This window comes from Pseudomonas sp. LBUM1653, from assembly GCF_059716115.1.
Map to the genome: position 1 here is coordinate 2,458,720 of NZ_CP166803.1, position 114,287 is coordinate 2,573,006.

The window sequence follows — 114,287 nt, forward strand, 5'->3', positions numbered from 1 at the left end:
AAGGCCAACGCCGCCACCACCCTGGGCGGCTATGGCATCACCGATGCCTATACCCGGACGGTGATCGATGCGGCGCTGGGGACCAAGGCCAACGTCGCCACCACCCTGGGCGGCTATGGCATCACCGACCCGGTGTGGACCGACGTCAATGCCACCCCGAAAGCCATCGTGGCGCAGGCCTCGGCCGAGGCCGGTGGGGTGGGCACCTATGCGCTGTTGATGGTCGGCGGCAGCGGATCGTCCAGTTACGAGCCGTTGTACCAAGGCACCCTGGTGGCGGGCAGCACGTGCCTGTTCACCAACTGCGGCGGGGCCAGCAGCAGCGGCACCCCGGCGGGCACCTGGAAGTTGATGGGCACGTTGTACAACCACGATGCGATCAACCCGGACTCGGCCACCTTATGTTTGAGGGTTTCCTGATGTTGACCGTTCTGAATGCGCGCGACCCGGTGTGGAACGATGCGGCGCAGACGTCGCTGAACCTGTGGGTGACGTTTGAGGAAACCGCCGAGACCCTCGGCGAGATGCCGTTTACCGCCTCGCCGGCGGATAACGAAGACTATGGCCGCGCCCTGTTCGAGCGCGCCGTGGCGCTGGAGTTCGGGCCGATTGCGGCGCCTTCTGCGCCGGCGCTGGCACAGGCCGCGGGGCTGAACCGGGCGCGCCTGAGCGCTCTGGCCACGGCGACGATTACCGCGCTGCAGACCGCGTTGGATACCTTGCAGGATGCTGTGCGGCTCACTCTGTCCACGCCTGAAGAGACGGCTTCGCTGCCGCTCAAGCAGGCCGAGCTGGACGCCTGGCGCACCTACCGGGTGTACCTGTCGCGGATCGAAACGCAAGCCGGCTATCCGACCAGCATTGAATGGCCGCCGGCCCCGGCGGAGCCGTTCAGCCTGGACGCTGAGCCCGCCCCGGCCTGACCCGTTTCGCCTCCCTGGATGAATTTCCTCTGACCCGCTTCGGCGGGTTTTTTATTGCTCAAGGAAAAGTAAATGACTGAAGTCGCAGCGCTTGAAGGCTATGCGGGGATGTTGTCCGAGGCCGCCCAAACATCAACGGCGGCGGCGGCAAAACAGCATGAGTTCATCCATGGCGATGCCCTGACGGATGTGGCCACCGAATCAGGGCCGTTGCCGTCTTTGGCCAAGCAGGCGCGGCTGTTTGCCCAATCGCTGCCGGATGCGGTCGCTGTGCTCAGTGCCCAGGCATCCAGCGGCAAGATTTTTTCGACGTTTCTCGAAGGCCGTACCGCGACGGCCTTGAACCAATACTTTTGGATGGCCCCGGCCGGCTCGGGCCTGACCCGTGTGGCGCTGTTTCAGAAGACTAGCGACACCACGCAGACGCTGGTGTTTACCTGGGCCACGGGCAACGAGGTCGATAGCCTGGTGCAACCCACTACGTCGACGGCGGCCGAGGTCGAGTATCTGTCGTTGGCCGATCCCGAGGGTGGCCAGCTGGTGCGCTTGACAAGCGCAGTACTTGAGACCCTGCTGTTTCGGATTGCGACGGGGCAGGCCACCGTCATCGGTGACGGGGAAGGCGGTGCGTTGCTGTACGCCGATGATGAGCAGGTGCGTTTGGCCGGCCTGGAGATGCGTCCGGCCTCGATGCCGGGGATCTATGTCACCGACCCCGAAGGCGGGGTGCATCAGGATCTGACTGGCGCGAGCGCGGAAGAAGTGCCGGTGTTATCGCCGTTTGATAACGGCTTGCTGTTTGCACCGGTGTTGGCCACCGGACCGTTGCGTGACGCCACGCTGTATGTGGACGGGTTGTTGCCGAATCGTGCCCTGGTCGAGCAGACGCAAATGTCACTGTCCAGTTCCTCCGGCCTGGCCTGTGCCGCGGGGCGTTCGCTGTCGTTCAGCGCGGCGCGCTTTGGCAGTGACGCCGTGCTGGCGTTGCGTGATCGAGCGCAGCCCAGCGATCACCGTTTCATGAAGCTGACGCTGAAAGCGGTGCCGGTGCAGAACCCGGTGGTACCGGTGAAGATCCTGTTCATCGGCGACAGCATTGGCAACCGCCAAGGTGGGGTGTTCTTGCGTCAGTACCTGGAGGAATTGGGTATTGCCCCGACCTTCCTGGGCACGCTGCCCGGCTCGGCCGCCGCGGCCAATGCCAACGACATCAGCGGCGAGCTGGGCGAGTGCCGCGAAGGCTGGGAGACCGGCGACTTTACTTACGCAATCACGGATCGGGTGGGCAAGGTGCTGCCGGGCGAGGAGGCGGCCTACATGGCCTTGCCCAAGCCGGAGCGCTGGCCGATCAATCCGTTTCTGCGGGTGGCCACCGAGGCCGACTCGGTGGATGTCGTGCGCAATGGTTATGTGTTTGACCCGGCCTTCTATCAGCAGCGTTTCGGCCTGGCGACCCCCGATGTGGTGATCATCACCCTGGGCACCAACGATGTGCGCGACCGCACGGCGGCGACCATCTATGACCATGTGCTGGCCAACGACACCTTGATGCTGCAGCAGATCAAGGCGGCCTGGCCGAATGCAAAAATCATCCGCTCGGTGCCGGGCACGGCGCTCAACGTGACGCGTAACGGCCTGTGGCAAACCCATTACACCCCGGTCATTCGGGCCATGCAGCAGGCGGCCAGCAACCTGGCGTACAGCAAGCTGACCATTGCCCCGCTGTGGGCCATGACGGACCCGGACAGCGGCTATGCCGTGCCGGCGACCGCGCCCGGCAGTGACGGCTTTATCAGTGGCGACTGGGCCGACGCGGTCCACCCGGTGGGATCTTCCCGCTCAGGCCTGTACGCCGCGTTGGCGCCGTTCGTGGCGGCCGCTGCCATCAACCTCATTTAAGTCTTCAACAAGGAACGCATCCCATGGGTATCAAACTGATTTCGAACAACACGCTGGCCCCTTGGAACAGCAAGGTGGTGCCGCCGGTCAGTCGTGGCCTGGAAGGCTGGTTTAACTTCGACACGGACGCCGGGCGCTTTGGTTTTAACCGTGCCCTGGGCAAGCCCGATGCCAACATCATCGGCGCCCCGGTGGCCTTTGCCACGCACGGCCGCTTCAAAGGCTTGAGCAACTACCTGCAGACCAAGATCGCCGAAACCGACGAAGTGACCCTGATCGTCGTCGGCAAGGCCGCGGCCGCCATTCCGGCCGGTGCGTCAACGACCGGCGATGCCAACACGCCGTTCTACGTGGGCAACTATCGCGGCAACTCGGTCACGCCGGGCGTGACGGGCTCGGCCTACGGCGCTTCGCTCTACCATGTGGCCACCGCTACGCTGACGGGCGGCGCGACTCGGGAAAACGGCGCGGGTGGCGCCACCTCGTCGGTCAACAGTGTGTCGGGTGAGGTGCCCACCGATTGGGGCATTCGCGTTCTGCGGGCCAGCTCGGCGGTGCTGACCAAAACGCAGAACCTGACGAAAAACCTGATGAGCCAAGGCAGCGATGTGCGTGCTCGGGCGCTGTCTGATTCGTTGTTCCGTATCGGCAGTGGCACCGCCGCGTTTGGTGCCGAAGTGGATATCTCGGCGGTGATCATTCATTCGGTGGTGCTGACCGATGACGAGCTGGCCAAGCAGGTCGAGATTGTGCGCAAGCGCATGGCCCGCCTGGGCATCGTCGTCTAAACCCAGCGCCACGTCCTGAGCCGCCTTGAGCGGTTTTTTTGTGCCTGAGTTTTGAGCCCGCCCTGGTGCGGGCTTTTTTTCGCCTGGAGAAACGTTATGACAACAACCGAGAAAGATCGCGACATCCTCGCTCGCACACTCTGGGGTGAAGCCCGTGGCGAAAGCCTCGTTGGCCAGATCGCCGTGGCCTGGACAATTCGCAATCGCGTGAACGATGGCAAGGTCAAGTCATGGTGGGGGGAGGGCTATGCCGGCGTGTGTCAGAAGCCGTACCAGTTCAGCTGCTGGAACCGGAACGACCCGAACTTCGCCTACCTGAGTGGTGCGAAGCAGATTCCTTTCCGTGAGTTCGCACAGGCGCGGATTGCCGCTGACCAGGTGATTCATGGAAAGGTGCCTGATCCCACTGGCGGTGCCACGCACTATTACGCGATCGCCATGAAGACGCCTCCGGCCTGGGCGGCGAAGGCAAAGCAGACCCTCAAGCTGGGCGGCCACGTGTTCTTCAAGGATGTGCCATGAGCCCGGCCTCGCTCAAGCTTGCGTTGGCTGGAGTGCTGGCGCTGGTGCTGTTCACCGCCGGTGGCGTGTGGAAGGTTCAGGACTGGCGCTACGGCAAGCTACTGGCCGAGCAGGCCGGGATGCATCAGGACGATCTCACCGCTATCAACAACGCGGCCGCTGCGCAGGTTCGCGCCGATCAGGACAAGCGCCTGGCGCTCGAGCAGCGACTGCCGGCCAGCGACCAAACACATCATGAGGCTATGACCAATGCACAAAAAGACCAGGCTCGCTTGCGCGATTGCCTTGCCACTTCTGATCTGCGGCTGTCAGTCCTCCTCGATGCGAGTTCAGCCGGTGGTTGTGCAGTGCCTGCCACCTCCGGCGCCGGCGGCGTGGGTCATGGAGGAACGCGCGCCGGACTTGACCCAGCGCATGCTCAACGAATTGTCGCTATCACCGACGCCGGCGACCAAGGACTGATCGCGCTGGCGGCGTGCCAGGCTTGTGTTCGGGAACTAACGCATTGATGTGCGGGCATTTGTAATTGTTTTGACGACCTTCTTACCCGTCGAAAGCCGGCCACTGTGCGCGTCAGTTCGAAGGTAAGTAAAAATAGGCAGCGGCAAATGCGAGGTGATGACAATCGTCTGCCAGCGCCCCAAACGAAGAAGGCCCTGCTTTAGATTTCTCTGAGCGGGGCCTTTATATTTTGCAGGGTAGCCAAGTCAAGCAAGTTTAACGCCTGTTATTGCAGGCTAGTGATCGCTCACAACGCGTCTTGCTCACCCCCCTGTTCATCCTCCGAGGCGCCATTTTCAGCAAACCATTCCAGCGAATCCGCTCGCTCCAAGGTCATGTTCAGTTCGCACCCTGCCCCCTCTAGGAGATCCATCGTGCCACCCGTGAGGGAATAGTACATGCCGCAATCAGCATCTCGAAATTTGATCCATAAAGCTTGGCCTTCTTGTAGCTTTCTCATCTTGCTAACGGGTAACACAGTAATCGCTGAGTTATATGCCTTATTCATCCTGGTATTTTGCTTGACTAACTCTTCCTGACTGCAGTCGCTTAGCGAAGCTGTATTGCCTCCAGAGTTCTCAGTGCAAACACGATATTCAGGAGAATATTCGCTTTTTGCAAAAGCGCAGGTAGTCGAGAAAACTGCAAGAAAAACTGGTGCGATAATGTATTTGCGCATGAGCAACGGCTCCATCTTTGAATTTGTGGGGGCTTTGAAAACGGACTCGGCTCAATATGTTATAGAACTTTGAATTCCAATTTATAGCTCAGATCAAAAACCCTTGGGTCTGAGATTATTGACTTTGAATTACTGTCACCCAGTTGCTGCCCTTTAGCCATGAAGTAAGTGCCCTCCATTTTCACTCTTTTCCCATTCAAAGCTTTCAAGATTTCCAGTTCTTTTCCGTCAACGCCAGAGATTTGTACTAGTCCAATTCCGTATTGTTCACCCCTTCGATCTTCCGACTCAAAATACAACCAGTCCTTCCAAGGGCCTACACCTGGCTTGATATAACCTATAAACCGTCCGTTCTCCCGCTTGTATCGCTCTAGACCCTGCATCACATATCCAGGGTTTGCGTCAATCACATAGTCACTATTTGTGATTGGGATTTCGATCGCAACATCCTTCGCATACGATAGTGTTTTTTCAGAAACAGCATCTGCCTTAATAAATGCATTAGCAGTACCGGCATTCTTGAGGGAAATGGCATATTGTGTAAGATTCAATTTTTGCATAAATAAGACATTCGGAGCACCAGCAGTGCCACCAGCTATTCCGCCGGTTTTGAAAAACATATAAAGGGTTTTGTCTAGGCTGTAACCTGCCTTCGCGAATGCTTCATTCATGTATTTTGCATAAACATACGATTGCTCAGGCGTGGGGAATGCAGATGTTGGTACCCTAGCCATTTCACTCTTGAAGTCATCTTCATAGTAATCCTTGAAGGCGTTCACGATCTTTTGCGATGCGGCCATATTCAAAGGAGCGGCGGGTTGATCTGCTTGAGCGAAAGCACACAGTGACAGCAGGCAGGACGATAAAAGCAATCGAAACATGAGGGATCCTTGAGAGAGTGCGACTGGCAATTCTCCATGCGGCCAGTCAATGATTTCAGAACGCTTCCAAACAACCAAATGGTGCTTGAATGCGCTAGGAGTCACCAAGAGGATCGGCTGGACGTCATAGATCTTGAGGCCTCAACTGCGCGTCAGCTGCTGCGGGCGAGATGCATTATTTTGTAGTGAGCAGCATTTCTGTTGTTCGGACCCTGAAAGGCGTTATTGACTTCACCTGGTCTAAATCTGCAACTAGGCGATAGCTTTTCATAGGTCCGGCGTCATCAGCACCGCGAGCGCCAGTTTGATGAACTCTTCATTCTTGTCGATGGTGTCCAGGGCTCCACGCACGTTGTCGGCGATCTCGGCCGCGCCTCGCTGCTCGACCCAATTCGAGAGCTCAAGGATTGCAGCCTCCAGGGCGAGCTGGTTTTCATTGATCTTGAACAGCAGGGAAGGGAGCAGGTCTGAGTTTGGCATCGTGAATCCTCCGTGGAGATTTCAGCGTAGCACTGGAGGGTAGGGGGATGCCGGGGGAGGGTTCAGAAAAAGCAAAGCCCCGAAGGTTCGCGGCTCCGGGGCTTCTATTTTCGCCCGCATCCCTTAATGCCTGGTGAACGTGGCGGCGAGAATACCAGCGTTGAAGCGGTGGCTCACTACTGCGATAGGGGGATTGTGTTCGTTTGGCAGGACGCCGAGAAGGGTGCAGAAAAGGCGAGCGTGACTTTTGCGTGACTCTCTCACGTGATTGTAAGCACTTCTGGGCAGTCGATTGCAGCGAGCGCCAGTAAAAACGACCATTACAAAGGGGCTTGCATGGGTCCTGCGTGCATGGGTGCTAGGAGGACTTCGTTCTGGTCCATGCTTGCCTCAGTGCGAACGTGTGGGCGAGGTGGGCGGCTAAAGAAGACCATAACATCACCGAGCGTTATGGAGCCGTAGTGCTGTTCTAGTCGAGCAAAACAATAACCCCGGAAACCACCGCAATCCATAGCGCACTCAACGCAAACAGGAGGCCAATGAAGCCTTTCTCAGTCATAGAAACCTCCAGGGACTCAGGGTGATGTCTTATTGATGGGGGTACCCGGCTGCAGCAGGGTGGCCACCGAAATTACCAGGTCATCCAGGGACCAAGGCTTGTGCAGATAGATCGTATGGACCGGTAAGTCGCTTGGATCGATCAGATACCCGGACGTGAGAATGGAGCCAATCCAAGGTCGGCGACTCTGGATCATCTCAATAAACTCTATTCCTTGGATCTGCCCTGGTAGGGCCTGATCCACGATCACAAGCGGGCATTGGAAAGTGTTTTGCAAAAAGTACGTCAGCGCGTCGTCTGCAGTCTCAAAAGCCAGAGACTGGGCGCCAATCTCGGACAGGATGTCCGTCATCAGTGATCGAAGGGTCGGATCATCCTCAATAACGATTACCGTACCTTCGATCGGCAGCATTCCTTCCCAGTTCACGTTCACACGCCTTGTCCTTCAAGGTCAGGTTTTTTGCCTCATCGAAAATACAGCATAGGCCGATTTCAGCTTGTGGCTGGGGGAAAAGGTAATTTTAGGATATTACTTACACAGGGGGCTTTAGGACTTGGGGGAACAAGGCTTTAAGTGCCGTTTACGGCCTTAGAATCGGGTAATACCCCCGATTTCTGCCTGAGTGGAAGGATTGCAGACGACCCGAAACAGTCATTCAAGAATTCTATTGCTTAGGTCTTGCCGATGGGATGACTAGGTTGAACCAGCGTTGTTACCGCCATCACCAAATCATCCTTTGACCATTCCTTTTGTAAATGTATTGTTGAGTCGGGCAATGTTGAGGGGGAGATTTCGTAGCCAGATGTAAGAACGGCGGCAGTCGAAGGCCATTTCTTTTTCACTAACTTAATGAAGTCCGCACCGTTGAGCTGACCAGGCTGGCCTTTATCAACGATCACCAACGGACAACCGTCGAACTTTCCCATTAAGTAGATCAAAGCATCACCGGCAGACTGGAAATCCAAGGGGCGGAGGCCGATCTCATCCAGAATGTTTACCATCAACATCCTCAGCGTGGGGTCGTTCTCAACAACGATCACCCATCCAGTCAGCTGTAAGAGTTTTTCCCGCTTTGCCTTCATGCTTGATCCTTATTCAGATATCACCAAAAGGCAGTGATAGCATTCCTCCCAGTTTAGGCGTTCTTTTTCCAGAGCTATCCCTGTTTGCCGCCTTGAATAGAAACAGAAATAGCCCGATGTCGGCACCATATCTGGGAACTCAGCATCGTATGTAAGGAAAGTCCCCCCGCTTTTGGGGAATTCTAGCAGGCAAGAAGCCTGGGCTTGACTGTGCCGGCTGGCTGGCTTGGTTATTGCTCAGATGCTTGCACTCTACAATTCGTTGATCGACTGGAGATGAGAGCCTTGTGGAAACATCCTCTGCTTCTAGGCATCGCATGTGGATTTACGATCCTTGCACTTGGTTTTATCGCGGGCTTTATCCTGCTCGAGTGGCAGCTGAGATAACCAATTGAACCAAGGCGTGCAGTCGTCGGCGTGAGCCGGAATTGAAGACCTGCTCGAGCGTCCGCTTCTGGCCGTTTACTGTCTGATGCCAAAGGCAAAAAGCCCGCTCGATGGCGGGCTTCGTGATCGGCTTTTCCTATGACGCGTGGCCAAAACTCTTACGGAGCTCGCGGTCGTTGGGTCGTTCGGTTCCTGAACACTTAGTCAGGCTGTGTTACGCCTGACTGGTTTTTTCTGGAGAGTCTCAAAAACCTCCCGCTCACGGCGAATGGGCCACTCAAATACCCAGCATTTCAATGATATATGCTCCATTGCGCTGTGTTGGGTAGTGTTACTCACATAACGTGGCTGCCTGGATTCTTTCATCGCTTGGCGTAGTTCGCGTGTGAACTTGATCGAAATATTGTGTTTTTTGAACAGTTGTGCGAGGTGGGGCAACTGCAAGTAGAGAAAACCCTTCGATGGGGTACAGTGGTTGTAGCGCACACCCTTGCGGTCCAGGGTCTCTAGTGCACTCCAGAACTCGATCAATATGTCGGCGGGTGTCCGTGTCCTAGTCCCGATGCTGGTTAGGTCGGGGACTGACAATCCTAACTGGTGGGAAGCGAGCGCAAGTTGCTCATGGATCGCAGAGCGGATGGCGTTGTCGCAGGTTCGACTCAATTCTTTGAGCAGTGCAACCCGATGGCGTGAGAGGGCTATAAAGTGAGCAACATTTGCCGATTCAGAACGAGAAGTGCTGCCCTTGGTCCAGTAGTCCCACAACACGTCGTCGCATTCTTCTTGATAACGAACGATCTTGGCGCGAAATTCGGGCTTTTCGATAATCGGGCTGATTGCGTAGAGCCAGGCCGGAAGCTTACGAAGGGGGAGACAGGTCATGCTGTATTGCTTGCCATCACCTCCAGTTGTGGTCATTTCAACCATAGATGAGCTAAATCTTTCCCCCAATTTTCGGAACTGCGTTTTCCAGTCCAGTCCTATATTTGTGACGATCTGCTCCATAGCTACAAACGGATCAGTACCTTGACCAACCAGAACGACCGTGTCCTCGTAGAACGGGACAGGCATCAGATGCTCCTGCATGGCGGTGCTCCTTTTTTGTGGCTCCATGCCCGAATATCCGTAAGCGTCCCGCTAATACACGTTGATTTTAGATATGGCACGCGAAGCAATGCCCGCTTCTTGATAGATGCTTAGCTGAAGGGATTAGTAATTATCGTGCCGGCAAAGCCGGCTCGGCGGGACGTGTCGCATTCCGCACTACTGATCTCTCCATCTCTTTGTTTTCCAGCATGATCCCGAATCGGCCAGACAGCTCCTTTCGTCCCTTGGATGTCAATGCGAGTGCCCGACTATCAAGGTCTTGGATAACCCACTTGCGGCTTATGACCGTCTGTAGAAAAGCCGCTCCGAGTGCTCCGGCAAGATGAGGGCGCCGCATGCTCCAGTCCAGGCAGGAGCACGCGAAACGACGCCGTTGTGCCCTTACTTTTTCTATCTCGATACCGAGATCGGTCATGGCTTTTTCGCCGCTCATCGTGAGCTGATACATACGCTCCCCAGAAACCGGCACGGTTAACCAGCCTGACTCCATGAAATGGTCATGCAGTTGTACAGCCAGTGTTCCTGCCATGTGGTCATAACAGGTACGCGCGAACTGCAATCGGGTTGGGGTCGTGGACACATATCGTGTATCTGCGTTTTGGCTGATCACCATGAGGGCCTCAATAGCCTGGGCCACTTGCGCGTCAGCCAGACTGTAGTAGCGATGCCTGCCCTGCGTGTGCAACCTTACCAATCCGTCCTCTTTTAGTCTTGTCAAATGCGCGCTCGCCGTGGATGCACTCACGTCGGCGATGACGGCCATTTCGGTACTGGTACGGGCGTGGCCGTCCATCAGCGAACAAAGCATTTTCGTCCTCGCTGGTTCGGCAATAGCGCCGGCTACCCGAGAAATCGCGGTGTCATTGCTTCGAGCATCCATATTTCGTTCCTGAGCGAATCGTCACCATGGAGGATGTTCGATAGTAGCCGTTCTTTGTGAACAGGACTTCCGGAATGACGCCTTTTGAAGCAGCTACCCATACTGATCCCTACGTTTATTACTCAGGTCTCAGGCGACAAAACGGCCTGCTATTCGATGCAGACCTTCGTTTATGGATTGCAAGTAGTGCCAAAGTTGTCGAAGCCATTCTGGGGCATCCCGACTGTCGGGTGCGTCCGCTAAACGAGCCGATTCCTCCCGCGATTGCGCAAGGCGTGGCAGGAATGATTTTCGGTCGTTTGATGCGCATGAACGAGGGCCCGCAGCACCTGTGCCCCAGGATGGCTATCGAACCTGCCTTGGCCTCTGTCGAGACAGATAGCATCGCAGACATCGTGTCACGTGTGGTCGAGACCCTCGATAACCCGGTCGAAAACCTAGATGAGTTGATGTTCACGTTACCGGTTTCCGTTATTGCCGCCTTGATAGGCCTTCCATCCAGCCGGCTACAGGAAGTAGCGAGGCTGACACGGGATTTTGTCGCCTGCCTGTCGCCGTTAAGCGACGAAATTCAACTCGGTGAAGCTAATTCCGGGGCCACTCGACTTAGTCAATTATTCAGCGCGCTGCTGAGTAACGACGATGAAAGTAGCCGCTTCTTGAGCCATATCTGGAGCGGATGCGAAGCCACCGCCTGGAGAGATCATGATGCATTGATCGCTAACCTGATCGGCCTGTTGTCACAGACCTGCGAAGCCACCGCAGGCCTGATCGGCAATACCCTTGTAGCGCTCCATCGTAACCCTGATCTGATTAAAGACATGCAACCTACGCAGATGCTCGTTGCAGACTTGGTGGAAGAGGTAGCGCGCTACGACTCGCCCGTGCAAAACACCCGGCGATTCGTTGCGAAGCGATGCACTATCGGGGGCAGCGTCTTGGAGGCGGGTGATACCGTTCTAGTGTTGCTCGCTTCAGCCAATAGGGATCCCTACGCGAACCCAGACCCCGATAGACTCTTGGTCAAACGAACGCAACGACGAACCTTCAGCTTCGGCTCAGGAAGACATCAATGTCCAGGCCAGCAACTTGCATTGACTATCGCCTCTGAGGCGATTTTGGCATGGCTGCATCGACAACCAGCCTCATCTGCTCGTCCTTATCGGTGGAGTTATTTGCCCTCCCTTAATGGTCGCATCCCTCATTTTTATCGTGATCGGGAAACTCAGCAATGATCGCAGTTATCTTTGAAGCATGGCCTCATGAGGAGCAATACCAGCGGTATCTTGACCTTGCCGCTGAACTGAAACCATTGCTAGCAGAGCTGGATGGTTTCATCTCAGTTGAGCGTTTCCAAAGCCTAAGTGAACCAGGAAAGGTTCTCTCACTGTCATTTTGGCGTGACGAGGAAGCTATTAAGCGGTGGCGCGGCCTTGAGCTACATCGTTCGGCCCAATTAGCAGGCCGTAGGCAGGTTTTCGATGACTATCACCTGCGCATCGCCCAAGTAGTTCGAGATTATAGTCTTGAGGATCGTGATCAAGCGCCGAGCGATAGCAAACAAGCTCATGAATGAAAGAACTGCTTTGTGATCTTTTCCATTTCAACGGCTCCGTGGCGGAAGCCAGTTATGTGGCAGTAAATCTGCAATCTCACTTGCGCGCTGAGTTGGCAGACGCGTGAGTACATCCTTCAAATAGGCATACGGATCATGCCTGTTGAGCCGTGCAGACTGGATTAAACTCATGATCGCTGCCGCCCGTTTGCCGCTGCGTAGCGATCCTGCAAATAGCCAGTTCTTGCGTCCAAGAGCCCACGGTCGGATTTGGTTCTCGGCCCAATTGTTGTCAATGGGTACGGCCCCGTCATCAAGGTAGCGCGATAGCGCTGCCCATCGTTTCAAGCTGTAATCCAGGGCTCTGCTGATGGCCGAACCTTCAGGCACGAGATCGCGCTGGCCGATCATCCAGGCATGCAGCCTTTCCATCACCGGTACGGCTTTTTCTTGCCGTATTCGTTGCCGTGAATCTGGCTCCAGGTCGCGGACTTCACTCTCTATTTCGTAAAGCAATTGGATATAGCGAAGAGCTTGTTCGGCGAGCGTGCTTTTGTTCGTGGCATGCAGTTCGAAGAACTTGCGCCGCGCATGGGCCATGCAGCCGATCTCCGTCACCCCGAGTTCGAAGCTGGCCTTGTAGCCACCAAAATCATCGCAGACCAAATTGCCCTTCCAGCCTCGCAGGAAGTTGCGAGCATGCTCACCGGCACGGCTGGGGCTGAAGTCGTAAACCACTGCCGCTGTTTCGCAGAACTGGCTGGTGGCGTAGGCCCAAACATAAGAGCGGTGGGTTTTCTTCGAGCCTGGAGCGAGCATCTGTACCGGTGTTTCGTCGGCGTGGATGACCTGCTGCCCGAGCACTACGTCGCGCAGTGCATCGACCAGCGGCTGTAACTGCACGCCAGTCGTGCCAACCCATTGAGCCAATGTTGAACGTGGGATGGCCAAGCCAGCTCGACCAAAAATCGATTCCTGACGGTAAAGCGGAAGATGATCAGCGAACTTCGCGATCATGACGTGGGCAAGTAACCCGGCAGTCGGGATGCCCTTGTCGATGACCTGCGCCGGTACGGGTGCCTGGATCAACGTTTCGCAGTCATCGCAAACCCACTTGCCACGAACATGGCGCTCGACGGTAAACACGCCCGGCGTGTAGTCCAGCTTTTCGCTGATATCTTCACCTATGCGCTTAAGTGCGCAGCCGCATAGGCAGTGGGTGTTGTCCGGTTCGTGATGGATCAACGTGCGTGGGAATTCTGCCGGCAATGCCGTGCGCTTGGGCTTCTGCTTCTTTTGCTCGGTCGCCGCAGGTTCTATTTGCAAGGCTTGAAGCTCGGCCTCAATCGCCGCGATATCGGTATCGATCAGGTCATCAAGCAGGCTGGCCTGCTCAGGATTCATCTGCTCGCTGCGCTTGGCAAACTTCAAACGCTTGAGTTGTGCGATCTCGTGGGTCAGCTTATCGATCACCGTTTGATCGCGGTTGATCTTCTTGCCCATGGTCTCGACTTGCGACAGCAACTGCGCAGCGAATGCACGCAATTGGTCGGGATTCATTTGATCGAGATTGGGCGAGGAAGTCATGCCTTGGATTTTACCAAAGCAGGCCCCTTGCGACAGCAAGCCAAGACGTTCAAAGCAGCGTGATTGCACCGCCAGCTCCAACACGTTGCCAAGGTAGACCAAGCACCAAGGCCTGAAGTTGCTCGGTATCCAACTGCACTTCACTACCTTGACGAACGCCTGGCCAATGAAATTTACCTTGGTTCAAGCGCCGTGCAGCCAGCCAGACGCCAATCCCATCGTGCACCAGCACTTTCATCCGAGTCGCGCGGCGATTGGCAAACAGATAGGCGCAGTGCGGCTTCGCCGCACCGAACACCGCGATCACCCTGGCCAACGCCGTTTCAGTGCCGGCGCGCATATCCATGGGCTCAGTGGCTAGCCAGATGGCGTCGATGCGGATCATCGCACCAGGTCTCGAAGGAAAGCGGCGCAGGCAGCAGCACTATCGGTTGGCCAATTTACTTTGACGGTGCCGCGTGGGTGCAGAATCTCAACGCTGATATTCGATGAAGATAGGTGCGCTGTTGTTTGCATAGGCAATGGGATGAATGCAGGTGTCTGCGCCGTGCTTTTCTGCGCCTGCAACCGAATCCATTTGTGGACGAGGTTTGCGTTAAGGCGGTTGCTGAGCGCGATGCTGGCAATCGAAGCGCCGGGCTGGGCGCACTCTTGAATGACCTGGGCCTTGAAGGATTTGGAATAGGAACGGCGTGTTGGCTGCATGAAATACCCGCTTAAAAGGCTAGAACTGGTGCCCACTTGAATTTAAGTGCACACCATGTCTGGGCTTTGCAGGGTTGGGTAGATGACTTGGCCGGACGCATACGAATATCCGCGAGCTAAAGCCGATAAAAACCGAATTAAAATGCCACCATCTTGGCTTCAAATAGTAGCTGAAGATTTATATAGGTCTGCCACTGGTCGAACGCAGTCACTCAGGAGTCATAAGCACTGCTAGCGTCAGCTTGATGAACTTTTCATTTTTTTCGATGGTGGCCAAGGCGCCGCGGACGTTATCGGCGACGTCGGCCGCACCGCGTTGCTCAACCCAGTTCGAAAGCTCCAGGATGGCGGCTTCCAGGGCGAGTTGGTTTTCGTTCAGCTTGAATAGCAGGGAAGGAAGTAGGTCTGAGTTTGGCATCGCGAATCCTCGGTTTTGAGGTCAAGCGTAGCACTGCGTTGCAAAGATCTTTGACGGTCGGCATGACGCCAAGGAAGGGGTACCACTGTAGGAATATACAATGCTAAGTTATTGATCTTATAGGTTGAAGTAGCTGTTTTGTACTTTCTGAAAATCACCTATTTTCCCTTATATATCAATTACTTGCGTCGGTTTATGGGTCACCTTGACATGGTGGTGCCCCAGAAACGCCCGCGAGATTCTTAAGGCTTCATATCGAACAGATAGCTGGCGATATCCTCGCCACGTTGCGCGAACTCTTCGATATCGCTTTCGAATGCCCCTACGTCCCCTGGGCGGTACTCTTTCAAGCAGGACGCGATTGCTTTCCGAAAATCCTCCGAGCTTATTTGTACGCCAAGCTCATCAAATGCTGCTTTCAACGCACGGTGGAAACGCTGGTCGTCCATCGGATGACCGGTATGCCAAGTGTCCGCACGTAGCCAAGGTTTCAGCAGGAGCGAGAGCTTTTCAATATCCATATTTGCCTCAACGTTAAATCAACCGAGGACGGTCTGAAGTCCGTACCAATTTTGTACCGCTGACCGTGCAAAACAGGTTAAAACCGGAGTAAGGAAGTGCCCGGTTTCATTGGCCCTGAGTACTTTGCCTTACCCCTTTAGAATCGCGGAGCTCCTGCTGAAAGTCACTCAGGAGTCATCATAAGGGCGAGCGTCAGCTTGATAAACTTTTCATTCTTGTCGATGGTGTCCAGGGCGCCGCGGACGTGATCAGCGACGTCGGCCGCGCCGCTCTGCTCGACCCAGTTCGAGAGTTCCATGATGGCCGCTTCGAGGGCGAGCTGGTTTTCATTAATCTTATAGAGCAGGGAAGGGTGCAGGTCAGAATTGGGCATGGCGGATCCTCCGTGAAGAGGTAAGCGTAGCAGTGGCAGTTCTGGTTCGCGTGATTGCCATGTGGTGGGTTACAGCGTCTGGTGATCCTGTGATACACCTAGGGGCTATGTGTCTGCACTTTTCAGTTACCATTGCGTATCTAGAAATAGTTTGCGACAACTCGCACGCGTTGCGCATGGAAGGAAATCAATAACATGGATAGTGTGCGTTCTGTACAAGTTATCGCCGTGACCGGCGGAAAGGGCGGCGTCGGCAAGACGACTGTGGCTGTGAATCTTTCATTGGCGCTGGCGAAACTTGGAAGGCGAGTCGTATTGCTTGATGGTGATCTTGGCTTGGCGAATATCGATGTCCTGTTGGGGCTTTCCCCGCGGTACACGCTTGTCGATGTAATCGAAGGTCGCTGTGAGCTTTCCGATGTACTTTTGCGCGGTCCGGGCGGGATACGAATCGTCCCAGCGGCTTCAGGCATCCAGAGCATGGTGCTTTTGTCTACGGCTCAGCACGCAGGCCTGGTCCAGGCCTTCAGTGAAATCGGTGACAGTCTCGACGTGCTGGTGATTGATACAGCTGCGGGCATCGGCGCGTCGGTGGTCAGTCTCGTCCGGGCGGCCCACGAGGTCTTGATGGTGGTCTGCGACGAACCGACCTCGATCACCGATGCCTACGCATTGATCAAACTGCTTAATCGTGATTATGGAATGGTCCGGTTTCGGGTGCTGGTCAATATGGTGCAGAGTCCGAATGAAGGTCGCGCGCTGTTCGCTAAATTGGCCAAGGTCACTGATCAATTTCTCGACGTATCCCTGCTGTATGTGGGAGCGGTTCCGTACGATGAATGTGCGCGTAGGGCGGTGCAGAAACAGCGAGCAATCTACGAACACTTTCCGCGCTCCAAGTGCGCCCTGGCATTTCAGGAAATCGCTTTAAAGGTCGACGCTTGGCCTTTGCTGGCTTCCCCCAGAGGACATATGGAGTTCTTCGTTGATCGACTCGTCCATCATTCGAGGGGGTGACTGGTGTTGTCGGCAGGACGCCGGGGAGGGGAATAAGGACGTGCGTGACTTTTGCGTGACTCTCTCACGCGCTTGTAAGCACTTCTGGGCATTCGGTTGCAGCGAGCGCCAATGATTACGGCCAAAACAAAGGGTCTTGCGTGGGTCCTGCGTGCATGGGGTGCTAGGGGTCGAGTGTTCGAATCACTCCGTCCCGACCATATTTACTGAGTAAAATCAGACACTTAAGCCGATCAGCTAGATCGGCTTTTTTGTGCCTGAACTAGTCTGCAACTACTCACACGCGTGGCACATGGAAGGGAATCAATAACATGGATAGTGTGCGTTCTGTGCAAGTTATCGCCGTGACCGGCGGAAAGGGCGGCGTCGGCAAGACCACTGTGGCTGTGAATCTTTCATTGGCGCTGGCGAAACTTGGAAGGCGAGTCGTATTGCTTGATGGCGATCTTGGCTTGGCGAATATCGATGTCCTGTTGGGGCTTACCCAGCAGTACACGCTTGTCGATGTTATCGAAGGTCGCTGTGAGCTTTCCGATGTACTTTTGCGCGGTCCGGGCGGGATACGAATCGTCCCCGCGGCTTCAGGCATCCAGAGCATGGTGAATTTGTCTGCGGCTCAGCACGCAGGCCTGATCCAGGCCTTCAGTGAAATCGGTGACAGTCTCGACGTGCTGGTGATTGACACAGCCGCGGGCATTGGCTCGTCGGTGATCAGTCTCGTCCGGGCGGCCCACGAAGTATTGCTGGTGGTCTGCGACGAACCGACCTCCATCACCGATGCCTACGCACTGATCAAACTGCTTAATCGTGATTACGCAATGGACCGTTTCCGGGTGCTGGTCAATATGGAGCAGAGCCCGAAGGAAGGTCGCGCGCTGTTCGCTAAATTGGCGAAAGTCACCGATCGCTTCCTTAACGTAAGCCTACGGTATGTGGGAGCAATTCCGTACGATGAATGTGTGCGAAGGGCAGTGCAGAAGCAGCGAGCAATCTACGAACACTTTCCGCGCTCCAAGTGCGCCCTGGCATTTCAGGAAATCGCTTTAAAGGTCGACGCTTGGCCTCTGCTGGCTTCCCCCAGAGGGCATTTGGAGTTCTTCGTTGATCGACTTGTCCATAATTCGAGAAGGTGACATTTCTCTCGTATGGGTGGGGAGTTGGGCTGGATTGCGCAAAACCTCCTCTGGAGGATGCTCACGCCAGCTCACCTATTCGTCGGGTGGACCTCAGTCTTCAGGATCAATCTCTTCTTCCGGCTCACACCTGGCAATCAGCTCTGCGATGGTTTCGGCTATGAAGTTCGCATTTCCGGTAATCACGGCCAGATGGTCTTCAATACGCTTGGACACTTGGGCAGAGCCGCGCTGATCAATCCAGATGCTGATCTCTTCAACGGCACACCCCAAAGCCATGATGTTCTGGTTGAGGCGGTAGAGCAGGGCGGGGGTAGGATCGTCAGGCATGGCCGTTCCTCCAGCTGGTAGGGAAAGCACCGCGAGCAGGGAAGGCCCCAACAGAGCTATCAATCATTCAACAACTCGGCAACCCCGCGGGTGATGAACTCCAGATTCTCGTCGAGTTTCGTTAGTGATTTTCGGATTCTGGCTCCGTCTTCGGCGGGGCCATGTAGCTGTTCTATCCAAATGGACAGATCCTCCACGGCCGCCGCAATGGCGAGCTGGTTTTCATTGAGTTTGTAAATCAGGGAAGGGATGAGGTCAGGGGTCGACATGGCTGGGCCTCCTTTGTGTGAGGAAAGCTTAGCAGGCAAAATGTCTGGCATGGCCTAGGCGAGGGATGCAAGGCGCAAACAGCGCTGCGCAGTGCATGGGCGGCGCTGACGGCAAAAGAAAAAGCCCGACACTGGGTCGTAATGCTGTTCACTTAAGCATGGGGTTGTATTTAAGAACTGGATTGGGGGGGATATCCATTGCTGCGGTAACGGCCACTTATGGTTTCGCCCTTACGGCGACTCACTTTTCCAAACGCCGAAAAGTAAGCAAAAGGCTTTGCCCCACCACTCGGTGCCTCGCTGTGGCTCGGCATGCCCTCTCTCCGGCATTGCTCCGTGGGTCGCCGCGATGGGCCATCCCTGGCCCAGCGCGGCTAAACCGGCGTCCTGCCGGTTTACCCACTGCGCAATGCCTGCGTTCGGCCATCGTGGTTTAACGGGGCGCCCAAATCTAAAGCCAAAGCGAGGCGGCCTTAAAGCCGACCTGACTTTGCAGATACCCCCCAATCCCCTGTGGGAGCGAGCTTGCTCGCGATGGTCGTCAACGATAACGCGCCCTGTCTGGATGAACGCGTTGTTTGGAAGTCCATCGCGAGCAAGCTCGCTCCCACAGTTGGATCGCGGACAGACCTGCAATCAGGTCGGCTGTCAGGCCGCCTCGCGCGGGCTTTTGATTTGGCCTTTGATTTTCTTGCCCATACATGGCCGGCGGCGGGCCCTGTAGGAGCGAGCATGCTCGCGAAAAACCTGAGAGCACCGCGGGGTGTCAGGCTCCACGCGTCATCTTTGACCTCCATCGTCGGAACGCCGCCCGGAGCATGCTCGCTCCTACAGGCCGGGCGGCGTTCCGTGCTTCCAAGTGACTCGCTAAGAGCGAAACCGCCAGTGGCCGTTACCGCAGCAATGGATATTCACCCAAGCCAAATATGCACCTGCAGCCCCCAACCTAAAGTGAACAGCATTACGACACTGGGCCGGGCATTCCAATCACGTAGCCAAATCCCTTTGGCTGACTGCATTGTGCCTGGCAAGAGTGACGAAGGCGTGACGGGAGTGTGCACATCACGTGCAGACCAGATTCCTCTCAATGGAGAGTCTTGCGACTCTCTCCAATCCTGATTCGATCCAGCGCCCGGTTTAATGCGTCCAAGGCATCGAGGAGGGCCTTCGCCTCGGCTTCCTGCCATCCCCCCATAGTCGTTCCGCCATTTTGTTCAGAGCCTGGATAGCCTTTTCAATGTCCGTAGCGGTTGCTGTAGGGGTGTCTGTCTGTCGCTTCTTTGACATGGCGAAATTTCTGAAGTGATGGAACGAAGACGCCGACGAACCGGCATTTTTTCGGATTCAATAAGCGACATGATAAAAAGTTATTCTTACTTAGGTGATAGTACTTTGCACAAAGCGCTTATCATGTTGGGCCGGTCAGTCTGAACATGGCTGATCAGCACAATCTCTCTGTCATACTGATCAAGGCCTATCCAGTCGACATAACATTTATGGCCCCAGTGTTCAAAACCAGACCAATACGGCACAAGGCTCACACCAAGACCTTCGGTTACGAGCATGGCAATTGTTTCCAGTGCATCCAGATCCACCAATGGCGTTGGCATCAAACCATTGTCCGCCAAGTAATGCTCAGCGTGGCGTCCGCCCCATGAGTCTGGATCGTAGCGAATGTACGGTTGGGTTTTCAGTTGAGCCAGGACACTGTCCGAGGACTTTTCCTTCGATAGAAAAACCAGAGGCTCCTTGCGCAGTGACACCACCTGCAAGGCTTTTGGCAATTCAAACGGTGGAACTACCAATATGGCAGCGTCCACTTCTCCTGAGAGAAGTGCTTGATACAACGAGCGCGATGTCCCTGGCACGATGACCGGCTTGAGACCCGGTGCTAACTCGGTGAGGGCTCGCAATGCTCCGGGCAGAAGACCGGTCAGAACGGTCGAAATAGCGCCTATTCTCAATTGTCCTGTAAGCCCCCCCTCATCGGCGTCTCCCGCCAGTAACGCAATCTCGCGAACGATGTGCCTGGCTCTGGGCAATAAGCCCAGACAGGCTTGACTCGGCTTGGCCGCATGCCCGACGCGAGACAGCAGTTCAAAGCCCAGTTGTCGTTCGAGCGCGAGAATTCGCTGACTGACCGCTGCTGCCGTCAACCCCTCCTCACGCGCAGCATGTGCTATGGAACCGCACTCCACGACTGTGATGAGGCTTTTCAAATAACGCGTATCCATAAGAAATTCTTTTTATGGCGGAAAAAACTAAATGCTATCTCTTTTTATGGAGACCGAACAAGATTCATCCCATCCAGTCGTTTCCCTTTCCGGTGATTTTCAGGAGCCACCTATGCAGTCGATTTTTCATCTTGCGATTCACGTCCGCGATTTGGAGCTTTCCCGCCAGTTTTACGGTGATTTGCTGGGTTGTGAGGAAGGTCGAAGCACCGATACTTGGGTCGATTTCAATTTTTTCGGGCATCAGTTGTCGTTGCACTTGGGCGAACCCTTTGCGGTAAGTAACACAGGAAAAGTAGGCGAGCACTTGGTTCCGATGCCCCATCTTGGAGTGATACTGAAGATGTCGGACTGGATTGTTTTAAAAGACCGTTTGATCAAAGACAAGGTGAAATTTGTTCTCCCGCCTGACATACGTTTTCCAGGAGAGCCCGGTGAACAAGCAACCATGTTTTTTCTGGATCCTGCCGGCAATCCTATCGAGATAAAAGGTTTCGCTGATTTGCAATCAGTTTATATGGCTTGATAAGCATGAATTAAATTTTTCTAACGCTTACCAGTGTTCGGTGTCACTCAATAGCCCAAAAGGAGCGATATGCACAATATTACTAAATCTGATGCCACCGCCATTTCGGAAATGGTTTGTTCGGAAGTTGTCAGCGCGGAGACGGTAGCCGAACACTTTCTTGAATGCATTGCGTCGCAAGAGCCGAATATAAAAGCTTTCGTTTCATTCGATGCGGACTGGGTGCGTTCTCAAGCTTGCCAATTAATAAAGCGTAAAGGGAAGGGGCTCCTCGCAGGCGTTCCAGTGGGGATCAAAGACAACTATGACACCGTGGATCATCCCACCCGTTTTTATTCTCCGATCTATGATGACAACTGCCCTTCGCGTGATGCCCATGTCGTCTCGCTTCTGCGCCAGGCCGGAGCAGTCATTATGGGCAAGACCCATACCACCGAATTCGCTTACATGCATACCGGCCCAACCCGCAATCCACATGATCTTGACCGAACCCCTGGAAGCTCCAGTGCCGGGTCTGCAGCAGGGATGGCGGCTGGTTTTTTTCCGATCGCCTTGGGGACACAGACAGCCGGCTCATTGATTAAACCGGCATCCTATTGCGGACTTTATGCTTTCAAACCTTCGTATGGATTGGTTTCTCTAGAGGGGGTCAAACCATTAGCGCCGAGCTTCGACACGGTGGGTTGGTATGGCCGCTCCGTTCGTGATCTGGAGCTGATGGCTCAAGTCTTGATTCCCGGTTTTCCGAAGCCCACGCATGAACGCAATCTACGGTCGTTCGGCTTCTGTCGAACAGCCCGTTGGGACCAGGTAGACGAGGACGTGGCCAAATCACTGGAGGCTGCTGTGGAAGGTCTGCGATTGGCGGGACATCAAGTGACGGAGGTGCTGTTGCCCGAGGAATTTGCGGATGTCTTTGATGACCATCTGCTGATAAACGATTGCGAGGGAGCCCGATCGTTCTCCAAAGAACTGCACATGCGTGCTGAGCTACTCAGTGAAGAGTTGTTAGCCATGATCGAACGCGCCAGTCTGACGACCTGGGAGCAAGAGTCAGCGGCACAGAAGCGTTTGGCTAAGTTAGCCACTGTTTTGGAAGAGATATTCAAACCGTTTGACGCCGTCTTGGGTGCGAGCTGTGGCATCGTCGCCCCGTTGGGCCTTGAAGCTACCGGACCTTCCGACTTCAGCAAGTTCTGGATGGCATTTGGATTGCCTCAAATTAATATTCCTCTCGTTCGTAATCCGGGTGCGCTTCCGGTAGGGTTGCAAATGATTGGAGGATTCAGAAACGACAGCAATCTGTTACAAGCTGCTGAGCAGGTTGATGCGGTGCTGAGAGGCGCCAGCGTAGGCGCCCGGTAAACAGTGAGTGGTAATCGTCTGGGCATTGACTGAGGAGCAGGGCTCGCATATACAGGCGCCCTATGCGCAGTTCAGTCAATGCAGGAAATGTAAATGAGCGATGAGATCGATATTCCAGAGCCCGAGCACGACCATCTGCTCGATCATGAATTCCACGATGAAGGACCCTGGGTTGAAGCAGACGCTCAAGGCATTTTCGACGATGAAGACGAAGAACATGATGACCTTGACTACCTTGATTCGATTGATCAAGAGGACTAGGACGACAATATCTATCGGCTTGATGAAATGTTCGAAGCGCCGATGAAGATCGAGAGCCCTTGGCAGAGCCCTCGCTTCAAATCTCGATCTCGTTGCAGTGAAGGCACCACCAGCCGCTTTTGTGCGGGGATCAACCGCTTAGTTGGCGGTCTTCAATTGCGCTTCGGCGCTCGATCCGGACCGGGCGATCACGGTCAGGATCGACAGGGCGGCGATCACCAGTCCTGGTGAGGTCGCCAGCAGCACGCCGGTGGTGCCCGCACCGGCGGCGAGGATCTGCCCGGCGGCCAAGGGACCTGCCACTGAGCCCAGGCGACCGATTGCCACGGCGGCGCCGACACCGGTGGCGCGCACGGCGGTCGGATAGGACGGCGGCGCCAGGGCGTAGAGCACCAACTGCGCAGCCATGACGAACAACCCGGCGGCAAACCCGGCGATGGCCATCGCTAAAATCCCCACTGAAAGGCCGACCCCAGCCAGCGCCGTCAGCAATCCGGCATATACGAACAGCACGACCTTGAGGCCGTTGCAACGATCCAGTAGCAGACCGCCGAGCAGCGAGCCGAGGGCGCCGCCGATGTTGAACAACATCTGCACCATGCCCGCCTGGGGTTTGCTGAAGCCCTGTTCCAGCAGTAGCGAAGGTAGCCAGTTGAGCAGCATGTACATCACGGTCAAGGTGAAGAAATAGCTCATCCACAAGGCCAGGGTGTTGCGCGTGCGGCCTTCGCCGAACAGCGCCTGTGCGGTGGAAGGCCGTAGGCTGCCGCTTGCTGAACGTTGCTGGCGGAAGGCAGTGGATTCGGGCAGCAGCAGGGCCATCAGCGGTACTACCAACAAGGGCACCAGGCCGCCGATGATAAAGGTGGTTTGCCAGTGTTCACTGGAAAACATCGCCACTACTGCCGCGAGCGCACCGCCCAAGGGCACGCCGCAGTACATGACGCTGATGGCGGTACCGCGATTGCGTTCGCTCACAGCCTCGGCGCACAAGGCGATCAGGTTGGGCAGGGCGGCGCCCAGGCCCAAACCGGTCATGAAGCGCACCAGCAACAGGCTGGAGTAGCTCTCGACATAGGCTGTGCAAAGGGAAAACAGGCCGAACAGCAGCACGGCACCGACGAGGATTTTCTTGCGGCCGATGCGATCGGCGACCCAGCCGCCAAAAAACGCCCCGGGCAGCAGGCCGATGATCCCGGCGCTGAACACCCACCCCATCATCTTCGGGTCCAGGGCAAAACTCTGGCGCAGTCCGGCGGCAGCGGTGCCGGCGGCCTGCAGATCGAAACCCTCGATCAGCGCAACGATAAAGCACAAAGCGATTGTCAGCGTCGAACGACGCGATGAGCTGTCCATGGGTGAACCTCATTGTTGTTTTTGTTGTGGAGTCGAGCCGTCCCATCGCACGGGGAGCGCTGAAGGTGGCTGCTGATTATTAAGATAACAAATATAACTAAAAAATGAACTGATCCATGAAAAATGCAAACAACGCTAAATAAATCTTATAAATCAACGAGTAAGTGAATGAATGAACGTTTTGATTTAAAATAGATAATAATATTAATGTTCGATTATCGGCCATTTACGATTGACAAGTGCCCTTGGCGGTTCCCATTCTCTGTTCGCGAAGCCGGCTGCACTGCGCTCGCCCGGCAGCACCCACAACAATAAAAATGGATATCGAAGATGCCAAAACTCCCTCTGGACGCCGTTGCGACGGCGTCAGCCTCCTGTGTGCCCGGTATCAACCGAGGGTTGGTCCTGGCGCTGCTCGGCTTGAGCGTTCTGCCCACTCAGCTTCGCGCCGCGGGCTTTATCGAAGACAGCCATGGCACCTTGACCCTGCGTAATTACTACCTGGACCGCCAATACAAAGACGATGGAACCAAGACCGCCGCGCAGGAGTGGGCCCAGGGTTTCATCATGAACATGGAGTCGGGGTTCACCGAAGGGCCATTAGGTTTTGGGCTGGACGTTCGGGGGCTGCTGGGGGTCAAGCTCGACTCCGCGCCGGATCGAAGCGGCACCGAGCTGTTGCCGGTATCGGCCAGCGACAGTCGTGCGGCGGATGAGTACTCGCGCCTGGCCCCGACCGCCAAGCTGCGTTTTGCCCAGACCACGGTGAAGTCCGGGGATGTGTCGATCTTCCTGCCGTTTGCTTTTGCCAGCCCCTCGCGACTGCTGCCACAAACCTTTCGCGGTACCACCCTCAGCTCCAGGGATATCGATGGCCTGACGCTGAACACCGGGTATATCGATCGCATCGACAAGCGCAATTCCACGAACTATGAGGCGATGACCATCGCTGCGCCCAACCGGCGATTCAACGCTACTGCCACGACCTCGCACATGGCCTATCTGGGCGGCGATTATCAAGTCAGCAAGGCGCTGAGCCTGCGTGCCTACCATGCCGAGGTGAGCGACTTGTACCAGCAGGACACGTTTGCGTTGTTGCATGACCTGCCGCTCGGCGGGGGAGTATTGACCAGCGACCTGCGCAGTTTTTTCAGTCGCGAGGATGGCAGCGCCAAGGCAGGTGAAGTGGACAATCGCAACGTCTCCGGACTGTTCAGCTACCGGTACGGCGGGCACCGTTTTGGCATCGGCTACATGCATTCCAGTGGCGACTCGGCGACCCCCTACATTTCCGGGACAGAGTTGATGGGGATGAGTGAGTTGACCATGGCTTCGGACTTTCTCAATGCCAAGGAGCGCACGTGGCAGGCCATTTATGACTATGACTTCGTAGCGTCCGGAGTGCCCGGGCTGAGGGGGCGGTTGCGTTATTTGCGCGGTGACAATATTGAGCTGCAGGCCTTCAACGCCGAGGACCGCAAAGAGCGCGAGTTCCAGATGGAGTTGGGCTATGTGGTGCAGAGCGGTGCGCTGAAAAACGTCGCACTGGTGGCGCGCAAGGCGATCTACCGCAATGATTTCCCGACCGGCGCAGCATTCCGCGATGAAAACCAGACCCGGTTCCTGGTGACCTACACCTTGCCGATCTGGTAACCCCGGGGTTCTGCAGACGTCTCACCGGCACGTCCCTTTGGGACGTGCGTCACTCCTGATAAATCTTCTTCAGCAGCCGCAGCAGCTCTTCACGTTCCTGGCTATCCAGTGCCGCGGTGGCGTCCAGGTCGCTTTGCGCGGCGATCTGATTCAGTTCCTTGAGCAGGGTCTCGCCGGTCTTGCTGAGGAAGATCCCATAGGAGCGCTTGTCCGGTTTGCAACGCACGCGCACGGCCAGCGCACGGCTTTCCAGTTTGTTGAGCAGCGGCACCACTTGGGGCGGCTCGATGGTCAGTGCCCGGGCCAGATCGGCCTGCATCAGGCCGGGATTCTGATTGATGATCGCCAGGGCCGAGAATTGAGCGGGTCGCAGATCGTGGGCCGAAAGGCGGCCAATCAGGTTCTGGAACAGTTTGAGTTGTGCGCGCCGCATGGCGTAGCCGATCAGGTCGTTCAACGCCGAATCGAGTGGTGCCTGCATCTCTGCGTTGGTCGACGATGCCTCGATCGACTCGGCGAGGGGGGAGGGCTTGGCCATTGCAGGTGAGTCCTGAGCATTGGAGGTTAACAAGGCTATCTATTTTGCCGGCGTTGCCCGCTGATTGCTATGGCCAATATTGCCTGGCGTCAGGACAGTCGGGGTTTTCGTGGTGAAAAAAACCGGTTAATTTTATTAATAGTTAATTGACATAACTAATTCGCCGGTTTAATTTCCTGTCATCTTCAAGCCAACAACAAGAGAACATCGTCATGAGCAATTACGAAGGTCGCTGGACAACGGTCAAAGTGGAAATCGAGGAAGGCATCGCGTGGGTCATCCTCAATCGTCCTGAAAAACGCAACGCCATGAGCCCGACCCTTAACCGCGAGATGATCGATGTTCTGGAAACCCTGGAGCAGGACCCGGACGCCGGTGTACTGGTGCTGACCGGTGCGGGCGAAGCCTGGACGGCGGGGATGGACCTCAAGGAGTACTTCCGCGAAGTGGACGCTGGTCCGGAGATTCTTCAGGAAAAAATCCGCCGCGAAGCCTCACAATGGCAATGGAAACTGTTGCGCATGTACGCAAAGCCGACCATTGCCATGGTCAATGGCTGGTGCTTCGGTGGCGGCTTCAGCCCCTTGGTGGCCTGCGACCTGGCGATCTGCGCCGACGAAGCGACCTTCGGCCTTTCGGAAATCAACTGGGGTATCCCGCCGGGCAACCTGGTCAGCAAGGCCATGGCCGACACCGTGGGCCATCGCCAGTCGCTCTACTACATCATGACGGGTAAGACCTTTGGTGGGCAGAAAGCCGCCGAGATGGGCCTGGTCAATGAAAGCGTACCCCTGGCGCAACTGCGTGAAGTCACGGTGGAGCTGGCGCGTAACCTGCTGGAGAAAAACCCGGTGGTGCTGCGTGCGGCCAAGCATGGTTTCAAACGTTGCCGCGAACTGACGTGGGAGCAGAACGAGGATTACCTCTACGCCAAGCTCGATCAGTCACGCCTGCTCGACACCGAAGGCGGCCGTGAGCAGGGCATGAAACAATTCCTCGACGACAAGAGCATCAAGCCCGGCCTGCAAGCGTACAAACGCTGAGGCACTGCGCAAGCAGTCGGGCGCATCCCGCTACTGGAGGTTGCGCCCTGGTGCTGCGGTTACATCGTTCTTATGCATTCCCGATAAAGACTATAAAGAGGAATCACCATGCTGGACGTGCCCCTGCTGATTGGCGGCCAGTCGTGCCCTGCCCGCGACGGTCGAACTTTCGAACGCCGTAACCCGGTGACTGGCGAGTTGGTGTCGCGGGTCGCCGCCGCCACCCTGGACGATGCCGACGCCGCGGTGTCCGCTGCGCAGAAGGCGTTTCCCGTCTGGGCCGCCCTGGCGCCCAATGAGCGTCGAACCCGTTTACTCAAGGCGGCCGAGCAATTGCAAGCGCGCAGTGCCGAGTTCATCGAGGCGGCTGGCGAGACCGGCGCCATGGCCAACTGGTACGCGTTCAATGTGCGGCTGGCGGCCAATATGCTGCGTGAAGCGGCGTCCATGACGACTCAGATCAATGGCGAAGTCATCCCCTCGGATGTGCCCGGCAGTTTCGCCATGGCCCTGCGCCAACCATGCGGCGTGGTGTTGGGCATCGCGCCATGGAACGCCCCGGTGATTCTCGCCACCCGCGCTATCGCCATGCCATTGGCCTGCGGCAACACCGTGGTACTCAAGGCCTCCGAGCTTAGTCCGGCGGTGCACCGTCTGATTGGCCAGGTATTGCAAGACGCAGGCTTGGGCGATGGCGTCGTCAATGTCATCAGCAACGCACCCAAGGATGCCGCAGCGATTGTCGAGCGGTTGATCGCCAACCCGGCGGTGCGACGGGTCAACTTCACGGGCTCGACACATGTCGGACGCATTGTCGGCGAACTCTCGGCGCGCCACCTCAAACCGGCCTTGCTGGAACTGGGCGGCAAGGCGCCGTTACTGGTGCTCGATGATGCCGATCTGGATGCAGCGGTGGAGGCGGCCGCCTTTGGCGCCTATTTCAATCAGGGGCAGATCTGCATGTCCACCGAGCGTCTGATCGTCGATGCCAAGGTTGCCGACGCCTTTGTCGCCAGGTTGGCGGCCAAGGTTGCAACCCTGCGCGCGGGTGACCCCGCTTCTGCGCAATCGGTGCTCGGTTCGCTGGTGGACGCCAGCGCCGGCACCCGCATCAAGGGGTTGATCGACGATGCCTTGGCCAAGGGCGCGCGGCTGGTGGTCGGCGGGCAACTGGACGGCAGCATTTTGCAGCCGACTCTGCTCGACGGCGTCAACGAGAGCATGCGCCTGTACCGCGAGGAGTCCTTCGGGCCGGTGGCCGTGTTGCTGCGGGGTGAGGGGGATGAAGCGCTGCTGCAACTGGCCAACGACTCCGAGTTCGGTTTGTCGGCGGCGATTTTCAGTCGCGATACCGGGCGCGCCCTGGCGTTGGCCCAGCGGGTCGAATCGGGCATCTGTCATATCAACGGCCCGACCGTGCACGACGAGGCGCAAATGCCCTTTGGCGGGGTCAAGTCCAGCGGCTACGGAAGTTTCGGTGGCAAGGCATCCATTGAGCATTTCACTCAGCTGCGTTGGGTGACCTTGCAGAATGGACCGCGGCACTACCCGATCTGAACAGGCGTCGCCACGTCGGGCATCGACTTCCCTGGAAGCGAATCGCCCGCGTGCAAGGCTGAAATAACAATAACAAGGCTGCAGCCAACGGCTGCCACGCTAGTTGTGAGTCACCTATGTGTGGCTGGGTGTTAGCGTGCCTCGACGGAGTACAAGCACTTGAGTTCCGAATTCAGTTTGCAATCCAATGCCCAAGCCAGCGCACCGCGCTATCGCCACGTGTCCATCGGTTGCGCGGCGGTCGAGGTGACAGAGCGGCAGGGCGTGCTGCACATGCGCTCCGTGGAGCCGTTGGCCGAGATGCCCAAGCGGTTGCTCGACCGTCTGGTGCATTGGGCCCAAGTGCGTCCCGAGCAGACGTTTATTGCCGCCCGCCAGGACGACGGTGAATGGCGTCGGGTGAGTTACGCGCAAATGCTCGACAGTGTCCGGGCTATCGCTCAATCCCTGCTGAGCTATGGCCTGTCTGCCGACAAGCCGCTGGTGCTGCTCTCGGGCAATGACATCGAGCATTTGCAAGTCGCCTTCGGCGCCATGTATGCGGGCATTCCCTACTGCCCGGTGTCGCCGGCCTATTCGCTGTTGTCCCAGGATTTCTCCAAGCTGCGCCACGTTTGCGACCTGCTGCAACCCGGCCTGGTTTTTGTCAGTGACGCTTCTGCGTACCAGCGCGCCATCGACGCCGTATTACCGAGCGATACGCCACTGATTACCGTGCGCGGCCAGGTCCCGGGTCGCAGCCAGGCGAGCTTTGCCAGCCTGCTTGAGCAACCGGGTGGCGCCGAGGCTGAAGCGGCTTTTACCGCCACCGGTCCGGACAGCATCGCCAAGTTTCTTTTCACTTCCGGCTCGACCAGGTTGCCCAAGGCCGTGATCACCACCCAACGCATGCTCTGCGCCAATCAGCAGATGTTGTTGCAGACTTTTCCGGTGTTTGGCCAAGAGCCTCCGGTGCTGGTGGACTGGCTGCCGTGGAACCACACTTTCGGCGGCAGCCACAACCTGGGCATCGTGCTCTACAACGGCGGCAGTTTTTACCTGGACGACGGCAAACCTACAGCGCAGGGATTTGCCCAAACCCTGCGTAATCTCAAAGAGGTGTCGCCCACCGCCTACCTGACCGTGCCCAAGGGCTGGGAAGAACTGGTTTCGGCGCTGGAACAGGATGCGGAGCTACGGGCGTGTTTTTTCAAGCGCGTCAGCCTGTTCTTCTTCGCCGCCGCCGGGCTGTCGCAAAGTGTCTGGGATCGCCTTGACCGGGTCGCCGAACAACACTGTGGCGAACGTATCCGGATGATGGCCGGGCTCGGCATGACCGAGGCCGCGCCATCCTGCACTTTCACTACCGGGCCATTGTCCATGGCCGGTTACATCGGCTTGCCGGCGCCGGGTTGCGAGGTTCGGTTGGTGCCCAAGGACGGCAAGCTGGAAGGGCGCTTTCGTGGGCCGCACATCATGCCTGGTTACTGGCGGTCACCGCAGCAGACCGCTGAGGTGTTCGACGAGCAAGGCTTTTACTGTTCCGGTGATGCGCTCAAGCTTGCCAACCCGCATGACCCGCAACTGGGGTTGATGTTCGACGGGCGCATCGCCGAAGACTTCAAGCTGTCTTCCGGAGTGTTCGTCAGTGTCGGCCCGCTGCGTAATCGTGCGGTACTGGAGGGCTCGCCCTATGTCCAGGACCTGGTAGTGACCGCGCCGGATCGTGAATGCCTGGGCGGGCTGGTGTTCCCGCGATTGTACGAATGCCGCCGCCTGGCGGGACTTGCGGCCAGTGCCAGCGATGCCCAAGTGCTTGCCAGCGCACCGGTGCGCGAGTGGTTCGCCGATTGGTTGCAGCGGCTCAATCGCGAAGCCAGCGGCAATGCCAGTCGTCTGGAGTGGATCGCGTTGCTTGATGAGGCCGCGTCCATTGATCGCGGTGAAATCACCGACAAAGGCTCGATCAACCAGCGCGCGGTCTTGCAATGGCGTGCGGCCGAAGTCGAGGCGATGTATCGCGGTGAAGACCACTCGATCCTGCGCGCCGGGCCACGGTCTTGAGTGGCGCGGGGCAATATTCGTCATTCAGGGATGTGGCGATTCTTGAAGCCGTGCGAACGCCTTGGGTCGACGTCGGCGGCGCGCTGGCCCAGGTATCTCCCATCGATCTGGGCATCAAGGTCGGTCGTGAAGTATTGGCCCGTGCCGGGCTTGATCCGCGGGCTGTCGACACGGTGCTGGCCGGCTCCATGGCCCAGGCCAGCTTCGACGCCTACATGCTGCCACGCCATATCGGTCTCTACAGCGGTGTGCCGCAACAGGTGCCGGCATTGGCGGTGCAGCGCATTTGCGCGACCGGTTTCGAGCTGTTGCGCCAGGCTGGCGAGCAGCTTCGCGGTGGCGCTGAACTGGCTCTGTGTGTGGGCGCCGAATCCATGTCGCGCAACCCGATTGCTGCTTACACCCATCGGGGCGGGTTTCGCCTCGGGGCGTCGGTGGATTTCAAGGATTTTCTTTGGGAAGCGCTGTACGACCCGGCCCCGGGACTGGACATGATCGCCACCGCGGAAAATCTCGCCAGGCGTCACGGCCTGAGTCGCGAGGCGGTGGATAGCTATGCCCTCGACAGTCACCAGCTAGCGCTGCAGGCGCAGACCCGCGGCTGGTTCAGTGATGAAATCGTCTCGGTGCGCAATGAGGTGTTTGAACTGCAAGGCTATCAGCCCCGAGGAATTGCCCTGCCACGTCGATGTGAGGCGGTCACCCAGGACAGCCATCCTCGGCCCACCGATCTGCTCGCGCTGGCCAGGCTGCAGGCGATTCACGCCAAGGGTGTGCAAACCGCCGGCAACAGCTGTGCGGTGGTGGACGGCGCAGCGGCCGCACTGGTCGGCCGAGCTTCAATGAGTACACGTCCGGTTCTCGCGCACCTGTTGGCGACCGCGGTGGTCGGTGTAGCGCCGGAGTTCATGGGGATCGGCCCGGTTCCGGCAATCCGGTTGTTACTGCAACGCAGTGGGCTGGCCCAGGACGATATCGCGCTGTTTGAAGTCAACGAGGCCCAAGGCGCGCAAGTGCTGGCGGTGGCTCAGATGCTGGAGATCGATACCCAACGGCTTAACCGCCGTGGTGGTTCGATCGCGCTGGGGCATCCATTGGCAGCCACCGGCCTGCGTTTGGTGATGACCTTGGCGCGGCAATTGCGCGAGCAACATCTGCGTTACGGGATCGCCGCTGCCTGTGTCGGTGGCGGGCAGGGCATGGCCGTGCTGATCGAAAACCCGGATTTTCGCGACTGAACCGTTGCGGTGTTTTTCCCTTTTGACGACACGAGGTTTGCCATGTGGCACTACCAGGCGCCGTTGCGCGATATGCATTTCATCCTTGAACATTGGCTGCAGGCGCCCGGGGCATGGAGCCAGATGCATGCCTTTGCGGCCCTGGACTTGCCGCTGGCACTCCAGGTGCTGGGCGAGGCCGGGCGTTTCAGCTCGCAGGTACTGGCGCCGCTCAACAGCAGTGGCGATCGCCAGGGTTGCCGCTTCGACAATGGCCGGGTCAGTACTCCTGACGGTTTTGTACTGGCTTACCAGGCATTCGTCGAAGGCGGCTGGCCGGCATTGGCCTGTGATGAAGCTTTCGGTGGGCAGGGACTGCCGCAACTGCTCGATGCCGCCTTGCAGGAAATGCTCTACGCCAGCAACCACGCCTGGGCCATGTACACGGGTATCGCCCATGGCGCTTACCTGTGCCTCAAAAGCCACGCACCGCAATGGATCAAGGACCGTTATCTGCCGCAGATCGTCAGTGGCGAGGCGCTGCCGACCATGTGCCTGACCGAGCCCCAGGCTGGTAGCGACGTCGGCCTGCTGCGCTGCCGTGCCGAACCGCTGAGCGACGGCAGTTATCGGCTCAGTGGCAGCAAACTCTTCATTTCCGGAGGCGAACATGACCTGACCGGGAATATCCTGCATCTGGTGCTGGCTCGCTTGCCCGGGGCGCCCACCGGTAGTCGTGGTATTTCGCTGTTTCTGGTGCCCAAACGCATGGATGACGGTCAAGTGAATGCGGTGCGCTGCGAGGGTATCGAACACAAGATGGGCATCAAGGGCAGTGCCACTTGCTCGCTGGTGTTCGATGGCGCTCAGGGTTGGCTGATCGGCGAGGCGAATCGTGGTTTGGCAGCGATGTTCGTGATGATGAATTCGGCGCGATTGCATGTCGGCCTCCAGGGGCTGGGACATGCCGAGGCTGCATGGCAGAACGCCTTTGCGTATGGGCGGGAGCGTAAGCAAATGCGTGCGCCCAATCGACCTGTCGGTGTTGCGGCCGAAGCGGTCGACCCCATTCACTATCATCCGGCCATGCGCCGGGTTTTGCTGGAGTTGCAGGCCTACGCCGAAGGCATGCGCGCCGTCGGTTATTGGGCTGCGCATTTGCTCGATCAGGCCGAGCATGCTCCGGACCTGGCCACTCGGCAGTGTGCCTTGCAACTGGCGGAGCTATTGACGCCGGTGATCAAGGCTTTTTTCACCGAACAGGGTTTTCGTCAGGCCAGCAATGCCTTGCAGGTATTCGGTGGCTACGGCTACGTCGCCGAGTTCGCCATTGAGCAGACTCTGCGCGACAGCCGAATCGCAATGATTTATGAAGGCAGCAACGAAATTCAGGCCAATGATCTGCTGCTGCGCAAAGTGTTGGGCGATGAAGGCCGCGCCTTCGGTCAATTGTTGGCGGTTATGCGAGAAGAAGCCGGGCAGGCCGGCGAAACAGCATGCTGCGCCAGCTTTGGCGCTGAGCTGGCGTTGCTTTGCAATAAACTCGAGGGTTTGCAAATGGAGGTACGTGACCAGGCGGTCGAGGAGGGCGAATACCCCTATCGGGCCGCAGGCGATTTTTTGCGCCTGTGTGGCGTGGCCCTCCTGGCCTTTTCCTGGGCTCGAGCGGCGCGTGTCTCTCAGTTGTTAGCCGACAGCGATCCTCTGCGCGCCAGTAAGCTGGAAACCGCCGGCTTTTTCTTTGCCTACTTGCTACCGGAAGCGGATTACCGGATCGCTGCCATTCGCGCGGCCAAGGCACCCTTGCCGTTTCTGCGGTGAATCATCGTTGAGTTTTAACGCCGCCTTCACCTCATCCGCATAACCCGTCAACGGCTGATATATACCTTCAATGGAGAGTCCTGCGACTCTCTCCAATCCTGATCCGGTCAAGCGCCCGGTTTAAAGAATCCAAGGCATCGAGGAGGGCTTTCGCCTCGGCTTCCCGGCCATCTCCCCATAGTCGTTCAGCCATTTTGTTCAGGGCCTGGATTGATCTTTCAATGTCTGCAGCGGTTGCTGCAGGTGTGTCTGTTTGCCGCTTCTTTGACATTGCCAAAATTGCTCAAATGCTCGAGCGACAACGCCGACGATCCGGCATTTTTCGGCGCTCATCTCAGTAGGATAAGTAGTTTAAAGCGAATCTCAGTCGACGGGTTCAACCGTACTACCGATTTTCACGCGTTTGCCACAGGCGCAGCAGGTTGATAGTGGAACGCGGAAGGAGTAACCGTTCGTCAGACGTCGCGCACGATCAAAAAGTTAGCAAGTCGATGTAGTAGCCCAAAAAAAAAGACAGGTTTCTATGCAGCCACTAATTCTCGACTTACCGAATGGACGGGAGCTTGCAAATGAGCTTGATCTCGCGACCGGGCAGATGATGTCCATTCCGGTCGGACTTATCGGTGGTGCTCTGTGGCTGGCAGCTTCCGACAGGCAGCAGCAAGCTTTCCAAAAATGGCGAGAGTATCTGCAGCTCATGGCGGATGGGCGGGTATGTATCGAGATGCTGAAGGTCGCTTGAATCCATGGTCTTGAGTAGAGTGAATTCGACACGTAAAAAAGCCCGCGCAGAGCGGGCACTGGAATGATCCGAACTGATTCAGGCACCTGATTCAGGGTCGCTCGCAGGTAAACCGCGAGCCTCCTTGTCATCTGCGTCCTGATCATTCATTTGTGGGTCGGCATCAGGATCATCGACGCGAGCGCTTTTTCCAGCTCCCGGATGCTCACTCGACACCGAGTTATTGGCATCCACACCTGTCATCTCTTCTTCAACAGGCGCTTCATCGTCCGGCGGCAGCGGTACCTCGGGCTCATCCCTCTTGGGGTCATGGCCCGTTTCGTTGTCCGTTGTTCGCGTTACGTCCTGCTGCGACCTGTTACCCAGTGCATTCTCGTCAATGTCCATGCGGGTTCTCCGTTCTGACGCGCGGGATGTCCGTGCTTGTACATGAGAAATCGCCGCGCATTGCGAGTGCCGAGCTTTGGACGAGCGGTGTGTCTGGTCTGAACAGGGGGCCTTTCAACACGCACATTGAAGCGCAAACTCGACAGCATTCAGCAAAGCTCAGTCCCAATCGAAACCCAGTTCGGGATTGATCGGCGGGATGCACTGCAGGGTAGCGAGATCCAGCAATGTGAAATGACCGTGCATCCAGCCGCCTGTGTCGATGTGGTACACGTTGCCGAGCACTGCAGGCTGCCTGAGAGGTGTATGGCCGACCACCAGGGCGCGAAGTCCTTCGACGCCGCCAGTATCACAGTCCTGAATCCGGGTTCGTGACCACATGCAACTGTGCAGCACGAGTCGCAGCCGCTGGTTGCTCTCAGGCGATTCCAGTTCGGTGCGCAGTAGATCCCATGACGGCACTGGGCAATCGGCGTGAATGATCCCCACCAATCCGCCGGGCGTCTCGACCTCGATGGCGATCGGCAGCTCGGTGAACTGCAGCGCGAACTCCTGCTGCTCGAACAGCGACAGCTCGGTGAACCATGACCCGCCGTTGCAGATCCAGCTGTCGACGTCGCAGGTGTCGAAGTGGACCACGTAGTCGTCATGGTTACCGCGCACCGGGTGAAACCAGGGCCTGGCAAGCCAGTCGAGAGCGTCTCGGCACTCAGGTCCACGATCAATCAAGTCACCGACGCTGAACAGGCGGTCAACGGCAGGATCGAAACCGACCGTATCCAGCGCAGCCTGCAATCGGGTGAAGTGCCCGTGAATGTCACCTGCCGCGAAATCACGGCCAGCGGTGTTTGCAGCGAAGCGTTGGATGCGCGGCACCTCGATGGTTGCGGTCATGGGGTACTCCGGTACGGCAGAAGGCGGTGCTTTTGTTACTTGTCGATCACCGCTTAAGCATGCGCCAGGGTTGTGGCCCATGTCACAGGTGTTTGTTGGGATTTTGGCTTGGCTTCGCCTTGAATCGTCTACATTCCAGGGAGTATTCCCTTTCTGAGAGAACGGATATGTTCAGATATCACTCGTTGATTGCCGCTATTGCTTGTGTTGCATTGGTTGCTGGCTCCGCGCCAGCATTGGCCGATCCAGGTAATGGCAAGGGGCAAGGAAACGCAAAGGGTAATTCGCAAAACAGCGAGGAGCATGGCAACCAGGGCAACAAAGGGAAGCATTCAGGGGGTGGTGATTGGGAAAATGGCCCAAGCATCAATCGAGGAAGCATTCTTGGCATTGTGGATGGGTATCGCGACTACTGGAGCCCCGGACCTGCGTTGCCACCCGGCATTCAAAAGAACCTCGCCCGCGGTAAACCGCTTCCACCCGGGATCGCCAAAAAGCTGGATGGTCGGCTGATCGGCAGGCTGCCTCATTATGACGGGTACGAATGGCAGCAGGCGGGCACCGACTTGATACTGGTTGCGATCGCTACCGGTCTTATTTATGAAGTTCTCAACGGCGCTTTCGATTGACGATTACTGGCGCATTCCGTCCGTCGTGGGACTTGAACTGTCAGGGGTTTAACGCGTCCTAAAGTACGCGATATCAACCCTCACGGAAGCAATCATGCTTTTAAAAAACAAGAGTCTCGTTGCTGTAATGTCATTCGCCATGATGCTTGCAGCCGCCCCGTTACTCCCTGCTGATCTGTCCATCATGAACGCCGCCTATGCGAAAGAAGGTGGTGGTGGTGGTGGTGGTGGTGGTGGTGGTGGTGGAAATGGCGGCGGCCATGGCGGCGGTAATGGTGGCGGTCACAGCGGTTCGGGTCACTCTGGCAGTAATGGCCGTGGGGAGGGTTTGAGCAGTGATCATGCTGGCAAGGCGGTTCGCGACCATGGCATAAGTGGCAATCATTACGGCAGTGATCGTAATAGTGACAACGGTCACGGCACCACGACTTCAGGCATTGCGCATTCCAAAGACACGCGCGGCGTAGCAAAAGCGAAGGCAATTTCGGCATCGACGCCGGGAGACCACAACTCGAAGGGACTGAGTAACGCCGGGGCGCAGAAAAAATCCCATTGAGCAGAAACTGACAGGCAAGCGACTTTTTAGCGGCCAGGCTTTTACAAAAAATCCCGGAGACATTCTGTTTCCGGGATTTTTTTGTAACTCAGGGCGGTAAGCGTTTTACCCGGCGCTCTCGAAGATATGCAATAAGCAGCTAGTCTTCACCTTGGTGTTGCAGGCTCTTCCCGTGTGGATAGAGGACTGCTTTCCAACGCAGGAGCCCAGCGTATGTCCAGAATCCTCTTTTTGATGTTCGCCGGCATGGTCATGTGCGCCAGCCAGGCTATGGCGGACCCCCTCAAGATCGGCGTCATCGGTGCCGGTAATGTCGGCGGCACGCTGGGTACGCTCTGGGTAAAGGCCGGGCACTCGGTCATGTTTTCGTCACGCCACCCCGAGGAGCTGACGGATCTGGTCAAGAGCGCCGGGCCCAACGCTCAGGCGGGCTCGGTGAGCGATGCCGCGGCATGGGGCGATGTGATTGTGTTGAGTGTTCCCTATGGCGCGATGCCAGAGCTGTCCGAACAGCTCCAGGGCAAGCTGGACGGCAAGGTGGTGTTCAGCACCAGCAATCCGTTCAGCGGCCGTGACGCAGAGGTCGGGCGCAAGGCGCTGGAGATGGGAGTCGCCTCGGCGGACCAGCAATATCTGCCCGGAATACGCCTGGTGCGGGCGTTCAACGCCATAGGCTATGCATCGATGAAAGACCAGTCTGGCAAAGACAAGGCGATTGCCGTTTTCGCCGACGACGCCCAGGCCCGGGACATGGGAACCCGGTTGGTGCGCGACGCCGGTTTTTTACCCGTCATTTTCCCGCTGGCGCGAGCCAATGAAGGTTTGCCGGGTGGCCCGCTCAGCGGTCTTTGGAACGAAGCCGAACTCAAGCGCAAGGTCGGCCTTTAGGAGAAAACCACCATGGCTTCCGCAAATCCATTGGCCCTTGCCTGGGGTATGTTGTTTTGCACGGCAGCGTTCGGTCAAGGGGCGGCAGACACCGATCGCCCACCGGCAATACTGCCCTTGGAATCCGAGACGGCGCCAGAACTCATTGCCTATCCGCCGCTTGCCGAACCGCTCGCCCGCGGCGTCGTCATTATCCAGTATCGAACAGAGCACGCCAGGATCATGCCGGTATTTGGAAAAACGGCTGCTGATGTATCACCACGTCTCGGTCACCTTCACGTGACCGTCGACGACTGGAAAGGTACATGGGCGCACACCAGTGAAGACCCGATTATCCTGGTCGGACTGACGCCCGGCACTCACAAGGTTCTGCTTGAAGTGGCCGACCCGACGCACAAGATCCTCACCCGTACGACAGTGAGTTTTGTTGTTCCGCAGAAGAAACCAGCTGACGCCCCTCACGTTGACGATGGTCACGCAGTAAAACCATAACTTTGAGTGGTTACTTGCGCACGTTCTGATACAGCATCAATCGTGAGGTTTCATGCATGGCGCGGGTCAACCGTGACAGTCGCTTGAACTCTTCGGGGTTTTGCTCGGCGACGTTGTCCAGCGGCGTCGCTGAGGCCAGGTCATGCAGGCTTGGCGAGCTGCCGTCGTGCTCCATCTGTACCATGTAGTGTTGCGTCACGCCGGCGATCAGCGGGAACGTGCCTTCACGCAACACCAATGGCACCACGCGTTCGCCTTCGGGCGCGGGCTGCTGGATATCGCGGCCCATGCCGGCGTTGCGAAATTCAAGGCCGGCCATGCCCGCCACGGTGGGCAGCAGGTCCACCAGGCCGACTGCTTCCTCGACCTTGCGCGTCCCGATCATGCCTGGCGCGTGGATGATCATCGGCACCGCGTTGCTTTCCAGACCCAGTTGCTCGTAGGCCGGTGGCAGGAAAGGGATCTGGGCGATACGGGTGTTGTGGTCGCCAAACATCACGAAAATGGTGTTTTCGTACCAGCCGCCGGCCTTGGCGATTTCCATCAGGCGTCCGAGGTTGAAGTCCAGCAGGCGCACGGCGTTGTATTGCTCGACACTGCGCGAGCCTGCGGCCTGGACTTGCTCCAGGGTAGGGTGCTTGATCTCGAATCCGTCATTGTTCTCTGGAATCGTAAAGGGGCGATGATTACCGGCCGTTTGCACATAGGCGAAAAACGGTTTGTCCTTGGGCAGCGCTTGCAGGATCTGGTCGGTTTCCTTGAACAGGTCCAGGTCCGAGATGCCCCAGACATCCACCACCGGGGATTTCCAGTCGCGCTCGTCGAACAGGCGAACGCCGTCGATGCTTTGCCTGATCAAGGCATTCATGTTGGCCCAGCCGGAGTTGCCACCAATGGTGTAGAGCTTTTCGTAGCCGGTGAAGGCATTGATCAGCGTGTTTTGCCGGGTGATCAATGGATTGCGCGTCGCGGTTTCCTGGCGAGTGACGTCAGGCACCCCGGTAATGCTGGCCCAGACGGTTTTGGCTGTCCCCGTCACCGGTACATAGAAGTGCTCGAAGAACCAGCTCTGCTTGGCCAGGCGATCGATGTTGGGCGTTGGATCAATCGGGTTGCCATAGGCTCCGACGGCGCTGGTGCCCAGCGACTCGAGCATGATGAACATCACGTTCGGTGGCCGCGAACCCTGGATTTTGTAGGGTTGTGGCGCCTGGTGGCGGACGAAGTCGAGGGTCTGCGGATCGGGTTGGTCGACGCTCAGATAGTGAGCCATGACCGCGTAATGTTCGCGCACCTGCGCTTCGTCATAGCGCGACTGGCCGACCTTGACGGTGTCGTAGAGGAAAATCACCGGGTTCAGGCCCAATGCGGCGATCTGGTTATTGCCCGAGAAAAACGCATCGCTCCAGCGTAGCGGCACAGGGTTTTCAAAGTTCAAGTGTTCGACACGACCCAGGATGCCCAGCAGCACCAGCACCACCATCACCGCACCCCCCCATGTCGCGGAGAACGGGTGAATCACTTTGCGCGGGCGGTCCAGGGTGACGCGTTCCAGGCGCACCAGGGCCAGTGTCACGAACGCGACGGTGGCCAGCCAGCCCAGTGAGATCCAGATGACCGGGTAGGTCTGCCAGACCATGTCACGGGATATTTGCGCATCCTCGATGAAGCGCAACACCGTGGCGTTGATCCTCACGCCGAGGTAGGCGTAGTGGCCAAAATCGATGATGTAGATCAGCAGCACAGCGCTGATGATGGCGACCAGGTATAGGCGGGCGATAACGCGAAGGAGGCGGCTGCCGACAAGGTTCCAGCGAGGAATCCAGGCTAGCAACGCCAGCGGCAGCATGACCAGGATGGCCAGGCGCAAATCGAACCGAAAGCCGATGCCCAGGGTTTTCACGACGTTCTCGTCGCCCAGGGCTTTGACATCGAAACCGGAAAAGCCGAAAAAGAACACCACCCGCAGCAGTGCGAACAGCACAAATGCGATCGCTGTTGCGCCCAGCCAGTAATGTAGACGTCTCGATTTCAGCCAGCCCATGCCTGTTTCCTTATTAAGATTTCGTTGGATTTCAAACGCCGCGCGGCGTTGTGAGCCGGCGATACGTCCAGCGTGCAGCCAGCCCCAGCAGTGCCAGGCAGCAATACAGACCCAGCAGCGGATCAACCAGGTAATCCCAATAGTTGTGGGAAGGTTTGATCCCGACGATGAAGGCCAGGGTCGCGCTGGCCAACATCACCACGGCCAGGTAATGGCGCAGGTAAAACAGGCTCAGGGTAATCAGCGCGATGAACAATAACAGGGGGCGCGGGCTGTAACCTCGTCGGTAAGGGTCCAGATCACTCAAGCCCAGGGTCGCCGGGTACAGCACCAGGGCCAGTACGGCGAAGAGGATCAATACGCTGGTTTGCCCTTGTTGCGCAGGCGGCAACACACCCAGTCGACGCAAACACCCCCATGCCATGAACACCAATGAGGTGATCGCAAGGTCATCGATATGGCTGCGCAAGTAAGCGGCCAGCGACAGCCCGCCCAGCGGTATGAAACTGGCGGCCAGCAAGGCAAGCAGCAGCGCGATGCGCCAGACTCTGTCCAGGCCAAAAGACGGCAGTACCAGGAAGATGACCATCGCGAAGCTGGCATGGGCTTGCCATAGATTAATCATTGGAGACGCTCGGACAGCCAGGCATCGTTGAAGGTGACGTGTTTGATGAAGGTATTGTTCCAGGAATAAACCAGGTGATACATCCCGTCGGGACTGCGAATGAAGTAGGGGTATTCATATTCAAACTCACACTCCTGGCCCTTACACACACGTTTGTCGAGGTTTTCGAGGAATTGCGCCTCCAGCGCCTGGCGCAGCTTGCCGCTGGAGCCGCGGAACTCTTTGCCGATGATTTTCTTGTAGGCCAGGGGTGTATACGGATCGCCCTCTGGATCCGGTGACTTGTCCAGATCGTGCAACAGGCGCCAATCTTCCATTTTCGCGTCGGTGACATACAGGCTCAGCTTGAAGCGCCCCTCTTGCAGGTCATTGAGCGCTACCAGCAACCCGTGTTCGGGCGTGGCAACGGCCGCCAACGAGGAATTGGGGTTCGAAGGAACCAGCGGATAGGGTTCGCTCCAGCTTTGCCCGGAATCTTCCGTGCGGCTCGCCAGGACTCGGTGGAGGGTGGTGCCGGCATAACGCAACAAGGCAATACCGCGCTGGCCATCCAGCGGAACGATCGCCGGTTGCAATGAGTTATTGCCGTGGCTGATGCGGAATTTATCGATCACATCACCGTCTGCGCTCAAGTACAGGTACTCGGCAAACTTGCCGAGAAATTCGTGGTAGACCGGCAAGCCGATGGAGCCGTCGACATGAAACACCGGTGCCGAGCGGACCAGGGTGCTGATGTTCAGGAAAGGTGAAGTGATCAATTGGCGCGGCGCTGACCAATGCCCGCCAAAGTCGTCTGAAACCATCACATTGACCGCGCTACCGGCCCAACCGCCCATGGAGACGGAGACGTAGAACAGCCACAGGCGATTGTCCGGCGCGAGGGCAATGACCGGGTTGCCCAGTTTGCGGATGTATTTTCGCGTGCTTTGCTGGGTCGAACCCCGGGTCGCCATGACCTGTTCCTCCCCCCACTCGCCGGTGCTCAGGTTGAAACGGGCGGAGCGCACCTGCACATCGGCTGCGCCTTCGCGAGTGCCGGCGAACCAGACCGCCATCAGGCTACCGTCAGGCAAGGCAGTGACCGCCGCGGAATGCACGAAGTCCACCAGCCCGGAGGAGGCGAACCGGCTGGTATAGACGGGTTTGGCTTCTTTGTCCGCCACAGCCATGACCGGATTGATCAGGGCAAAGGGCGAATGCTCGGGGGCCGGATGGGTGATCCATGCGGCCGCGAACAGGCAAACCAGGGCAAGGTAGATACCGAGTGCAGGAATGCCGGAAAATTTGATGCGCATGATTAAGCCTTTGGCATTTCAAGGCCCATTAGAACACTCAACCTAAGACTTTAGTACATGATTGGATTGTAAAAATTTTTGTTACACAGGCTGTTGTTTGCAAGTTGAGTGAGCGCTCCAAAGGCGACTTTTTCAGGGGGTGGATCGGGCTGGTTCCAGACCGTTTCCAGCCGGCCCGGTTTCTGCTCGTCGGCACATCGAAAACAGGCTCAAGATCGGTTCGTCCGAGCCGATGAAGTAGGGGTGCTGACTGGCTTCAAGCAGTTCATTAGCTTGGGGCAAAGTGCTAGCATCGGCCGCCGCGGGATGCACCCCGGTCATCAACACCACCGCCGTTTTTTCCTAATGCTTTTTTTCATCCTTCGGACTTTATGCGATTTTTCCTAGATCCCCAGCGAGATATCGATGCAGCGCTGCTACGGTATCGTCGGCTTTTCGGCGTGTTGGCACTGTTCAGCGGGGTGATCAACCTGCTGATGCTGGTCCCTTCCATCTACATGATGCAGGTCTTCGACCGCGTCCTGACCAGCCGCAATGAAACCACCCTGTTGATGCTGAGCCTGATCCTGCTCGGATTTTTTGCGCTTGGCTGTGCGCTGGAATGGGTCCGCGGCCAGGTCATGATCAAGATGAGCGCCGGCCTGGACACCCAATTGGGCGAGCGGGTATTCGATGCCGCGTTCGAGCGTAGTCTCAAGGAACACAGCGCCAACCCGGCGCAGGTGCTGAGCGATCTGAACAGCATCCGCCAGTTCGTGACCGGTCCGGCTCTGATTGCCATCTTCGATGCGCCGTGGCTGCCGATCTACGTCATCGCCACGTTCCTGTTCCACCCCTGGCTCGGGGTGTTCACCGTCATCGGCTCGCTGATCCTGGTCGGGCTGGCCGTCTGGAACGAACTGACCACGCGCAAAAGCATGAGCGAAGCCAACCGGTTGTCCGTCGCGTCTTCCAGCTACGTGAACAGTACCTTGCAGAACGCCGAAGTGATTCAGGCGATGGGCATGCTCACGCCCCTGCGCCGGCGCTGGTACAACGTGCAGCAACGGGTCATTACCGAGCAGGGCGAAGCCAGCGACCGCAGTTCGCGGATTGCCGCGTTGTCACGCTTTGTGCGCATGACCTGGCAATCCTTGGCCCTTGGCCTGGGCGCCATCCTGGTGATCGAGAACCAGATTTCCGCCGGGGTTATGATCGCCGTGTCCGTCCTGCTGGGGCGCGCGATGGCGCCGGCCGAGGCGTTGATCGGTTCGTGGAAGCAAATGGGTAACGCCAAGAGCAGCTACGAACGCTTGAACCGGCTCCTCAGCGAATTTCCCAAGGCCGCGCTGCGCATGCCTCTGCCACCCCCGACCGGGGCCCTGAGCATCGACCGCCTGGTGATCGTCCCGCCGGGCATGCACAAGCCCGCGGTCAACGGCGTGACCATCAGTCTGGCCAAGGGCGAAGTACTGGCGATCATCGGCCCGAGTGCTTCGGGCAAGTCTTCCCTGGCGCGCGCCATGGTCGGCATCTGGACCGCCAAACAGGGCTCGGTACGCCTGGACAGCGCCGAAGTCAGCCAGTGGTCGCGTGAAGCCCTTGGCCCTCACCTGGGTTACCTGCCCCAGGACATCGAGCTGTTCGATGGCACCATCGCTGAAAACATCGCGCGCTTCGGTGAGGTGGATTCCAGCAAGGTGATCGAAGCGGCGCAATTGGCCGGTATCAACGAGATGATCCTGCACTTCCCCAAAGGCTATGACACCTTGCTCGGGACCGGCGGACTGGGGTTGTCCGGCGGCCAGAAGCAGCGCATCGGCCTGGCCCGCGCGCTGTATGGCCAGCCGGCGCTGGTGGTGCTCGATGAGCCCAACTCCAATCTGGATGATGCCGGTGAAGCGGCGCTGGTGCAGGCCGTGCGCAAGCTCAAGGCCGAAGGCTGCACCGTGGTGCTGGTCACCCACAGGCCGAGCATTCTCGGCGCAGTCGACAAACTGTTGTTCCTCAAAGACGGCGTACAAACCCTGTTCGGCCCGCGTGACCAGGTGCTCAAGACCCTGCTGCCACCGGCACCGCCTAAAGCCGTCGAACCCCGTAATCAAGAAGCCTGAGGCGTCAATGCAAGCCAGTTTGAGCGACATTTCGACCCCCGAGAACAAGCCTGATGCGGATGCCGCGGGCATTGCCCGGATCGGTGTCTGGTTTTTGCTCCTGGGCCTCGGCGGCTTTCTGCTGTGGGCCTGCCTGGCGCCGCTCGATCGCGGTGTGGTCGGTAGCGGCACCGTGGTGGTTTCCGGTGAGCGCAAGACTGTGCAGTCGCGCACCGGCGGCATGATAGACAACATCCTGGTACGCGAAGGCGACCGGGTGCAGCAAGGTCAGGTCGTGGTGCAGCTCAATACCGTGCAGGCCAAGTCGCAACTGGATGTCGCCCTGGGCCAATGGCTCGGCGCCCGTGCCGTCGAGGATCGGCTGATGGCCGAGCGCCTGGACCGCGCCAGCGTGCAGTGGTCCGCGGCGTTGCTGGCCCGCGCCAGCGACCCACGGGCCGTCGCGGCAATGGAGTTGCAAGGTTATCTGTTCGCCACTCGCCGTGCCGAGCTGGCCAGCCGCATGCAGATCAGCCAGCACGAAATAGCCTCGCTCAACGAACAGCTCAAAGGCTTCGAAGAGATCAAGCGCAACCACGCCGCACAGTTGCAATTCCAGCAGCAAGAGCTCAACGGCCTGCGCGAGCTGGCCCGTGAAGGTTACTTGCCACGCAACCGGCTGTTCGAAGCGGAAAGCAGTGCGGCGCAGTTGGGCGCCCAGTTGGCTTCGAGCATTTCCGATATCGGCCGCACGCGCCAGGGGATCAATGAAAGCAAGCTCAAGGCCTTGCAACAGGCGCAGATCTTTCGCAGCGAGGCCGAGTCGCAGCTGACCCAGGTGGTGGCGCAGACCTCAAGCCTGACCGACCAGATCAAGTCACTGGAATTCGAAGTCAACAGTGCCGCCATCGTTGCGCCCGTCGCCGGTCAAGTGATGGGCATGACCGTGCATACCGTCGGCGGTATCGCGCCGGCGGGCCAGCGCCTGATGGACATTGTCCCGCAAGGCTCCAGCTGGGTGGTCAAGGCGCAATTTCCGCCGATGATGGCCGACCGGCTCAAGCCGGAGCTGCCGGTCGACCTGCGTTTCGGTTCACTGCAACGGGTCCACACCCCGGTGATCGTCGGCAAGGTGGCCACGGTATCGGCCGACCAGTTGATCGACGAACACACCGGTTCGCCTTACTTTTCGGTGGAGGTTTCGGTCAGCCCCGAGGCCATCATCCATCTGCGCGAGCTGGGCCTGGATATCAAGCCGGGAATGCAGGCTGAGGTACTGGTCAAAACCGGCGAGCGGACCCTCGCCAACTACTTGATGCAACCGGTGACCGAGCGTATGGCCGGTGCTTTCAAGGAAGAATGATCGTGTCCATGCGCATAGCCTTGCTCCTCTCCGTGTTCTGCTCGTGCCGGCTGCTGGCGGCTGAATCGCCGTTGTCGCTGGTCGACCTCTACGACGCCTCGCGACTCAACGATGCGACCTACAAGGTCGCCACTCATGACTACGAAGCCTCGCGCCAGGAAGAGGCGATCGGCCGCAGCGGCTTGCTGCCGCAAGTCGCGATCAACTCTCGCTACGGCCATGGCGGCCAGTTCGAAGACCAGTCCCCGGCCAATAGCCAGGATGATCAGTACGCTTCCGACAGCGTTGCCCTGTCGGTCATCCAGCCGCTGTTCGACAAGGGCCGCTGGGCGTCCTACGAACAGGCCAAGGCCCGTGGGCAACTGGGCGAAGTGCAGCACGAGGGGGCCGACCAGGAGCTGTTCGACCGCGTGGTGCAGGCGTATTTCGATCTCGCCCAAGTGGAAAACGAACTTAAGCTAACGACTCAGCAGAAAGCTTCGATCGAAGGACTGGCCAAGCAATCCAAGCGCCTGTTCGAAGCCGGTGAGGGCACTATCACCGACCTTGAAGAGGCGCAAGCCCGGCTCGATTCGATCCGCGCCCTGGAAATCCAGTTGCAGGCCCAGCATCGCTCGGCCCTGCGCAAGCTGGCGGGCCGCGCCGGGATCGCCGTCAGCGAGATCCCGCAGATGCAGGAGCAGGCGCCAGCCGCCGCCTTGCTCGCCCCCGAACAGGACCTGGATTACTGGCTGATCAAGGCCGACCAGGCCGCGTCGGCACTGGGTATCAGCCGTGCTTCGATCAAGCTGGCGGAAGCCAACCTCAAGCAGCAGAAGGCCGGGCACTACCCGACCGTGGCACTGAGTGGCCGGCTGGCGCGGGTCGGTCAGAGCGACATCAACGATAATACCCAGCGCCAGTCGACCTATTACGTGGGGGTCGTGATCGATATCCCGCTGTACCAGGGCGGCGGGGTCAGTGCTTCGTCCGAAAAAGCCCGCGCCACCCTGGAGAGCGCCCGGTCCAGCTACGATGCCCAGGTCCAGCAAATGAACGAAGACCTCGAGCTCAACTACCTCGGTGTGGTGGCGGGCTTCGAGAAGAGCAAGGCCCTGGTGACCGCCGTGCGTTCCAGCCAGACGGCCCTGAAATCCGCCGAAAAAGGCTATGAGGCCGGCGTGCGCTCGACGGTCGACATCCTCGACGCCCAGCAACGCCTGTTCGCCGCCAAGCGAGACCTGCTCGATACCAAGCTGGCGATGCTGCAAAGCTACGTCAACCTGCACACCCGCACCGGCCAGATGACCCGCAGGGAGCTGGAGAAGGTTCAGGGGTTGTTCTGACTTTTGAACATTGCGTTGGTCTTTCGGGGGCCATCGTCGGAACGCTGCCCGCAGCAAGCCGGCTCCTACAGGGGAACGCGTTCACCCGAGATCAGGCCGGCCGGTCGGCCGCCTCGCTTTGGCTGTGGCTTTGGCTTTTGACTTTCTTGCCCCATCACGCCCTGAGCCTGTCCGCCAACCTGTGACTACCTCCATCGGCGCCTCTACCAACGTTGATCCATGCCGCGTCAAAGCCTGTGGGAGATTGTTGTCTGAGTACATATCCATTGCTGCGGTAACGACCACTTAGGGTTTCGCCCTTACGGCGACTCACTTTTCCAAACGCCGAAAAGTAAGCAAAAGGCTTTTGCCCCACCACTCGGTGCCTCGCTAGGGCTCGGCATGCCCTCACTCCGGCATTGCTCCGTGGGTCGCCGCGATGGGCCATCCCTGGCCCAGCGCGGCTAAACCGGCGTCCTGCCGGTTTACCCACTGCGCAATGCCTGCGTTCGGCCATCGTGGTTTAACGGGGCGCCCAAATCCAAAGCCGAGGCGGCCTTATAGCCGACCTGGTTTTGGCAAATCCCCCCAATCCCCTGTGGGAGCGAGCCTGCTCGCGATGGACGTCAACGATAACGCGCCCTGTCTGAATGAACACGTTGTCTGGACGTTTTTCGCGAGCAGGCTCGCTCCCACAGGGGATCGCGGACAAGCCTGCAATCAGGTCGGCTGTCAGGCCGCCTCGCCTGCTTTGGCTTTTGATTTTCTTGCCCCCTCGAGAGGCCGAGTGGAGGTTCTGCGCAGTGGGCAACCCGGCATGGATGCCGGGTTAGGCGCCGCCGGCCATGGATGGCCGATGGCGCCGGGCCCACGGAGCAGGACCGGAGCGAGGGCATGCCGAGCCTAAGCGAGGCACCGAACGTCAGGGGCAAGAGCCCTTGGTTACTTGGGGCTCTTCCAAGTGACTCGCTGTAAGAGCGAAACCATAAGTCGCCGTTACCGCAGCAATGGATATGTACTCCGTCAACAATATCCAGGTCGGCTGTCAGACCGCCTTCGCGAGCAAGCCCGCTCCCACATTAGATCGGGTACATCCGGGAGCGACAGGTCGGCTGTCAGGCTGCCTTCGCGAGCAGGCTCGCTCCCACATTAGATCGGGTACATCCGGGAGCGACAGGTCGGCTGTCAGACCGCCTTCGCGAGCAAGCCCGCTCCCACATTAGATCGGGTACATCCGGGAGCGACTGGTCGGCTATAAGGCCGCCTTCGCTGCTGCAAGTGGGCGGCATTACGGTCAAGCCCTGCCTGGCGCCACACTGCTGATCGCGTCCTCGAAATCCCTGACAAAGCGTGGCGTGTCGAACAGCACAGAGTGCTCGCGGCCCTGCTGCAGGCGCTCACGCAAGCCGGGCAACAGATCCGCCTGCGTCGCCAGTTCAACGGCGCGCTCTTCGTATTCGGCCAGGGTGGTGGTGATCAGCTCCGGCAGGTCCAGCGACGTCAGCAAGCTGCCCGCCATGCGCGAGGCAAAGGTGCGACCCGAGCGGGTCAGCACCGGCAGGCCCATCCACAAGGCATCGTTGGCCGTGGTGCCGGCGTTGAACGGATACGCGTCCAGGAACAGATCCGCGGCGCTGTAGCGGGCCAGGTATTGCGCTGGTGCGACACGCGGGGCAAACAGCAGGCGTGCCGGGTCCACGCCGTGGGCCTGGGCCCTGGCGCAGAGGTTTTCCTGGGCCCAGGGGTTGTCGGCCAGCAGCCACAACACACTGTCGGGGGCGCGCTGCAGAATTCGCATCCAGCAGTCGAACACTTCTTCGTTGAACTTGTAGTTGTTGTTGAACGAGCAGAATACGAAGCGGTCTTGCGGCAAGCCGCACTCGGCGCGGGTCGGCAACGCCGCAACGGGTCGCTGGCGGTCACTGCACTGGTAGATCTGCGCCAGGTACAGCGGTGTTTCGCTGTAGTACGCCTTTTCGCTGTCGGGGATCAGGTAGCGGTCGGCGATCACATAGTCGATGCCAGGCAGGCCGGTCGAGCCGGGGAAGCCCAGGTAAGTCATTTGCACCGTCGCCGGGCGATAAGCCGGAATGTCCGGACGTGCCCCGGAGGTCAGGCCATGAAGGTCGATGAGGATGTCGATCTCATGGTTGCGAATGCAGTGTGCGGCGGTTGCATCATCCATGACGTCGATGCGCACGAAGTGATCCATGGCCTGCTTGACCCGCTCGCGCAGGGCCGACCCGTCTTCGCGGCTCCAGCAAAAACCATACACCTCGAAGCGCTCCCGATCGATCAGCTCGAACAGCTCCACGGTCAGCAACGACACCGCATGCAGGCAGAAGTCCGATGACAGGAAGCCGATGCGCAACTTTTGGTGGCCATAGCCCTGGGCCGAAGCCAGGGCAGGGACCCGGACATTGACCCGCTCTTTGACGAAATGCACCGCGGCGGCCAGTTGCAGGCCAGGGTCATCGCTGCCAGCGAGCAGTGCCAGGGGCGAGGACGCCTTGAGCAGGTCGCCGCGGGTCAGGCCTGCCGGTGGTTCATAGACCGGCCAGACGCATTGTTTCTGGCGCAGATGCACCCAGTGCTGGATCACCTTGGGTTGCACGGGGTCGGTTTCCAGGCTGGTGCGCAGGATGGCTTCGGATTGCTGCAGCTGGCGGGTTTCCTCCAGCAGGCGACCCAGGTTATTGCAGGTCATCAGGTACAACTCGCGGCTTTGCGCGGCGTCGACCAGGCGCTTGTCGAGCATCGACTGCCAGGTGGCCAAGGCCTCCTGCGGCTTGTGCTGACGCTCCAGCACTGTCCCCAGGTTGAACCAGGCCTGGGCGAATTCCGGGTTCTGGGCAATGGCGGCGCGATAGGCACTCTCAGCGGCCGGTATCTGCCCCAGTTGAGTCAGGGTGGCCCCCAGGTTGAACTGGATAATGTAATTGACCGACGAGTGGCAGTGCTGCAGCCAGCGCTGGTAGAGCGCTACGACATCGGTGACGCGCTGCGCGCCATTGAGCCGGTCTGCGGTTTCGAGCAACTTCATCGGTTCCAGCGCGATACCTTCGGCCAGCTGCAGGGCTGCGGCCAGCACGACATCGAGGTTCGGGCTCTCAAGATTCTCTCTAAGCATTTGCGCGAAGGTCTCTTCCAATAAAAAAATACCGAGCTCTTTCGAGCCCGGTATCGGATCAGTCAAGGTTTACCACTGAAGATCAGTGAATCCAAGTCTGCACATCGGTTGCTACCAACAACTGCACATCGCCATCGTTGAACACGTTGTAGCTGGCACCGTCGACCGTGGTGGTCCCCGCTGCTTGCCACTCGCCACTGTCACCCGTGATGTTCACGGTATCGTTGTGGTCACCGTCGATGATCATCTGCACCGGTGCCGCGGCACCGCTGGCCACATCCACCTGGCCGGCCTGGCCAAGCTTGCTGACTGCCTCGGCATCGACGGTCAGTACGCTGGCCTTGCCGCCATCGGCCGCCAGATCGATGGCACCCAGGGAGTGGGCATCGACCGCTTGCGAATCCAGCTTGGTCAGGTCGAAGGACTGATTGCCATTGGCGTCGGTGCGGAACCAGACGTCGGCGATCGTATGGCTCTGGCCATCGCTGGTTTCGTAGCTGCTGTTGAGGCCGATCAGGTTACCGTGGTTGAGCTCGGTGGTCTTGGCCACATCCAGGTTGAACTGGGTGATGCCCAGCTCCTTGAGGCTGTGCATCTCGCCTTTGTCGCTGACGCCATCGTTGTTGGCATCGACCCACACTTGCAGCGACGAGAACAGCTGGTCAGCGCCGTTTACCGCGCCATCATGGTTGCTGTCCAGGCTGACGAGTGCCTCGAAGCCATCTTTGGCCAGCGAGCCGTCCGGCAGGCGGAACGAGGAACCGAACAGCTCGGAGCCATCGTTGACCTGGCCATCGCCATTGAGGTCGAGCGTCAGCAGGCCATCACCGCCAGTGGCCCAACCGGTCGCTTCCTTGTGGCCATCGGCATTGAGGTCGAACTTGACGCCGGTGCTCAGGTGCGTGGTCTGTACGCCATCACCGTTGAGGTCCAGGACCAGCGGCGTGGACAGGGCCAGCGCGTCGATCTGGGTGGCGCTCATCGCTTGCAGTTGCGCCGTGGTGAACGAATCGACCTGGGTCATCGACAGGTGCGACAGTTGCGCCGTGGTCAGCACCGCAGCTTGCGCCGTGGTCAGGGCCGCTACCTGAGCCGTGGTCAATGCCGCCATGTCCGCGGTTTCGATCGCCACGATCTGGGCAGTGGTCAAGGCTGCTACATCAGCGGTTTCCAGAGCGCTGATCTGGGTTGGCTTGAGAGCCGCGATCTGCGCCGTGGTCAGTGCCGCGACCTGGGCAGTGGTGAACGCTGCCAGTTGAGCAGAGGTCAGGGCACCGATATCGGCCGTTTCGATGGCCGCCACTTGCGTGGTGGTCAGGGCGGCGATCTGGGTCTCCTTCAGCGCCGCCACTTGTGCGGTGCTCAGGGCAACCACCTGGGCGGTGGTCAGGGCAGCCGTCTGTGCGGTGGTCAGGCTTGCAACGTTGCCCACCGACAGAGCGGCGATGTCCGCGGTTTCAATGGCCGCCACTTGGGTGGTGGTCAATGCCGCAGCCTGTGCCGTGGTCAATGCCGCTACCTGAGCGGTGGTCAGGGCGACCACTTGCGCGGTGGTCAGCGCTGCCACATCGGCGGTTTCCAGTGCGCTGATCTGGGTCGGCTTGAGCGCCACCACTTGTGCGGTGGTCAGGGCTGCAACCTGGGCGGTGGTCAAGGCCACCAGTTGAGTATTGGTCAGTGCACCCAGGTCAGCGGTTTCCAGGGCCGCCACTTGCGTGGTGGTCAGGGCCGCGATCTGGGCCGGCTTCAGCGCCGCGACCTGCGCAGTGGTCAGGGCCACCACTTGAGCCGTGGTCAAGGCGGCCACGTCGGCGGTTTCCATGGCACTGATCTGGGTCGGCTTCAGGGCCGCCACCTGGGCAGTGGTCAAGGCTGCTACCTGGGCCGTGGTCAGGGCGACGACGCCGGCAGTGGTCAGTGCGGCGACATCGGCAGTTTCCATGGCCGCCACTTGCGTGGTGGTCAACGCAGCCACTTGGGCCGGCTTCAATCCTGCTACCTGGGCGGTGGTCAGCGCCACGACCTGGGCGGTGGTCAGGGCTGCAGTCTGCGCCGTGGTCAGGGCCGCGACGCTGGCCACTGGCAAGGCGGCGATGTCAGCGGTTTCGATGGCCGCCACTTGCGTGGTGGTCAACGCAGCCACTTGCGCGGTGGTCAGTGCCGCTACCTGGGCGGTGGTCAACGCCACCACCTGAGCAGTGGTCAAGGCCGCCACATCGGCGGTTTCCATGGCACTGATCTGGGTCGGTTTCAGGGCTGCCACTTGGGCCGTGGTCAGTGCCGCGACCTGGGCGGTGGTCAAGGCGACCACGCCAGCGGTGGTCAACGCACCGATGTCAGCGGTCTCGATGGCCGCCACTTGGGTGGTGGTCAGCGCGGCCACTTGGGCGGTGGTCAGTGCCGCGACCTGGGCGGTGGTCAACGCCACTACCTGAGCGGTAGTGAGTGCTGCTACGTCAGCGGTTTCCAGCGCAGCGATCTGAACCGGTGTCAGCGCAGCGACTTGGGCCGTGGTCAGTGCCGCGACTTGAGCGGTGGTCAAGGCGACGACGCTGGCGGTGGTCAGTGCGGCGACGTCGGCAGCCTGCATGGCCGCCACTTGCGTGGTAGTCAGCGCAGCCACTTGCGCCGGTTTCAGCGCGGCCACCTGGGCAGTGGTCAATGCCACGACCTGAGCGGTGGTCAAGGCAGCGGCCTGCGCGGTGGTCAGGGCGGCGACGCTGGTCACTGGCAAGGCGGCGATGTCAGCGGTTTCGATGGCCGCCACTTGCGTGGTGGTCAACGCAGCCACTTGCGCGGTGGTCAGTGCTGCTACCTGGGCGGTGGTCAGCGCCACCACCTGAGCAGTGGTCAAGGCCGCCACGTCGGCGGTTTCCATGGCGCTGATCTGGATCGGTTTCAGGGCTGCCACTTGTGCCGTGGTCAGTGCCGCGACCTGAGCGGTGGTCAACGCCACCAGTTGGGCAGTGGTCAGCGCGCCGATATCAGCGGTTTCGATGGCCGCCACTTGCGTGGTGGTCAGGGCTGCCACTTGCGTGGTTTTCAACCCGGCCACCTGTGCGGTGGTCAGGGCGACAACCTGGGCGGTGGTCAGGGCAGCGGTCTGCGCGGTGGTCAGGGCCGCGACGCTGGTCACTGGCAAGGCGGCGATGTCAGCGGTTTCGATGGCCGCCACTTGCGTGGTGGTCAAGGCAGCGAGCTGGGTGGTTTTCAGCGCGGCGACCTGGGCGGTGGTCAACGCCACCACCTGAGCGGTAGTGAGTGCCGCCACGTCGGCGGTTTCCAGCGCAGCGATCTGCGCCGGGGTCAGTGCTGCGACTTGGGCCGTGGTCAGTGCCGCGACCTGGGCGGTGGTCAGGGCCACGACGTTGGCGGTGGTCAGTGCGGCGACATCGGCAGCCTGCATGGCCGCCACTTGCGTGGTGGTCAGCGCAGCCACTTGGGCCGGCTTCAGTCCGGCCACCTGGGCGGTGGTCAAGGCCACGACCTGTGCGGTGGTCAGGGCAGCGGTCTGCGCGGTGGTCAGCGCCGCGACGCTGGTCACTGGCAAGGCCGCGATGTCAGCCGTTTCGATGGCCGCTACTTGGGTGGTGGTCAGGGCTGCTACTTGAGCGGTGGTCAATGCCGCCACCTGGGCAGTGGTCAATGCCTCGACCTGGGCGGTGGTCAGCGCTGCGACATCGACAGTTTGCAGGGCGCTGATCTGGGTCGGTTTCAGGGCCGCTACTTGTGCCGTGGTCAGTGCCGCCACTTGGGCGGTGGTCAAGGCGACGACGCCAGCGGTGGTCAATGCGCCGATATCAGCAGTTTCGATGGCCGCCACTTGCGTGGTGGTCAGCGCAGCCACTTGAGCGGTGGTCAGTGCCGCGACCTGGGCGGTAGTCAGCGCCACTACCTGAGCGGTAGTGAGTGCTGCTACGTCGGCGGTTTCCAGCGCAGCGATCTGAGCCGGAGTCAGCGCGGCCACTTGGGCCGTGGTCAGCGCAGCCACTTGAGCGGTGGTCAGGGCGACGACACTGGCGGTGGTCAGTGCAGCGACATCGGCGACTTGCAGGGCCGCCACTTGCGTGGTGGTCAGTGCAGCCACTTGAGCCGGCTTCAGCCCGACCACCTGAGCGGTGGTCAGCGCCACGATCTGGGCGGTGGTCAGGGCCGCAGTCTGTGCGGTGGTCAAGGCCGCAACGCTGGTCACTGGCAAGGCGGCGATGTCAGCCGTTTCGATGGCCGCCACTTGCGTGGTGGTCAACGCAGCCACTTGCGCGGTGGTCAGTGCCGCTACCTGGGCCGTGGTCAACGCCACCACCTGAGCAGTGGTCAAGGCCGCCACGTCGGCGGTTTCCATGGCGCTGATCTGGGTCGGTTTCAGGGCTGCCACTTGGGCCGTGGTCAGCGCCGCGACCTGGGCGGTGGTCAAGGCGACCACGCCAGCGGTGGTCAACGCACCGATGTCAGCGGTCTCGATGGCCGCCACTTGGGTGGTGGTCAGCGCGGCCACTTGGGCGGTGGTCAGTGCCGCAACCTGGGCGGTGGTCAACGCCACTACCTGAGCGGTAGTGAGTGCCGCCACGTCAGCGGTTTCCATGGCCGCGATCTGGGCCGAGGTCAGCGCGGCGACTTGTGCCGTGGTCAGTGCTGCGACTTGAGCGGTGGTCAAGGCGACGACGCTGGCGGTGGTCAGTGCGGCGACGTCGGCAGCCTGCATGGCCGCCACTTGCGTGGTAGTCAGCGCAGCCACTTGGGCCGGTTTCAGCGCGGCCACCTGTGCGGTGGTCAAGGCCACGACCTGAGCGGTGGTCAGGGCAGCGGCCTGCGCGGTGGTCAGGGCGGCGACGCTGGTCACTGGCAAGGCGGCGATGTCAGCGGTTTCGATGGCCGCCACTTGCGTGGTGGTCAACGCAGCCACTTGAGCGGTGGTCAGTGCCGCCACCTGGGCGGTGGTCAATGCCACCACCTGAGCAGTGGTCAAGGCCGCCACGTCGGCGGTTTCCATGGCACTGATCTGGGTCGGCTTCAATGCCGCGACTTGGGCGGTGGTCAGCGCGGCCACTTGGGCGGTGGTCAGGGCCGCCACGTTGGCGGAGGTGAGCACGGCGACATCGGCGGTCTGCAGGGCCGCCACTTGCGTGGTGGTCAGTGCAGCCACTTGGGCCGGCTTCAGTCCGGCCACCTGGGCGGTGGTCAGCGCCACGACCTGGGCGGTGGTCAGTGCTGCGGTCTGCGCGGTGGTCAGTGCGGCCACACTGGCCACTGGCAAGGCCGCGATGTCCGCGGTTTCGATGGCCGCCACTTGCGTGGTGGTCAGCGCAGCCACTTGAGCAGTGGTCAGTGCCGCTACCTGGGCCGTGGTCAATGCCACGACCTGGGCAGTAGTCAGTGCTGCGACATCGACAGTCTGCAGGGCGCTGATCTGGGTCGGTTTCAGGGCCGCTACTTGTGCGGTGGTCAGTGCCGCCACCTGGGCGGTGGTCAAGGCGACGACGCCAGCGGTGGTCAACGCACCGATATCAGCAGTTTCGATGGCCGCCACTTGCGTGGTGGTCAGCGCAGCCACTTGAGCGGTGGTCAGTGCCGCGACCTGGGCCGTGCTCAATGCCACCACTTGGGCAGTAGTGAGTGCCGCCACGTCAGCGGTTTCCATGGCCGCGATCTGGGCCGGGGTCAGCGCGGCGACTTGAGCCGTGGTCAATGCTGCGACTTGGGCGGTAGTCAAGGCGACGACGCTGGCGGTGGTCAGTGCGGCAACATCGGCGACCTGCAGGGCCGCCACTTGCGTGGTGGTCAGTGCAGCCACTTGAGCCGGTTTCAGTCCGGCCACCTGAGCGGTGGTCAGGGCGACAACCTGTGCGGTGGTCAGGGCAGCGGCCTGTGCGGTGGTCAGCGCGGCGACGCTGGTCACTGGCAAGGCTGCGATGTCAGCCGTTTCGATGGCCGCCACTTGGGCGGTGGTCAGTGCGGCTACTTGAGCGGTGGTCAGAGCAGCCACCTGGGCAGTGGTCAACGCCACGACCTGGGCGGTAGTCAGCGCTGCGACATCGACAGTCTGCAGGGCGCTGATCTGGGTCGGTTTCAGGGCGGCCACTTGAGCGGTGGTCAGTGCCGCCACTTGTGCGGTAGTCAAGGCGACGACGCCAGCGGTGGTCAACGCGCCGATGTCAGCCGTTTCGATGGCCGCCACTTGCGTGGTGGTCAGCGCAGCTACTTGAGCGGTGGTCAGTGCCGCTACCTGGGCGGTGGTCAACGCCACCACCTGAGCGGTAGTGAGTGCCGCCACATCAGCGGTTTCCATGGCAGCGATCTGAGCCGGGGTCAGTGCTGCGACTTGGGCCGTGGTCAGCGCCGCCACTTGGGCGGTGGTCAGGGCCACGACGCTGGCGGTGGTCAGTGCGGCGATATCGGCAGCCTGCATGGCCGCCACTTGGGTGGTGGTCAGCGCTGCGACTTGGGCCGGTTTCAGCGCGGCCACCTGGGCGGTGGTCAAGGCCACGACCTGGGCGGTGGTCAGGGCAGCAGCTTGCGCGGTAGTCAGGGCTGCGACGCTGGTCACTGGCAAGGCAGCGATGTCGGCGGTTTCAATGGCCGCCACCTGCGTGGTGGTCAAGGCCGCCACTTGAGCGGTGGTCAGTGCTGCCACTTGGGCCGTGGTCAACGCCACCACCTGAGCAGTGGTCAAGGCCGCCACGTCGGCGGTTTCCATGGCGCTGATCTGAGTCGGTTTCAATGCCGCTACTTGTGCCGTGGTCAGTGCCGCGACCTGGGCGGTGGTCAGGGCTACGAGGCCGGCGGTGGTGAGTGCGGCGACATCGGCAGCCTGCATGGCCGCCACTTGCGTGGTGGTCAGCGCGGCCACTTGGGCCGGTTTCAGCGCGGCCACCTGGGCGGTGGTCAATGCCACGACCTGGGCGGTGGTCAGGGCAGCGGTCTGCGCGGTGGTCAGCGCCGCGATACTGGCCGCAGGCAAGGCGGCGATGTCAGCGGTTTCGATGGCCGCCACTTGCGTGGTGGTCAAGGCCGCGAGCTGGGTGGTTTTCAGGGCGGCGACCTGGGCCGTGGTCAATGCCACCACCTGAGCAGTGGTCAGGGCGGCCACATCGGCCGTTTCCAAGGCACTGATCTGAGTCGGCTTCAGCGCTGCCACTTGTGCCGTGGTCAGTGCCGCGACCTGGGCGGTGGTCAACGCTACCAGTTGGGCAGAGGTCAGGGCACCGACATCGGCAGTTTCCATGGCCGCCACTTGGGTGGTGGTCAGCGCAGCGACTTGCGTGGTTTTCAACCCGGCAACCTGTGCGGTGGTCAGGGCGACAACCTGTGCGGTGGTCAGTGCGGCGGTCTGGGCCGTGGTCAGGCTGGCGACCGATCCTGCGGGCAGCGCAGCGATATCCGCCGTTTCGATGGCAGCGACCTGCGTAGTGGTCAGTGCGGCGATCTGCGCGGTTTTCAGTGCGGTGACCTGAGCGGTGGTCAGGGCCACGACTTGCGCGGTCGTCAGCGCCGGTACTTGCGCGGTCGAGAGCACGCCAATGTTTGGCAGGGTGATGACCGCGATCTGCGCGGCGGTCATCTGGGCGATCTGAGCGGTACTCAAGGCGGCAACATCCTGGGTCGCAAGCCCAGCGATGGTGGTTGTACTCAAGGCAGCGACTTGCGCTGGGGTCAACGAAGAAATAAAGCTCATGAACGCATCCTGTATAGGGGTCATTTACTGCGCTGCCAGCGTTGTCGCCGTAGCCTTGGGCGAAAATTTGGTAGCCCACGTGTCGTTAGCGACACAATCGGTAAAAACATTAAGAATCTTTTTTGATGGCTTTTTGCCTTTTTCCGATTTTTGGTTATAAAAAAACTTGGCCTTATAGGCTCAGATAGTAACCAGTAGCATCATATAGCTATCATTGGTTTATTGACGCCATTTTTTTTAGCCGAGAAAACGGCACGCCGATGTAGCGCCATGACCTTGACCCTTGCCCGGCACTTCCCCTAGTGTGCGCGGGACATTTCGTCCGTCGGCAGGCAGTGGCCAGCGGAGCACGCCCCCATTCCCCTTTGCCATCCGGCAAGGGCCTTGATCGAGTATCCGATTGTGAAAACCTTCCTCCATGTAGGTTGTGGTCCAAAGAGCAAGAACAGCACGACCAAGGGCTTCGCCTCGGAGCAGTGGCAAGAGTTGCGCTTCGACATCGATGAGAGTGTCAACCCGGATATCGTCGGCACCATGACCGACATGTCCCAGGTCAAGGACGCTTCGGTGGATGCGCTGTTCTCCAGCCACAACATCGAGCATCTCTATCCCCATGAGGTGCCGGTAGCCCTGGCGGAGTTCAAGCGCGTGCTCAAGCCTGGCGGCTTCGTGATCATCACCTGCCCGGACCTGCAATCGGTGTGTGCCCTTGTGGCCGAAGACAAGCTGACCGATGAGGCCTACCTTTCGCCGGCCGGCCCGATCGCACCCATCGACATCCTCTACGGTCATCGCCCGGCCATGGCCAACGGCAACGTGTTCATGGCGCACCGTTGCGGTTTCACCAAGAAGGTACTGACCGGTTCTCTGCAAGCGGCCGGCTTCGACATGGTGCTGCCGATCCAGCGCGCCCACCCGTTTTATGACCTGTGGGCGGTAGCGGCACTCGCTCCGATCACCGATCAGGAAGTGGTGGCGATCGCCAACCAGCATTTCCCAGGCTAAACGGCGCTGAACCGGGGCCCGCGCCACGCGCGTGCCTGCCAACTGTATTTCCCAACGGAATCATTGAGTTACTGAATGGTCATAGACAGGGTTTCAACGCCGTGCGGGATTCTCCACTGGCCAAAACCCTCTCACCCCCCGACCTTCAGGATGCTCAAATGAATCGCGCAGTTATGATGACCCTGGCCATTTCCAGCCTGCTCTTGCTGGGCGGCTGCGGACCTCACTGGGAAGACGGAGAAAGGTACGGCCGATATCACGATCATGATCATCGCCGTGGATATGACCGGGATGGCGATGATCGATCGTATGACCATCGATACGATCGTCGTGACGATGATCGCGACAACCGTCGTTATCGCGATCGTGACGACCGAGACGACTGATACACCCAGCGTCTTTTGAAAGAGGGGGTAGGGGTTGATCAGCTTCCCGACTCGCTACCTCTCTGATTGTCCCCGTCATCTTCCGACTCCGCGTCTTTTTTAATGGAATGCGCGTCGGCACCGGCGTTTGAGCCCGCCGCTTCCTCGCCCTTTTTATTGGCCTTTTCCTCGTTGGATTCAGCGTTGAGCCCGGGAAGGGCGGAAGGTGGAATGGTTGCATCCTCGGTGGTTTTCTCGGCGGCCAGTACGTAAAGCGGCGAGGCCGACAGCAGGCCCGTCAGCATGAGAGCGGCAATGGTGGTGTTCATCGTTTGAGTCTTCCGTGCGAGGGGATGTACAGCATTGGAAGAGTGGTTCAAAAGAAGGTGCGCGGTGGCGGACGAGCGGCAGGTTTGAAGAAAAACGGTATGGGCCACGTTACATCCGAATCAGGCCGGCCGGTAGGACGCCTCGCTTTGCTTGCGGATCTGCGTTACGGGAGACGCCCCGGAACCATCACTTTTTCGGCGATTTGTTGCTGGAAGGGATATGCAGATAGGACATCACGCTTTCGGTCAGTTCGGTCGCCAGCTTGACGGCTTCCTTGTTGCGTGCCATCACGCCCGCCACCAATCCTTCGATCAAGGCGAGCACGGCGATGTTGGAACTGGTCAACACCGGATGGTCGGCCGGGGCGAACAGCACGTGCTCGGCAATGGCGGTGAGCGGCGAGGCGGGTGAGTCGGTGATGGCCAATACCGAGGCGCCGCGTGCATTGGCAAAGCGTGCGAGTTGCAGGGTATCGAGGGAATAGCGCGGCAGGGAAATCGCCAGCAGTACGTCCTGATCGGTGATGGCGGCCAGACGGTAAGCGGCGTTTTCGTTGCCGCCCTCCATGCTGATGGCGGTAGCGTCCGCACAGAAGGGCATCAGGGTCGAGGCGGCGAGACCGGCGAAGTAGACACTGTTGCCAAACCCAAGGATGTAGATTTTCCGTGCTTCGGTCAGGCGGGTGACGAACGCCTCAAAGGTCTCGGCATGGTTGTTGGTCGCTGCCGTGGCGAGGTTGCTGCTGGCGCTGTGGATTTGCTCATGCAGGCCAAATGCGCCCGCCGGTCGATGCGCCAGTTCGTTGCGCAGTTTGTCGACCGGCGACACCATCTGCTGCAAGGTCGCGACCAGTTCGGCCTTCATGCCGGTGTAACCACCCAGGTTCAACGCCTTGGCCAGACGATTGACCGCGGCTGGCGAGGTGGACGTTTCATGAGCCATTTCTTCGATGGTCAGCGTCGCCGCCCTGAGCGGGTGACGCAGGACAAAATCCGCCACTTTGCGCAATGACGGCGGTAGATCGGAAACGATTTCCGCCAGTTTGCGCATCACTGGTGCGGCATAGACCGTGGTGTCTTTCGAAGGGGTCGGCATATCCGGCTCAACAGTTCCTGAGGGTTGGAGATGGGCTGGGGGCGCAAAACCCCTGTAGGAGCGAGGCTTGCCCGCGAACAAACGATGACGCGCATTGCCTGAAACACCGCGGCGTTCGCTTCGCGGGCAAGCCTCGCTCCTACATGGGGCTGCCCGCGAGTGTATCCGAAGCCGACCCTTGGTGTGCAGCGCCTGCCCAAGGGCCGGTGTGAAAGGATCGCTTATTCAAAGCTTTCCTGAAGCTATGCAAAAAAGTTAGTGAAAAATCCTACAAATTTAAAAGAAAGATCTCTCAAGTCACCCACACACAAAAACTAATCGAAGCCAGGCACAGTGACCTGGTTTGTCGAATCCGCAATCAGTTCCCGCGCAAAAACGAACTTATTAAGTTTGACGAAATTTTCGGTCTGCCTGAACGAGCTCTAAACCAAGAAAAAACTAACATCCGCTGTGGAAGACAAATGACAGAATACTTACTCGTTTTGTTTATCGGGGTCATTTCAGGCGTCGTCAGCGGTGTAATCGGGACCGGGGCCTCCATCATGCTTCTGCCTGCACTTGTCCTTTGTTTTGGTCCCAAGCAGGCAGTGCCTATCATGGCGGTGGCAGCAATCGTAGGCAATATTTCAAGAGTTCTACTTTGGCGAAAGGACATTCACTGGAAGGCGTTTTTAGCCTATTCGGTGACGGGAGTACCAGCAGCGGCTTTTGGTGCGCAAACACTCTGGAGCTTGAAAGCGACCTGGATTGATATAGCCCTCGGGACTTTTTTCCTGCTGATGATTCCCTATCGTCACTGGGCAAAATCAAGAAATTTCACCCTTTCGCTTTGGCAACTCTCAGTCACAGGGGCTATTGTCGGCTACCTCACAGGTATTGTTCTTTCCACCGGGCCGCTGACCATTCCGATTTTTTCCGCGTATGGGTTATTGAAAGGACCATTGCTCTCAACCGAAGCTGCCGCCTCGTTCGTTATTTACTTGAGTAAGACAATCACTTTCAAAGCGATTGGAGGCCTTCCCCTGAGCGTCGTATTGAAAGGCTTACTGATTGGACTCTCGCTCGCTGCAGGTATGTCGATAGGGAAATTCATCACGCTAAAAATTTCCATGACGACATTTCAAAGACTTCTGGATGTTTTAATGGCGCTTTCGGGAATTTCTTTGATCGCAGGAGGATTGACCTGATTGAAGAAGGTTGTCAGGAGGTATCCGACGCCGACCCTCGATGTGCAGCGCCTGCCCAAGGGTCAGTGTACGAGGATGGCTTATTTCAAGCTGCCGGCGAGAAATTGCTGGAGACGTTCGGACCGCGGTTTGACCAGCACCTCACGCGGGTCGCCACGCTCTTCGACTTGGCCCTTGTGCAGAAACACCAACTGGTTCGACACCTCACGGGCAAAGCCCATTTCGTGGGTCACCACCACCATGGTCCGGCCTTCCAGCGCGAGATCCTGCATCACCTTCAGCACTTCGCCGACCAGTTCGGGGTCGAGCGCCGAAGTGGGCTCGTCGAACAGCATCACTTCCGGTTCCATGGCCAGAGCGCGGGCAATCGCCACACGCTGTTGTTCACCCCCGGACATATGGGCCGGCCAGGCGTCCATGCGGTGCGCCACGCCGACCTTGTTCAGGTAGTGCTCGGCCTTTTCCCGTGCTTCTTTCCTGTTGATGCCCAGCACCTGCACGGGCGCTTCCATGACGTTTTCAAGGGCACTCATGTGCGACCAGAGATTGAAGTGCTGAAACACCATCGATAATCGCGAACGCATGCGTTGCAGTTGCTTCGGTTCGGCAGCCTTGAGCCCGCCGAGTTTGTTGCTCACCAGCTTGAGCTGTTCGCCATCGAGCACGATATTGCCGGCGTTGGGCTGCTCCAGCAGGTTGATGCAACGCAGGAAGGTGCTTTTACCCGAACCGCTGGAGCCGATGATGCTGATGACGTCACCGGCCTTCGCCTCCAGGGACACGCCCTTGAGCACTTCGTGGCTGCCGTAGCTTTTGTGCAGATTCTTTATTTCTAGCTTGTACATGGTTTCAACTCTCTGGAATCAGTCGCTGAGCAAGCGGCCTTGGCGAATGGGAGTACTGCCGGCGATTTTGGCCAGCCACAAACCGGGCTGGGCAAAGCGCAGGCGTTCGCGGGCATAAAGAATGCCGTCGGTGCTGGCGCGCACCACGCTGTGCTGGTCGGTGAGCGGATCAAGCACTTCGAACAGCGGATCGCCGACCTTGACCTGGGCGCCCAACGGTTGCAGATAACTCACCACCCCCGGGTGTGGCGCATACGCGTACTGCGCACCGGCGAACGGCGTCGCTACACAACTGTCCGCTGGCGCCGCAGGCCAGTCACCACTGATCAGGCCTTGCTCGGCGAGATAGCCGAGAATAGCTTGCGCGCTGTCGACGCATGTCTCGCGTTCGGTGTCAGCCATACCGCGCAATTCAATAGTGGTGGCCACACACGCCAGGGGAATATTGGCTTGAGGAAAGCGCTCGGCCAGCTGCAGCCAGGGAATTGCGCAGGCTTCATCGAAGGCGTTGCCGCCCGCAGCCTCGGCCAGCAGGGCAACGCCGGCACCCAGGCGGGCGGCCAATGAGCGCAAGCGTGGCCAGTTTTGCGGCATGGCATACAACAGCATGATCGACTCGAAATCGCAGTGCAGGTCCAGCACCACATCGGCATCGCACGCATGCCGCATCAACAGGCGACGCAGGCCATCGAGCTCCGAGGTCGCTGCCGGCATGTTGGCGAGGGCATCGCCCATGGCGCGGCGGATCAGGGCGACGTTGGCGTCGGCATCCTCGCCCAATAGACCTTCCAGTCGCTGCGCCACGTCCTCGGCCAGTTCCGGAAAATCGCGATTGAAATTCTTTCCGCTGGAGAACTCGAAGCGACCTTGATGGGTGGCCTGGAACATCTGGGCGATACCGATCGGATTGGCCATTGGCACCAACTCGATCACCCCGCTCAGGCGGCCTTGCTCTTCCAGCGCTTGCAGGCAGCGCTTGAGTTCGACGGCGACGCGCATCCCCGGCAACTCGTCGGCATGCAGGGAGGCCTGGATGTAGGCCTTGCGCGGCCCGCTGCCAAAACGGAACAGCGACAGCTTTCGTTCTGTGCCCGAGGCACTCCACGGCAAGAGGTATTGAATGTGCTGCATAAAACTCCTTAGTGCTTGCGCGGTGCCAGATAGGCCAGCCAGCGGCGCTCGGCCAGCTTGAACAGACGAACCAGGATGAAGGTCAGGGCCAGATAGATCAGGCCAGCGGTAATGAACGCCTCGAACGGCAGATAGAACCGCGAACTGACCGTTCGCGCGGCTCCGGTAATATCGACCAGGGTGACGATCGACGCCAGGCTGGTGGTTTGCAGCATCATCAGCACTTCGTTGCTGTACTGCGGCAGCGCCCGGCGCAGGGCCGACGGCAGGAGAATCCGCCGGTACAGGGTCAAGCGCGACATGCCCATGGCTTTGGCAGCTTCGATCTCGCCGTGGGCCGTGGCCTTCAAGCTGCCGGCCAGCAGTTCGGCGCTGTAGGCACTGGTATTGATCGCAAAGGCCAGGCAGGCGCAAAAAGTTGCACTGGACAGGTACGGCCAGAGCGCGCTTTGGCGTACCGCTTCGAACTGCGCCAACCCGTAGTAGATCAGGAACAATTGCACCAGCATCGGCGTGCCGCGAATCACGTAGGTGTAGAGCCAGGCCGGGAAGTTGATCAGCGGTGAACGGGATACGCGCATCAACGCAATGGGAATCGCCAGCACCAGGCCGATGGCCAGGGAAATCAGCAGGACTTTGAGGGTCACCAGGGCGCCATTGAAATACAGCGGCAGGTTTTCCCAGATCAGGTTGTAGTCGAGAATCATGGCTGTGCTCCCCGTTACAGTTCAGCGGCTTTGATGCCGACCGAGTAGTGTTTTTCCAGATAGCGCAGCACCAGCAATGACACGCTGGTCAGCATCAGGTAGAGCGCGGCAACCGCGAGGAAAAACGTGAACGGCTCATGGGTGGCGTCCGCTGCGTTCTTGGCCTTGAACATCATGTCCTGCAAACCGATCACCGAGATCAGCGCGGTGGATTTGGTCAGCACCAACCAGTTGTTGGTGAAGCCGGGAATGGCGAAACGAATCATCTGCGGCACCAGGATTCGCCAGAACACCTGGACGCCACTCATGCCATAGGCAGCGCCGGCCTCGCCCTGGCCTTTAGGGATTGCCATGAAGGCGCCACGAAAGGTTTCCGAGAGATAGGCACCAAAAATGAAACCCATGGTGCAGACGCCAGCGATGAAGGGATTGATGTCGATGTAGCGGTTGTAGCCCAGTGCGAGAGCAAGGCGGTTCACCAGATCCTGGCCGCCATAGAAGATCAGCAGGATCAGCACCAGGTCGGGAATCCCGCGGATCAGGGTGGTATAGCCTTCGCCCAATACCGCCAGCCATTTGAACGGCGACAAACGAAAGGCGGCGCCGATCAAGCCCAGGGCAATCGCCATGGTCATGGAGGTCAGGGCCAGGTTGATGGTCAGCCAGGCGCCATCGAGAATGCTCGATCCGTAGCCGTGGAGCATGATGAAGTTCCTCAAGCGAGCGCCACAAGGCGCGCGAGACAAGCCAGAAGTGGCGCCTGCACGGGCCGGCGCCAGGGTTTCGGGTAAAGGCTTATTCGCCGTAGATATCGAAGGCGAAGTACTTGGCCATCACTTGCTGGTACTTGCCATTGCTGCGGATGGCGTCAATCGCTGCACTCAGGCGTGCAACGTTGGCGCTGTCACCTTTACGCACCGCAATCCCGGCGCCTCTGCCGAAGTATTTCGGGTCGTTGATGTCGGGCCCGACCAGGGCAAAACCATTACCCAGGGGCGTCTTGATAAAGCTCTCATCGGTGTTGACGATGTCGGCGAGCGTGGCATCCAGGCGACCCGCCGCCAGGTCGAGAAAGGCTTCATTTTGCGAGGAGTAGCGAACAATTGAGACCCCGGCTTTCTCAAGCTGCTCGGTGGCGAAACGGTCATAGGTCGAGGAGCGTTGCACGCCGACTTTCTTGCCCTTGAGATCGACCAGCGGGTCGTTGATCACGTTGCCGCTCTTCATCGCGAACTTGCCCGGCGTGTGGTAGTACTTTTTGCTGAAGTCGACCGACTTCATGCGGTCCTCGGTGATCGACATCGACGACAGCACGGCATCGATCTTGCGCACTTTCAGCGACGGGATCATGCCGTCGAATTCCTGGATGACCCATTCGCACTTGACCTTCATTTCTTCGCACAGCGCGTTGCCGATGTCGTAATCGAAACCACTGACGTTGCCCTCTGGTGTCTTGAAGGAGAAGGGCGGGTAGGCGGCTTCGATACCGATACGCAGGCTGTCTTCGTCGGCATGTGCCAGCAAGCTTGCGGCGCACAGTGCCAGAGCACCTAGAAGTTCTGTCTTGTTCATATTGTTGACTCCTTGGATGGGTGTTGGAGGTGTTATGGGGAACTGATCGATGCTGAAATTTCGAGGATATGATTGGCACATAAAATTTCATAAATCAAACAAATGAAAAAAAACGTGTCAGGCGGAGGCGAAAAAAAGCGCAACCTCGCAGGCTGCTATGATCGTTTTTTACGGAAAGCGAGAGGAAAAGAGCCCGATGAATGCTTCTCGACCGGGCATTATCAGCAGTTACGCATGGCGGATATTGCGCCACGCGTTGTCATTCTCGACGAAAAATCCAGCGACTCATTTGTACTTGATCACGATCCCCTTGAGTTTGCGCCCATTGATGGTCTCAACGTCGCGAGCCCATAGCGGCCCGTTGACATAAGCTCCGACCGGCTGGATATGGTCATACACCACCACCACGGCATCGCCACCGAGCTTGGCGGCTTCTTCCCGCAGTTTCTGTTCGACCTCGGTAATGGGCGGAGCCGGGTCGACACTGGCGTCGATCAGTATTTCGCCCAGTCGAACGTGCGGGCGAAGGGGCTCGCTGCGCAGCACCACGACTTCACTGGGCAGTGTCGGTGCGGGATGTTCCACGCCAACGTAGGCGGTGGTCTGGGCATCGACTGTCGCGCAACCGCTGAGTGCCAGCAGGGCGGCGGCGAGCCCTCCCGCCAGCAGCGACAGTTTGAAACGGGTGGACCATGACGCGTCATGGGTTTGCATGGTGGTTTCCTCCGAAGGGCCGCTGCCACACGGGTGGCTTGTTGACGGTAGCAGACGGCCGGGGAGTTTCCAGAATGCATGTCCGTTCCAGGTGGAACCTGCTTGGGCTTGCACGACCCTGTTACTGGTCCTTCTCGCAGTTGATCATCCACGACACGCCAAAGCGGTCGACCAACATGCCAAAACGCGCTGCCCAGAAGGTGGCCTCGAGCGGCATTTGTACCTTGCCGCCTTCGGACAGGGCGGAAAACACCTGTTCAGCCTCCTTGATGCTGTCGACATTCAGCGAAATCGAACAACCGCTCATCTCGTCGGTGGGGCGATCAGGGGTGGTGTCCGAGCCCATGATCGCCTGGTCGCCCACGGCCAGCCGGGTGTGGATGATCAGGTTGTGCAGGTCCTTGGGTACGTGCTCGGCGGCAGGCGTTTCGCCGAAGGTCAGCATGGCTTCGATCTGGCCTTTGAGGCTTTCGGCATAGAAGGTGAACGCGGCTTTGCAGTCGCCATTGAAGATCAGGTAGGGATTGATTTTCATGATTGCGCTCCCGGTCATTGAAGGTGCCCATCGGATTGGACGCCGCGTGCAGGCGTGAATTCCGATGGCATTGACTGGGCAAGCAAAGCGCTAAAACGCGGAGGGGGCCTGGGTATTTTTAGATGATTTCTCGATAGGGCGCGCCAGGCTTATAGCCTCGCTCGGGCGCCGTGGCGCCAGCAAGCGTTCGATGCCGCCGCTGACCAGGTTCTCCAGCAGTTCATCGTGCTCGCCCTCGTCCAGCGAGTGGGACGTCAGCCAGCTGGGAGCATTGTTGAGCAAGGCGGCGATGGCATGACCGGCCGCCAGAAGGCCGGATTCACTGAACCTCGAACGGGCGCCGAGGATCACCAGCAATTGGCGTTCGTACTGCTCGCGCAGTTGTCGAACCCGTGCCTGTTGCTCTTCGTTCAGGCAACCGCTGTCGCGTTCCACCAGGCGAAAATGCCAGGGCATGTCGCGATGCAGATTCAGGTGCGCGCGGATCAGGCTGTTGAGTCGGTCGCGTTTGGCCGGCGCCTGTTGCTTGATGCGCCCCAGCGTGGCCAGCAGCTCTTCGTAGAACTCCTCGATCAAGTCCAGCAGCAGGTGCTGTTTGCTCGGATAATGGTGATACAACGAGCCCGGGGAAAGCCCCAGGCACGTCGCGAGCTCGCGCATGCCGACCTGACCGAAACCCTTGCTGGCGAACAGCTCCAGCACCTTGTCCCGGTATTCGGCGAAACGCGAGCAACGCTCAGGCATAGGCATGGAAGCCGCGCCCCGTCTTGCGTCCCAGATAACCGGCGGCGACCATTTCCTTGAGCAATGGCGCCGGGCGGTATTTGCTGTCGTTGAAGCCGTCGTAGAACGCCTCCATGATCGCCAGCAGCGTGTCCAGGCCGATCAGGTCCGCCAGGGCCAGCGGGCCGATAGGCTGGTTGCAGCCCAGGCGCATGCCGGCGTCGATGTCCTCGGCACTTGCCAGGCCTTCCTGCAATACCAGGATCGCTTCGTTGATCATCGGCACCAGGATCCGGTTGACCACGAACCCCGGGCGGTTGCCGGCGGTGATCGCGGTTTTGCCCAGGCGGGTCGCCATGTCCAGCGCCAGGGCATGCGTCGCGTCGCTGGTTTGCAGGCCGCGAATGACTTCGATCAGGCCCATCACCGGCACCGGGTTGAAGAAGTGCAGGCCGATGAAGCGTTCAGGCTGGCTGACACTGGCCGCGAGCTGGGTGATCGACAGCGACGAGGTGTTTGAGGCGATCACGCACTCGGTGCCGACCTGCGCGGCAATCTGTTGCAGCACCCGCAGTTTCAGGTCGAGGTTCTCGGTGGCGGCTTCGATCACCAGTTGCGCGTCGCGTAGGCTGCTGTAATCGGTGCTGGTGCGGATCTTGTCGAGGGCGGCGTTCTTTTGCTCGGCGGTCAGGGTTTCCTTGGAGACCTGCCGGTCAAGGTTCTTGCCGACGGTGGCGAGGGCTTTTTGCAAGGCACCCTCGCTGATGTCCAGCAGGGTCACGTTGAAACCGGCCAGGGCGCAGACTTGCGCGATGCCGTTGCCCATGGTGCCGGCGCCGATCACGCCAATGTGTTGCAGATTCATGTTGCCGTCCTTTCGATAAACCCTGCGATACCTTGGCCGCCTTGATGGCCGAAAGCGTACTATTGCCGCGAGTCTAGAGCCGGCACGGTGGTTGGCCTATGCCGAAACTGTTCAACGGCACTGATGTTTTTTGCCATTTCGGGTGATGGGGAGCGAAGCGTTCGCATGCGGGAAAAGGACTCGGTAGCTGCCTACTTCGTGCAGGCAATGATCCACGGGCTGGGGGACGATCCACAGCGTGTACGGGCTGTGCTGGAACAGGCCGGTATCGACCCGGCGCTGATGCAGCAGCCTACGGCGCGGGTGTCGGCCAATGCTTTTGCAGCGCTGTGGCTGATCCAGATCCGCGAGCTCAACGACGAATTCTTCGGCCTCGACTCCCACGGCATGCCGCCGGGTAGCTTCGCCCTGATTTGCCGGGCGTTGATCCAGGAGCCCGATCTGCACAAGGCCATGCGCCAGTGCCTGGTCAACTTCGCCCTGTTCCTGCGCGATTTTCGCGGCACCCTGACCGTACGCGGCAAACGGGCGGTCATCAGCCTGCAGAGCCAGGGTGCCAACGAAGACGTCAGCCGTTTCGGCGAAGAGACGTTCCTGGTGTTGATGATCAGCCTGCTGTGCTGGTTGGGTGGTAGGCGCATCCCGATCGACCGCGCGGACTTTCGCCATGAGCGCCTGTCACTCAGTGACGACCCCTTACTCTGGGGGCCGAACCTGACCTTTGGCGCTGAGCGCACGGAAATCGAGTTCGCCAGTCATTACCTGCGGCTGCCGGTGGTCCAGGACCTGGCGTCGCTCAAAGTCTTCTTGCGCACCGCGCCACAATGGCTGGTGATCCGCTTTCGCAACCAGCACGGCCTGGCGTCACAGGTCCACCAGCGCTTGCGCAACAGCCATTACAGCGAATGGCCGACCCTGCAGGCCTTTGCCCTCGAACAACACCTGAGCCCCAGCACCTTCCGCCGAAAACTGGAGCGCGAAGGCTGTTCCTATCAGGAGATCAAGGACGAAGTACGACGCGGGGTGGCGTTCGAACAGTTACGTGAGAGCCAGGCCAGTATCGGCGATATCGCCGAACAACTGGGTTTCCAGGAGCCGAGTGCGTTTCACCGGGCCTTCAAGAAGTGGACGGGGGAGAGTCCGGGGCGGTATCGGGCGCGGTTTCAGGGGGAACGGCTCGACACGGCGGAGCCTTTGGAGTGAGCCCGGTTTTTGTCCGCTTGACCTCGCTGCTCGACCAGTCGCGGCGTGCCTTGCTGCTGGTGTGGGGTACCTCGCGCGGTTTGTTCCTTGGCCTTGTATTGGCAACGCTGGTCGCCGGTGTGTTGCCGGCGCTGGCGGCGTGGCTGGGTCAGCGCATTGTCGACGCGGTGGTCTTCGCCATGCAATTGCATGCGCAGCAGGGCAGTGCGCCATTGTGGCCGGTGGTGCGTTATGTGCTGTTCGAGGCGGGCGTGCTGGCCTTGCTGTCCGCCGCCCAGCGGGCGCTGTCGGTACAGCAGTCGTTGTTGCGGGTGCAGCTGGGGCAGAAGGTCAACACGATGATTCTGGAAAAAGCCCAGACGTTATCGCTGGTGCAGTTCGAGAATTCCGAGTTCTACGACAAGCTGGTGCGGGTTCGGCGTGAAGCCTCGACCCGGCCGTTGGCGTTGGTGATGAAGTCGCTGGGGCTGATCCAGAACCTGATCGTGCTGATCAGCTTCGGTGTGTTGCTGGTGCATTTTTCGCCCTGGGCGCTGGTGTTGCTGGTGGTCGGCGCGTTGCCGGTATTTTTTGCCGAGGCGCACTTTTCTGGCGATGCCTTTCGCTTGTTTACCCGCCGTGCACCGGAGAGCCGGCAGCAGACCTACATCGAGACGTTGCTTTCCCATGAGGGCTACATCAAGGAGGTCAAGCTGTTCGGCTTCGCACCGCTGCTGTTGCAGCGATATCGCGACACCTTTGCCAGGCTCTACGCGGAGGACCGGCGGCTGACCCTGCGTCGCGATGGCTGGGGATTTGTCCTTGGCCTGCTGGGCACCGCGGCGTTCTACCTGGCCTATGCTTGGGTGGTGGTCGACGCCGTCCACGGTAATATCAGCCTCGGCCAGATGACCATGTACCTGGTGTTGTTCAAGCAGGGACAGGCGGCGGTGAGCAGCAGCCTGAGCGCCATCAGCGGTCTGTACGAGGATGGCCTCTACCTGTCGAGCCTCTATGAATACCTGGCCGAACCCGTGGTTGCCGACACGGGTCATCTCACTGTGGGCGCGGTGCCTGGCGATGGCTTGCGGTTCGAGAACGTCGGTTTCCGTTACCCGGGTGCCAGTCGCGCCGCGCTGACAGGCATCGACCTGCACCTGGTGGCGGGGCACAGTGTGGCGCTGGTGGGGGAGAACGGTTCGGGCAAGACCACGCTGATCAAACTGTTGACCCGGCTATACCGTCCCGATCAAGGGCGCATTCTGTTGGACGGCAGCGATCTGCAGGACTGGGAGGAAGATGCGCTGCGCCGGCGCATGGGGGTGATCTTCCAGGATTACATTCGCTACCAGTTTTCCGTCGGCGAGAACATCGGCGTGGGCGACACGCTGGCGTTCAAGGATGAGCAGCGCTGGCAGCAAGCCGCCGCCGAAGGCATGGCCGCGCCGTTCATCGAGCGACTCGATCGCGGCTACGCCACGCAGCTGGGGCGCTGGTTTGCCGGTGGGCTGGAGCTGTCCGGCGGGCAGTGGCAGAAAATCGCGCTGTCGCGCGCCTATATGCGCCGCGATGCCGATATCCTGATCCTCGACGAACCGACCTCGGCACTCGACCCGGCGGCGGAAGCGGCGGTGTTCGAGCATTTCAGCCAGCACACCCAAGGCCGCATGACCCTGCTGATTTCCCACCGTTTTTCCAGCGTGCGCAACGCTGATCACATCATCGTGCTGGATCGGGGCACGATCCTTGAGCGTGGCGATCATGCCGCGCTGGTCACGGCCGGCGGGCGTTATGCGCAGCTGTTTGATCTGCAGGCTCGGGGTTATCGATAACCCCTCAGGAATCCCCGACACCCCGTGCAGCCATCGGCCCGGCGATCTGCGGTCTTGCTCTTATCAGGCCTTCCAGCGCCTGGCGATATTGGCTGCCGCCCAGGCTCATGCTGTTGTTGTGCGTGCCGCCGGGTATCAGCAACAGGCGCTTGGGTTCGTTGGCCGCATTGAACAACTGCTGACTGAACCTCGACGGCATGAACTGATCGGCCAGGCCATGGACCACCAGCAACGGCATGTCGATGTCGACGATCTTGTCGATGGAGTCGAACTTCTGTGACAGCAACCAGCGCACCGGCAGCCAGTTCACCGGCAGGTTGTTGCCCGCCACTTCGGTGACGGCATCGCCCAGGGAGGTGAAGGTAGACTCGATCACCAGGCCGCGCACCGGGACCGGGTGTTTCTCCTTTTTCGCCTGTGCGGCCAGGTCCGCCGCCAGGTCGATGGCCACCGCGCCACCCAGGGAGTGGCCGTAGATCAGGCGCTTGCTGGCGTCCGGCTGCATCGCGGTGAAGCGTTCCCAAGCGGCCCGGGCATCTTCGTAAACGCTGGCCTCCGACGGCAAGTCACCTTTGCTCTGGCCAAAGCCGCGGTAGTCGATCGCCAGCACTGAATAGCCCATGACGCGCAATTGCTCGATGCGAAAGGCCTGGCCGGTCAGGTTCCAGCGTACGCCATGCAGGTACAGGATCGATGGCGCGTCACGGCGCGCGGCCGGCCACCACCAGGCATGCAGGTTTTGCCCGGCTTTGAAATCGGCAGGCTTGATGTCGAACTCCTGAACGTCCCGGGGCAAGCCGCGATACCAGCCGGCCGTGCCCGGTTCGATGCGGAACAGCAATTCGCGCTCTTTATACTTGAGTGCGCCGCAACTCACGGGCAGGCCTACGATCAGCGCGGCCATGCACAGCAGCGGCAGCCAGCGTAGGCGTAGACGAGTGAGAAGGGCAGCGGCCATCGGGTTGTTCACCGGTACGGACATGAAGTCCGCGTTTTAACAGATGCGTGGCGGGGGCAGGAATAATTTCGACAGCCGTTCAATTCGTACCTGCGAGCCTGCTCGCGATGGCGGTGGGTCAGTCAACATCCATGCTGAATGTGCCGGCTTTTTCGCGAGCAGGCTCGCTCCCACAAGTGGATCTGTGGCGGCCACCTATTTCGCGTTCACTGAAGATAAAACTGTGGGAGCGAGCTTGCTCGCGATGGCGGTGGGTCAGTCAACATCCATGCTGAATGTGCCGCCCTCATCGCGAGCAAGCTCGCTCCCACAGGGGATCAGCGCCGCTATCAGTCCGCCGTGGCAAATGCCTTGATGCCGAACTCACGGCACAGCATCAACGCGGTGGTGCCGATGCCACTGGTTCCCCCGTGGATCAGCGCTTGCTGGCCTTTGCTGGCGCCGCCCATGTCGAACAGATTGGCCCACACCGTGAAGAAGGTTTCCGGGACCGCCGCCGCTTGCACCCAGTCGATGCCTTCGGGTATCGGCAGGGTCTGGCTGGCCGGGACCACGCAATACTGCGCATAGCCGCCGCCATTGGTCAGCGCACAGAAGGGGACCTGGCGCGGCTGCAGGACTTCAGGAACGCCGGGTTGGGTTATTTCAATCAGGGTCATGTTTTGGGGCAGAGTCATGTTGGATTCCTGTCATGAGTACGAATAATTTAGTCCTGTGCACCGACACACTGTGGGAGCGAGCCTGCTCGCGATGACGGTGTGTCAGGCGGCAACAATGCTTAATGTGCCGACGTCTTCGCGAGCAGGCTCGCTCCCACAGTGGATGGAGTGAGCAAGCGCACGCTTAATTCCAGCAACAACGCCATAACAATCGCCCCGGCCGCGATTACGAACATCAGCGCATGATGGCCGCCGCTGGCATTGAACAGGGCGGAATAAGCGAACCCGGAAATGGCCTGGAAGGTGGCAAACGACACAGTGGCGCGACTCCACACGACCTGTTGCTGATGATGCTCGGGGACCAGTTCGTGAACCCGTGCCAGTGCCAGCGGCACGATGCCCGGGGGGAACGAACCGAGGATCAACGCCAGCAGGGCCAACGCAGTGAAGGAACTGGAGATCGACAGCAGCGCCACCGCAATCGCCTGCACCACCAGCACCAGACGGATACTCGGCTTCGCCCCCAGTTGATCCGCGAGAAAACCATAGCTCACCGGCCCGACAATCGCGCCGAGGCCGTACATCACCCAGATCAGCGCGCCGACGTGTTGCCCGGCGCCGAGGCCGCGGGCGACGTAATCCACCAGGAACATCATGGCCGGCACCAGTCCCGCCGCCATGAGCGCGTACTGGGCAAACAGCAAGTACACACTCGGGTGGGTGCTGGTCGACGCTGCATTGGCCGTCGCTGTCATCGTTGCGTGGGGAGCAGCCGACGGCCAGCCAAACCAGCTGATGACGGTCAGGATCAGTGCCAGCAAGCCAAGGCCCAACCAGGTTTGTTGCAGGCCCAGGCTCAGTAGCGGCGGGACTATCGTCCCCGACCCGGCAATGCCCAGCCCGATGCCGAGAAAGATCGCGCCACTGGCCAGGCCTTTGCGTGAGGCCGGCACATGCGGCAACACCGTCGCCGCCACCAGCACCATGATCGCGCCACCGGCAACGCCCGAGAGCAGGCGCCAGCCGAAAAACCAGCTCACCGACAGTGGAAAGGCACAGGCGAAAAACGACAGTGTGACCGCCAGCATCATCAGTCGCAGCGCGGTTTTGTTGGACGTGCGACGTGCCAACGGGTGGCCGATCAATGCGCCGATCAGGTAGCCCACCAGGTTGGCGGCGCCGAGGTACACCACGTCGCTTGCGGAAAACCAATGAGCCTGGATCAGCGAGGGAATCAACGGCGTATAGGCAAAACGCGCCAGGCCAATGCTGACCAGGCTGGCGCACAGGCCAGCAAATATCGACAGCCAGAATGCATTGCGTGGGGGGTTCGAGGGGCTGAGCATGGGCGCTCTCCTGCAAGTTGTTCACTGGTGATCAGCTTAACCAGCTTTTGTGATGCACTAACGCAGCGATTTCGCGTTATGGTGATGCGTAAATGCATCGGATGGAGAACCCCATGAATTGGGATGACGCACGGGTATTTCTCGCGGTCTGCCGCGAATCAACACTGCGCGGCGCCGCGCGGGTGTTGGGTGTCGATCAGGCCACAGTGGGTCGCCGCATCACCGCGCTGGAAAAATCATTGAGCGCCACGCTGTTTCTGCGTACCTCCGATGGCTATGCGCTGACAGCCGTGGGCGAAGCGGCGATGCGCGCGGTTGAGAAAATGGAGCATTCGGCGCTGGAACTGCAGCGGCGCATCCAGGGCCTCGATGACCGGCTGACGGGCACCGTGCGGGTGACCACCACCGACTCGCTGGCCATCGACTTTTTGATCCCGGCCGTCGCTCGTTTGCATCAACGTCACCCCGACGTGCGGGTGCAACTGGACGCCTCGACACAAATCCTCAGCCTGGCCAAGCGCGAAGCCGACATCGCCGTACGCAATACCCGGCCGGACAACCCGGACCTCATCGCCCGACGAATCGCCCGTTGGCCGGTGGGCCTGTTCGCCTCGCAAGGCTACGTGGATGCCCACGGTGTGCCCGAGCCGGGATTGGCATTCGAGGGGCATGATCTGGTGGTGTATCAGCCGTATTTGCAGGCTGGCAAGGACATGACGCTGGTCAACGAGCCGCTGGGGCGCGGACGAATTGTCGCAAGCTTGAGTTCCAGCCTGCTGGTGCGGCGTTCCATTGCCGAGGGGATCGGGATAGGGGAAATCCCGGTGTACGTGGGGGAAAAGGATGAACTGGTCCGACTGTGGCCGGAGCGCACACGCCCGTTGCCGTATGACGTGTGGCTGGTGACCCACGCGGACCTTCGGCATACCGCGAGGGTCCGTGTGGTGATTGAGGAGATTGTCGAAGGGTTTTGTGGGAGCGAGCTTGCTCGCGATGGACGTAAACGATAACGCGTGCTGTCTGTAAACCCGCGTTGCCCACACGTCCATCGCGAGCAAGCTCGCTCCCACAGGGATCGGTGTATGCCTCTTACGGCATTTCCGGCAGCTCTTGCGGACGCAGATCGAACACCAATACTTCGGCATCCACCCCATTGCTCAAGGTCAGCAACTGTTCTTCACGAACCCGCACGCCGTCGCCTTCCTGAAGTGGCACACCGTTGAGTTCGACGCGACCGCGAGCCACATGCACATAGGCATAGCGATTGGCGGCCAGTTCCAGAGTGGCACTTTCCTTGCCATCGATCAGGCCGGCATACACCCGCGCGTCCTGGCGCACCTTCAGCGAGCCCTGGGCGCCGTCGGGGGAGATGATCAATTGCAGGCGACCGCGTTTTTTCTGCGTGCTGAAATGTTCTTGCTGATAGCGGGGTTTGGCACCGCTGACGTCCGGAACGATCCAGATTTGCAGAAAGTGCACGGGCCGCGAGTCCGAGTGGTTGTACTCGCTGTGCGCCACGCCGCTGCCGGCGCTCATCAACTGCACATCGCCGGGACGGATCACCGAGCCTGTCCCCAAGGTGTCCTTGTGTTCCAGCGCGCCTTCGAGCACATAGGAGAAAATCTCCATGTCGCGGTGCGGGTGCTGGCCGAAGCCTTTACCGGCCGCCACGCGGTCATCGTTGATCACCAGCAGATCGGAAAAACCTTGTTCTTTGGGGTTGCGATAACTGGCGAAGGAAAAGGTATGGAACGACTTCAGCCAGCCGTGATTTGCCAGGCCACGATCCGATGCTTTGCGAAGGGTCAGCATGATGAAATCTCCTTTGGGGACGTCAAGTCGTCCGAGTGAGGAGAAGATTAATGTTTAGCGCTGGATGCAATAAGTAGATAGAAACTGAAATACTGTCTCGCTGAGGTTGACAGTAACGCGTCGGCGACGCTGGCTTAAGACTTCGCCATAATGCATCGCATTAAACCTGTGGGAGCGAGCCTGCTCGCGAAAGCGGTCTAACAGCCACATTCAGTGTTGAATGTGACATCGCTTCGCGAGCAGGCTCGCTCCCACAGGGGGGCGGTGTAAGCATCCCTTTTTGATTCCAGTGATTTTGAACCCATGAAAACCATAGCAATGGTGCTGTTCCCCGACTTTCTCCTGCTCGACATGGCCGGGCCCATGGAGGTGTTTTCCATTGCCAATCGATATCTCAAATCCGACGACCACTATGTGCTCACGACCATTGGCACCGAGCCCCGCGCACTTCGGGCGTCCAATGGAGTGAAGGTGCAGGCTGACATGCCTGTCGATCAGGCCTGTGACGGCTTTGATTTGTTGTTGGTGCCCGGTGGTCCCGGTGCCTACAACGAAAAACATCCGCCCTTGCTCGAGTGGCTCAAGCGTAACGTCAGTCGATCGAAGACCTATGGCTCAATCTGCACCGGGGCGTTTGTGCTGGGGCACGCCGGTTTACTCGACGGCTTTCGCGTGACCACCCACTGGCATTACACCGAACGGTTGATCAAGGCATTCCCCAAAGCGACGGTCGAGACCGACCGGATTTACGTCCAGGACCGCAACCTCATCACTTCCGGCGGCGTCACCGCCGGCATTGACCTGGCGCTGGCAGTGGTCGCCGAAGACCATGGCAAAAAAGTCGCCCAGGACGTGGCCAAAGTGTTGTTGGTGGTCATGAAGCGCCAGGGTGGCCAGGCACAGTTCAGCCCATTGATGGCGGCGGTGGCCCCGCATGAAACGGCGATCACCCGGGTGCAGAACCATGTGCTTGAACACCTGGACGAAGCCTTCAGCATCGAACGCATGGCCGGCCTGGCCACCATGAGCCCGCGCCATTTCGCCAGGGTCTTCGCCCGGGAAGTGAACATGACCCCCATGGAGTTTCTGCAAAGCGCACGCATCGACTGCGCCAGGAATCTGCTGGAGACCACTGAATTGCCACTCAAGACCGTAGCGTTCAAAAGTGGCTTCGGCAGCGTGCGGCACATGCGTTTCCTGTTCAGTGAAAAGCTCGGCCTGACTCCGACCCAGTACCGCGAACAATTCAGCTAGCGCCCTTGTCCGTTGCGCGCACCGTAATGGCCGTGACGCTCCTCCCGTGACTGTTGTACCGTCACCGGGGCCTGCCAAGATACCGGTGAACTCATTGCAAGGAAGGTACGGAGCCTGGATGGCCTCACGCGCCAAGCAGGTTTCCAGCGGGTGAAAGTGGATGAACAGTCTTGGAAATGTAAACAGCGACACGGTGCTGCACTTCGGCCCCTATGCGTTCCACCTCAAACAACGACTGGTCCTGGAAGGTGATCAGCCGTTGCGCCTGGGCGGGCGCGCGTTGGATATCTTGCAGGTGCTGGTCGAACATGCAGGCTCGGTGGTCAGCAAGGGCGAGCTGATTGCTCAGGTCTGGCCGAAGTCGGTGGTCGAGGAAATCAACCTGCGCGTGCACATTGCCGCCCTGCGTCGGGCCTTTCGTGACGGACAGAACGGACACTGCTACATCGTCAATATTCCCGAGCGTGGCTACAGCTTTGTCGCGCCGGTGCAGCAGGCGAGGGAGGTCACGTCTTTCGCCGTCGACACCTTTTCCAAATCCTCACACAACCTGCCGGCACGACTCACTCCTGTCACCGGTCGCGATGCAGTCGTTGGCAGTCTGGTGCGGCAGTTGCCGGTGCGCCGTTTCATGACCGTGGTCGGGCCCTGTGGCATCGGCAAGACCACCGTTGCGCTGCGTGTCGCCGAATTGCTGTTGCAACACTATCGCGATGGGGTGTGGCGAGTGGATCTGGCGATGATCGATGACCCGACGCAGGTGGTCGATCATCTGACGCGCACGTTGCAGCTGGACGTCGGCACGACCCTGGACGCGCTGGGGCAATGGCATGCATTGCTGGTCCTCGACAACTGCGAACACCTGCTTGAAGGCTGCCGGACACTGGTCGAGGGGCTGCTGATCTCGGCGCCTCGTCTGTCGATTCTCGTCACTAGCCGTGAACCGCTTCTGGCCACCCGCGAAACACTCCTGCCATTACCGCCGCTGTTGGTGCCCCCCACGTCGGCATTGCACAGTCTCGATGAGGTCATGGGCTATTCGGCGGTGCAGTTGTTCGTCAGCCGTGCCCGAGCCCGCCAGCAAGGATTTGCCCTGCGCGAGCAGGATCTCAAGGCCGTGCGCGAAATCTGTCGCCGACTCGATGGTTTGCCCTTGGCCATTGAGCTGGCGGCGGCGCAGATTGATGCGCTGGCGCTGGTGGGGCTGCAAGCGCAACTGGATAACTGTTTTCAGATGCTGACCCAGGGCCGGCGCACGGCAGTGCCGCGGCACCAGACCATGAAGGCGGCCCTGGACTGGAGCTATGAGCGGCTGACACCGATGGAGCAAACCGTGTTGCAGCGTTTGGCGGTGTTCAAGTCGGCGTTTACTTTCGACGCGGCGATGGGCGTGATCAGTTGCGCGATGCTGCCGCCGTCCAGTCTGGTCAGCGTAATGGACAGCCTGGCGCTCAAATCGCTGCTGTCGCTGGAGCAAGTGCGCGGCGTAACCCGCTATCGCTTTCTCAATACGACCCGCTGCTATGCCCTGGAAAAACTCGAACAGAGCGGGGCCTTGCGCACCTTCGAAATGCGCTATGCCGGCTACGTTAGTCACACCCGCCGACCTTCAGGCAGGCACGTGGCCCTGCAGCTCGCCGAGTAACCGTTGCACAGCGACCAGGTCTGGCGTGGCATGGCCTTCGGTAAACCGCTGGTAGATCGGCGACAGCAGCTCCCAGGCTTGCCGGTAGCGGCCCTGGCGCTGCCAAAGCCGCGCCAACGAGGTGGCGCTGCGCAGCTCCCAGGCCAGGGCACCCTGGGCTTTTGCCACGTTGAGCGCCTTGATCAGCACGGTCTCGGCGACACAGTTTTTCACCGGGCAATCAGCCGCCAGCAACGCATCGGCCCTAACCCGCAGAATCTCCGCGGTGCTCCAGCCCGCCGCGCCGGTCTCGGCGCGTTGCAGCAAATCGTCATCGACCAGGCCGCTGTCGAGGGTGACCATGATTTCCTTGATCAAGCCCACACCCGGACGAGGTAACGCATGGGCGTCGGCACTGTCGATGACCTGTGCATAGTGTCGAGCCCAGGTGTAGAAAAGCAGCACCGAGTGTTTCTGCGCTTGTTCCAGCAGCAAGCGCAAGAGTTCGCGAGCGGTTCGGCTGTCGCCGTTGTAATGGGCGATCAGGCAGCCCGACAGGGCCAGGGTGTAGCAGATGGATGTGCCATGGTTGATCTGCAGCGCAACGTCCAGCGCCTGCCGGGCCGTACGCCAGGCTTGTTCGGGTTGGCCCTGTATCCAGAGGATGCGGGCAAGGATGGTCAGGGCGGCGACGCTCTGGTCGTATTGCACGCCAAAACCATGGGTGAAGCGGTTGAGATGGCCGCTGTGGGCCATGCGCTGGATCACCTCTTCGGCGTTCATCCGCGCCCGTTGCTGATCGCCGGCAAAGTGCAGGGCCAACACTCGCAAGCGATGGGTGCTCAAGGACAGCGTCGCGTCACCGTTCAGCCCCAGTCGGTCGAATTGCTCGCTCTGTTCCAGGGCCAATTGATAGTTGCCGCAACTGAGGTTGACCGCCAGGTGCCCGGAAACGGCGCGTAACTGTCCGGCCACGTCGTTGCATTGATTGGCCAGGGTCCGGGCGTTGACGAAGGCGTCGACGGTTTCAGCAGTGCCGCCCTGGGCGTGGTAACAGGTGCTGCCCAAGGCCAGTTTGAGCATCATTTTCAGCCGCGGGCAATCCTCGGGCGCCGCGTCGAGTAGTGCCAGGGCCTTGCGCACATAAGCGCCGTACTCGTTGAGCAGCGACAGTTCCTGCCACAGCGGCGTGGACGTCGCGGTCAGGCGGATTGCCAGCATCTGCGACCCTGGCGCAGACAGCCCCCAGTCGAGCGCCGCACGAATGTCTTCAAGGCTGCGGGCATAGCGCTCGATCCACTGACCGGTGGGGATCTGTTCCCAGTCGTTCTGCGCCTGCTGCATCAGGGCCAGGCATCTCTCGGCGTGGCGGTCGCGGGTGGCGGGCAGTTCGGCGCTCTGTTCGAGTTTTTCCAGGGCATAACCGCGGGTGGTGTCGAGCAGGCGGTAGAACACCTCTTCGTCGCCGACGTCGACGTTCAGCAGCGACTTGGCCACCAATTGCGTGATCGAGCCGAACACCTCGCGCGGTTCGATGTGTTCGCCAACGATCACCGCCGCTGCCGATTCCAGGGTAAAGCCACCGCGGAAAATTCCCAGTCGCCGCAGGCAGGTTTGTTCGCAGGCACTGAGCAGCTTGAAACTCCAGTCCAGCGTCGTGCGCAGGGTCTGATGCCGGCCCAGGGTCGTCTGGCTGCTGTGGGTGAGCCGGCGAAAACTTTCCTGCAATTGCGTCAGCAAACCGCCGAGGCCAAGGTTCGCGACTTGCGCGGCCGCAAGTTCCAGGGCCAGCGGAATGCCGTCCAGGCGCCTGCAGATATCGATCACCAGTGGCAGTTCTGCATCGCTCAGTTCAAAGCTTTCGTGATTGGTCATGGCCCGTTCGACGAACAGCTGCAGTGCGGAAAAACCCAAGGCCTGGGCGCGGTCCAGCACGGCAATGGGCGGGGGGCAGTCCAGGGGTTCCAGACGCTGTACGAATTCGCCCTCGGCTCGCAGGCTCTCGCGGCTGGTGGCCAGGATATGCACCTGCGGCGCGCCACGCAGCAGGCTTTCACAGAGCACTGCCACGCTGTCGATCAGGTGTTCGCAGTTATCGATGACCAGCAACAGATGCCGTTCGCGCAGGAACGTAGCGAGGCTGTTCATCGGTTCGCTGTCGTGCAGGGACAGCCCCAGCACTGTCGCCAGGTGAGCGCTGATCATCGACGGTTCGTTGATCGGCGTCAGGTCGAGCAGGTGGATTCCGTCGCGGTAGCGGCCAATCAGTTGCTCGGCGACGCGCAGGGCGACGCTGGTCTTGCCGATGCCGCCGGGGCCGACGAGGGTGATGAAGCGCTGGCGTGGCAGTTGCGCCACCAGGCTGTCGACCAGCACTTGGCGGCCGATCAGTCGGGCGCGGCGCAACGGCAGGTTATGGCCGCTCGATAAAACGACGTGATTTTGCGGACTGTGTTCAATGTGCTCCAGCGAGCACGGCGCGACAAAGCTGTAGCCACGCTGGGCCACGGTGACGATGTAGCGCTGGCCGGCCTGACCGTCGCCGAGGGCTTTGCGCAGGGCTGCCATGTGCACCCGCAGGTTGATCTCTTCGACCACGCTGTTGGGCCAGACTTCAGCGATCAGGTGCTGCTTGCTGACCACCTTCCCGGCGTGCTCCAGCAGGATCAACAGGATGTCCATGGCTCGCCGGCCCAGGCGCAGGGGCCGGTCGGACTCCATCACCAGACGTTGTCCGGGGTAGATCCTGTAGGGGCCGAAATGCACAGCCTGTTCGGGGGCAAGGGTCAACGGGTTACTCCTGTATGCATGCGTCTGGAACGCGGTCTTCGAGCATATTCCTCAGGTTTTTGCCGCCATGCAATGCGCTGCGCGGGTGACTGTTGGTTGCGCGCATTGTATGACGTGTATCAGGTAATGGCTGGCGGTCCCGTGAACATTGGACGAGGACGCGCAACGCGGGTTGTCGGGACTTTTGCCGTGCCAGGGAAAATTAACAACGTTTAACTCGTCCTGCGGCCGGTCTACGCCCAAGACTCTGCCTCTTTAACACTCCCGCAAAGGATGCCGGAATGAGCAAAGTGGTAGTGGTCTATCACAGCGGTTACGGACACACCCGGGTCTTGGCCGAAGCCGTGGCCCAGGGCGTGCAACGGCATTCGGGCAGCACCTGCCGGCTCATTGCGGTCGAAGACGTGGACGAGCACTGGGCGAGCTTGCACCACGCCGACGCGATCATTTTCGGTGCCCCGACCTACATGGGCAGCGCTTCGGCGGCCTTCAAGTACTTCATGGAGGCTACGGCGGCGTTCTACCTGGCGCAACCGTGGCGCGACAAACTGGCTGCTGGCTTCACCAATTCCGGCTGCCTGTGCGGCGACAAACTCAACACGTTGCTGCAGATGGCGGTGTTCGCCGCCCAGCATTCGATGATCTGGGTCGGCCTCGACCTGCTGCCCGCACGCTCGGCCACGGGCGCGTTCGACGGGCAACTGAACCGGCTGGGCAGTTCGTTGGGCGCCATGGCCCAGTCCAATGTCGAACAGTCCCCCGACCTGGCACCACCCGCCGAGGATCGCTGCACCGCAGCGCACCTGGGCGAGCGCGTGGCGCGGCTGGCCGAGCGTATGGTCCGCGCATCCGATTGATTCACCTCAACCCCACGTAAGGAGCATGCCCCATGAGTACGTTCACCACCCGCGACGGCACCGAGATTTACTTCAAGGACTGGGGCACCGGTCAGCCGATTGTCTTCAGTCACGGCTGGCCGCTGAATGCCGACAGTTGGGAGTCGCAGATGTTGTTCCTGGCCGCCCAGGGTTACCGCGTCATCGCCCACGACCGTCGTGGACATGGCCGTTCCAGCCAGCCGTGGTTCGGCAACGACATGGACACCTACGCCGATGACCTGGCGCAACTGATCGAGCACCTGGACTTGCAGAATGTCGTGCTGTTCGGCTTCTCCACCGGTGGCGGCGAAGTGGCGCGTTACATCGGTCGTCACGGCACCGGCCGGGTGGCCAAAGCCGGGCTGATTTCCTCGGTGCCGCCGCTGATGCTCAAGACCGAAGCCAATCCCGGCGGTCTGCCGATCGAAGTGTTCGACGGCATTCGCCAGGCTTCGCTGGTGGATCGCTCGCAGCTGTACAAGGACCTCGCCAGCGGTCCGTTCTTCGGCTTCAACAAACCTGACGCCACACCGTCCCAGGGCATGATCGACTGGTTCTGGATGCAGGGCATGACCGCCGGCCACAAGAACGCCTACGACTGCATCAAGGCCTTTTCCGAAACCGACTTCACTGAAGACTTGAAGAAATTCGACGTGCCGACGCTGGTGGTGCACGGCGACGCCGACCAAGTGGTGCCGATCGAAGCGGCGGGCATCGCTGCGGCAGGATTGGTCAAAGGTTCGCAGCTGTTGATCTACCCCGGCGCGCCCCATGGCTTGACTGACACCCACAAGGATCAGCTCAACGCCGATCTGCTGGCGTTTCTCAAGGGTTGATGTACGCCGGCGATGGCGTCCGTGAAATCGCCATCGCCGGCAAGCCGGGCTCCTACAGGGTTGTTTGTACGGGTGACGCGGGGAGAGCACGTACTGCCCGGCAACGCCAGGCAAACGGATTGATGCCCTCACTGCGGGTGAACATGTGGCAGAAGTGCGCCTGGTCGCAGAAGCCGCATTCGAGGCTGATTTGCGTCAGGCTCAGGTCAGTGTGCTGGATCAGCAGCTTGGCCCGGGCGATGCGTTGTTGGCGAATCCATTCCTGGGGCGAACAGCCGGTGCTGCACTTGAACGCACGGGAGAAATGACTGCGTGAGAGGGCGCAGGCGCGGGCCAGTTCGGTCACTTCTAGGCTGTCGCCTAGGCCTTCGAGGATCAATTGTTTGACAAGCCGTTCGCGCTGCGGGCTGAGGCCGCTGGCGCTTTTTGCCTGTGTCTCTGTGACTGTCGCGCGGGCGACGCTTTGCTGGAAGTGAGCCATGGCGAATGTCCGTGTCGGTAGGCTTCATTCTTGAACCCCGGGGCTCTGGCTTGCGAGTTAAACGTTGTTAATTTCTCGTCCATGGCGGGCAGTCTTGCGTAAATTCAGACACAATCGCCACCTCGCGCCTGGCTCAACACACAAGGGAACCGTGCCTATGAACCGTAACGATCTGCGCCGCGTCGACATGAACCTGTTGGTGATTTTCGAAGCGTTGATGTTCGAAAAGAATCTGACCCGCGTTGCGGAAAAACTGTTCATGGGCCAACCGGCTGTGAGCGCGGCTCTCGGGCGGCTGCGCGATCTGTTCGACGACCCTTTGCTGTTGCGCAACGGTAGAAGCATGGAGCCGACGGGGCGGGCGCTGGCGATTCTCAAGGAGCTGCAACCGGCGATGGACACCATTTCCGGCGCGGTCAGTCGCGCCAAGGAATTTGATCCGGCGACCAGTTGCGATGTGTTTCGCATTGGCCTGTCGGACGATGCCGAGTTCGGTTTGTTTCCGCCACTGCTGAGCAAGCTGCAGGAAGAAGCACCGGGCATTGTCGTGGTCGTGCGGCGGGCCAATTACCTGCTGATGCCGGCGTTGCTGGCGTCGGGGGAAATCTCCGTGGGCGTCAGCTACACCACTGATCTACCGGCCAATGCCAAGCGCAAGAAACTGCGGGATATTCCCTGTAAGGTTTTGCGTGGTGACAAGCGGCCGGGAACGCTGACCCTGGATGAGTATTGTGCGCGGCCCCATGCGATGGTGTCGTTTTCCGGGGACCTGAGCGGCAATATCGACCTGGATCTGGCGAAGGTTGGCCGCACCCGGCGGGTGGTGTTGGGGGTTCCGCAGTTCAGTGGCTTGCGTGCGTTGCTCGCCGGGACTGAGATGATTGCGACGGTGCCGGATTATGCGGCTTGTGCGTTGGTGGAGGGGTGTGGCTTGCGGGCTGAGGATCCGCCGTTCGAGATTGAGGCGGCGCAGTTGTCGATGGCGTGGAGTGGGGTGCATGACAATGATCCGGCGGAGCGCTGGTTGCGGTCGCGGATCAGTCAGTTCATGTCTGTGCCGGTGGCGGTGGTGGCTTGACCGTGGCGGCCTGGTAGCCGACCAGGTTCTTGGTTGTTTGGGTACATATCCGTTGCTGCGGTAACGGCCACTTATGGTTTCGCCCTTACGGCGAGTCCCTTTTGTCAAACGCCACAAAAGGAACCAAAAAGTCTTGCCCCAGCGTCCGGCCCCTCGCTAAGGCTCGGCGTTCCTTCGCTCCGGTATCCATCCGGGGACACTGCCCTCCGGTTGGCTTCGCTGGCACCTACATGCAGCGTGTTCGACTGCGTCGAACGGCGCTGCGCGCCACTCCCCGGATGAACACCTCCACTCAGCCTCCCGAAGGGGCGGGTGGATCAAGATCAAGAGCTGGAGGCGAGCTAACGCTCGGCCTGATGAGTGGTGAGGAGCGGGTGGGTGTAGGTCGCTTTGCATTTGCTTTTGCTTTTCTGTGGGAGCGAGCTTGCTCCGGGCGGCGTTCCGACGATGGCGGCCTGACAGCCGACCAGCATCTTGCAGATGTACCCAACCCCTTGTAGGAGCTGGCTTGCCAGCGATGACGTCCTCCAGGCCGACCTGACTCCTGCAGAGGTACACAAACCCACTGTGGGAGCGAGCTTGCTCGCGATGGCGGCCTGACAGCCGACCAACATCTGGTAGATGTACCCAACCTCTTGTAATTGGATGGACTCGCCCCAGCCGAGGCGTCAATGCGCCACGATGGCAGTCTAAACAGCCAACGACAGCGAGGGCGAGTCCATGAAAAATCATAGTTCGATTGATCAATCCCTGTCTTCTTCCGATTTGTCGGCCTGCACAACTTTGGCGGTCGATCTGGCCAAGCAGGTCTTTCAGGTCGCCGGTGAAGATGTCCTTGGCCAAGTGCGCTACGAGCAGCGGATCAAGTCGCGTGAGGCGTTTTATGAGTTTCTCCAACAGTTGCCGCCTCATTTCGTGGTTTTGATGGAGACCGGTCCGGGGGCTCAAGCCTGGGCCCGGCAACTGCAAGACAAAGGCAATCTGGCGCGGATTCTTCCAGCCGGTTTGGTGGCCACACACCGCAGCGGGCCTAAAAATGATCGCAACGATGCGCTGGCGATTCTGCGGGCGGGTCGCGATGAAAAAATCTGCGCGGTACCGGTCAAAAGCGTTGCGGCGCTGGCAATGCAAGCGCTGCATCGCGCCCGTCAGGGCTATGTGCGTCGACGCACAGCGGTAAGCAATCAGATGCGCGGCCTGCTGCTCGAGCACGGCGTGGCCTTGGCGCAGGGCGATGTTGCGATCAGTCAGAAAATTCCGCGGGTACTGGAAGATGCCACCCAGCCGGTGCCGGGCCTGCTGCGTGAACTGATCCACGAACTGTTGGCCGAGTGGCGCCATTTGGGCGAGCGCATCAGCGTGCTGACGGGACGCCTGGAAGTGGCCGCCAACGCCGACATGACGGCGAAGCGACTGATGACTGTGCGCGGCATCGGCCCAGTCACTGCCACGGCACTGGTGGCCAAGGAAAGCAAGCCTGAGCGATTTCCCAATGCCCGCAAGTTTGCCGCGTACTTTGGCATGGTACCTGACCAGCACAGTAGCGGGCAGACGGTCCGGCTGGGGGACATGACCAAGCGAGGTGATGTTTATTTACGCAGCCTGATGATCCAGGGAGCCCATGCGGTGCTGCAACAACTACGACCTGATTCCCAGCAACCCGATGACCGCCGCTTGTTGCGGTGGATGAGCCGACTGGGCCGTAAGGAGGCTGCGATCAGGCTAGCCAACCGCAACCTGCGAATCGTCTGGGTGCTTCTACAGAATGACCAGTCTTATCGTCGCCATGCTGGTGATGGTCAGCAAGCGACGATGAGCCACTGAGCGACAGAGTTCTGCCACCGAGGTACTGACTGTCTGACCCTTTGCTGAAAAAAATTGACCCCAGGTAAGACCGGCGTGGATTGATGCCTAAGCTCCTACTGGCCTTCGAGGCCTGACTGTAATCGGCATACCACGAGCTCTTCCAATTTTGGCCAGAGGCCGAAGACGGCTTCCACGAATAGGCCTAATACATAGATGCAACGGGGCGACAGTTTTTCAAAAGCGGGTAGACAGTGGGGGCGAGTCCATACATAGGAGCTGGCTTGCCAGCGATGACGGCCTCCAGGCCGACCTGACTCCTGCAGAGGTACACAAACCCACTGTGGGAGCGAGCTTGCTCGCGATGGCGGCCTGCCAGCCGACCAACATCTGGTAGATGTACCCAACCTCTTGTAGGAGCTGGCTTGCCAGCGATGACGCCCTCCAGGCCCACCTGACTCCTGCAGATGTACATGGAACAACTGTGGGAGCGAGCTTGCTCGCGATGGCGGCCTGCCAGCCGACCAACATCTGGCAGATGTACCAATCCCCTGTGGGAGATTCTATGGTTGAGGGGAAGCCCTCCAGGCCGACCTGACTCCTGCAGATGTACACGGACCCACTGTGGGAGCGGGCTTGCTCGCGAATGCGGTTCGTCATTCAACAGCTATATCGGCTGACACTCCGCCATCGCGAGCAAGCTCGCTCCCACAAGGATCTATGCTGTTCCGTGGATACGGGGCCCCTCGCAAAGAGAGCACGTACATTCAATTTTTTCCTTCTCCACCCCGGCACTATTCATCTCAATACCGGCGATCAATGCCAGTGGTTTTTTGTTCGCCTTCAATATTGTCTCGCCGGAGCCCTTCGTTATGCCTGATTCCAATGTGCTCGACTCGCCTTTCGAGGAAGTCGTGACCCTGGTCATCAAACACCGGGTCAAGGCCGGTTTTGAAGTGCCCTACGAGACCTGGCTGCGCAACATTGTCAGTGTTGCTGGACAGCAGGAGGGGCACTTGGGTGTGGATGTGATGCGCGGCAAGAACGCTGGCCTCGATATGTACACCTGCGTCTTGCGTTTTTGCTCCACCGACGCAATGCAGCGCTGGCTCGATTCGCCGCAACGCCAGGCGCTGGTCAACGAAGCCACGCCGATGCTGGCCGACGGCGACCAGACCGAGGTCAATCCGGTCAACGAATTCTGGTTTGCCCCGCAGGGCGAGTCGGGCTCGCCAGCGCCGCGCTGGAAGCAGGCGGTGGTCACGCTGTTGGTGATTCTGCCGCACACCTTGCTGGTGCCGCTGCTCTGGGGGCCGTTGTTGCAGCTCAACGCCGTGCTCTCCAATTACGTGGTCGCGACATTCCTGATCACCCTGACCATCGTGTTGTCGGTGGTGTACCTGTTCATGCCGATGGCGACGCGCTTGTTCGCGCCCTGGCTGTCTTCTTCCACTGCGCCCAAGGAAACGCGATGAACGCCAATCTGATTCTGTTCAATGGCCAATTTCATACCGTCGACCGTGAGAACCCACGCGCCAGTGCGGTAGCCATCAGTGATGGCCGCTTCGTCGCGGTCGGCAGCGATGCCGAGGCCATGGCGTTGCGCGGTTCCGGTACGCAAGTGATCGACCTCAAGGGCCGTTGCGTGATTCCCGGCCTCAACGACTCGCACTTGCACCTGATCCGTGGCGGCTTGAACTACAACCTCGAACTGCGCTGGGAAGGCGTGCCGTCGCTGGCCGATGCACTGCGCATGCTCAAGGAACAGGCTGACCGTACGCCGACGCCGCAATGGGTGCGGGTAGTGGGGGGCTGGAACGAATTCCAGTTTGCCGAAAAGCGCATGCCGACCCTCGAAGAACTCAACCAGGCCGCGCCGGACACCCCGGTGTTTGTCCTGCACCTGTACGACCGCGCCTTGCTCAACCGCGCTGCCTTGCGCGTGGCCGGCTACACGCGCGACACACCGAACCCACCGGGTGGCGAGATCGTGCGCGACGCCAATGGCAACCCAACCGGCATGCTGGTGGCGCGGCCCAACGCGATGATTCTGTACTCGACGCTGGCCAAGGGGCCGAAGCTGCCGCTGGAGTATCAGGTCAACTCGACGCGCCAGTTCATGCGAGAACTCAATCGCCTCGGCCTGACCAGTGCCATCGACGCCGGTGGCGGTTTCCAGAATTACCCGGACGACTACCAGGTGATCGAGCAGTTGGCCAAGGACCAGCACCTGACCGTGCGCATCGCCTACAACCTGTTCACCCAGAAGCCCAAGGAAGAGCTGACCGATTTCAAGAACTGGACCAGCAGCGTGACCCTGCATCAGGGCGACGATTACCTGCGGCACAACGGCGCCGGGGAAATGCTGGTGTTCTCCGCGGCGGATTTCGAGGACTTCCTCGAACCGCGTCCGGACCTGCCACAAACCATGGAAGACGAACTGGAACCGGTGGTGCGCCATCTGGTCGAGCAGCGCTGGCCATTCCGTTTGCACGCCACCTACAACGAATCTATCAGCCGCATGCTCGACGTGTTCGAGAAGGTCAATCGCGACATTCCGTTCAATGGCCTGCCGTGGTTTTTCGACCACGCCGAAACCATCACCTCGCAGAACATCGAGCGGGTGAGGGCGTTGGGTGGCGGCATCGCCATTCAGGATCGCATGGCGTTCCAGGGCGAATACTTCGTCGAGCGCTACGGCGCCAAGGCGGCCGAAGCGACGCCACCGATCAAGCGCATGCTGGCCGAAGGCGTGCCGGTCGGCGCGGGCACTGACGCCACGCGAGTGTCGAGCTACAACCCCTGGACCTCGCTGTACTGGATGGTCAGCGGTCGCACCGTCGGTGGCCTGGAATTGCATGCCGAGGGCCTGTCGCGGCAGACCGCGCTGGAACTGTTCACCCACGGCAGCGCCTGGTTCTCCTCCGAGCAGGGCAAGAAAGGCCAGATCAAGGTCGGGCAACTGGCGGACGTGGCGGCATTGAGCGCGGACTTTTTCAGCGTCGAGGAAGAAGCGATCAAATGGATCGAGTCGGTGCTGACCGTGGTCGGCGGCAAGGTGGTGTATGCCGCCGGTGACTTCGAAAAACTTGGGCCCCCCAGCGTACCGGTGCTGCCCGACTGGTCGCCGGTGGTGAAAGTACCGGGGCATTGGCGGCCGAATTCGCCGTTGCAGGCGCAGGTTCACCAGTGCAGCGGGCCCTGCGCGGTGCACTCCCACAGCCATGAACGGGCGCGTCTGTCGAATGCGCCGGTCAGTGATTTTGCCGGTTTCTGGGGTGCCTTCGGCTGCTCGTGCTTTGCCTTTTGACGAATACCAATAAGCGCCGGCCTCCTGGTCAGGCGCAGCAAGTGACAACCATCCACCAAGGAGTTTTTACATGAGCAACGTTCCGTACTCTCGCTTGAACAAAGACGACGCTGTTGTGCTGCTGGTCGATCACCAGACCGGCCTGATCTCGCTGGTGCAGGATTTCTCGCCCAACGAATTCAAGAACAACGTGCTGGCCCTTGGCGATATCGCAAAGTTCTTCAATCTACCGACCATCCTCACCACCAGTTTCGACAAGGGCCCGAACGGTCCGATCGTGCCGGAACTCAAGGCGCAGTTCCCGGATGCACCGTTCATTGCCCGTCCGGGCCAGATCAACGCCTGGGACAACGAAGATTTCGTCAAGGCCGTTAAAGCCACTGGTCGCAAGCAACTGATCATCGCCGGTGTGGTAACCGACGTGTGCGTGGCGTTCCCGACCCTGTCGGCCATCGCTGAAGGTTTTGAAGTGTTCGTGGTGACTGACGCTTCCGGCACCTTCAACACCACCGTGCAGCAGGCTGCCTGGGCCCGCATGTCGGCCGCCGGTGCTCATCTGTTGAACTGGTTCTCCGTGGCCTGCGAGCTGCAAGGCGACTGGCGCAACGACATGGAAGGCCTGGCCAACCTGTTGTCAGAACGCCTGCCGAACTACCGTAACCTGATCAACAGCTACACCACGTTCACCGCCAAGTAAGACCGTCGGCTAAAACGCCAAACCTTGTGGGAGCGAGCCTGCTCGCGAAAGCGGTTTGACAGTCACTGCAAAAGTGTCTGTCCTGCCGTCTTCGTCGGAACGCCGCCCGGAGCCGGCTCGCTCCCACATTGTTTTGCAATAGGGTGATAAAAGGGGATAAAACCACTATAGAGTGCCTGACTGTCAACCGAAGGCATGACAATGAACCCGTTCGAAGATATGCGTATTTTTTGCCAGGTGATGGACTCCGGCAGCTTCACGGCCGCCGCTGATCAACTGGGCCTGTCCAAGCAATTTGTCAGCCGACGCTTGATGCAACTCGAAGAGCGCCTGGGCGTGCGACTGCTCAATCGCTCGACCCGGCGCCTGGACGTCACGCCGCTTGGGCAGAGTTACTACGAATCGGCCTTGCGTTTGCTGGGTGAAGTCGAGCAGGTGGAGCAGGGCATCGCCGGGCAGACCACCGAGCCGCGCGGCACCCTGCGCGTGAGCGCGCCGCTGTCGTTTGCGCTGGCGCATCTGGGGTGCCTGCTGCCGCAGTTCTTGCAGCGCTATCGGGACGTCACGGTGGAGGTGGACTTGAGCGATCGTCCGGTGGATTTGCTCGGCGAAGGCTATGACCTGGCACTGCGCATCGGCACTCTGGAAGACTCGACGTTGATCGCCCGTCGCATTGCGACTATCGATCGTGTGTATTGCGCCAGTCCGGCTTACCTGGCGGAGCGCGGCACGCCGGTCAAACCCGAAGATTTGCACAATCATGACTGCCTGCCTTACGGCCACGGGCGTCAGGTGCAATGGCGCTTCGAAGGGCAGGGCAAGCCGCTGGTGGTCAACGTCACCGGGCGGATGCGGGTCAACAATGGCGAGCTGCTCAAGGACGCGGCGATTGCCGGAATGGGGATTACCTATTTGCCGACGTTTATCGTCGGTTCGGCGTTGAAGGATGGGCGGCTGGAGGCGGTGCTGGATGAGTTTCGACCGCAGCCGCTGACGTTATCGGCGGTGTATCCGCAGCATCGTCAGTCCTCGCGGCCGGTGCGGGCGTTGATCGAGTTTTTGCGCGAGCGCCTGGACGATTCGCACAACCCCTTGTAGTGAGCGAGCATGCTCGCGAAAAACGTCCAGACAACGCGGGCATTCAGACAGCCCGCGTCATCGTTGACGACCATCGCGAGCAGGCTCGCTCCCACAGGGTTAAAGCCGGTCAGTTAACGCGTTTGTCGTCACCCGGTTCGCCACCGACGTGGACGCCACGATCGTCGCCCGGTTCGCCAGCGGCATGCAGGCCGCGATCGTCACCCACTTCGCCGGAGCGGTGAACGCCGTGGTCGTCGCCTACTTCGCCGGAGCGGTGAACCCCATTGTCGTCATGCCCGGCCTGATGAACGCCATGATCGTCACCCGGTTCGGCATGGGTGCCACTGCGTCCGGAGGACGAGGTTGTGCTGCCGGAATGCCCCGAGGCATGGTCGCTGCCACTGTGGCCGCTGTTGCCACCGTGACCACTGCCGCTTCCGCCGCCATTGCCGCCACCGCCATTTCCGCCGTGACCACCTCCGCTGCCGCCACCACCACTGCCGCCGCCATGACCGCCACCGCCACTACCTCCACCATGGCCGCCACCGCCGCCGCCTCCACTACCGCCACCACCACCGTGGCCACCGCCTCCACCACCACTACCGCCTTCTTTAGCCTGAACGCTCGAAACCCCCGACAGGTTGTCCGGAATCAGTACGGTAGACGCTGACAGAACTGCGCCAATAGCAACAGCCAACAAAAGCTTGTTCATGTGCATATCGATCTCCGTCTTCTTATTTCAGTTGCAACGTTGATAAACAACGCTGCGTGCTGCTGTATCGAGTTGGAAATTCAGTTGGGACGTCGGTAAACACCTCAACCTGCGGTTTTATTCAGTTGGAATGTCGATAAACCCTGCAACCTGCAGCCAGGCCCCGTCCCAGAGGGGTCAGTGAATGCTTGAAGCTAGCTCGAAAATCGGGATGTACATCAGGATCACGATCACCCCGATCAGCAGGCCGATGAAGGTCATGAGCAAGGGTTCGAACAGGCGCACGAACCATTCGATCCAGCGGCTGATTTCTTCGTCGTAGAAGTCGGCACTGCGCTCCATCATCTGCCCGAGGTTGCCGGACTGTTCGCCGGCGCGCAGCAGGCGCAGGGACACCGGGGTCACCAGGTGATTGAGTTCCAGCGCCGTCGACAACGATTGCCCCTCGCGCACCCGTTCGCAGGCTTGGTCCAGGCGCAGTCGAGAGGCAGGGGTAAGCAGGTTGCGGACCATGCCCATGGCGGTGACGAGCGGAATGCCGCCTTGCAGCAGAATCCCCAGGGAGCGGTAAAAGCGTGCCAGTTCGTACATGAAAATGCGCTGGTGCACCGCCGGGAGTTTTTCGATCAGGCGGTCCAGGCCCCGACGAAAGGCCGGTTGGCGCTGGAGGAAGGCGAGGGCTATGACGATCGTCGCCAGTGCACCAAAGAATTCGCCCTGGTGGGCGTGCAGGAACATCCCGCTGCTCATCAGGATCTGCGACAGCCACGGCAGGTTCGACCCCAGCCCTTCGAACACCAGGCTGAAGCGCGGCACTACATAGCCCATCAAGAACAGCACCACGCCACCGCCCACCACCAGCAACAGCATGGGGTAGATCGACGCGCTGACGATCTTCTGGCGAACCTCGTCCATGCGCTGGCGATAGCTGACATAGCGACCCAGGGCTTCGCCCACGGCACCGGTCTTCTCGCTGGACTGGACCAATGCCACGTACAGCGGAGGGAAAACCGCCGACAGTTGGCCCAACGCCTGGGAAAACGATTTGCCTTCATAAAGCAGGCGCACCAGTTCACTCAAGGTCTTGCGGGCTTGCGGCGCATTCTCTTTTTCCGCCAGGCTTTCCAACGCATCGATCAACGGCAGGCCGGCGTTGATCAGGGTGGTTAGTTCCTGGCTGAACAACACCAGGTTGAAGGTCTCGCGCTGCTTGAGGCGCAGTGCCCGCCAGTGTCGTTCGGCGTGCAGGCTGACCACCCGCAACCCCTGGTCTTCGGCGATGCGCCGGGCTTCGCTGTCACCCGTTGCCTCGACGGTCATTGAAACCACACCGGCCTTGCCTACCGCTTTGAGGTGAAAACGCATGGTCGCCATTCCCGTCATTGCCAACTGGTGACTTCGGCGTTTTCGCCTTCGCCGCCGGGTTGGCCGTCCTTGCCCATGGACAGCAGGTCGTACTCGCCGTTTTCCCCAGGGTAGCGGTAGTTGTAGTTACGGCCCCACGGGTCCTGCGGCAGTTTTTTCTGCAAGTACGGGCCGGTCCAGCGGGTTTCGTCGCTGGGGGCCGTGACCAGTGCCTGCAAACCCTGCTCGGTCGACGGGTAATGGCCGACCTCAAGGCGATACAGGTCCAGGGCCTTGCCCAGGCCTTCTATTTGCGCCTTGGCCACTTTCACTTCGGAGCGGCCCAGTTGCGCGAAATACTTCGGCGCGACGATGCCGGCCAACAGCCCCAGCACCACCAGCACCACCAACAGTTCAAGCAATGTGAACCCGCGCTCGGCTCGAGGGGAAGAATCACGCGGGGCGAAACGCAGACGCTGTTTCATGATGACCTCACACAGTCGGCAGAAGGGTCGTGACAAGCGCTCATGCAATTGCCATGCAAAGGCCCGGTCAAGCTCCGCACATCCCTGTGCAACCCCCGTATTACGGCCGCTCGCGCTTTCGGCACAGTGCTTGCGTATGGCTGGTACACGACCGTCCATTGGGGCATTACCCCCATTTTTCGGGGCCGGTCAGGGGAGACAGAACAATGAAAACTCTCACCACAGGACTGCTCGGCGTGATGCTGCTGGCCGGCGTTGTTCAAGCCGATGTGTTCGTTTCCAAGGACGCCAAGGGCGACTTCGTCTTGTCCAATGTCCATCGCCCCGGCCGCCACTACGAACGGGTGGTTCGTGAGGCCGAAGTGGCTGTGGTCAGCCTCGATCAGCAGCCGCAAATGATCGCCGCCAGGCCCTATGCCGAACTGGTATCAAAGGCAGCCACGGACAACCAGTTGCCGGCGGCACTGTTGCACGCGGTGATCCAGACCGAATCCAGCTACAACGCCAGCGCCGTATCGCCCAAGGGCGCCGGTGGGTTGATGCAGTTGATGCCCGACACCGCCCGCGAGCTGGGGGTCAAGAACGTCTACGACCCCAAGGCCAACATCCAGGGCGGTGCCCGTTACCTCAAGCGCTTGATGACGATGTTCGACAACGACATCGCCCTCGCCGTAGCCGCCTACAACGCAGGTCCCCAAGCGGTGCTCAGCCGTGGCGGAGTGATCCCGCCGTTCGCCGAAACCCAGCGTTATGTGCCCAGCGTGCTGCGCCAATACCGGCGTTTGCAGGGGCTGGCGGCGGATGCCCCGCTGTGACCGACACCCTGGGGCAGGTTTCCCCAACATTGGGGCATGGTGGCCCCGGCAAAAAAGTGGGGAATTAGTGGGGAATATCCCCCGATGAATTAAGTGGCGACTGTAACTGTTTGAAAAACCGCCAAATTTTTTATGGCATACAGATTGCTCAAAGGGTTTTGTCGAGAATTATTCCCTGTGAGCACCCACAGCGAGGCCCGTGATCATGACCGGCATATTCCACGCTCCACCCCTGCTCAGTTTCATGTTGTTGGCCGCTTCGTTGTTTGGCGTCGAGGTGGTTGAGGCCGCCGCGCGTTGTGAGCGCAATCTGGTGGCCAACGTCGTGGCGCTGGACCAGCCGCTGATGTTCAACCGCCTCGGTGCGCAGAACGTCAACGGCATGATGTTCGCCCTGCGCCGCGATGTGGTCGATGACCATGACATCTCACTCGCCCAGGGTGGTGCGGCGGTGCCGGGCAAGGTTTCGCTGCGTCCCGACAAGCGTCCGCGTCCGCTGGTGCTGCGGGTGGCCGCTGGTGACTGCCTGACCATCAATCTGCAGAACCTGCTGGCCTATCAGGCCAACCCCGGTTCCCACGACGATGGCGAGGAAGAGGAGGGCGAGGAAGAAGAAGGCATCGAAATCGGCAACAACGACAACTTCAAGGTCGACGAGCAAGTCGCCGACCGCCATGTCGGTTTCCAGGTCAACGGCATGCAAGCGGTCAACAGCATCGATGACATCGCGTCGTACACCGGACGCAATGCCAATTCCTTGATCGCACCGGGTGCCAGTCGTTCCTACACCCTGTACGCCGAGCGCGAAGGGGTATTCGCCGCCAGCAGCCGTGGCGCAACCTTCGGTGGCGAAGGTGCGGCCGGCAACGTGGCCAACGGTCTGTTCGGCCAGGTCGTGGTGGTGCCCAAGGGCGGGCGCACTTATCGCAACACCGTGACCGAAGAAGAAATGCGCCTGGCCACCACCGGCCGCACCCCGGCCGGTCAGCCGATCGTCGATTACCAGGCGCGTTACCCGCAACGCGAACCGTGGATCCGTGAAGGCAAGGCCGGCACGCCGATCATCAACATGGTCGACGGCAGTGAAATCATTTCCAGCGAGAGCGACGCGATCGTCATGGGCAGCAACGCCGATGGCAGCTTCCCGCCCTCGACTTATCCGCTGGAGGCCGTGGGCAAGCGCAACCCGGCGCTTCCCAATCGGCTGGAGCCGTTCCGCGATTTCGCCTCGCAGTTCCAGGACGAAACTGCCGCGACCCAGGCCTTCCCGGCCTACTGGGCCGACCCGGTGATGGCCCACGTGCTGGAGCCGACCCGCGATTCGTTCATGATCAACTATGGCTCTGGGGGCATGGGGGCCGAAGTGGTCGCCAACCGTCTCGGCGTAGGCCCGATGCACGATTGCCTGTCCTGCGCCTACGAAGAATTCTTCCTCAGTTCCCACACCGTCGGCGACGTGGCGATGCTGGTGGACGTACCGGCCAATGCCGGCCTGGAAGGCATCACCCCCGGTCAGACACCGAGCGCCGATCAGGTGGGCGTCAAGGCGACCATGGCGCTGTATCCGTCCGAGCCGTCCAACGTCAACCACAGCTACATCGGTGACTTCGTCAAATTCCGCAACACTCACAACGGCCATGAGCAGCACATCTTCCACCTGCACGGGCATCAGTGGCTGTTCAATCCCAACGATGACAACTCCGACTATGTGGACGCTCAGGGCATCGGCGCGGGTGCAGGCTACACCTATGAAATCGCCAACGGCGGTTCGGGCAACCGCAACCGTGTAGCGGGCGATGCGATCTATCACTGCCACTTCTATCCGCACTTTGCCCAAGGCATGTGGGCCATGTGGCGGGTGCACGACGTGTTTGAAGAGGGCACCAGGCTGGAAGTGTCGCAACAAGGATCCGACGGTTTCCACAGCGAGCCTTATGCCCTGCGCAGCGGTAAACCCGCTGCTGGCGCACGGGCCCTGCCCGATGGCGAAATCGTTGCCGGCACGCCGATCCCGGCGGTGGTGCCGCTGCCCGGCAAAGCCATGGCACCGATGCCGGGCAAAGTCGCGGTTGTACCGAAAATCGGCGAAACCCTGGTGGCCGCCAACGACGATGACGATGACGAAGACGACGATGATGGCGAGCACCATGGCGGCAGCGGTGGTGCCCAGGCCATTGGCTCCCTGGCCTTGGTGGATCGCAGCGAAGCCAACCGCAACGCCGATGGCACGCTGAAAAACCCTGGCTATCCGTTCTGGATCGGCGGCATGGAAAGCTCGGTCGGCCAACGCCCACCGACCCCACCGCTGGACATGCTCGACGCTGCCACGGCGCAGGCCTTGAAAGCTACGGGCAAAGCCTTGTGGGCCAACCTTGACCCGGCGCAGTCCGGTGGCTGGGACGGTGGCTTGGGGCGCCATGCGCTGGACGGCGTTTCTGCCGGTGGCGAGGCCGAGACCATCACCACGTCGCTGGATTTCTCCAAAACAGTGACGCGAGCCAAGCCGATTTACCTGCCGGAGGAGGGCACCGAAGTCGAGCAAGCGGCCATGGCGTTCCACGCCAAAAAGGACCACCCAAGCTTCGCCGTGCTACCGGGCAATCAAATCGTTGCACGGGCCTTCCGCACCAACGGTGCCTTGCCGATGGCCGGTGCGCCGTACTACGAGCCGTGCATGGACGACCGGCAGAAACGCCTGAGCAGCAGCGCCGGTACCGGTGAATTCAATAGTGGCGAGAAGATCGACGGCATGTCTTTCATCGGCTCCTCGAGCTTCACCGCCGACCGTCCGCGGATCTACAAAGCGGCGAACATCCAGTTCGACGCGGTGTACAACAAGGTCGGGTACCACTTCCCGCAAGCGCGCATCCTGGCGCTCTGGGAAGACGCCTGGCCAGTGATCACCAAGCAGCGTCCACCAGAACCTTTGGTGATGCGCATGAATACCTTCGACTGCGTGCAGTACCAGCAAACCAACCTGGTGCCGGCCACCTATGAGATGGACGACTATCAGGTACGCACGCCGACCGACGTGATCGGCCAGCACATTCACCTGCCGAAGTGGGACCTGGTGTCTGCCGATGGTTCGTCCAACGGCTGGAACTACGAAGACGGCGTACTCTCCCCAGGTGCGGTGCAAGAACGCATCCACGCCATCCGCGAGTTCAACCAATGCCAAGGCAGCGACCCGCGTGACGGCACGCCGGCCTGCCCGAAAGCCAAGAACCACCCATACTTCGGTCAATATGGCCGGGCCGATTGGGTCGGTGCGCGTACGGCGATGCAGCGCTGGTTCGTCGACCCTGTGGTCAACGTCAAAGGCGTCGACCGTGGCCTGGGCACCATCTTTACCCACGACCACCTCGGCCCATCGACTCACCAACAGATCGGCCTGTACGCCACCGTACTGGCAGAACCTGCAGGTTCCACCTGGTTCCACGCCGAAACCGGCGAGCCGTTGTACAGCGGCGCGCGGCAGGACGGCGGGCCGACTTCGTGGCAAGCGGTGATTTCTACCGGTGACATCGACGGCGACGGCAAGAACGACAGCTTCCGTGAGTTCTTCCTCGAATACAGCGACTTCCAGCATGCCTATGAAGCCGGTGTGTACGTAGGCGCCGGGCCTGACGGTAAACCGAATGCGCAAAGCTTCCCAGCCACCGCCGACAGCTTCCGCTACGCGATCAACCCGCCAGTACGCAACAACGCCAGTACCCTGCTGGACGGCATTATCGAAGTGCAGGGCGGCATGCTTCCCGGTTGCCCAAGCCGGCCATGTCCACAAGCCATCTCGGTCGATGACCCTGGCATGTTCGTGGTCAATTACCGCAACGAACCGCTGGCCCTGCGGGTGTATGACCCGAACAAGGTCGGCCCGGACGGCAAGCGCGGCATGCAGGCCGACGGCCTGGGCGGCGACCTGGCCTACGCCATGCAAAGCCGTACCGACCGGGCGATCCCGGCGATGAACCTGGCGCCGAACCTGATCACCGCGGCCACCGGCCCAACCGGCGGCACCACGCTGTTCCCGCCGCACATCAACAAGGGCGGCGCCGAACCTGGCGATCCGTTCACCCCGATGCTGCGTACCTACACCGGCGACAACGTGCGGCTGCGGGTGCATGCCGGCGGTCACGAAGAGGAGCACAACGTCACCCTGCACGGCGTCAAGTGGCTGCAAAGCGGTTCCGGTTTCGGCACCAGTTCCAACTCCGGCTGGCGCGCTTCGCAGATGATTGGCATCTCCGAGCAGATGGGCTTCATTGCGCCGGTCTCGATGCTCTCCAGTTCGGCGGCCACCACCGGTGACTACCTGTACTCGATGGATGCTTCAATCGAGGGCTATTGGAGCGGGATCTGGGGCGTGATGCGCAACTACACGGCGCAACGCAGCGATCTGTTCGCGCTGCCGAACAACGCCAAGCCGACCGGCATGCGCAACACCGTGGCCTTCGACGGCATTTGCCCAAGGATCGGCGCCAACCCCAATGGCATCGGCACCCGGCCGACGCCGCAACGCAACTATGAAGTGGTCGCGGCATTGGCCAACGACATCCTCGGCAATCCGTTGGGCCTGACCCTCGGGGACCCGGCGGGCCTCGGCCAGCATGTGGGCGGGCCGTTGAATCCGGCGGGCGGTACCCTGGTATTCAACTCACGAACCGTGAGCATTCCACAGGTCACCGTGATTGATCCTGAAGACGGTGAAACCATCACCATCGGCGGGCAAAGCGGGCCGCTGCATGACCCGACCGCGATCCTGTATGTACGCAAGGCCGACCTCGATCCGGCCACCGGCAAGCTCAAACCCGGCGTGCCTGTCGAACCCTTGGTGCTGCGCGCAGCGGCCGGTGATTGCATCAGCATCACCCTGGAAAACCGTCTGCCAAGCGTCATGCCGGACCTGACCCAGACGGCGGTGATGCAAGGCATGGTCAAACGGGATCGCAACAACGGCACCGGTTCGACCACCTTCAGCAACAACCTGATGCGGCCGTCGAGCCACGTGGGTCTGCACGCGCAATTGCTGGCGTATGACATCACCAAATCCGACGGCACCAACGTCGGCGCCAACCCGACCCAGACCGTGCCACCACGTGTCGGCAGCAGCGGAGCCTACCCGACCCGTACCTATCAGTACTACGCCGGGCACCTGGAGCGTGAAGGCAAACCGATCACTCAGTTGGGCCGAAATGTCGACAACATCAACGCCACGGCGATCGAGTTTGGCGGTTTGAATTTCACTCCGGCGGACGTGATCAAGCAGTCGCAAAAAGGCCTGGCCGCTGCGATGAGCATCCTGCCGGCGGGCGCCACCTGGGTTGAAGACGCGCGCAAGGTCAATGCAACCGTCACCGCACCAGGGCAAACCAGCTACCGCGACTTTGCGATGGTCTGGCAGAAAGCGTTGAACATTCGCTGGGCCAATGGTCGGCCGGTGGAAGGGATTGCGGCGGAAGGGTTCGGCGTGCCGAACGATCCGCAGGACAACTCCAGCATGGCCATCAACTACAAGACCGAACCGATGTGGTACCGCTTCGGCCTGGCCCCGGATGCACCGTTCGGCCATGCCGATGGCGCGGGCTACGGCGACATGGTGAATGCGCACATGGCCTACAGCAACGCGCTGGTGGGCGGCGATCCGCAAACACCGGTGCTGTACGCCAAGCCGGGGCAACCGTTCCGCACGCACATCCTGATGCCGACCGGCGGCAGTCGCGGCACGACCTTCCAGCTTGACGGTCACGTCTGGTCGACCAACCCGTTCCTGTCGGAGAAGAGCGATACCGGAGGCTATCCAATGGGCACTCCTGGCGTGGGTTCGGTGAAGTTCGGCTACAACCCGATGTCGATGTACATCGGTGCCCGCGAGAGCGTGCTGCCGGCGGCGCACTTCAGTTTCATGCTGCCGAGCGCCGGGGGTGTCAACGCGATAGCGGGTGACTACCTGTTCCGCGACTACGCAGCCTATGGCAACACCTCCGGGTTGTGGGGATTGCTGCGGGTGACCAACGAACCGGAACCGGCCCCGGCGCCGTAGGGCAGGAAACAACGCAACACCTGTGGGAGCGAGCCGGCTCCGGGCGGCGTTCCGACGAAGGCGGAGTGTCAGACACATCAATGTTGGATGTGCTGGCCTCTTCGCGAGCAGGCTCGCTCCCACAGGGGGGCGCGGTGAAGCAGGCATAGATCTGAAGGGGAGAGTGACATGAACAGGACCATCAAAATCGCCAGCGTTGCGCTGATCGTCGGGGTAGCACTGATCTGGGTCGGGGTATGGCGCACGTCGCCCCCGACCCTGCTCAGCGACATCGCGCTACCCAACACCTGGACCGAGCAGACGCTTGAACGCGACGGCGTGTCGGTGGCACTCGAAGTGCGGCCGCTGGCCGAAGGCGGCGTGTTGCGCGAGGGTGAATTTGCCGACGTGCGTTTCAACGTCACCGACAAGGCCTCGGGCCAACCGCTGGCGGGTGTCGCCCCCGGCGCCTGGATCGACCCGCAAACCCCCGTCGCCGACCAGGCCCAGGGCCGCGAACAGAGCTGCAAGGCCCGGGTCGGGGTGTTTCTCAAATCGAGTATCGGCGCACGGCCGCTGCTCGATCTCAACAGCTACTTCCTGATGGTGATGAACCGCGATGCCAGCGTCTCGGTGGTTGATCCATCGGTCTCGGTGGGTGGCATCACCAGCACCCTAACCCGCATTAATATCAAGCAACCGCCAATGGATTGGGTCACCCCCAGGGACAACAAGCGGGTCTTTGTGTCGATGCCGACGGCGGGGGAAGTTGCGGTGATCGACAGTGAACAATTCAAGCTGGTTGATTCGGTAGCCGCTGGCAGCAACCCGGTGCGCGTGGCCTTGCAACCGGACGAGCGCCTGCTGTGGGTCGGCAACAATGCCCCGTCGGCGGAGCTTTCCGGGGTCACGGTGATCGACACTGGTAGCTTGAAAACCCTCAAGCACCTGGCAACCGGCAGCGGTCATCACGAAATCGCCTTCAGCAAGGACAGCCGCTTCGCCTTTGTCACCAACCGCGACGACGGCACCGTCAGCATCATCGATGTCGCCACCTTGACCATCGCCAAGCAGCTCAAGACCGGTTCGCACCCGCTGTCGGTGGTGTACTCGCCACTGTCCGGCGCGGCCTATGTGGCCGATGGCAAGGACGGCACGGTCACCGTGGTCGACGCCGCGAACCAGTCGGTGCGGCGGGTGATCAAGATCAAGCAGGGCCTCGGCCCGATGGGCTTCAGCGCCGACGGCCGTTTCGGCATCGTGCTCAATACCCTGGAGAACCAGGCGGCGGTGATCGACGCGGCCACCGATTCGCTGATCCATGAACTGGACGTGTCCGCCGAACCCTATCAAGTGGTGTTCACCAAGGCCTATGCCTATGTGCGCGGACTGGCCTCGGCCAAGGTGACGATGATCAACCTGGCGTCCCTGGGTGAAGGCCGCAAGCCGATCAGCCAGGGGTTCGAAGCCGGGCCGCAGCCGCCGCGGCTGGCCGGTGACTTGCCGCTGGCGTCGAGCCTGGCGGTGTCGCGCGACGACAACGCGGTGTTTGTGGTCAACCCGGTGGACAACACCACTTACTTCTACGCCGAAGGCATGAACGCGCCGATGTCCGGCTACCCCAATCGCGGGCAAGTGGCGCGGGCGGCGCTGGTCATCGACCGCAGCCTGCGCGAAGTCGAGCCAGGGCTGTACAGCGCGCGGATCAAGCTGCCGACGGCGGGGCGCTTTGACGTGGCGTTCCTGCTCAATCAGCCGAACATCATCCATTGCTTCAGCGCGGTGGTTGAGGCGAACGACAAACTCCCACCCGTGGCCGGTGTGCCGAAGGTGGAGTTCATGCTCGACAAATCCACGGCCGCCCTGGGTAGCCCTTATGTCGTGCGCTTTCGCATCGTCCAGGGCAAACAGAAGGTCCAGCGCAGCGGGGTCAAGGACGTACAGGTGCGCTACTTCCTGGCGCCGAGTTCACGGCCTCAGCACGTCGCAGCAGTGGACGTCGGCAATGGAATTTATGAAGCCCCGGTCACCCTCGACCGGAAAGGCGCCTGGTACCTGCACGTGCGTGCGGCGTCCCTGGGTGCGAATTTTGACGACCAGACTTTTGCCAGCGTTCGGGTGACACCCGGCGAAGCTCATTGAAGAGGACATCGACATGAAGCGATTTGCACACCGTGGACTGCTGACACTCTGCCTGTTGGCCGCCAGTATCGGCCAGGCCCTGGCCCACTCGGCCGATGAACATGCCGGCCACAAAATGGCGGCCAAAAGCACCAGTTCCGAGACCGCCCAGATCAAGTTTGCCGACGTCGCGCTGGTGGACCAGAACGGTAAGACCGTGCGCCTGGAAAAAGACCTGGTGGCCGACAAGATCGTGGTCATGAGCTTCATCTACACCAGTTGCACCACGGTCTGCCCGGTGGTGTCCTCGATCATGGGCAAGGTGCAGAAACAGCTGGGCGCACGGGTCGGTACCGAGGTGCAGCTGGTGTCGATCAGCATCGATCCGCAGCGCGATGACGCCAAGCGCCTGAACGACTACGCCCGCGCCTTCCAGAACGGTCCGGGCTGGAGCTGGTTGACCGGCTCCACGCAGTCGGTCAACGAAACCCTCAAGGGCCTGGGCAGCTTCAGTGGCGACTTCAAGAATCATGCACCGCTGATCCTCGTGGGGGACGGCAACAGCCGCCACTGGACCCGCTACTACGGCTTCACCGACCCGAGCATATTGACCCGGCAAGTGGAGAAGCTCAGTGGTGAACGCAACGCCCATGCCAAACACACCGCCATCGCCATGGAGCATCAGCCATGAGACTTCTCGACTGGATCGCCCTGAGTATCTGTTCGTGCCTCGCAAGCTCCCTGGCCCTGGCCCACGAAGGGCATGAGCAAGCGGCGCCTGCCTCCGCCACGGTGGCGGCCGCCGCACAGCCGGCCGGTGGCACCCGCGATGCCAAGACCTGGTTCACCGACACGCCGTTGCAGGACCAGAACGGCAATATCCTGCGTTTCTACAGCGACGCGCTGCACAACCGCGTGGTGCTGCTCAATGTGATTTTCACCAGTTGCACCGATGCCTGCCCCTTGATCACCCAGAAGCTCAAGCAAGTGCGCGAAGTGCTGGGCGACAAGGCGGACGGCATCATCTTTATCTCCCTTACCAGTGATCCGCTGCGGGACACCCCGGCGGTACTCAAGGCTTACACCTTGAAGCAGGGCGTCGATGAGCCCCACTGGCTTTTTCTTACCGGCGACAAAGCGCAGATGGACCTGGTCCTGGGGCGCATCGGCCAGGTCATACCGTCCCCCGAGCAGCACTCCACCCAGTTGGTCGTCGGTGACGTGGCGAACAAGCGCTGGAGCAAGATCCGTCCCGATGCCCCGGCCGCCGCCATTGCCCAGCGCTTGCAGTTGCTGGCAATGCCCGTGGCCGGCCGTTGAGTCCGGGCCATGAAAAACGCCCTGATCCTCGGCCTGCTTATCCTCGGTGGCATCAGCCTGAGCGCCCAGGCGTTACCGCTGACGCCCGGCGAAAGCGCCGGCAAACGCCTGTACCGCGAGGGCGTTTCAGCCAGCGGTGAGCCGATCATGGCCCGGATCGGGGCGGCGGGCATGCTGCTGCCGGCCACCAGCCTGCCGTGCGCCAACTGCCACGGCAGCGATGGCCTGGGGCGTCCGGAAGGCGGGGTGCGCCCGCCGGACCTGAGCTGGTCGCGGCTGTCCAGCACTTACGGTCAACAGCAAATCAACGGGCGTGCCTACCCGGCCTATACCGAGGGCACTTTGGCCCGTGCGATCCAGGAGGGGCGGGACCCGGGCAACAACCGCCTCGATTCGGCCATGCCGCGGTTCGTCCTGTCGATGAGCGATCAACGCAACCTTACGGCGTACCTCAAGCGCCTGGCCGATGACCGCGATCCAGGCCTGAGCCCCGACAGCCTGCACCTGGGCACCTTGCTGCCGAGCACCGGCGTGTTGGGCGCGGAGGGCGCTACCGTGGCCGCGGTGCTCAGGGGCAGCGTGGCGCGGATCAACGAAGCGGGCGGGATTCATGGCCGGCAGTTGCGCCTGACCATCCTTGACCCAGGTCCCGACCGTGTCAGCGCCGAGCAGGCGCTGGACCAGTTGATCGAACAGGACCGGATTTTCGCGCTGGTCGCACCACTGGTGCCGGCGCTGAATGCTGAGCTGGCCCCGCGTCTGGAACAGGCCGGCGTGCCCCTGATCGGGCCGCTGTCATGGCAAGGCACGGCCCAGGCCAGCCGGCAGATTTTCGAACCGCTGCCGGGGCTGCGCGAACAGATGATTGCGCTGGCCAACTACGCCGCCACCAGCCTGCGTGTGCTGCAAGGACCCACGTTGATCGCCTACCCGAACGAGCCGGGCCAGCGCCTGGCAGCCGAGAAGCTTGCCCAGTATCTGCAGGACAACGCCTGGCAGAAAGTGCACCTGCAAGCCTACGAGTCGGCACAGGACGAATTGCCACTGGGCTCGCGCTCGGTGTTCTACATGGGCAGCAGTGGCGGTTTCAGTCGCCTGGCCGAGCGCTTGCAGACCGCGGGCCAGGTGCCCTACCTGTTCGCCGCCTCGAATCAGGTGGCGGGCGATCTGTTGCAGGTACCCAGTGGTTTTTCCCGGCGGGTGTTCCTGGCGTATCCGTTCGTGCCCAGCGACTGGACGAAGAGCGGGCGCACAGCCCTGACCCAATTGCGCGAGCGCCAGAAGCTCGGTGGCGAACACGCGGTCCTGCAGGTCGGGGCGTACAGTTCGATGCTGCTGCTCAGCGAGGGCATGAAACAGGCGGGGCGCGATGCCAGCCGGGAAAAACTGATCAGTGCCCTGGAAGGCCTGCATGACTTCGATACCGGCCTGACCCCGCTGATCAGTTTCGGGCCGGGCCGACGCCTGGGCCTGAGCGGCGCCCACGTGGTCACCGTGGACCTGCCAGACCAGCGCTTCTATCTGGTCGCCCCCTACAAACCCATTGCCGCCATACCCTGAGCCGGAGGCCGAAGATGAAACTCACGACTGTATTGGTGCTGTTGACCCTGTGGGTGCCCGCCGCGTTTTGCAGCAGTGGCCCGGCCGTGGCAAGGGTCAATGGCGAGGAAATTTCCCAGCTGCGCCTGGAGCGCTATTTCGCCGAATACCTGGAGGATCAGGGCCGGGCGGTCGCCAGCATCCGCAGTCCGAGCGCCTACAAACAGCTGCGCAAGGCGGCGCTGGACGCCCTGATCGACAAGGAGCTGCTCTGGCAGGAAGCGGTCAAGCGCGGGGTGGTGATCAGCGATGCCACGGTGCAAGACCAGGTCGACCAGACCCGCCAAGCCATGGGGGGCGCGCAGGTGTTCGCCCGGCGCCTGGAAGACGCCGGTTTCGATGAGGCCGCTTACATCGAGTACACCCGCCGCGATCTGGCGGCGCAGCAGATGTTTGCCGAACTCACCAGGGTCAACGAGCCGGACGAAAACCAGGTGCGGGCGTTTTATCAGGAACACCGCGCCGAGATGAACCGGCCCGAGGAAATCCAGGTCAGGCATATCCTGATCAAAGTGCCTCAGGGTGCGGATGCTTCCACAGTCGAAGCCGCGAGACTACGCTTGGAGGCAATGCGCACGACGATTGGTGAAGGCGCTGACTTTGCCAGCGTCGCCCGCAGCGGTTCCGAAGACGCTTCGGCCAGCGCAGGTGGCGACCTGGGTTACTTTGCCCGGGGGCGCATGATGCCGGAGTTCGAAGCCGCGGCCTTTGCCCTGAAACCTGGGGCCGTCAGCGAGCCGGTGCGCACGGCGGTGGGATGGCATTTGATCTTGTTACAGAACCGATTGGAGGCTGCCGATGTCTCAGAAGAACAAGGACTTGACATGGTTCGGGCTTACCTTGCCCGACAGAAACAGGTCCAGGCGCGTCTGCAGACGCTGGCGCAGCTGCGTTCCAGCAACAGGATCGAACGGATTGACGACGAATGAGCTTTCCCCAACAGTGGGGGAAAGCGTTGATGCACATCCGTTCGCTTTCCCCCGTTTTTGGGGGGTGGGGCATGTGGACGCAAGGGCATTGCTTTTAAATTCAAGGACATGAATACATAAAATTACCGGCACTCAGCCTGGCATGAAGTGTGCGTTAGACCTATCAAGGCGCGCACTCCACCAGGTTCGGAACTCGGACCTGCAGTTTCAAGGAGTCCACCTTGTTAAACAAAGTACTGGTTGTTGATGACGAACAGCTGCTGGCGGAAAACCTCCAGGGTTACCTGCAGGCGCAAGCGCTGGAAGTCCGGATTGCTCACGACGGTGCGCAAGCAATCGCCGAAGCCGGCGATTTCGCACCCGATGTGATGGTGTTCGATTACCGCTTGCCCGATATGGAAGGCTTTGAGGTGCTCGATGCCGTCCGCCAGAACAGGAAGTGTCATTTTGTGCTGATCACGGGGCACCCCACCGCAGAGGTTTGCGAGAAGGCCCGGCAACTGGGAGTCAGCCACATCCTGTTCAAACCCTTTCCGATGGCGGAACTGGCGCGTGCAGTGCTTGATCTTCTGGGGCGGCAGCGCGAACCCAAAACGGGTGTGAGCAGTGCCGAAGGCTTTGTCGAACGACGCCAGAGCAGGACCGAAAGTTTCCCGCTGCAGTTGTACGACGGTAGTTGGGTGCTTGCAGATCGCCGACGAAGTAACTCGGCCTCCACAGCGCCAGACGACAAACAATTGCTCACCGGGGAGTAATGGCGCGACAAGAGGTTCCGGCATTTGCCGCAATTGCTCGCCGCGCCGACAGGGCTCTAAGCCCCGGGTGTTGGAGAGCAAGCCATGGACCGTCTATCCCTTGTCGTCGATGCGCCACCGCTGGATTGTGTACCCACTCGATTTTCCAGTGAGCAATTGGCCGAGGCCCGTTCCCGGGCCGGCAGTTCCGGCGAGCGGATGCTCGAAGCTCTCGGGGAGCTCTGCGAACTGGCCCCCATGCCCTTTATCCAGTGCCTCGGTGCGACCCTGCACTATCCGGTGCTCGACACCGACAGCCTGTTTCAATCCACTCCGGTGTTCGACCGGGTCACCCTGGCCCAATGCCTCAAGCGCGAATTCACCCTGCTGCGTCACGACGACGCGGTCATTGGCGTGTTTGCCGACCCCTTCGACAGCGCTCGCCTGGCCTGGATCGACGACTGCCTGCACGGCGCGCCGCTGTACCTGGTGCATGCCGACGACCTGAAAGCCTACCTGGCGCGCCACGAAGAGAGCTTCCACGCGGTGGAATCGCTCAACGCCCAGGCCGACGGCAAAACCGAGATCGACACCCTGCAAAGCCTGTCGCTGACCAGCATCAGCGAAGACTCGAGCGTGGTGGTCAAGCTGGTCAACTCGACCCTCTACGATGCGCTGAAGATGCACGCCAGCGACATCCACCTGGGCACCACCGGCAGCGGCCTGGTGATCAAGTACCGCATCGATGGCGTGCTCAACAACATCAGCAAGATCCAGGGCAACGAGTTCGCCGAGCAGGTGATTTCCCGGGTCAAGGTCATGGCCGAACTGGACATCGGCGAAAAACGCGTGCCCCAGGACGGTCGCTTCAAGATCGGCATCAGCGGCCGGCAGATCGACTTCCGGGTGTCGATCATGCCGAGCATTTTCGGCGAGGACGCGGTGCTGCGGGTGCTCGACAAACAGGACCTGGCCGACAAGGTCTGCGGCGTGCAGTTGCAGGCACTGGGCTTTGAAGAGGAAACCTTGCGCCAGCTGCGCCGCCTCGCCGCCGAACCCTACGGCATGGTGCTGGTCACCGGCCCCACCGGTAGCGGCAAGACCACCACGCTGTACGCGATGATCACCGAGATCAACCACGGCGTGGACAAGATCATTACCATTGAAGACCCGGTGGAATACCAACTGCCGGGCGTGCTGCAAATCCCGGTCAACGAAAAGAAAGGCCTGACCTTCGCCCGCGGCCTGCGCTCGATCCTGCGCCACGACCCGGACAAGATCATGGTCGGTGAGATCCGCGACCCTGACACTGCCCAGATCGCCGTGCAATCGGCACTCACCGGGCACTTGGTGTTCACCACCATCCACGCCAACAACGTGTTCGACGTGATCGGCCGTTTCACCCAGATGGAAATCGACCCCTACAGCCTGGTCTCCGCGCTCAATGCGGTACTGGCCCAGCGCCTGATCCGCCTGGTCTGCAGTGCTTGCAGCGCGCCGTATACGCCGACCGAAGAAGAGCTGCAAAGCTCGGGCCTTGACCCGCAACAGGTCGACCACTACCGGTTTGTCCACGGCAAGGGTTGCGGACATTGCCGTGGTACCGGCTACCGCGGACGCAGCGCGATTGCCGAGTTGCTGCACCTGGACGACGAACTGCGGCAAATGATCGTCGAGCGCCAACCCATTTCGAAAATCAAGGCCCACGCCTGCAAACGTGGCTTGCGCCTGTTGCGCGAATCGGCGCTGGAACTGGTGCAACAAGGCCGAACTACTCTCGAGGAGATCAATCGTGTCACTTTTATCTCGTGAGCGTTATGTCGCCGTGCTCGGCGCCAGTGGTGTCGGCCTCGGTCAGCGTCAAGGTGGCGACACCCTGTGGCTGGGCAGCGTCGGCTTCATCGATGAAGGATTCATGGCCTGGACGGTCGCCCTGGAAACCCTCGACCGCCTGCTGGGTGAACATGCCCGCGCCGGTGCCGAGTTGACCGTGGTGGTCTCCGGCCACTTCAGCCGGTTTTGCCTGGTGCCCTGGAGCGAGCAGATCAGCAGCCCCGACGAACTGCGGGGGTTTGCCCAGCTGTGCTTCGAAGACCTCTACGGGGTACCGAATCAACCCTGGAGCCTGGTGCTCTCGGCCGAACCTGCCGGCTACGACCGCATTGCGACGGCGTTGCCGCAAGACCTGCTGGACCGTCTGCGCACCCTGGCCAGCGGTCGTGGCCTGCGCCTGCGTTCGGTGCAGCCGTACCTGATGGCGGCGTTCAATCACTTCGACAAAAGCTTCGACGCCGGCGACTTCCTGTTCGTGGTCGCTGAACCGGTGCGCAGCGTGTTGCTGCTGGCCCGCGAAGGTCGCTGGACGGCGGTGCGTTCGGTGGGCAGCAGCGACAGTGATGCGGCACTGACCGCGCTGATCGGTCGCGAAAGCCAGCTGCAGGCTTCCACCAGCGAACGGCCGCTGAACGTTTACCTGCATGCGCCAGCGCGCATCGACTCGCACCCTGAAGTGCCAGGCGTACACCTGCGCACCCTTGAAGAGGGCCGGACAGCCGTACACGATTGCCTGTACGTCATGTCCCGGGCGGTGGCCTGACATGCGCCCCCTGATGCTCGACTTTCAGCCGCGCCGCCGCTCAAGCCCCCTGGGCTGGAGCCTGCTGGCCGGTGGTGTGGTGCTGGCGCTGACCTGCATCCTGTTTCAGCAACACCTCAGCGGGGAGGCCGATCAACAGCAAGGTCATCTGCAAACCACGCAACGCGTGCTCACCGGCGACAACGGCAGCAAGGTCAGCCTGACCCCGGCCGAAACCCGCGAGCAGGCACAGAACCTGGCCGAGATGCGCAAAGTGTCGCAGCAATTGCGCCGCCCCTGGGAGCGTCTGTTCGCCACCCTGGAGGCCATGCCCCGGGACAACATTGCCTTGCTGACCCTGACCCCGGATGCCCGCAAGGGCCAGGTGCGGATCAGCGCCGAGGCGCGCGACCTGGACGCCATGCTCGACTTCCACCGCCGCCTCGAAGCCAGCGACGAGCTGTCCGATGTGTCGCTGCTCAGTCACGAAATCGTCGCCAACGTGCCGGAACACCCGGTGCAATTCAACTTGTCGGCTACCTGGGAGATTGGCGATGCAAATCCCTAGATTGATCGTCCACGAATACCTGCAAAGCCTGGGCGTGCCCGGCCTGGCGGGGCTGGCCATGCTGGTGTTGGCGCTGACCTATGGCCTGTTCGGTTTGTTGCCGGACTGGCAGGCGCTGCAGCACCTGAGCCAACAGACCCAGGACGCCCGTGAATACCTGGCCAAGGTCGAGGAGGGCTCGATCGCAGCGCCAGTCGTGCCGCAACGCCAGCTCGATGATTTCCGCAGCAAATTGCCGACCCAGCCCCAGGCCACCGTCGCCATCGACAAGATCTACGCGCTGGCCGCCCAGGAACGCATCACCCTGTCCCGGGGCGAATACTCGCTGGGTATCGATCCCAAGACCCACCTGGCGCGCTATCAGATCCTGTTGCCGGTGCGGGGCAGCTATCCGCAACTGCGGCGCTTCATGCACGCCTTGCTCGGCCAGTTGCCGGCGGTGGTGGTGGAGGACCTGGAGCTTTCGCGCAAGAAGATCGCCGACACCGACCTGAACGGGCGGATCCGCATGACCCTTTACCTGTCGAGGTCATGATGAACAGCAAACGTGTAGTGGGCTGGGTGGCGTTCTTCGGCGTGGCTGCGGCGCTGACCTGGTTGCCCGAATACTTCAAGCAGGCCGACGACAGTGACGTTGAAATGGCCGCTGTGGCCTCGCCGGCCAAAGGCAAGAGCCGTGGCGCGTTGCCAGCTGCGAAAGCCTCCGGTGCGCCAGTGGCGATCAAGGACCTGAGCCCGGCGGGCGACCTGTTCGCCGCGCGCAGCTGGAAGGCCGCACCGGTCCTGGCCAGCGTCACCGAACAAGCTGTCAACGTTGCACCGGTGGTGCAGGTCCCCACTGCACCGCCCATGCCTTTCCAGTTTATCGGCCGGATGAATGACCGCACCGACCTGCAAGTGTTTTTGCAGAACGGCGAAAAGATCTACGTCGTGCGCAAAGGGGATGTGATCGACGAAACATGGAAGATCGAGGGGATTTCCGATCTGGAACTGAGCCTGGTCTATTTGCCTCTGCATTTGTCCCAGACTTTGTCTGTGGGGAGCGCGCAATGAACAAATCCCGTTTGCTGATGAGCCTCTGTCTCTGCGCAGGGCTGGCCGCCTGCAGCTCGGCGCAGGTTGCCAAGGAAGAAGCCTCTGAGCTGATCGAACAGGGGCAATACGAAGCCGGACTGGCCCGGATCGAGGAGGGCCTGCGGGAAAACCCTCGCGACACCGAACTGCACATTGCGCTCAACAGCTCCCGTGCCCGTTCGGTCACGGCGCTGCTGACCCAGGCCGACATGGACCGCACCCAGCGTGATTTCGCGTCGGCGCGCATGGGGTACGGCCGGGTGTTGACCATCGAGCCGAACAACCGCCGCGCCCAGGACGCCTTGCGCCAGCTCGAACACATGCGCAGCCTCGATGAAAAACTCGAACTGGCCCGTGGCGACCTGCGCCGCGGCGACATCTACGGCGCCGAGCGTCAGGTCAAGCAGATTCTCGACCTGGACCCGAACAACGAAGGCGCCCTGGAACTGCAGGGCAATATCCGCCTGGTGCAGAGCCGCAACGTGGTGGCCTATCCGCAACTGCGCACCCGCCTGGACCGGCCGGTGACCCTGGAATTTCGCGACGCCAACCTCAAGACCATCTTCGAAGTGCTGTCCCAGGTCGCCGGCCTGAACTTCATCTTCGACAAGGACCTGCGCCCGGACATGAAAGCCACCATCTTCGTGCGCGACGTGCGCATCGAAGACGCCGTGGAACTGCTGCTGCAACAGAACCAGCTGCACCAGAAAGTGGTGAACGAAAACACCCTGCTGATCTACCCGGACTCGCCGCAGAAGCTCAAGGATTACCAAGAGCTGGTGATGCGCACCTTCTACCTGACCAGCATCGATGCCAACACCGCGCTGAACATGGTCAAGACCATGCTCAAGACCCGCGACGTGTTCGTCGACGAACGCCTCAACACCCTGACCATGCGCGACACCGGCGACGCCGTGCGCATGGCGGAAAAACTCCTGCAATCGCAGGATCAGTCCAACCCCGAAGTGGTGCTGGAAGTGGAAGTGATGGAAG

At 60.3% G+C, this 114,287-nt stretch carries 102 protein-coding genes and 2 pseudogenes (2 of these 104 only partly in view); 57 read left to right on the forward strand and 47 right to left on the reverse strand.

Annotated elements, in window-relative coordinates; genetic code table 11:
• The 6 genes from ACA054_RS11265 to ACA054_RS11290 all read left to right on the forward strand — a co-directional run.
• Positions 1 to 420 carry the 3' portion of a hypothetical protein gene (locus ACA054_RS11265; protein ID WP_497689434.1) on the forward strand. It extends 384 nt beyond the left edge of the window, so 420 of the gene's 804 nt are visible here — the last part of the coding sequence; its start codon lies off the left edge, out of view; it ends in the stop codon at positions 418 to 420.
• Positions 402 to 923, forward strand: a complete 522-nt coding sequence (locus ACA054_RS11270) for a tail fiber assembly protein (protein WP_497689435.1) — start codon at positions 402 to 404, stop codon at positions 921 to 923. The genes ACA054_RS11265 and ACA054_RS11270 overlap by 19 nt, the downstream gene beginning before the upstream one ends.
• A gap of 72 nt (positions 924 to 995) precedes the next feature.
• Positions 996 to 2,822 (forward strand): SGNH/GDSL hydrolase family protein, encoded by a 1,827-nt coding sequence (locus ACA054_RS11275; RefSeq protein ID WP_497689436.1) that lies wholly within the window; start codon positions 996 to 998, stop codon positions 2,820 to 2,822.
• A 23-nt stretch (positions 2,823 to 2,845) separates the two neighbouring features.
• The gene (locus ACA054_RS11280; RefSeq protein ID WP_497689437.1) at positions 2,846 to 3,610 is read left to right on the forward strand and encodes a hypothetical protein; all 765 of its coding nucleotides are present in this window, start codon (positions 2,846 to 2,848) and stop codon (positions 3,608 to 3,610) included.
• Between the two features lie 96 nt (positions 3,611 to 3,706).
• On the forward strand, positions 3,707 to 4,132 hold the full coding sequence (locus ACA054_RS11285) for a cell wall hydrolase (RefSeq protein WP_497689438.1): 426 nt from the start codon (positions 3,707 to 3,709) through the stop codon (positions 4,130 to 4,132).
• Positions 4,129 to 4,641 (forward strand): lysis protein, encoded by a 513-nt coding sequence (locus ACA054_RS11290; RefSeq protein WP_497689439.1) that lies wholly within the window; start codon positions 4,129 to 4,131, stop codon positions 4,639 to 4,641. Before ACA054_RS11285 ends, ACA054_RS11290 begins: the two co-directional genes overlap by 4 nt.
• A 239-nt stretch (positions 4,642 to 4,880) precedes the next feature.
• Here ACA054_RS11290 and ACA054_RS11295 read toward each other — a convergent pair whose 3' ends face one another.
• The 7 genes from ACA054_RS11295 to ACA054_RS11325 all read right to left on the reverse strand — a co-directional run bounded on the left by ACA054_RS11295 (position 4,881) and on the right by ACA054_RS11325 (position 10,689).
• Complete coding sequence (locus ACA054_RS11295; RefSeq protein WP_497689440.1) at positions 4,881 to 5,312, reverse strand: lysozyme inhibitor LprI family protein; 432 nt, start codon at positions 5,310 to 5,312, stop codon at positions 4,881 to 4,883.
• Between the two features lie 59 nt (positions 5,313 to 5,371).
• A complete protein-coding gene (locus tag ACA054_RS11300) occupies positions 5,372 to 6,193 on the reverse strand; it encodes a hypothetical protein (protein ID WP_497689441.1) in 822 nt (273 codons plus the stop codon).
• A gap of 267 nt (positions 6,194 to 6,460) precedes the next feature.
• Positions 6,461 to 6,673: a hypothetical protein gene (locus ACA054_RS11305; protein WP_497689442.1), complete on the reverse strand. Its 213-nt coding sequence runs from the start codon at positions 6,671 to 6,673 to the stop codon at positions 6,461 to 6,463.
• Positions 6,674 to 7,248: 575 nt separating this feature from the next.
• Positions 7,249 to 7,665 carry a response regulator gene (locus tag ACA054_RS11310; RefSeq protein WP_497689443.1) on the reverse strand — a complete coding sequence of 139 codons (417 nt, stop codon included), beginning with the start codon at positions 7,663 to 7,665 and terminating at the stop codon, positions 7,249 to 7,251.
• 239 nt (positions 7,666 to 7,904) lie between these two features.
• On the reverse strand, positions 7,905 to 8,315 hold the full coding sequence (locus tag ACA054_RS11315) for a response regulator (RefSeq protein WP_497689444.1): 411 nt from the start codon (positions 8,313 to 8,315) through the stop codon (positions 7,905 to 7,907).
• Positions 8,316 to 8,906: 591 nt separating this feature from the next.
• Entirely contained in the window at positions 8,907 to 9,788 is an 882-nt protein-coding gene (locus tag ACA054_RS11320) for a phage antirepressor N-terminal domain-containing protein (protein WP_497689445.1), read from the reverse strand.
• Positions 9,789 to 9,918: 130 nt separating this feature from the next.
• Positions 9,919 to 10,689 (reverse strand): ArsR/SmtB family transcription factor, encoded by a 771-nt coding sequence (locus ACA054_RS11325; protein ID WP_497687867.1) that lies wholly within the window; start codon positions 10,687 to 10,689, stop codon positions 9,919 to 9,921.
• Between the two features lie 74 nt (positions 10,690 to 10,763).
• On the opposite strand from ACA054_RS11325, the gene ACA054_RS11330 reads away from it, so the two are divergent.
• Together ACA054_RS11330 and ACA054_RS11335 are read left to right on the forward strand one after the other, a co-directional pair.
• Complete coding sequence (locus tag ACA054_RS11330; protein ID WP_497687866.1) at positions 10,764 to 11,924, forward strand: cytochrome P450; 1,161 nt, start codon at positions 10,764 to 10,766, stop codon at positions 11,922 to 11,924.
• Positions 11,921 to 12,265 carry an antibiotic biosynthesis monooxygenase family protein gene (locus tag ACA054_RS11335; protein WP_003230353.1) on the forward strand — a complete coding sequence of 115 codons (345 nt, stop codon included), beginning with the start codon at positions 11,921 to 11,923 and terminating at the stop codon, positions 12,263 to 12,265. The genes ACA054_RS11330 and ACA054_RS11335 overlap by 4 nt, the downstream gene beginning before the upstream one ends.
• Before the next feature lie 27 nt (positions 12,266 to 12,292).
• Here ACA054_RS11335 and tnpC read toward each other — a convergent pair whose 3' ends face one another.
• From tnpC to ACA054_RS11365, 6 genes are all read right to left on the reverse strand, one after another.
• Positions 12,293 to 13,831 (reverse strand): IS66 family transposase, encoded by a 1,539-nt coding sequence (gene tnpC, locus ACA054_RS11340; RefSeq protein ID WP_497690226.1) that lies wholly within the window; start codon positions 13,829 to 13,831, stop codon positions 12,293 to 12,295.
• Between the two features lie 49 nt (positions 13,832 to 13,880).
• Positions 13,881 to 14,216 carry an IS66 family insertion sequence element accessory protein TnpB gene (tnpB, locus tag ACA054_RS11345; RefSeq protein WP_497687865.1) on the reverse strand — a complete coding sequence of 112 codons (336 nt, stop codon included), beginning with the start codon at positions 14,214 to 14,216 and terminating at the stop codon, positions 13,881 to 13,883.
• A complete protein-coding gene (gene tnpA, locus ACA054_RS11350; protein WP_497687864.1) occupies positions 14,213 to 14,536 on the reverse strand; it encodes an IS66-like element accessory protein TnpA in 324 nt (107 codons plus the stop codon). The genes tnpB and tnpA overlap by 4 nt, the downstream gene beginning before the upstream one ends.
• Before the next feature lie 208 nt (positions 14,537 to 14,744).
• Complete coding sequence (locus ACA054_RS11355) at positions 14,745 to 14,954, reverse strand: hypothetical protein (RefSeq protein ID WP_497689446.1); 210 nt, start codon at positions 14,952 to 14,954, stop codon at positions 14,745 to 14,747.
• 242 nt (positions 14,955 to 15,196) lie between these two features.
• Complete coding sequence (locus ACA054_RS11360; RefSeq protein WP_497689447.1) at positions 15,197 to 15,475, reverse strand: hypothetical protein; 279 nt, start codon at positions 15,473 to 15,475, stop codon at positions 15,197 to 15,199.
• Positions 15,476 to 15,639: 164 nt separating this feature from the next.
• Complete coding sequence (locus tag ACA054_RS11365; protein WP_497689448.1) at positions 15,640 to 15,849, reverse strand: hypothetical protein; 210 nt, start codon at positions 15,847 to 15,849, stop codon at positions 15,640 to 15,642.
• Positions 15,850 to 16,044: 195 nt separating this feature from the next.
• Here ACA054_RS11365 and ACA054_RS11370 point away from each other — a divergent pair, with 195 nt between their 5' ends.
• Positions 16,045 to 16,866 carry a MinD/ParA family protein gene (locus ACA054_RS11370; RefSeq protein ID WP_497689449.1) on the forward strand — a complete coding sequence of 274 codons (822 nt, stop codon included), beginning with the start codon at positions 16,045 to 16,047 and terminating at the stop codon, positions 16,864 to 16,866.
• 311 nt (positions 16,867 to 17,177) lie between these two features.
• Complete coding sequence (locus tag ACA054_RS11375; protein WP_497689450.1) at positions 17,178 to 17,999, forward strand: MinD/ParA family protein; 822 nt, start codon at positions 17,178 to 17,180, stop codon at positions 17,997 to 17,999.
• 93 nt (positions 18,000 to 18,092) lie between these two features.
• Here ACA054_RS11375 and ACA054_RS11380 read toward each other — a convergent pair whose 3' ends face one another.
• The 4 genes and pseudogenes from ACA054_RS11380 to ACA054_RS11395 all read right to left on the reverse strand — a co-directional run bounded on the left by ACA054_RS11380 (position 18,093) and on the right by ACA054_RS11395 (position 20,832).
• Positions 18,093 to 18,329, reverse strand: coding sequence for a hypothetical protein (locus ACA054_RS11380; protein WP_497689451.1), 237 nt, complete (start codon positions 18,327 to 18,329; stop codon positions 18,093 to 18,095).
• 59 nt (positions 18,330 to 18,388) lie between these two features.
• Positions 18,389 to 18,598, reverse strand: a complete 210-nt coding sequence (locus tag ACA054_RS11385; RefSeq protein ID WP_497689452.1) for a hypothetical protein — start codon at positions 18,596 to 18,598, stop codon at positions 18,389 to 18,391.
• 1,084 nt (positions 18,599 to 19,682) lie between these two features.
• Positions 19,683 to 19,885, reverse strand: a pseudogene (locus ACA054_RS11390) (hypothetical protein).
• Positions 19,886 to 19,971: 86 nt separating this feature from the next.
• Positions 19,972 to 20,832 (reverse strand): LysR substrate-binding domain-containing protein, encoded by an 861-nt coding sequence (locus tag ACA054_RS11395; RefSeq protein WP_497689453.1) that lies wholly within the window; start codon positions 20,830 to 20,832, stop codon positions 19,972 to 19,974.
• 112 nt (positions 20,833 to 20,944) lie between these two features.
• Between ACA054_RS11395 and ACA054_RS11400 the strand changes: the two genes are divergently transcribed.
• From ACA054_RS11400 to ACA054_RS11410, 3 genes are all read left to right on the forward strand, one after another.
• Positions 20,945 to 21,358: a VOC family protein gene (locus ACA054_RS11400; RefSeq protein ID WP_497689454.1), complete on the forward strand. Its 414-nt coding sequence runs from the start codon at positions 20,945 to 20,947 to the stop codon at positions 21,356 to 21,358.
• A 69-nt stretch (positions 21,359 to 21,427) separates the two neighbouring features.
• Complete coding sequence (locus tag ACA054_RS11405; RefSeq protein ID WP_497689455.1) at positions 21,428 to 22,723, forward strand: amidase; 1,296 nt, start codon at positions 21,428 to 21,430, stop codon at positions 22,721 to 22,723.
• Between the two features lie 93 nt (positions 22,724 to 22,816).
• On the forward strand, positions 22,817 to 22,984 hold the full coding sequence (locus tag ACA054_RS11410; RefSeq protein ID WP_497689456.1) for a hypothetical protein: 168 nt from the start codon (positions 22,817 to 22,819) through the stop codon (positions 22,982 to 22,984).
• A 138-nt stretch (positions 22,985 to 23,122) separates the two neighbouring features.
• On the opposite strand, the gene mhpT is transcribed toward ACA054_RS11410, so the two are convergent.
• Complete coding sequence (mhpT, locus tag ACA054_RS11415; protein WP_497689457.1) at positions 23,123 to 24,340, reverse strand: 3-(3-hydroxy-phenyl)propionate transporter MhpT; 1,218 nt, start codon at positions 24,338 to 24,340, stop codon at positions 23,123 to 23,125.
• 330 nt (positions 24,341 to 24,670) lie between these two features.
• Here mhpT and ACA054_RS11420 point away from each other — a divergent pair, with 330 nt between their 5' ends.
• Entirely contained in the window at positions 24,671 to 25,993 is a 1,323-nt protein-coding gene (locus tag ACA054_RS11420) for an OprD family porin (protein ID WP_497689458.1), read from the forward strand.
• Between the two features lie 49 nt (positions 25,994 to 26,042).
• Here ACA054_RS11420 and ACA054_RS11425 read toward each other — a convergent pair whose 3' ends face one another.
• The gene (locus tag ACA054_RS11425; protein WP_497689459.1) at positions 26,043 to 26,531 is read right to left on the reverse strand and encodes a MarR family winged helix-turn-helix transcriptional regulator; all 489 of its coding nucleotides are present in this window, start codon (positions 26,529 to 26,531) and stop codon (positions 26,043 to 26,045) included.
• A gap of 212 nt (positions 26,532 to 26,743) precedes the next feature.
• Between ACA054_RS11425 and ACA054_RS11430 the strand changes: the two genes are divergently transcribed.
• The 5 genes from ACA054_RS11430 to ACA054_RS11450 all read left to right on the forward strand — a co-directional run bounded on the left by ACA054_RS11430 (position 26,744) and on the right by ACA054_RS11450 (position 34,212).
• The gene (locus ACA054_RS11430; RefSeq protein ID WP_138965462.1) at positions 26,744 to 27,574 is read left to right on the forward strand and encodes a p-hydroxycinnamoyl CoA hydratase/lyase; all 831 of its coding nucleotides are present in this window, start codon (positions 26,744 to 26,746) and stop codon (positions 27,572 to 27,574) included.
• Between the two features lie 108 nt (positions 27,575 to 27,682).
• Positions 27,683 to 29,131, forward strand: a complete 1,449-nt coding sequence (locus ACA054_RS11435; RefSeq protein ID WP_497689460.1) for an aldehyde dehydrogenase — start codon at positions 27,683 to 27,685, stop codon at positions 29,129 to 29,131.
• 159 nt (positions 29,132 to 29,290) lie between these two features.
• Positions 29,291 to 31,174 carry a feruloyl-CoA synthase gene (locus tag ACA054_RS11440; protein WP_497689461.1) on the forward strand — a complete coding sequence of 628 codons (1,884 nt, stop codon included), beginning with the start codon at positions 29,291 to 29,293 and terminating at the stop codon, positions 31,172 to 31,174.
• Positions 31,171 to 32,412: a thiolase family protein gene (locus tag ACA054_RS11445; RefSeq protein ID WP_497689462.1), complete on the forward strand. Its 1,242-nt coding sequence runs from the start codon at positions 31,171 to 31,173 to the stop codon at positions 32,410 to 32,412. Before ACA054_RS11440 ends, ACA054_RS11445 begins: the two co-directional genes overlap by 4 nt.
• A 42-nt stretch (positions 32,413 to 32,454) precedes the next feature.
• Complete coding sequence (locus ACA054_RS11450; RefSeq protein ID WP_497689463.1) at positions 32,455 to 34,212, forward strand: acyl-CoA dehydrogenase; 1,758 nt, start codon at positions 32,455 to 32,457, stop codon at positions 34,210 to 34,212.
• A 67-nt stretch (positions 34,213 to 34,279) separates the two neighbouring features.
• Here the strand turns inward: ACA054_RS11450 and ACA054_RS11455 are convergent, their stop codons facing one another.
• On the reverse strand, positions 34,280 to 34,483 hold the full coding sequence (locus ACA054_RS11455) for a hypothetical protein (RefSeq protein ID WP_497689464.1): 204 nt from the start codon (positions 34,481 to 34,483) through the stop codon (positions 34,280 to 34,282).
• 252 nt (positions 34,484 to 34,735) lie between these two features.
• On the opposite strand from ACA054_RS11455, the gene ACA054_RS11460 reads away from it, so the two are divergent.
• Positions 34,736 to 34,954 carry a hypothetical protein gene (locus ACA054_RS11460; RefSeq protein WP_497689465.1) on the forward strand — a complete coding sequence of 73 codons (219 nt, stop codon included), beginning with the start codon at positions 34,736 to 34,738 and terminating at the stop codon, positions 34,952 to 34,954.
• A 78-nt stretch (positions 34,955 to 35,032) separates the two neighbouring features.
• On the opposite strand, the gene ACA054_RS11465 is transcribed toward ACA054_RS11460, so the two are convergent.
• Both ACA054_RS11465 and ACA054_RS11470 read right to left on the reverse strand, forming a co-directional pair.
• The gene (locus ACA054_RS11465; protein WP_497689466.1) at positions 35,033 to 35,341 is read right to left on the reverse strand and encodes a hypothetical protein; all 309 of its coding nucleotides are present in this window, start codon (positions 35,339 to 35,341) and stop codon (positions 35,033 to 35,035) included.
• A 159-nt stretch (positions 35,342 to 35,500) separates the two neighbouring features.
• Positions 35,501 to 36,235 (reverse strand): metallophosphoesterase, encoded by a 735-nt coding sequence (locus ACA054_RS11470; protein ID WP_497689467.1) that lies wholly within the window; start codon positions 36,233 to 36,235, stop codon positions 35,501 to 35,503.
• A 167-nt stretch (positions 36,236 to 36,402) separates the two neighbouring features.
• Here ACA054_RS11470 and ACA054_RS11475 point away from each other — a divergent pair, with 167 nt between their 5' ends.
• The 4 genes from ACA054_RS11475 to ACA054_RS11490 all read left to right on the forward strand — a co-directional run bounded on the left by ACA054_RS11475 (position 36,403) and on the right by ACA054_RS11490 (position 38,800).
• Positions 36,403 to 36,864, forward strand: coding sequence for an anti-virulence regulator CigR family protein (locus ACA054_RS11475; protein WP_497689468.1), 462 nt, complete (start codon positions 36,403 to 36,405; stop codon positions 36,862 to 36,864).
• 94 nt (positions 36,865 to 36,958) lie between these two features.
• Complete coding sequence (locus tag ACA054_RS11480) at positions 36,959 to 37,420, forward strand: hypothetical protein (protein ID WP_497689469.1); 462 nt, start codon at positions 36,959 to 36,961, stop codon at positions 37,418 to 37,420.
• Between the two features lie 213 nt (positions 37,421 to 37,633).
• On the forward strand, positions 37,634 to 38,308 hold the full coding sequence (locus ACA054_RS11485; RefSeq protein WP_497689470.1) for an NADPH-dependent F420 reductase: 675 nt from the start codon (positions 37,634 to 37,636) through the stop codon (positions 38,306 to 38,308).
• Between the two features lie 12 nt (positions 38,309 to 38,320).
• Positions 38,321 to 38,800, forward strand: coding sequence for a DUF6130 family protein (locus tag ACA054_RS11490; RefSeq protein ID WP_497689471.1), 480 nt, complete (start codon positions 38,321 to 38,323; stop codon positions 38,798 to 38,800).
• Between the two features lie 10 nt (positions 38,801 to 38,810).
• Here the strand turns inward: ACA054_RS11490 and ACA054_RS11495 are convergent, their stop codons facing one another.
• From ACA054_RS11495 to ACA054_RS11505, 3 genes are read right to left on the reverse strand one after another with little or no spacing between them, the layout of a single operon-like run.
• Positions 38,811 to 40,844, reverse strand: coding sequence for an LTA synthase family protein (locus ACA054_RS11495; RefSeq protein ID WP_497689472.1), 2,034 nt, complete (start codon positions 40,842 to 40,844; stop codon positions 38,811 to 38,813).
• A gap of 31 nt (positions 40,845 to 40,875) precedes the next feature.
• Positions 40,876 to 41,469, reverse strand: a complete 594-nt coding sequence (locus tag ACA054_RS11500) for a hypothetical protein (RefSeq protein WP_497689473.1) — start codon at positions 41,467 to 41,469, stop codon at positions 40,876 to 40,878.
• Complete coding sequence (locus ACA054_RS11505; protein WP_497689474.1) at positions 41,466 to 42,764, reverse strand: sialidase family protein; 1,299 nt, start codon at positions 42,762 to 42,764, stop codon at positions 41,466 to 41,468. Before ACA054_RS11505 ends, ACA054_RS11500 begins: the two co-directional genes overlap by 4 nt.
• Before the next feature lie 371 nt (positions 42,765 to 43,135).
• Between ACA054_RS11505 and ACA054_RS11510 the strand changes: the two genes are divergently transcribed.
• The 3 genes from ACA054_RS11510 to ACA054_RS11520 are packed head-to-tail and all read left to right on the forward strand — an operon-like array spanning position 43,136 to position 47,524.
• The gene (locus tag ACA054_RS11510) at positions 43,136 to 44,857 is read left to right on the forward strand and encodes a type I secretion system permease/ATPase (protein ID WP_497689475.1); all 1,722 of its coding nucleotides are present in this window, start codon (positions 43,136 to 43,138) and stop codon (positions 44,855 to 44,857) included.
• A 7-nt stretch (positions 44,858 to 44,864) separates the two neighbouring features.
• The gene (locus ACA054_RS11515) at positions 44,865 to 46,199 is read left to right on the forward strand and encodes an HlyD family type I secretion periplasmic adaptor subunit (protein ID WP_497689476.1); all 1,335 of its coding nucleotides are present in this window, start codon (positions 44,865 to 44,867) and stop codon (positions 46,197 to 46,199) included.
• 8 nt (positions 46,200 to 46,207) lie between these two features.
• Entirely contained in the window at positions 46,208 to 47,524 is a 1,317-nt protein-coding gene (locus ACA054_RS11520) for a TolC family outer membrane protein (RefSeq protein ID WP_497690284.1), read from the forward strand.
• A 1,273-nt stretch (positions 47,525 to 48,797) separates the two neighbouring features.
• On the opposite strand, the gene ACA054_RS11525 is transcribed toward ACA054_RS11520, so the two are convergent.
• Both ACA054_RS11525 and ACA054_RS11530 read right to left on the reverse strand, forming a co-directional pair.
• Positions 48,798 to 50,633 (reverse strand): O-linked N-acetylglucosamine transferase, SPINDLY family protein, encoded by a 1,836-nt coding sequence (locus ACA054_RS11525; protein WP_497689477.1) that lies wholly within the window; start codon positions 50,631 to 50,633, stop codon positions 48,798 to 48,800.
• 82 nt (positions 50,634 to 50,715) lie between these two features.
• Positions 50,716 to 58,305, reverse strand: coding sequence for an SPM autocatalytic domain-containing protein (locus ACA054_RS11530; RefSeq protein WP_497689478.1), 7,590 nt, complete (start codon positions 58,303 to 58,305; stop codon positions 50,716 to 50,718).
• 402 nt (positions 58,306 to 58,707) lie between these two features.
• On the opposite strand from ACA054_RS11530, the gene ACA054_RS11535 reads away from it, so the two are divergent.
• Both ACA054_RS11535 and ACA054_RS11540 read left to right on the forward strand, forming a co-directional pair.
• The gene (locus ACA054_RS11535) at positions 58,708 to 59,310 is read left to right on the forward strand and encodes a class I SAM-dependent methyltransferase (protein ID WP_497689479.1); all 603 of its coding nucleotides are present in this window, start codon (positions 58,708 to 58,710) and stop codon (positions 59,308 to 59,310) included.
• Between the two features lie 158 nt (positions 59,311 to 59,468).
• On the forward strand, positions 59,469 to 59,696 hold the full coding sequence (locus tag ACA054_RS11540; RefSeq protein WP_497689480.1) for a hypothetical protein: 228 nt from the start codon (positions 59,469 to 59,471) through the stop codon (positions 59,694 to 59,696).
• A gap of 38 nt (positions 59,697 to 59,734) precedes the next feature.
• Here the strand turns inward: ACA054_RS11540 and ACA054_RS11545 are convergent, their stop codons facing one another.
• Positions 59,735 to 60,004, reverse strand: coding sequence for a hypothetical protein (locus ACA054_RS11545; protein WP_497639167.1), 270 nt, complete (start codon positions 60,002 to 60,004; stop codon positions 59,735 to 59,737).
• Between the two features lie 187 nt (positions 60,005 to 60,191).
• Complete coding sequence (locus tag ACA054_RS11550) at positions 60,192 to 61,100, reverse strand: MurR/RpiR family transcriptional regulator (RefSeq protein ID WP_497689481.1); 909 nt, start codon at positions 61,098 to 61,100, stop codon at positions 60,192 to 60,194.
• Positions 61,101 to 61,561: 461 nt separating this feature from the next.
• On the opposite strand from ACA054_RS11550, the gene ACA054_RS11555 reads away from it, so the two are divergent.
• Entirely contained in the window at positions 61,562 to 62,287 is a 726-nt protein-coding gene (locus tag ACA054_RS11555) for a sulfite exporter TauE/SafE family protein (RefSeq protein ID WP_497689482.1), read from the forward strand.
• Positions 62,288 to 62,367: 80 nt separating this feature from the next.
• Here the strand turns inward: ACA054_RS11555 and ACA054_RS11560 are convergent, their stop codons facing one another.
• The 9 genes from ACA054_RS11560 to ACA054_RS11600 form a co-directional block, all read right to left on the reverse strand.
• Entirely contained in the window at positions 62,368 to 63,132 is a 765-nt protein-coding gene (locus ACA054_RS11560; RefSeq protein WP_497689483.1) for an ABC transporter ATP-binding protein, read from the reverse strand.
• Positions 63,133 to 63,150: 18 nt separating this feature from the next.
• Positions 63,151 to 64,263: a succinylglutamate desuccinylase/aspartoacylase family protein gene (locus ACA054_RS11565; RefSeq protein WP_497689484.1), complete on the reverse strand. Its 1,113-nt coding sequence runs from the start codon at positions 64,261 to 64,263 to the stop codon at positions 63,151 to 63,153.
• Between the two features lie 8 nt (positions 64,264 to 64,271).
• Entirely contained in the window at positions 64,272 to 64,970 is a 699-nt protein-coding gene (locus ACA054_RS11570) for an ABC transporter permease (RefSeq protein WP_497689485.1), read from the reverse strand.
• A 14-nt stretch (positions 64,971 to 64,984) separates the two neighbouring features.
• Positions 64,985 to 65,674 (reverse strand): ABC transporter permease, encoded by a 690-nt coding sequence (locus ACA054_RS11575; protein ID WP_497689486.1) that lies wholly within the window; start codon positions 65,672 to 65,674, stop codon positions 64,985 to 64,987.
• Between the two features lie 91 nt (positions 65,675 to 65,765).
• A complete protein-coding gene (locus ACA054_RS11580) occupies positions 65,766 to 66,542 on the reverse strand; it encodes an ABC transporter substrate-binding protein (protein ID WP_497689487.1) in 777 nt (258 codons plus the stop codon).
• Positions 66,543 to 66,827: 285 nt separating this feature from the next.
• Positions 66,828 to 67,256 (reverse strand): hypothetical protein, encoded by a 429-nt coding sequence (locus ACA054_RS11585; protein ID WP_497689488.1) that lies wholly within the window; start codon positions 67,254 to 67,256, stop codon positions 66,828 to 66,830.
• Between the two features lie 121 nt (positions 67,257 to 67,377).
• Positions 67,378 to 67,791, reverse strand: a complete 414-nt coding sequence (locus ACA054_RS11590) for a VOC family protein (protein ID WP_497639169.1) — start codon at positions 67,789 to 67,791, stop codon at positions 67,378 to 67,380.
• Positions 67,792 to 67,881: 90 nt separating this feature from the next.
• Positions 67,882 to 68,541 carry a TetR/AcrR family transcriptional regulator gene (locus ACA054_RS11595; protein WP_497689489.1) on the reverse strand — a complete coding sequence of 220 codons (660 nt, stop codon included), beginning with the start codon at positions 68,539 to 68,541 and terminating at the stop codon, positions 67,882 to 67,884.
• A complete protein-coding gene (locus ACA054_RS11600) occupies positions 68,528 to 69,379 on the reverse strand; it encodes a 3-hydroxybutyryl-CoA dehydrogenase (RefSeq protein WP_497689490.1) in 852 nt (283 codons plus the stop codon). The genes ACA054_RS11595 and ACA054_RS11600 overlap by 14 nt, the downstream gene beginning before the upstream one ends.
• Before the next feature lie 165 nt (positions 69,380 to 69,544).
• Here ACA054_RS11600 and ACA054_RS11605 point away from each other — a divergent pair, with 165 nt between their 5' ends.
• Positions 69,545 to 70,582 (forward strand): AraC family transcriptional regulator, encoded by a 1,038-nt coding sequence (locus tag ACA054_RS11605; RefSeq protein WP_497689491.1) that lies wholly within the window; start codon positions 69,545 to 69,547, stop codon positions 70,580 to 70,582.
• Positions 70,579 to 72,393 (forward strand): ABC transporter ATP-binding protein, encoded by a 1,815-nt coding sequence (locus ACA054_RS11610; protein WP_497689492.1) that lies wholly within the window; start codon positions 70,579 to 70,581, stop codon positions 72,391 to 72,393. The genes ACA054_RS11605 and ACA054_RS11610 overlap by 4 nt, the downstream gene beginning before the upstream one ends.
• Positions 72,394 to 72,397: 4 nt before the next feature.
• Here the strand turns inward: ACA054_RS11610 and ACA054_RS11615 are convergent, their stop codons facing one another.
• From ACA054_RS11615 to ACA054_RS11625, 3 genes and pseudogenes are all read right to left on the reverse strand, one after another.
• Positions 72,398 to 73,351 (reverse strand): alpha/beta hydrolase, encoded by a 954-nt coding sequence (locus tag ACA054_RS11615; protein WP_497690285.1) that lies wholly within the window; start codon positions 73,349 to 73,351, stop codon positions 72,398 to 72,400.
• A gap of 335 nt (positions 73,352 to 73,686) precedes the next feature.
• Positions 73,687 to 74,028: pseudogene (locus tag ACA054_RS11620) on the reverse strand (hypothetical protein); the annotation flags it as partial.
• A 101-nt stretch (positions 74,029 to 74,129) separates the two neighbouring features.
• Positions 74,130 to 75,356, reverse strand: coding sequence for a YbfB/YjiJ family MFS transporter (locus tag ACA054_RS11625; protein WP_497689493.1), 1,227 nt, complete (start codon positions 75,354 to 75,356; stop codon positions 74,130 to 74,132).
• 113 nt (positions 75,357 to 75,469) lie between these two features.
• Here ACA054_RS11625 and ACA054_RS11630 point away from each other — a divergent pair, with 113 nt between their 5' ends.
• Positions 75,470 to 76,366, forward strand: a complete 897-nt coding sequence (locus ACA054_RS11630; protein WP_497689494.1) for a LysR family transcriptional regulator — start codon at positions 75,470 to 75,472, stop codon at positions 76,364 to 76,366.
• A gap of 79 nt (positions 76,367 to 76,445) precedes the next feature.
• On the opposite strand, the gene ACA054_RS11635 is transcribed toward ACA054_RS11630, so the two are convergent.
• The gene (locus ACA054_RS11635; protein ID WP_497689495.1) at positions 76,446 to 77,168 is read right to left on the reverse strand and encodes a pirin family protein; all 723 of its coding nucleotides are present in this window, start codon (positions 77,166 to 77,168) and stop codon (positions 76,446 to 76,448) included.
• Between the two features lie 303 nt (positions 77,169 to 77,471).
• Between ACA054_RS11635 and ACA054_RS11640 the strand changes: the two genes are divergently transcribed.
• Both ACA054_RS11640 and ACA054_RS11645 read left to right on the forward strand, forming a co-directional pair.
• A complete protein-coding gene (locus ACA054_RS11640; protein ID WP_497689496.1) occupies positions 77,472 to 78,422 on the forward strand; it encodes a GlxA family transcriptional regulator in 951 nt (316 codons plus the stop codon).
• 160 nt (positions 78,423 to 78,582) lie between these two features.
• Positions 78,583 to 80,067 (forward strand): ATP-binding protein, encoded by a 1,485-nt coding sequence (locus ACA054_RS11645; protein ID WP_497689497.1) that lies wholly within the window; start codon positions 78,583 to 78,585, stop codon positions 80,065 to 80,067.
• Here the strand turns inward: ACA054_RS11645 and ACA054_RS11650 are convergent.
• Positions 80,032 to 82,836: an ATP-binding protein gene (locus tag ACA054_RS11650; protein WP_497689498.1), complete on the reverse strand. Its 2,805-nt coding sequence runs from the start codon at positions 82,834 to 82,836 to the stop codon at positions 80,032 to 80,034. The two genes, ACA054_RS11645 and ACA054_RS11650, sit on opposite strands and share 36 nt — an antisense overlap.
• A 281-nt stretch (positions 82,837 to 83,117) precedes the next feature.
• On the opposite strand from ACA054_RS11650, the gene ACA054_RS11655 reads away from it, so the two are divergent.
• Entirely contained in the window at positions 83,118 to 83,693 is a 576-nt protein-coding gene (locus tag ACA054_RS11655; RefSeq protein WP_497689499.1) for a flavodoxin family protein, read from the forward strand.
• A 32-nt stretch (positions 83,694 to 83,725) separates the two neighbouring features.
• Entirely contained in the window at positions 83,726 to 84,550 is an 825-nt protein-coding gene (locus ACA054_RS11660; protein ID WP_497689500.1) for an alpha/beta fold hydrolase, read from the forward strand.
• Between the two features lie 52 nt (positions 84,551 to 84,602).
• Here ACA054_RS11660 and ACA054_RS11665 read toward each other — a convergent pair whose 3' ends face one another.
• The gene (locus ACA054_RS11665; RefSeq protein WP_497689501.1) at positions 84,603 to 85,031 is read right to left on the reverse strand and encodes a helix-turn-helix domain-containing protein; all 429 of its coding nucleotides are present in this window, start codon (positions 85,029 to 85,031) and stop codon (positions 84,603 to 84,605) included.
• Positions 85,032 to 85,188: 157 nt separating this feature from the next.
• On the opposite strand from ACA054_RS11665, the gene ACA054_RS11670 reads away from it, so the two are divergent.
• The 6 genes from ACA054_RS11670 (at position 85,189) to ACA054_RS11695 (ending at position 93,017) form a co-directional block, all read left to right on the forward strand.
• On the forward strand, positions 85,189 to 86,109 hold the full coding sequence (locus tag ACA054_RS11670) for a LysR family transcriptional regulator (RefSeq protein WP_497689502.1): 921 nt from the start codon (positions 85,189 to 85,191) through the stop codon (positions 86,107 to 86,109).
• 765 nt (positions 86,110 to 86,874) lie between these two features.
• A complete protein-coding gene (locus ACA054_RS11675) occupies positions 86,875 to 87,933 on the forward strand; it encodes an IS110 family RNA-guided transposase (RefSeq protein ID WP_497690286.1) in 1,059 nt (352 codons plus the stop codon).
• Between the two features lie 851 nt (positions 87,934 to 88,784).
• Positions 88,785 to 89,387, forward strand: coding sequence for an antibiotic biosynthesis monooxygenase (locus ACA054_RS11680; RefSeq protein WP_497689503.1), 603 nt, complete (start codon positions 88,785 to 88,787; stop codon positions 89,385 to 89,387).
• Entirely contained in the window at positions 89,384 to 91,222 is a 1,839-nt protein-coding gene (locus ACA054_RS11685) for an amidohydrolase (RefSeq protein WP_497689504.1), read from the forward strand. The genes ACA054_RS11680 and ACA054_RS11685 overlap by 4 nt, the downstream gene beginning before the upstream one ends.
• 70 nt (positions 91,223 to 91,292) lie before the next feature.
• Entirely contained in the window at positions 91,293 to 91,919 is a 627-nt protein-coding gene (ycaC, locus tag ACA054_RS11690) for an isochorismate family cysteine hydrolase YcaC (protein ID WP_497689505.1), read from the forward strand.
• 201 nt (positions 91,920 to 92,120) lie between these two features.
• Positions 92,121 to 93,017 (forward strand): LysR family transcriptional regulator, encoded by an 897-nt coding sequence (locus ACA054_RS11695; RefSeq protein ID WP_497689506.1) that lies wholly within the window; start codon positions 92,121 to 92,123, stop codon positions 93,015 to 93,017.
• Between the two features lie 109 nt (positions 93,018 to 93,126).
• Here ACA054_RS11695 and ACA054_RS11700 read toward each other — a convergent pair whose 3' ends face one another.
• The 3 genes from ACA054_RS11700 to gspG all read right to left on the reverse strand — a co-directional run bounded on the left by ACA054_RS11700 (position 93,127) and on the right by gspG (position 95,540).
• Positions 93,127 to 93,717, reverse strand: coding sequence for a hypothetical protein (locus tag ACA054_RS11700; RefSeq protein WP_497689507.1), 591 nt, complete (start codon positions 93,715 to 93,717; stop codon positions 93,127 to 93,129).
• Positions 93,718 to 93,888: 171 nt separating this feature from the next.
• The gene (locus ACA054_RS11705) at positions 93,889 to 95,076 is read right to left on the reverse strand and encodes a type II secretion system F family protein (protein WP_497689508.1); all 1,188 of its coding nucleotides are present in this window, start codon (positions 95,074 to 95,076) and stop codon (positions 93,889 to 93,891) included.
• A 14-nt stretch (positions 95,077 to 95,090) separates the two neighbouring features.
• Complete coding sequence (gene gspG, locus ACA054_RS11710; RefSeq protein WP_497689509.1) at positions 95,091 to 95,540, reverse strand: type II secretion system major pseudopilin GspG; 450 nt, start codon at positions 95,538 to 95,540, stop codon at positions 95,091 to 95,093.
• A 206-nt stretch (positions 95,541 to 95,746) separates the two neighbouring features.
• Between gspG and ACA054_RS11715 the strand changes: the two genes are divergently transcribed.
• The 14 genes from ACA054_RS11715 to ACA054_RS11780 all read left to right on the forward strand — a co-directional run.
• On the forward strand, positions 95,747 to 96,355 hold the full coding sequence (locus ACA054_RS11715; RefSeq protein WP_497689510.1) for a lytic transglycosylase domain-containing protein: 609 nt from the start codon (positions 95,747 to 95,749) through the stop codon (positions 96,353 to 96,355).
• Positions 96,356 to 96,560: 205 nt separating this feature from the next.
• Positions 96,561 to 102,395, forward strand: coding sequence for a manganese-oxidizing multicopper oxidase MnxG (gene mnxG, locus ACA054_RS11720; protein ID WP_497689511.1), 5,835 nt, complete (start codon positions 96,561 to 96,563; stop codon positions 102,393 to 102,395).
• A gap of 168 nt (positions 102,396 to 102,563) precedes the next feature.
• On the forward strand, positions 102,564 to 104,516 hold the full coding sequence (locus ACA054_RS11725; protein WP_497689512.1) for a YncE family protein: 1,953 nt from the start codon (positions 102,564 to 102,566) through the stop codon (positions 104,514 to 104,516).
• A 13-nt stretch (positions 104,517 to 104,529) separates the two neighbouring features.
• Positions 104,530 to 105,186: an SCO family protein gene (locus ACA054_RS11730; RefSeq protein WP_497689513.1), complete on the forward strand. Its 657-nt coding sequence runs from the start codon at positions 104,530 to 104,532 to the stop codon at positions 105,184 to 105,186.
• The gene (locus ACA054_RS11735; RefSeq protein WP_497689514.1) at positions 105,183 to 105,815 is read left to right on the forward strand and encodes an SCO family protein; all 633 of its coding nucleotides are present in this window, start codon (positions 105,183 to 105,185) and stop codon (positions 105,813 to 105,815) included. Before ACA054_RS11730 ends, ACA054_RS11735 begins: the two co-directional genes overlap by 4 nt.
• 9 nt (positions 105,816 to 105,824) lie before the next feature.
• Positions 105,825 to 107,375 (forward strand): cytochrome c/ABC transporter substrate-binding protein, encoded by a 1,551-nt coding sequence (locus ACA054_RS11740; protein ID WP_497689515.1) that lies wholly within the window; start codon positions 105,825 to 105,827, stop codon positions 107,373 to 107,375.
• A gap of 14 nt (positions 107,376 to 107,389) precedes the next feature.
• Positions 107,390 to 108,343 (forward strand): peptidylprolyl isomerase, encoded by a 954-nt coding sequence (locus ACA054_RS11745; RefSeq protein ID WP_497689516.1) that lies wholly within the window; start codon positions 107,390 to 107,392, stop codon positions 108,341 to 108,343.
• 221 nt (positions 108,344 to 108,564) lie between these two features.
• Complete coding sequence (locus ACA054_RS11750) at positions 108,565 to 109,098, forward strand: response regulator (protein ID WP_497689517.1); 534 nt, start codon at positions 108,565 to 108,567, stop codon at positions 109,096 to 109,098.
• A gap of 84 nt (positions 109,099 to 109,182) precedes the next feature.
• Positions 109,183 to 110,889: a GspE/PulE family protein gene (locus tag ACA054_RS11755; protein ID WP_497689518.1), complete on the forward strand. Its 1,707-nt coding sequence runs from the start codon at positions 109,183 to 109,185 to the stop codon at positions 110,887 to 110,889.
• Positions 110,870 to 111,673 (forward strand): hypothetical protein, encoded by an 804-nt coding sequence (locus tag ACA054_RS11760; RefSeq protein ID WP_497689519.1) that lies wholly within the window; start codon positions 110,870 to 110,872, stop codon positions 111,671 to 111,673. Before ACA054_RS11755 ends, ACA054_RS11760 begins: the two co-directional genes overlap by 20 nt.
• 1 nt (position 111,674) lies before the next feature.
• Positions 111,675 to 112,220, forward strand: a complete 546-nt coding sequence (locus ACA054_RS11765; protein WP_497689520.1) for a PilN domain-containing protein — start codon at positions 111,675 to 111,677, stop codon at positions 112,218 to 112,220.
• Positions 112,207 to 112,755, forward strand: coding sequence for a GspMb/PilO family protein (locus tag ACA054_RS11770; protein WP_497689521.1), 549 nt, complete (start codon positions 112,207 to 112,209; stop codon positions 112,753 to 112,755). Before ACA054_RS11765 ends, ACA054_RS11770 begins: the two co-directional genes overlap by 14 nt.
• Positions 112,755 to 113,273, forward strand: coding sequence for a hypothetical protein (locus ACA054_RS11775; RefSeq protein WP_497689522.1), 519 nt, complete (start codon positions 112,755 to 112,757; stop codon positions 113,271 to 113,273). Before ACA054_RS11770 ends, ACA054_RS11775 begins: the two co-directional genes overlap by 1 nt.
• On the forward strand, positions 113,270 to 114,287 hold the 5' portion of the coding sequence (locus tag ACA054_RS11780; RefSeq protein ID WP_497689523.1) for a secretin GspD/PilQ domain-containing protein. It continues 815 nt past the right edge of the window; the window shows 1,018 of its 1,833 coding nt (coding positions 1-1,018); its start codon is at positions 113,270 to 113,272; the stop codon falls past the right edge of the window. The genes ACA054_RS11775 and ACA054_RS11780 overlap by 4 nt, the downstream gene beginning before the upstream one ends.

Excerpts from the sequence above, each read along its gene's own strand:
- ACA054_RS11560 (WP_497689483.1), bottom strand. The coding sequence starts at position 63,132 with ATGTACAAGCTAGAAATAAAGAATCTGCACAAAAGCTACGGCAGCCAC.
- ACA054_RS11320 (WP_497689445.1), bottom strand. The coding sequence starts at position 9,788 with ATGCAGGAGCATCTGATGCCTGTCCCGTTCTACGAGGACACGGTCGTT.
- ACA054_RS11705 (WP_497689508.1), bottom strand. The coding sequence starts at position 95,076 with ATGCGTTTTCACCTCAAAGCGGTAGGCAAGGCCGGTGTGGTTTCAATG.
- ACA054_RS11485 (WP_497689470.1), top strand. The coding sequence starts at position 37,634 with ATGTCCAGAATCCTCTTTTTGATGTTCGCCGGCATGGTCATGTGCGCC.
- ACA054_RS11735 (WP_497689514.1), top strand. The coding sequence starts at position 105,183 with ATGAGACTTCTCGACTGGATCGCCCTGAGTATCTGTTCGTGCCTCGCA.
- mhpT (WP_497689457.1), bottom strand. The coding sequence starts at position 24,340 with ATGGACAGCTCATCGCGTCGTTCGACGCTGACAATCGCTTTGTGCTTT.
- ACA054_RS11605 (WP_497689491.1), top strand. The coding sequence starts at position 69,545 with ATGCGGGAAAAGGACTCGGTAGCTGCCTACTTCGTGCAGGCAATGATC.
- ACA054_RS11405 (WP_497689455.1), top strand. The coding sequence starts at position 21,428 with ATGCACAATATTACTAAATCTGATGCCACCGCCATTTCGGAAATGGTT.
- ACA054_RS11725 (WP_497689512.1), top strand. The coding sequence starts at position 102,564 with ATGAACAGGACCATCAAAATCGCCAGCGTTGCGCTGATCGTCGGGGTA.
- ACA054_RS11715 (WP_497689510.1), top strand. The coding sequence starts at position 95,747 with ATGAAAACTCTCACCACAGGACTGCTCGGCGTGATGCTGCTGGCCGGC.
- ACA054_RS11330 (WP_497687866.1), top strand. The coding sequence starts at position 10,764 with ATGACGCCTTTTGAAGCAGCTACCCATACTGATCCCTACGTTTATTAC.
- ACA054_RS11280 (WP_497689437.1), top strand. The coding sequence starts at position 2,846 with ATGGGTATCAAACTGATTTCGAACAACACGCTGGCCCCTTGGAACAGC.
- ACA054_RS11730 (WP_497689513.1), top strand. The coding sequence starts at position 104,530 with ATGAAGCGATTTGCACACCGTGGACTGCTGACACTCTGCCTGTTGGCC.
- ACA054_RS11640 (WP_497689496.1), top strand. The coding sequence starts at position 77,472 with ATGAAAACCATAGCAATGGTGCTGTTCCCCGACTTTCTCCTGCTCGAC.
- ACA054_RS11600 (WP_497689490.1), bottom strand. The coding sequence starts at position 69,379 with ATGAATCTGCAACACATTGGCGTGATCGGCGCCGGCACCATGGGCAAC.
- ACA054_RS11590 (WP_497639169.1), bottom strand. The coding sequence starts at position 67,791 with ATGAAAATCAATCCCTACCTGATCTTCAATGGCGACTGCAAAGCCGCG.
- ACA054_RS11525 (WP_497689477.1), bottom strand. The coding sequence starts at position 50,633 with ATGCTTAGAGAGAATCTTGAGAGCCCGAACCTCGATGTCGTGCTGGCC.
- ACA054_RS11615 (WP_497690285.1), bottom strand. The coding sequence starts at position 73,351 with ATGGCCGCTGCCCTTCTCACTCGTCTACGCCTACGCTGGCTGCCGCTG.
- ACA054_RS11420 (WP_497689458.1), top strand. The coding sequence starts at position 24,671 with ATGCCAAAACTCCCTCTGGACGCCGTTGCGACGGCGTCAGCCTCCTGT.
- ACA054_RS11565 (WP_497689484.1), bottom strand. The coding sequence starts at position 64,263 with ATGCAGCACATTCAATACCTCTTGCCGTGGAGTGCCTCGGGCACAGAA.
- ACA054_RS11480 (WP_497689469.1), top strand. The coding sequence starts at position 36,959 with ATGCTTTTAAAAAACAAGAGTCTCGTTGCTGTAATGTCATTCGCCATG.
- ACA054_RS11395 (WP_497689453.1), bottom strand. The coding sequence starts at position 20,832 with ATGGATACGCGTTATTTGAAAAGCCTCATCACAGTCGTGGAGTGCGGT.
- ACA054_RS11670 (WP_497689502.1), top strand. The coding sequence starts at position 85,189 with ATGAACCGTAACGATCTGCGCCGCGTCGACATGAACCTGTTGGTGATT.
- ACA054_RS11450 (WP_497689463.1), top strand. The coding sequence starts at position 32,455 with ATGTGGCACTACCAGGCGCCGTTGCGCGATATGCATTTCATCCTTGAA.
- ACA054_RS11295 (WP_497689440.1), bottom strand. The coding sequence starts at position 5,312 with ATGCGCAAATACATTATCGCACCAGTTTTTCTTGCAGTTTTCTCGACT.
- ACA054_RS11515 (WP_497689476.1), top strand. The coding sequence starts at position 44,865 with ATGCAAGCCAGTTTGAGCGACATTTCGACCCCCGAGAACAAGCCTGAT.
- ACA054_RS11695 (WP_497689506.1), top strand. The coding sequence starts at position 92,121 with ATGAACCCGTTCGAAGATATGCGTATTTTTTGCCAGGTGATGGACTCC.
- ACA054_RS11315 (WP_497689444.1), bottom strand. The coding sequence starts at position 8,315 with ATGAAGGCAAAGCGGGAAAAACTCTTACAGCTGACTGGATGGGTGATC.
- ACA054_RS11570 (WP_497689485.1), bottom strand. The coding sequence starts at position 64,970 with ATGATTCTCGACTACAACCTGATCTGGGAAAACCTGCCGCTGTATTTC.
- ACA054_RS11325 (WP_497687867.1), bottom strand. The coding sequence starts at position 10,689 with ATGGATGCTCGAAGCAATGACACCGCGATTTCTCGGGTAGCCGGCGCT.
- ACA054_RS11500 (WP_497689473.1), bottom strand. The coding sequence starts at position 41,469 with ATGATTAATCTATGGCAAGCCCATGCCAGCTTCGCGATGGTCATCTTC.
- tnpA (WP_497687864.1), bottom strand. The coding sequence starts at position 14,536 with ATGCAGCCAACACGCCGTTCCTATTCCAAATCCTTCAAGGCCCAGGTC.
- ACA054_RS11585 (WP_497689488.1), bottom strand. The coding sequence starts at position 67,256 with ATGCAAACCCATGACGCGTCATGGTCCACCCGTTTCAAACTGTCGCTG.
- ACA054_RS11740 (WP_497689515.1), top strand. The coding sequence starts at position 105,825 with ATGAAAAACGCCCTGATCCTCGGCCTGCTTATCCTCGGTGGCATCAGC.
- mnxG (WP_497689511.1), top strand. The coding sequence starts at position 96,561 with ATGACCGGCATATTCCACGCTCCACCCCTGCTCAGTTTCATGTTGTTG.
- ACA054_RS11360 (WP_497689447.1), bottom strand. The coding sequence starts at position 15,475 with ATGGATATTGAAAAGCTCTCGCTCCTGCTGAAACCTTGGCTACGTGCG.
- ACA054_RS11770 (WP_497689521.1), top strand. The coding sequence starts at position 112,207 with ATGCAAATCCCTAGATTGATCGTCCACGAATACCTGCAAAGCCTGGGC.
- ACA054_RS11475 (WP_497689468.1), top strand. The coding sequence starts at position 36,403 with ATGTTCAGATATCACTCGTTGATTGCCGCTATTGCTTGTGTTGCATTG.
- ACA054_RS11625 (WP_497689493.1), bottom strand. The coding sequence starts at position 75,356 with ATGCTCAGCCCCTCGAACCCCCCACGCAATGCATTCTGGCTGTCGATA.
- ACA054_RS11270 (WP_497689435.1), top strand. The coding sequence starts at position 402 with ATGTTTGAGGGTTTCCTGATGTTGACCGTTCTGAATGCGCGCGACCCG.
- ACA054_RS11550 (WP_497689481.1), bottom strand. The coding sequence starts at position 61,100 with ATGCCGACCCCTTCGAAAGACACCACGGTCTATGCCGCACCAGTGATG.
- ACA054_RS11290 (WP_497689439.1), top strand. The coding sequence starts at position 4,129 with ATGAGCCCGGCCTCGCTCAAGCTTGCGTTGGCTGGAGTGCTGGCGCTG.
- ACA054_RS11530 (WP_497689478.1), bottom strand. The coding sequence starts at position 58,305 with ATGAGCTTTATTTCTTCGTTGACCCCAGCGCAAGTCGCTGCCTTGAGT.
- ACA054_RS11520 (WP_497690284.1), top strand. The coding sequence starts at position 46,208 with ATGCGCATAGCCTTGCTCCTCTCCGTGTTCTGCTCGTGCCGGCTGCTG.
- ACA054_RS11490 (WP_497689471.1), top strand. The coding sequence starts at position 38,321 with ATGGCTTCCGCAAATCCATTGGCCCTTGCCTGGGGTATGTTGTTTTGC.
- ACA054_RS11580 (WP_497689487.1), bottom strand. The coding sequence starts at position 66,542 with ATGAACAAGACAGAACTTCTAGGTGCTCTGGCACTGTGCGCCGCAAGC.
- ACA054_RS11385 (WP_497689452.1), bottom strand. The coding sequence starts at position 18,598 with ATGTCGACCCCTGACCTCATCCCTTCCCTGATTTACAAACTCAATGAA.
- ACA054_RS11465 (WP_497689466.1), bottom strand. The coding sequence starts at position 35,341 with ATGGACATTGACGAGAATGCACTGGGTAACAGGTCGCAGCAGGACGTA.
- ACA054_RS11745 (WP_497689516.1), top strand. The coding sequence starts at position 107,390 with ATGAAACTCACGACTGTATTGGTGCTGTTGACCCTGTGGGTGCCCGCC.
- ACA054_RS11435 (WP_497689460.1), top strand. The coding sequence starts at position 27,683 with ATGCTGGACGTGCCCCTGCTGATTGGCGGCCAGTCGTGCCCTGCCCGC.
- ACA054_RS11645 (WP_497689497.1), top strand. The coding sequence starts at position 78,583 with ATGAACAGTCTTGGAAATGTAAACAGCGACACGGTGCTGCACTTCGGC.
- ACA054_RS11335 (WP_003230353.1), top strand. The coding sequence starts at position 11,921 with ATGATCGCAGTTATCTTTGAAGCATGGCCTCATGAGGAGCAATACCAG.
- ACA054_RS11495 (WP_497689472.1), bottom strand. The coding sequence starts at position 40,844 with ATGGGCTGGCTGAAATCGAGACGTCTACATTACTGGCTGGGCGCAACA.
- tnpC (WP_497690226.1), bottom strand. The coding sequence starts at position 13,831 with ATGACTTCCTCGCCCAATCTCGATCAAATGAATCCCGACCAATTGCGT.
- ACA054_RS11470 (WP_497689467.1), bottom strand. The coding sequence starts at position 36,235 with ATGACCGCAACCATCGAGGTGCCGCGCATCCAACGCTTCGCTGCAAAC.
- ACA054_RS11540 (WP_497689480.1), top strand. The coding sequence starts at position 59,469 with ATGAATCGCGCAGTTATGATGACCCTGGCCATTTCCAGCCTGCTCTTG.
- ycaC (WP_497689505.1), top strand. The coding sequence starts at position 91,293 with ATGAGCAACGTTCCGTACTCTCGCTTGAACAAAGACGACGCTGTTGTG.
- ACA054_RS11275 (WP_497689436.1), top strand. The coding sequence starts at position 996 with ATGACTGAAGTCGCAGCGCTTGAAGGCTATGCGGGGATGTTGTCCGAG.
- ACA054_RS11665 (WP_497689501.1), bottom strand. The coding sequence starts at position 85,031 with ATGGCTCACTTCCAGCAAAGCGTCGCCCGCGCGACAGTCACAGAGACA.
- ACA054_RS11410 (WP_497689456.1), top strand. The coding sequence starts at position 22,817 with ATGAGCGATGAGATCGATATTCCAGAGCCCGAGCACGACCATCTGCTC.
- gspG (WP_497689509.1), bottom strand. The coding sequence starts at position 95,540 with ATGAAACAGCGTCTGCGTTTCGCCCCGCGTGATTCTTCCCCTCGAGCC.
- tnpB (WP_497687865.1), bottom strand. The coding sequence starts at position 14,216 with ATGATCCGCATCGACGCCATCTGGCTAGCCACTGAGCCCATGGATATG.
- ACA054_RS11305 (WP_497689442.1), bottom strand. The coding sequence starts at position 6,673 with ATGCCAAACTCAGACCTGCTCCCTTCCCTGCTGTTCAAGATCAATGAA.
- ACA054_RS11555 (WP_497689482.1), top strand. The coding sequence starts at position 61,562 with ATGACAGAATACTTACTCGTTTTGTTTATCGGGGTCATTTCAGGCGTC.
- ACA054_RS11775 (WP_497689522.1), top strand. The coding sequence starts at position 112,755 with ATGAACAGCAAACGTGTAGTGGGCTGGGTGGCGTTCTTCGGCGTGGCT.
- ACA054_RS11630 (WP_497689494.1), top strand. The coding sequence starts at position 75,470 with ATGAATTGGGATGACGCACGGGTATTTCTCGCGGTCTGCCGCGAATCA.
- ACA054_RS11660 (WP_497689500.1), top strand. The coding sequence starts at position 83,726 with ATGAGTACGTTCACCACCCGCGACGGCACCGAGATTTACTTCAAGGAC.
- ACA054_RS11505 (WP_497689474.1), bottom strand. The coding sequence starts at position 42,764 with ATGCGCATCAAATTTTCCGGCATTCCTGCACTCGGTATCTACCTTGCC.
- ACA054_RS11285 (WP_497689438.1), top strand. The coding sequence starts at position 3,707 with ATGACAACAACCGAGAAAGATCGCGACATCCTCGCTCGCACACTCTGG.
- ACA054_RS11765 (WP_497689520.1), top strand. The coding sequence starts at position 111,675 with ATGCGCCCCCTGATGCTCGACTTTCAGCCGCGCCGCCGCTCAAGCCCC.
- ACA054_RS11455 (WP_497689464.1), bottom strand. The coding sequence starts at position 34,483 with ATGTCAAAGAAGCGGCAAACAGACACACCTGCAGCAACCGCTGCAGAC.
- ACA054_RS11510 (WP_497689475.1), top strand. The coding sequence starts at position 43,136 with ATGCGATTTTTCCTAGATCCCCAGCGAGATATCGATGCAGCGCTGCTA.
- ACA054_RS11680 (WP_497689503.1), top strand. The coding sequence starts at position 88,785 with ATGCCTGATTCCAATGTGCTCGACTCGCCTTTCGAGGAAGTCGTGACC.
- ACA054_RS11365 (WP_497689448.1), bottom strand. The coding sequence starts at position 15,849 with ATGCCCAATTCTGACCTGCACCCTTCCCTGCTCTATAAGATTAATGAA.
- ACA054_RS11400 (WP_497689454.1), top strand. The coding sequence starts at position 20,945 with ATGCAGTCGATTTTTCATCTTGCGATTCACGTCCGCGATTTGGAGCTT.
- ACA054_RS11595 (WP_497689489.1), bottom strand. The coding sequence starts at position 68,541 with ATGCCTATGCCTGAGCGTTGCTCGCGTTTCGCCGAATACCGGGACAAG.
- ACA054_RS11575 (WP_497689486.1), bottom strand. The coding sequence starts at position 65,674 with ATGCTCCACGGCTACGGATCGAGCATTCTCGATGGCGCCTGGCTGACC.
- ACA054_RS11430 (WP_138965462.1), top strand. The coding sequence starts at position 26,744 with ATGAGCAATTACGAAGGTCGCTGGACAACGGTCAAAGTGGAAATCGAG.
- ACA054_RS11425 (WP_497689459.1), bottom strand. The coding sequence starts at position 26,531 with ATGGCCAAGCCCTCCCCCCTCGCCGAGTCGATCGAGGCATCGTCGACC.
- ACA054_RS11370 (WP_497689449.1), top strand. The coding sequence starts at position 16,045 with ATGGATAGTGTGCGTTCTGTACAAGTTATCGCCGTGACCGGCGGAAAG.
- ACA054_RS11355 (WP_497689446.1), bottom strand. The coding sequence starts at position 14,954 with ATGCCAAACTCAGACCTACTTCCTTCCCTGCTATTCAAGCTGAACGAA.
- ACA054_RS11300 (WP_497689441.1), bottom strand. The coding sequence starts at position 6,193 with ATGTTTCGATTGCTTTTATCGTCCTGCCTGCTGTCACTGTGTGCTTTC.
- ACA054_RS11635 (WP_497689495.1), bottom strand. The coding sequence starts at position 77,168 with ATGCTGACCCTTCGCAAAGCATCGGATCGTGGCCTGGCAAATCACGGC.
- ACA054_RS11460 (WP_497689465.1), top strand. The coding sequence starts at position 34,736 with ATGCAGCCACTAATTCTCGACTTACCGAATGGACGGGAGCTTGCAAAT.
- ACA054_RS11655 (WP_497689499.1), top strand. The coding sequence starts at position 83,118 with ATGAGCAAAGTGGTAGTGGTCTATCACAGCGGTTACGGACACACCCGG.
- ACA054_RS11685 (WP_497689504.1), top strand. The coding sequence starts at position 89,384 with ATGAACGCCAATCTGATTCTGTTCAATGGCCAATTTCATACCGTCGAC.
- ACA054_RS11700 (WP_497689507.1), bottom strand. The coding sequence starts at position 93,717 with ATGCACATGAACAAGCTTTTGTTGGCTGTTGCTATTGGCGCAGTTCTG.
- ACA054_RS11380 (WP_497689451.1), bottom strand. The coding sequence starts at position 18,329 with ATGCCTGACGATCCTACCCCCGCCCTGCTCTACCGCCTCAACCAGAAC.
- ACA054_RS11375 (WP_497689450.1), top strand. The coding sequence starts at position 17,178 with ATGGATAGTGTGCGTTCTGTGCAAGTTATCGCCGTGACCGGCGGAAAG.
- ACA054_RS11545 (WP_497639167.1), bottom strand. The coding sequence starts at position 60,004 with ATGAACACCACCATTGCCGCTCTCATGCTGACGGGCCTGCTGTCGGCC.
- ACA054_RS11755 (WP_497689518.1), top strand. The coding sequence starts at position 109,183 with ATGGACCGTCTATCCCTTGTCGTCGATGCGCCACCGCTGGATTGTGTA.